Here is a 108,821-nt window from a genome sequence, read left to right on the forward strand (position 1 = left end):
TTCCCCATGTGAGAGTAGGTCATCGTCAAGATTAAATTCCGAAACCCCATTTGCGAAAGCAGATGGGGTTTTGTTTTGCGCGGTCGAAAAGTGCGAAGAGGCGCCTCGGGGTGCCCTTCAGTGCTAAAGTCCCGCCTTTCTATGCAATGACCCTGCGCATGGCTATCATGCGTGCCTCATTGTGAGGCGATACTTGCATGCTGACGTTGTTAAAACTTCTAAAAGATGGTCGATTCCATTCCGGAGAGGCACTTGGCGCTGCCCTGGGTGTTAGCCGCAGTGCTGTCTGGAAGCAACTCCAGCATCTTGAGGCTGAATTGAATCTGCCTGTCCATAAGGTTCGTGGGAGGGGGTATCAATTAGCTTCGCCACTGGTTTTCTTGAGTTCCGAGCAGATTGCACTACGTGCGTCTTCCCTGGCATGGCCTATCCATATCTACGACTCCATTGACTCGACAAATGCCGAGGCTCTGCGCCTTGTTGAGGTTGAGTGTACGACGCCGTACATGGTGCTTGCGGAGCAGCAAACGGCTGGAAGGGGGCGGCGTGGTCGAAAGTGGGTCAGTCCATTCGCTCAGAATGTGTATTACAGCCTCTTATTGCGTATTGAGGATGGTCCGCGACAGCTGGAAGGTCTGAGCCTTGTGGTTGGCTTGGCGGTCATGCAGGCGCTGCGTGAGTCTGGAGTCCAGGGGGCGGCCTTGAAGTGGCCAAACGACGTCTTGGTGGGGCAGAAGAAGATTGCCGGGATTTTGCTGGAACTCGTAGGGAATCCCGCGGATATCTGCCACGTTGTCCTCGGCATCGGTATTAACGTGAATATGCAGAAGGCTGATGAGGTTGATCAGCAATGGACATCAGTGCAGTTGGAGACGGGGTCTCCTGTTGATCGCAACTCTTTGGTGGCGTGCCTGTGCTTGCAGTTGCAAAGCTACTTGGGGCGGCACAGGGCACTAGGTTTTGCGTCGCTTCAGGATGAGTGGGAGAAAGGTCACGCCTGGCAGGGAAAGGCGGTATCACTCATCGCTGGGGCCAGCCGTGTTGATGGGGTGGTGCTGGGTATCGACGGTCAGGGTGCATTGCGTTTAAGTGTCGGTGGTGTTGAGAAAATATACAGTGGTGGTGAGTTAAGCCTGAGGTTGCGTGATGATTCTTGAACTCGACTGTGGGAATAGCTTTATCAAGTGGCGTGTACTTGATTCGGATCGGGCGATCGCATCTGCAGAGGGTGTCGCTAGTTCGGATGTTGCATTGATTGAAAGTCTGTCAGTGCTGTCTGGTGTCTCATTGACGCGTTGCCGGTTGGTGAGTGTTCGTGCTCTGGACGAAACAAACAATCTGGTTGAGGCGCTGGTGGCGGCTTTTGGTGTTGCTGTTTCCTGCGCTGTTTCTGCGCGAGAAATGGCTGGGGTGCGCAACGGCTACGAAGATTTCGAGCGTCTCGGCCTTGATCGCTGGTTGGCAATGCTGGGCGGTTTCAAGTTGGCGTCGGGGGCATGCCTGGTGCTCGATTTTGGTACGGCTGCGACTGCAGATTTTATTGCTGGAGACGGTGAGCATTTAGGTGGTTTCATCTGTCCTGGTATGCCTCTCATGCGTAATCAGTTGCGTACACATACACGTAAGATACGTTACGACGATGCTGCTGCCGAAAGAGCCTTGGGGTGCCTGTCACCAGGGCGTACGACCGTAGAGGCTGTAGAGCGTGGCTGTACGTTGATGCTCAGAGGGTTTGTACTGACGCAGCTTGAGCTGGCCCGAAGTTATTGGGGTGATAACTTTACTGTATTCCTGACAGGTGGCGATGCTGATTTGGTGAGGGATGCCGTGCCTCAGGCTCGACTCGTGCCTGATTTGATTTTCGTAGGTCTGGCGATGGCGTGCCCTTTATCTTGAGGTGTTTATGCGTTGGCTGTTTTTGCTTTTATTGATCCTCAACGCCTTCTACTACATATGGCATCAGCAAGAAGCGCCGTTGCGCGCTAAAGATGTTACCCCTTTGAGTCTCTATCGGAATACTCAGCAGGATATTCGTCTGCTGAGTGAGTCCTCCGATGCTGTGGTCCGCAGGGATCGAGCTAAGGCATCTGATGCGCAAAGTACTTGCTTGTACATTGGTGGCTTTGCCGACCAGCGACAGGCGCAATTCGTTGAGCAGCGTCTCACTAGCCTGGATATAAAGGTTAAGGTTCAGTTGCTGAGCACTCCTGATGCGCAGGGTTACTGGCTCCGGGTTGCCCCAGAAAGCCGACGTCTGGCTGATGATCTGCCCTTTGAAAACCTTGCTAAGGAATTCAATGAGTTAAAACATAAAATAATGCTGTGCGAAGGCATTGCAACTCTCGAATAGTTTGCATAGAATGGCGCCCGCTTCGCAGTGAAGACCTTTAAAGTGTACGGTGCGAAGCTAAGGTCAATGCAGCTAACCTCATATTTTTAATGAGAAAATGCTTGACAGAAGGCTGGCATGATGTAGAATGCCGGCTCGCTTAGGAGGGGTTCCCGAGCGGCCAAAGGGATCAGACTGTAAATCTGACGTCTACGACTTCGAAGGTTCGAATCCTTCCCCCTCCACCATTTTAGCGTGAGCTGCAAGCTCCGCGGGTATAGTTTAGTGGTAGAACCTCAGCCTTCCAAGCTGATGATGCGGGTTCGATTCCCGCTACCCGCTCCAAGTTTGCAGGTTGTGCATAGTGTTTCGCTCTTGTAGCTCAGTTGGTAGAGCACACCCTTGGTAAGGGTGAGGTCAGCGGTTCAAATCCGCTCAAGAGCTCCATATAACAAGGCAGATATGAAAATATCTGCCTTTGTTTTAACGGTTGACTCGGCTTGATGGTGTTTCAGATCGCTTGTGGTTGAGTGATTTCAAGTCTCTGGGGGTTGGCTGTTGTAAAGTCTTTTTCAGGTCTGCATAATGGTCGGCCTGATTTTGTTTTAGGTCAGTAGCTCAATTGGCAGAGCGACGGTCTCCAAAACCGTAGGTTGGGGGTTCGATTCCCTCCTGACCTGCCAGATTCACGTGGTGTATCTGGCTTTCTTTTCACAGGATCTTCATAGATGACTCCTAAGGCTGAAGCTCAAAGCTCTCGTTTCGATCTGGTCAAGTGGCTCGCTGTAGTCGCTTTGGTGGTCGTAGGCGTTGTTGGCAATCAGTACTACTCTGCTTCGCCGATCCTGTACCGCGTTCTCGTTTTGCTGGCCCTTGCTGCTGTAGCTACCTTTGTAGGTCTGCAGACTGCCAAAGGCAAGTCTTTCGCGGTCCTGGTGAAGGAAGCTCGCACCGAAATTCGTAAAGTCGTTTGGCCGACTCGCCAAGAAACCACGCAGACCACATTGATTGTCGTGGCTGTTGTTCTGGTTATGGCGTTGCTGTTGTGGGGGCTCGATTCCCTGCTCGGCTGGCTTGTTTCCTTGATTGTTGGCTAAGGGTGTCCCGTGGCTAAGCGTTGGTACGTTGTGCATGCTTACTCGGGTTACGAGAAGCATGTTATGCGCTCTTTGCTGGAGCGCGTAAAGCTGGCAGGCATGGAAGATGGCTTCGGCGAAATTCTGGTTCCCACTGAAGAAGTGGTTGAAATGCGGAATGGTCAGAAGCGCAAGAGTGAACGCAAGTTCTTCCCTGGCTATGTGCTGGTGCAGATGGACATGAACGAAGGTACTTGGCACTTGGTCAAGGATACTCCTCGTGTTATGGGTTTCATCGGTGGTACTGCTGATAAGCCTGCTCCGATCACTGACAAAGAGGCAGAAGCAATTCTGCGTCGTGTCGCCGACGGTAGCGACAAGCCTAAGCCGAAGACGTTGTTCGAGCCGGGTGAGGTTGTTCGTGTCACTGATGGTCCGTTTGCTGATTTCAACGGTACCGTCGAAGAGGTTAACTACGAGAAGAGCCGGATCCAGGTCGCGGTGCTCATTTTCGGTCGCTCTACTCCGGTAGAGTTGGAATTCAGCCAGGTCGAGAAGGTCTAGCTGAGTAAGCATCCCAACCCCGCAGCCTTAGGCTGTGGGGTTTTGTCGTCACTGGGATAAACGCGCAAGTAACCGGGGAGCCTTTCGAGGCGCTTGAACCCGTAATTGGAGTGCCTCATGGCCAAGAAGATTACCGCTTACATCAAGCTGCAAGTGAAGGCCGCTCAGGCCAACCCAAGCCCACCTGTTGGTCCAGCTCTGGGTCAGCACGGCGTGAACATTATGGAGTTCTGCAAGGCCTTCAACGCCCGTACTCAGGGTCTTGAGCCAGGTCTGCCGACTCCAGTGATCATCACTGTATACAGCGACCGTAGCTTCACTTTCGAAACCAAGTCGACCCCGGCTTCGGTTCTGCTGAAGAAAGCTGCTGGTCTGACTAGCGGTTCCGCTCGTCCTAACACCGTTAAGGTTGGCACCGTAACTCGTGCTCAGCTGGAAGAGATCGCGAAAACCAAAAACGCGGATCTGACTGCAGCTGATATGGATGCAGCCGTGCGTACCATCGCCGGTTCTGCTCGTAGCATGGGCCTTAACGTGGAGGGTGTGTAATGGCTAAGCTGACCAAGCGCCAAAAGGCTATCGCCGGCAAAATCGAAGCGGGCAAGTCCTACAGCTTTGTAGACGCTGCTGCTCTGCTGACCGAGCTGTCGACTGTCAAGTTCAGCGAGTCCGTTGACGTTGCTGTAAACCTGGGTGTTGACCCACGTAAATCTGACCAGGTCGTTCGTAGCGCTACTGTGCTGCCACACGGTACTGGTAAGACTGTTCGTGTAGCTGTCTTCACTCAAGGCCCGGCAGCTGAAGCTGCTCTGGCCGCTGGCGCCGACCGCGTTGGTATGGACGACCTGGCTGCCGAAATGAAAGGCGGCGACCTGAACTACGACGTAGTTATTGCTTCCCCGGATGCAATGCGTGTTGTAGGTCAATTGGGTCAGATCCTGGGCCCGCGAGGCCTGATGCCTAACCCTAAAGTCGGCACCGTAACACCCGACGTAGCTACCGCGGTTAAAAACGCCAAGGCTGGTCAGGTTCGTTATCGCACCGACAAAAATGGCATCATTCACACCTCCGTTGGCAAAGTCGGCTTTGACGCCGTCAAGCTGAAGGAAAACGTTGAAGCCCTGATCGCTGATCTGAAGCGTATCAAGCCAGCTTCCTCGAAAGGTATCTACGTCAAGCGCGTTACCCTGAGCACCACTATGGGCCCAGGTCTGGTCATCGACCAAGGCTCGCTGGACGTATAAGACACAGATTGGCGCAAGCAATTGCGCCAATTGGAAAAATTGGGGTCCCTGCCTGGCGGGGGCTATCCAAGACCGTAGGCGGCGCAAGTCTTAAACCACAAGCCTACGCAGATGGTGCTCCCGGTTCCTTACCGAATCAGACACCAAAACGACATCCGGCCTCGGCCAGATGAAACGGTAACAAGCAGGAGTTAAACCCGTGGCAATTAATCTCGAAGACAAGAAGGCCATCGTCGCTGAAGTCAACGAGGCTGCCAAAGCTGCTCTGTCCGCTGTCGTGGCTGATGCCCGTGGTGTGACAGTAGGCGCTATGACCGGACTCCGTAAAGAGGCTCGTGAAGCTGGCGTGTACGTACGTGTTGTACGTAACACCCTGCTCAAGCGCGCTGTTGCTGACACTGAATACAGTGTCCTCAACGACGTGTTCACCGGCCCGACTCTGATTGCTTTCTCCAAGGATCATCCAGGCGCTGCTGCCCGTTTGTTCAAAGAGTTCGCTAAGAGTCAGGATAAGTTCGAGATCAAGGCAGCTGCGTTCGAGGGCAAGTTCCTCGCAGCTAACCAAATCGACGTACTGGCAACACTGCCGACCCGTAACGAAGCCATTTCGCAGCTGATGAGCGTGATTCAAGGCGCTACCAGCAAGCTGGCTCGTACTCTGGCTGCAGTTCGCGAGCAAAAAGAAGCTGCCGCAGCCTAAGGCTGAGCAACTTCTCTCGCGTATTTTTGTTTATTTCGATGGCCGCGTAGGCCGTCCCCCAATTCAGGAAATACAGCAATGTCTATCTCCCAAGACGATATCCTCAACGCCGTAGCTGAAATGTCGGTTCTGCAGGTTGTTGAGCTGATCAAAGCTTTCGAAGAAAAATTCGGCGTTTCCGCTGCCGCTGCTTCCGCTGGCCCAGCTGCTGCTGCTGCCGTTGTTGAAGAGCAAACCGAATTCAACGTCATGCTGCTGGAAGCTGGCGAGAAGAAAGTTAACGTGATCAAGGCAGTACGTGAACTGACCGGTCTGGGCCTGAAAGAAGCCAAGGCTGTAGTTGACGGCGCTCCTGCTATGGTTCTGGAAGCAGTGACCAAAGATGCAGGCGACAAAGCCAAAGCAACTCTGGAAGAAGCAGGCGCTAAAGTCGAGCTGAAGTAAGCATCGACCTTGCGTCTCCAGCCCAAGCGTTAAGCTGAAGGCTGATGGCTGGTGGCTCTTGCCACCGGCCTTTTTCCGTTCTTGGCTGTCGACTCGGTCGCCGCCATTAACGCGCTGTAGCCACCCGATGCGGTGGTGCAAACCATGGGGTTTGCAAGATTTTCTGGCTGCTCCCGTCGGGAGGGCCAAACAAGCAGGTGACCAAGCTGGGGAACGCTGATGGCTTACTCATATACTGAGAAAAAACGTATCCGCAAGGACTTTAGCAAGTTGCCGGACGTCATGGATGTCCCGTACCTTCTGGCTATCCAGCTGGATTCGTATCGTGAATTCTTGCAGGCGGGAGCGACCAAAGATCAGTTCCGCGACGTGGGCCTGCATGCGGCCTTCAAATCCGTTTTCCCGATCATCAGCTACTCCGGCAATGCTGCGCTGGAGTACGTCGGTTATCGCCTGGGCGAACCGGCATTTGATGTCAAAGAATGCGTGTTGCGCGGTGTTACGTACGCCGTACCTTTGCGGGTAAAAGTCCGTCTGATCATTTTCGACAAAGAGTCGTCGAACAAAGCGATCAAGGACATCAAAGAGCAAGAAGTCTACATGGGCGAAATCCCATTGATGACTGAGAACGGTACCTTCGTTATCAACGGTACCGAGCGTGTTATCGTTTCCCAGCTGCACCGTTCCCCGGGCGTGTTCTTCGACCACGACCGCGGTAAGACGCACAGCTCCGGCAAGCTCCTGTACTCCGCGCGGATCATTCCGTACCGCGGTTCGTGGTTGGACTTCGAGTTCGATCCGAAAGACTGCGTGTTCGTGCGTATCGACCGTCGTCGTAAGCTGCCGGCCTCGGTATTGCTGCGCGCGCTCGGCTACACCACTGAGCAAGTCCTGGATGCGTTCTACACCACCAACGTATTCAGCCTGAAGGATGAAACCCTCAGCCTGGAACTGATTGCATCTCGCCTGCGTGGTGAAATTGCCGTCTTGGACATCCAGGATGAAAAGGGCAAGGTCATTGTTGAGGCGGGTCGTCGTATTACTGCGCGCCACATCAACCAGATCGAAAAAGCAGGTATCAAGTCGCTGGACGTGCCTTTGGACTACGTCCTGGGTCGCACGACCGCCAAGGTCATTGTTCACCCGGCTACAGGCGAAATCCTGGCTGAGTGCAACACCGAGCTGAACACCGAGATCCTGGCGAAAATCGCTAAGGCTCAAGTTGTTCGTATCGAGACCCTGTACACCAACGATATCGACTGTGGTCCATTCGTCTCCGACACCCTGAAGATCGACTCCACCAGCAACCAATTGGAAGCGCTGGTAGAAATCTATCGCATGATGCGTCCTGGCGAGCCACCAACCAAAGACGCTGCAGAAACCCTGTTCAACAACCTGTTCTTCAGCCCTGAGCGCTACGACCTGTCCGCGGTCGGTCGGATGAAGTTCAACCGTCGTATCGGTCGCACCGAGATCGAAGGTTCGGGCGTGCTGTGCAAGGAAGACATCGTTGCGGTCCTGAAGACTCTGGTCGACATCCGTAACGGCAAAGGCATCGTCGATGACATCGACCACCTGGGTAACCGTCGTGTTCGCTGCGTAGGCGAAATGGCCGAGAACCAGTTCCGCGTTGGCCTGGTGCGTGTTGAGCGTGCGGTCAAAGAGCGTCTGTCGATGGCTGAAAGCGAAGGCCTGATGCCACAGGACCTGATCAACGCCAAGCCAGTGGCTGCAGCGGTGAAAGAGTTCTTCGGTTCCAGCCAGCTCTCGCAGTTCATGGACCAGAACAACCCGCTCTCAGAGATCACCCACAAGCGCCGTGTTTCCGCACTGGGCCCGGGCGGTCTGACCCGTGAGCGTGCAGGCTTTGAAGTGCGTGACGTACACCCGACGCACTACGGTCGTGTTTGCCCGATCGAAACGCCGGAAGGCCCGAACATCGGTCTGATCAACTCCCTGGCCGCCTATGCGCGCACCAACCAGTACGGCTTCCTCGAGAGCCCGTACCGTGTGGTGAAAGACGCTCTGGTCACCGATGAGATCGTGTTCCTGTCCGCCATCGAAGAAGCTGATCACGTGATCGCTCAGGCTTCGGCCACGATGAACGACAAGAAAGTCCTGATCGACGAGCTGGTAGCTGTTCGTCACCTGAACGAGTTCACCGTCAAGGCGCCGGAAGACGTTACCTTGATGGACGTGTCGCCGAAGCAGGTAGTTTCGGTTGCTGCGTCGCTGATCCCGTTCCTGGAACACGATGACGCCAACCGTGCGTTGATGGGTTCCAACATGCAGCGTCAAGCTGTACCGACCCTGCGTGCTGACAAGCCGCTGGTAGGTACCGGCATGGAGCGCAACGTAGCCCGTGACTCCGGCGTTTGCGTCGTGGCTCGTCGTGGCGGCGTGATCGACTCCGTTGATGCCAGCCGTATCGTGGTTCGTGTTGCTGATGATGAAGTTGAAACGGGTGAAGCCGGTGTCGACATCTACAACCTGACCAAATACACCCGCTCGAACCAGAACACTTGCATCAACCAGCGTCCGCTGGTGCGTAAGGGTGATCGCGTTCAGCGCAGCGACATCATGGCTGACGGTCCGTCCACCGATATGGGTGAACTGGCTTTGGGTCAGAACATGCGCATCGCGTTCATGGCATGGAACGGCTTCAACTTCGAAGACTCCATCTGCCTGTCCGAGCGTGTGGTTCAAGAAGATCGCTTCACCACGATCCACATTCAGGAACTGACCTGTGTGGCACGTGACACCAAGCTTGGGCCAGAGGAAATCACTGCAGACATCCCGAACGTGGGTGAGGCTGCACTGAACAAGCTGGACGAAGCCGGTATCGTTTATGTAGGTGCTGAAGTTGGTGCAGGCGACATTCTGGTTGGTAAGGTCACTCCGAAAGGCGAGACCCAACTCACTCCAGAAGAGAAGCTGTTGCGTGCCATCTTCGGTGAAAAAGCCAGCGACGTTAAAGATACTTCCCTGCGTGTACCTACCGGTACCAAGGGTACTGTCATCGACGTACAGGTCTTCACCCGTGACGGCGTCGAGCGTGATGCTCGTGCACTGTCCATCGAGAAGACCCAGCTCGACGAGATCCGCAAGGACCTGAACGAAGAGTTCCGTATCGTTGAAGGCGCGACCTTCGAACGTCTGCGCTCCGCTCTGGTAGGCCACAAGGCTGAAGGCGGCGCAGGTCTGAAGAAAGGTCAGGACATCACCGACGAAGTCCTCGATGGTCTTGAACATGGTCAGTGGTTCAAACTGCGCATGGCTGAAGATGCTCTGAACGAGCAACTTGAGAAGGCCCAGGCCTACATCGTTGATCGCCGCCGTCTGCTGGACGACAAGTTCGAAGACAAGAAGCGCAAACTGCAGCAGGGCGATGACCTGGCTCCAGGCGTGCTGAAAATCGTCAAGGTTTACCTGGCAATCCGTCGTCGCATCCAACCGGGCGACAAGATGGCCGGTCGTCACGGTAACAAAGGTGTGGTCTCCGTGATCATGCCGGTTGAAGACATGCCGCACGATGCCAATGGCACCCCGGTCGACGTCGTCCTCAACCCGTTGGGCGTACCTTCGCGTATGAACGTTGGTCAGATCCTTGAAACCCACCTGGGCCTCGCGGCTAAAGGTCTGGGCGAGAAGATCAATCGTATGATCGAAGAGCAGCGCAAGGTTGCTGACCTGCGCAAGTTCCTGCACGAGATCTACAACGAGATCGGCGGTCGTAAGGAAGAGCTGGATACCTTCTCCGACCAGGAAATCCTGGATCTGGCGAAGAACCTGCGCGGCGGCGTTCCAATGGCTACCCCGGTGTTCGACGGTGCCAAGGAAAGCGAAATCAAGGCCATGCTGAAACTGGCAGACCTGCCAGAAAGCGGCCAGATGCAGCTGTTCGATGGCCGTACCGGTAACAAGTTCGAGCGCCCGGTTACTGTTGGCTACATGTACATGCTGAAGCTGAACCACTTGGTAGACGACAAGATGCACGCTCGTTCTACCGGTTCGTACAGCCTGGTTACCCAGCAGCCGCTGGGTGGTAAGGCTCAGTTCGGTGGTCAGCGTTTCGGGGAGATGGAGGTTTGGGCACTGGAAGCATACGGTGCTGCATACACTCTGCAAGAAATGCTCACAGTGAAGTCGGACGATGTGAACGGTCGTACCAAGATGTACAAAAACATCGTGGATGGCGATCACCGTATGGAGCCGGGCATGCCCGAGTCCTTCAACGTGTTGATCAAAGAAATTCGTTCCCTCGGCATCGATATCGATCTGGAAACCGAATAACACGTGACGCGAATCGAGAGCGGGGCTGTTTGGCCCGCTCTCTGCTCCGCCAGGAGGAAAGGCCTTGAAAGACCTACTGAATTTGCTGAAAAACCAGGGTCAAGTCGAAGAGTTCGACGCCATCCGCATTGGATTGGCATCGCCTGAGATGATCCGTTCGTGGTCGTTCGGTGAAGTTAAAAAGCCGGAAACCATCAACTACCGTACGTTCAAACCTGAGCGTGACGGCCTGTTCTGCGCCAAGATCTTTGGCCCGGTAAAGGATTACGAGTGCCTGTGCGGTAAGTACAAGCGCTTGAAGCACCGTGGTGTTATCTGCGAGAAGTGTGGCGTTGAAGTTGCACTCGCCAAGGTTCGTCGTGAGCGCATGGCGCACATCGAGCTGGCTTCGCCGGTTGCCCACATCTGGTTCCTGAAATCGTTGCCGTCCCGTATCGGCTTGCTGATGGACATGACCCTGCGTGATATCGAACGCGTTCTCTACTTCGAGAGCTATGTCGTTATCGACCCAGGCATGACCACCCTTGAAAAAGGTCAGCTGCTGAACGACGAGCAGTACTTCGAGGCGTTGGAAGAGTTCGGTGATGATTTCGATGCCCGCATGGGTGCCGAAGCTGTCCGCGAACTGCTGCACGCTATCGACCTGGAGCACGAGATTGGCCGTCTGCGCGAAGAAATTCCGCAAACCAACTCCGAAACCAAGATCAAGAAGCTGTCCAAGCGTCTGAAGTTGATGGAAGCCTTCCAGGGTTCCGGCAACCTGCCAGAGTGGATGGTGCTGACCGTTCTGCCGGTTCTGCCGCCAGATCTGCGTCCGCTGGTACCGTTGGATGGTGGTCGTTTCGCGACCTCCGACCTCAACGACCTGTACCGCCGTGTGATCAACCGTAACAACCGCTTGAAGCGCCTGCTCGATCTGTCCGCACCGGACATCATCGTGCGCAACGAAAAGCGTATGTTGCAGGAAGCTGTCGATGCCCTGCTCGACAACGGTCGTCGTGGCCGCGCTATTACCGGTTCCAACAAGCGTCCTCTGAAATCCTTGGCTGACATGATCAAGGGTAAGCAAGGTCGTTTCCGTCAGAACTTGCTCGGTAAGCGTGTTGACTACTCTGGTCGTTCGGTAATTACCGTAGGCCCGACCCTGCGTCTGCACCAGTGCGGTCTGCCTAAGAAGATGGCACTTGAGCTGTTCAAGCCATTCATCTTCGGCAAGCTGGAAATGCGCGGTCTCGCGACCACCATCAAAGCGGCCAAGAAAATGGTCGAGCGCGAGCTGCCAGAGGTTTGGGACGTTCTCGCTGAAGTGATTCGCGAACACCCGGTTCTCCTCAACCGTGCACCGACCCTTCACCGTCTGGGTATCCAGGCGTTTGAACCGGTACTGATCGAAGGTAAGGCTATCCAGCTGCACCCTCTGGTCTGTGCTGCGTACAACGCCGACTTCGACGGCGACCAAATGGCCGTGCACGTACCGCTGACACTGGAAGCCCAGTTGGAAGCGCGTGCGTTGATGATGTCGACCAACAACATTCTGTCGCCAGCCAACGGTGAGCCAATCATCGTTCCGTCGCAGGACGTTGTATTGGGTCTGTACTACATGACCCGTGAGGCGATCAACGCCAAAGGCGAAGGTCGTGTGTTCGCTGATCTGCAGGAAGTTGACCGTGTGTTCCGTGCCGGCGAAGCCGCACTGCACGCCAAGGTCAAGGTGCGCATCAACGAAACGGTCAACGACCGTGACGGCGGCAGCGTGAGCGGCACTCGTATTGTAGACACCACCGTTGGCCGTGCGCTGTTGTACCAGGTTGTGCCAAAAGGCCTGTCGTACGACGTCGTCAACCTGCCGATGAAGAAAAAGGCGATCTCCAAGCTGATCAACCAATGCTATCGCGTGGTTGGTCTGAAAGAGACCGTGATCTTCGCTGACCAGTTGATGTACACCGGTTTTGCCTATTCGACTATTTCCGGCGTTTCCATTGGCGTTAACGACTTCGTTATCCCTGATGAAAAAGCCCGCATCATTAGTGCTGCTACTGATGAAGTGAAAGAGATCGAAAGCCAGTACGCCTCGGGCCTGGTAACACAGGGCGAGAAGTACAACAAAGTGATCGACCTTTGGTCCAAGGCCAACGATGAAGTATCCAAGGCGATGATGGCCAACCTCTCGAAAGAGAAAGTCATCGACCGTCATGGCGTCGAAGTCGACCAGGAGTCTTTCAACTCGATGTACATGATGGCCGACTCGGGCGCACGGGGTTCTGCTGCGCAGATTCGTCAGCTCGCCGGTATGCGTGGCCTGATGGCCAAGCCGGACGGTTCCATCATTGAAACGCCGATTACTGCGAACTTCCGTGAAGGGTTGAGCGTACTCCAGTACTTCATCTCCACTCACGGTGCTCGTAAAGGTCTGGCGGATACCGCGTTGAAAACCGCTAACTCCGGTTACCTGACTCGTCGTCTGGTAGACGTTGCGCAAGATCTGGTTGTAACCGAGATCGATTGCGGCACCGAGCACGGCTTGCTGATGACTCCGCACATTGAAGGCGGTGACGTTGTAGAGCCACTGGGTGAGCGCGTATTGGGTCGTGTTATTGCCCGTGACGTATTCAAGCCAGGTACCGAGGAAATTATCGTTCCTGCCGGCACACTGGTTGACGAGAAGTGGGTCGAGTTCATCGAGCTCAACAGCATCGACGAAGTGATCGTTCGCTCGCCTATCAGCTGCGAAACCCGCTACGGCATTTGCGCCAAGTGCTACGGCCGTGACTTGGCTCGTGGTCACCAGGTGAACATCGGTGAAGCGGTCGGCGTTATTGCTGCCCAGTCCATCGGTGAGCCGGGTACCCAGCTGACCATGCGTACGTTCCACATTGGTGGTGCGGCAAGCCGGACCTCCGCAGCCGACAGCGTTCAGGTGAAGAATGGCGGTACTGTTCGCCTGCACAACCTGAAGCACGTTGAGCGAGTGGATGGTCACCTGGTGGCTGTGTCCCGTTCCGGTGAGCTGGCAATCGCTGATGACTACGGTCGTGAGCGTGAGCGCTACAAGCTGCCGTACGGTGCTGTGATTTCGGTTAAAGAGGGTGACAAGGTCGACGCTGGCGCAATCGTGGCCAAGTGGGATCCGCACACTCACCCAATCGTTACCGAAATGAAAGGTACCGTGACCTACGTGGGCATGGAAGAAGGCATCACGATCAAGCGTCAGACTGACGAATTGACCGGTATGACCAACATTGAAGTACTCGACGCGAAAGATCGTCCAGCTGCCGGTAAAGACATCCGTCCTGCCGTGAAGATGGTCGATGACAACGGCAAGGATCTGTTGCTGCCAGGCACTGACGTAATCGCTCAGTACTTCCTGCCAGCCAACGCCCTGGTCGGTGTAGCGGACGGTGCGAAGATCGCGATCGGTGATGTTATCGCGCGTATCCCGCAAGAAACTTCGAAGACCCGTGACATCACCGGTGGTTTGCCGCGTGTTGCTGACTTGTTCGAAGCACGTCGTCCGAAAGAAGCGTCGATTCTGGCAGAAGTCAGCGGCACCATCGCGTTCGGTAAAGAAACCAAGGGCAAGCGCCGTCTGGTCATTACCCCGAACGACGGTACCGATCCGTACGAAGAGCTGATTCCAAAGTGGCGTCACCTGAACGTGTTCGAAGGCGAACAGGTAAACCGCGGCGAAGTTATCTCCGACGGCCCGAGCGATCCACACGACATCCTGCGTCTGCTGGGTGTGAGTGCGCTGGCCAAGTACATCGTTAACGAGATCCAGGACGTTTACCGCCTGCAAGGCGTGAAGATCAACGATAAGCACATCGAGACCATCCTGCGTCAGATGCTGCGTAAAGTTGAGATCGCTGAATCCGGCGATTCCAGTTTCATCAAGGGCGACCAGATGGAACTGACTCACGTGCTGGTGGAAAACGAGCGTCTGGCTGGCGACGAGAAATTCGTTTCCAAGTTCACTCGCGTATTGCTGGGTATTACCAAGGCGTCGTTGTCCACTGAGTCGTTCATCTCGGCGGCCTCCTTCCAGGAGACCACTCGCGTACTGACCGAAGCAGCGGTAACCGGCAAGCGCGATTACCTGCGCGGCCTGAAAGAGAACGTGGTCGTGGGTCGTCTGATCCCGGCTGGTACCGGTTTGGCTTACCACAGCGAGCGTAAGCGTCGCCGTGATGCTGACAAGCCGTTGCGCGTAAGCGCCAGTGAAGTGGAAGCTGCACTGACCGAAGCGCTGAACTCAAGCGGTAACTGAGTTCTGCGATAGATAAGTCTGGGCCCTGGCAGCCCCATTCGTCGGATCAAGGCAATTTTGCCCGGGTTCGACGAGAGGGGAGGTCGGGGCCTTGCCTTGACTGGGGGCAAGATCCTCTTTAGACTCTTGTACCCCTAAATTTGGCGGGAATTCGTTCCTGCCATTTTGCTTTTCTTGCAAGACAATAGCGTCGCAAGACAACAGTGGAGCTAGTAGATGGCAACTATCAACCAGCTGGTACGTCAGCCGCGTAAGCGTATCGTCGAGAAATCCGACGTGCCTGCGCTGCAGAACTGCCCGCAACGTCGTGGCGTATGCACTCGTGTGTATACCACCACGCCGAAAAAACCTAACTCGGCACTGCGTAAAGTATGCCGTGTGCGCCTGACCAACGGTTTCGAGGTTTCCTCGTACATCGGTGGTGAAGGCCACAACCTGCAAGAGCACAGCGTGGTACTGATCCGCGGCGGTCGTGTAAAAGACTTGCCAGGTGTTCGTTATCACACCGTACGCGGCTCCTTGGATACTTCCGGCGTTAAAGGTCGTAACCAGGGTCGTTCGAAGTACGGTACCAAGAAGCCTAAGTAGTAGCGGCTTTTTGTAAAACTGAATCATCTTATTTTCTGAGTCGATAAGAGTAAGGTCGGAGGCGTCCCGAAAGGGCACCGATTCCGAGCGAACCTGAAGACCGTTTGAGGGCTTATCCATGCCAAGAAGACGCGTAGCAGCCAAGCGCGAAGTGCTTGACGATCCAAAATACGGAAGCCAAATTCTGGCCAAGTTCATGAACCACGTGATGGAAAGCGGCAAGAAAGCCGTTGCCGAGCGTATCGTTTATGGCGCGCTGGAAAAGGTTAAAGAGCGCAAGAACAGCGACCCCCTGGAAATCTTCGAGAAAGCTCTCGACGCCATCGCTCCGCTGGTCGAAGTGAAGTCGCGCCGTGTAGGCGGTGCTACTTACCAGGTTCCGGTCGAAGTTCGTCCGTCCCGTCGTAACGCTCTGGCAATGCGCTGGTTGGTAGACTTCGCCCGTAAGCGCGGCGAGAAGTCTATGGCTCTGCGTTTGGCCGGCGAACTGTTGGACGCTGCTGAAGGTAAAGGTGCTGCTGTTAAGAAGCGTGAAGACGTGCACCGTATGGCTGAAGCTAACAAAGCTTTCTCGCACTACCGCTTCTAATCTTAGCTTCACTAATTTTGCGAGGGCTTTATGGCTCGTACTACTCCGATTAGCCGCTACCGTAACATCGGTATCGTTGCTCACGTGGATGCTGGTAAAACCACCACCACTGAGCGCGTACTGTTTTACACCGGCAAAAGTCACAAAATGGGCGAGGTGCATGACGGCGCCGCGACCACAGACTGGATGGTTCAGGAGCAGGAGCGTGGTATTACCATTACTTCTGCTGCTATTACCGCCTTCTGGAAAGGTTCCGAGAAGCAGTACAAAGATGAGCACCGCTTCAACGTTATCGATACCCCAGGCCACGTAGACTTCACTATTGAAGTTGAGCGTTCCCTGCGCGTACTCGACGGCGCTGTCGTTGTGTTCTGCGGTACCTCGGGCGTCGAGCCTCAGTCGGAAACCGTATGGCGTCAAGCCAACAAGTACGGCGTTCCACGTCTTGTTTACGTAAACAAGATGGACCGTGCTGGTGCCAACTTCCTGCGCGTGATCGGTCAGATCAAGCAGCGTCTGGGTCATACTCCGGTGCCAATCCAATTGGCTATCGGTTCCGAAGACAACTTCCAGGGTCAGATCGATCTGGTCAACATGGAAGCGGTCTACTGGAATGACGCTGACAAAGGTATGGTTCCTGTTCGCAAGCCTATCCCTGCAGAGTTGCAGGAACTGGCTGACGAGTGGCGCAACAACATGGTTGAGGCTGCCGCCGAAGCCAGCGAAGAGCTGATGAACAAGTACCTCGAAGGTGAAGAACTCACCAACGCGGAAATCAAGGCCGCTCTGCGTCAGCGTACTATCGCTGGTGAGATCGTCTTGGCTGTTTGCGGTTCTTCCTTCAAGAACAAGGGTGTTCCCCTGGTTCTCGACGCCGTGATCGACTACTTGCCTGCTCCAACCGACATTCCTGCTATCAAGGGTACCAACCCTGATAACGAGGAAGAAGAGATGGAGCGTCATGCCGACGACAGCGAGCCGTTTTCGGCTCTGGCGTTCAAGATCGCTACCGACCCATTCGTGGGTACTCTGACCTTCGTCCGCGTTTACTCGGGCGTGTTGGCCTCCGGCGACGGCGTGATCAACTCGGTCAAAGGCAAGAAAGAGCGTGTGGGTCGTATGGTGCAAATGCACGCAAACGCCCGTGAAGAGATCAAGGAAGTGCGCGCTGGTGACATCGCGGCCTTGATCGGCATGAAGGACGTCACTACTGGTGAGACTTTGTGCGACGCTGCCAAGCCCATCATCCTGGTTCGCATGGACTTCCCGGAGCCGGTTATTTCGGTTGCCGTAGAGCCTAAGACCAAGGATGACCAGGAAAAAATGGGTATCGCTCTGGGCAAGCTTGCTCAGGAAGATCCATCTTTCCGCGTCAAAACTGATGAAGAGACTGGTCAAACGATCATCTCTGGCATGGGCGAGTTGCACCTGGACATCCTGGTTGACCGGATGCGCCGTGAGTTCAACGTCGAAGCCAACATCGGTAAGCCTCAGGTTTCCTATCGTGAGCGCATCACGAAGAACTGTGAAATCGAAGGCAAGTTCGTTCGTCAGTCCGGCGGTCGTGGTCAGTTCGGTCACTGCTGGATCCGTTTTGCCCCTGCTGACGAAGGTCAGGAAGGTCTGCAATTCGTGAACGAAGTAGTAGGTGGTGTTGTTCCTAAGGAATACATCCCTGCTATCCAGAAGGGTATCGAAGAGCAGATGAAGAACGGTGTTGTTGCCGGCTATCCGCTGATCGGCCTGAAAGCAACCGTTTTTGACGGTTCTTACCACGACGTCGACTCCAACGAGATGGCGTTTAAGGTGGCTGCTTCCATGGCAACCAAGCAACTGGCCCAGAAGGGCGGTGGTGAGTTGCTTGAGCCAATCATGGCGGTAGAAGTTGTTACACCTGAAGACTATATGGGTGATGTCATGGGCGACCTTAACCGTCGTCGCGGCATGATCTTGGGTATGGAAGACACGGTTTCCGGCAAAGTGATTCGCGCCGAGGTTCCGTTGGGTGAGATGTTCGGTTATGCGACCGACGTTCGCTCCATGTCCCAGGGTCGCGCAAGCTACTCTATGGAATTCAAAAAATACAACACAGCTCCGGCGCACATCGCTGAAACTGTATCCAAAAAACAAGGCTGATTCAGTCCTTTAGGCAAGGAGTTAATTGTCGTGGCTAAAGAAAAATTTGATCGTTCCCTACCGCACGTCAACGTTGGCACTATCGGTCACGTTGACCACGGTAAAACCACTCTGACCGCAGCTCTGACTCGCGTCTGCTCCGAGGTTTTCGGTTCTGCAGTCGTTGATTTCGATAAAATCGACAGCGCTCCAGAAGAAAAAGCTCGTGGTATCACCATCAACACCGCGCACGTCGAGTACAACTCGAAGATCCGTCACTACGCTCACGTTGACTGCCCAGGTCACGCTGACTATGTGAAGAACATGATCACCGGTGCTGCTCAGATGGACGGCGCGATCCTGGTTTGCTCGGCCGCTGATGGTCCGATGCCACAAACCCGTGAGCACATCCTGCTGTCCCGTCAGGTAGGCGTTCCGTACATCGTGGTTTTCCTGAACAAGGCTGACCTGGTAGACGACGCTGAGCTGCTGGAACTGGTTGAGATGGAAGTGCGCGATCTGCTGAGCACTTACGACTTCCCAGGTGACGACACTCCGATCATCATCGGTTCTGCTCGTATGGCGCTGGAAGGCAAAGACGATAACGAAATGGGCACCACTGCCGTTCGTAAACTGGTTGAAACTCTGGACAGCTACATCCCAGAACCAGTTCGTCTGACCGACAAGCCGTTCCTGATGCCAATCGAAGACGTATTCTCGATCTCCGGTCGTGGTACTGTTGTTACTGGTCGTATCGAGCGCGGTATCGTTCGCGTTCAAGATGCACTGGAAATCGTTGGTCTGCGTGACACCACCAACACCGTCTGCACTGGTGTTGAAATGTTCCGCAAGCTGCTCGACGAAGGTCGTGCTGGCGAGAACTGCGGCGTTCTGCTGCGTGGTACCAAGCGTGACGACGTTGAGCGTGGCCAGGTTCTGGTTAAGCCGGGTTCGGTTAAGCCGCACACCAAGTTCACCGCAGAAGTTTACGTTCTGAGCAAGGAAGAAGGCGGTCGTCACACTCCGTTCTTCAAAGGCTACCGTCCACAGTTCTACTTCCGTACTACTGACGTGACTGGTAACTGCCAGCTGCCAGAAGGCGTTGAAATGGTAATGCCAGGCGATAACATCCAAATGGAAGTTACCCTGATCAAGACCATCGCAATGGAAGACGGTCTGCGCTTCGCTATCCGTGAAGGCGGCCGTACCGTTGGTGCTGGTGTTGTAGCTAAAATCATCGAGTAAGCGTCTCTTTTGAGATAGCTTCGATGCTTTGAAAAGCCCCCGCTCAGCGGGGGCTTTTTTATTGGGTTGACACCTATCTAGGGCGTCTATAGAATTGCGCCTCCTTTTAACGGGCGTATTGCGCTCGCTGGGAATAGCAGCCGGAGTCTGAAATCCAATGCAAAATCAGCAAATCCGTATCAGGTTGAAGGCTTTTGACCATCGCCTGATCGACCAATCCACCCAGGAAATCGTGGAAACCGCGAAACGTACTGGTGCTCAAGTGCGTGGTCCAATTCCACTGCCTACCCGTAAAGAGCGGTTCACCGTTCTGGTCTCCCCGCACGTCAACAAAGACGCGCGTGACCAGTACGAGATCCGTACTCATAAGCGCGTACTGGACATCGTCCAGCCAACGGATAAAACCGTTGATGCACTTATGAAGCTTGATCTGGCGGCCGGTGTGGAAGTACAGATCAGCCTCGGCTAAGACTTGGGTCTTAGTCGTGTAACGCTCTGAAATGGGCGGCCATAGCGGGTGAAAGCCCCGTACACTCATGAGGTTTACAACATGACTATTGGTGTAGTCGGTCGTAAATGCGGTATGACCCGTATTTTCACCGAAGAAGGTGTCTCCATTCCGGTTACGGTCATTGAGATCGAGCCGAATCGCGTCACCCAGTTCAAAACTGAAGAAACCGATGGCTATCGTGCAGTGCAAGTCACTGTCGGCGAGCGTCGTGCTTCGCGTGTGACTGCTGCTCAAGCAGGCCACTTCGCTAAAGCAAACGTTGCAGCTGGTCGTACTGTTATGGAGTTCCGTCTTGAAGAAGGCGACTACCAGGCTGGCGATCTGATCAACGCTGAAATCTTCGCCGCTGGTCAACTGGTTGATGTAACCGGTCAGTCCAAGGGTAAAGGCTTCCAGGGTACGATCAAGCGTTGGAATTTCCGTGGTCAAGACAACACTCACGGTAACTCCGTCTCCCACCGCGTCCCGGGCTCTATTGGCCAGTGCCAGACTCCTGGTCGTGTATTCAAGGGCAAAAAAATGTCCGGTCATATGGGCGCTGAGCGCGTGACCGTGCAGTCCCTCGAAGTAGTGCGCGTCGACGCTGAACGCAATCTGTTGTTGGTCAAGGGTGCTGTTCCTGGCGCTACTGGCGGCAACCTGGTTGTACGTCCAGCGGCCAAGGCTCGCGGTTAAGGGGAAGCTGACATGCAATTAAATGTAAATGACGCTCAAGCGATCGAAGTTTCCGAACTGACATTTGGCGGCGAATTCAACGAGACGCTGGTTCACCAAGCAGTCGTGGCCTACATGGCCGGCGGCCGTCAAGGTAGCAAGCAGCAAAAGACCCGTTCCGACGTTCGTGGTGGCGGTAAGCGCCCGTGGCGTCAGAAAGGTACTGGCCGTGCTCGTGCCGGTACTATCCGTAGCCCAATCTGGCGCGGCGGCGGTACCACTTTTGCAGCTCGTCCGCAGGATCACTCTCAGAAGCTCAACAAGAAGATGTATCGCGCAGCACTGCGCTCCATCCTTGCTGAACTCGTGCGTACTGATCGCCTGGTCGTGGTTCAGGACTTCGCTGTTGAAAGTCCAAAAACCAAAGATCTGCTGGGCAAACTGAACAACATGAGCCTGACCGACGTTTTGATCGTGTCTGAAGCTGTTGATCAGAACCTGTACCTGGCTGCTCGTAACCTGCCACACGTTGATGTACGTGACGTGCAGGGTTCCGATCCAGTTAGTCTGATCGCATACGACAAGGTGTTGATCACCGTGTCGGCCGTGAAGAAATTCGAGGAGCTGCTGGGATGAACCAGGAACGCGTATTTAAAGTTCTGCTTGGCCCGCACGTTTCCGAAAAGGCTACGGTTCTGGCTGACAAGAAAGGCCAGTTCGTTTTCAAGGTTGCAACTGACGCAACCAAGCTGGAAATCAAGAAGGCCGTCGAAAGCCTGTTCAGCGTGAAAGTTGAGCGTGTTACTACCCTGAATGTTCTGGGTAAGAGCAAGCGCACTGCTCGCGGTCTGGGCAAGCGTAATGACTGGAAGAAGGCAGTTATCTCCCTTCAGCCAGGCCAAGATCTCGATTTCAGCAGCAGTGCTGAGTAAGGAAGGGGTGCATCATGGCAATCGTTAAATGCAAACCGACTTCCCCTGGCCGCCGTTTTGTGGTCAAGGTGGTCAACCAGGAGCTGCATAAAGGCGCTCCTCACGCACCGCTGCTCGAGAAGAAATCGAAGACTGGTGGTCGTAACAACAATGGTCGTATTACCACTCGTCATATTGGTGGTGGCCATAAGCAGCATTATCGTCTGGTCGATTTCCGTCGCAACGACAAAGATGGCATCGCTGCCACTGTCGAGCGTATCGAATACGATCCAAACCGTACTGCTCACATCGCTCTGCTGCTGTACGCAGATGGCGAGCGTCGCTACATCATCGCGCCTAAAGGCGTGAGTGCTGGCGACCAGCTGATCGCAGGTGCCTTGGCGCCGATCAAGCCGGGCAACGCTCTTCAACTGCGTAACATTCCAGTTGGTAGCACCGTACACGGCATCGAATTGAAGCCAGGTAAAGGCGCGCAAATCGCTCGTTCCGCTGGTGCTTCGGCTCAGCTGATCGCTCGTGAAGGTGTCTACGTGACCCTGCGTCTGCGTTCTGGTGAGATGCGTAAAGTGCTGGCTGAATGCCGCGCGACCCTGGGTGAAGTCTCGAACTCCGAGCACAGCCTGCGTTCGCTGGGTAAAGCTGGTGCCAAACGCTGGCGTGGCGTTCGCCCAACCGTTCGTGGTGTTGCCATGAACCCGGTTGACCACCCACACGGTGGTGGTGAAGGTCGTACCTCTGGTGGTCGTCATCCGGTATCGCCATGGGGCTTCCCGACTAAGGGCGCGAAGACTCGTGGTAATAAGCGTACCGACAAAATGATCGTCCGTCGTCGCAAGTAAATAGAGGGATACGACAGTGCCACGTTCTCTGAAAAAAGGTCCTTTTATTGATCTTCACCTACTGAAGAAGATCGAAGTGGCGGCGGAAAAGAATGATCGCAAACCAGTTAAGACCTGGTCGCGTCGTTCGATGATCCTGCCACAAATGGTCGGTCTGACCATCGCTGTACACAACGGTCGTCTGCACGTCCCAGTTCTCGTTAACGAAGACATGGTCGGCCACAAACTAGGCGAGTTTGCCGGTACCCGCACTTATCGTGGGCACGTGGCAGACAAGAAAGCCAAGCGTTAAGGGGTAAGGAAATGGAAGTAGCCGCTAAGTTGTCGGGCGCTCGAATCTCCGCCCAGAAAGCCCGCTTGGTCGCCGACCAGATCCGCGGGAAGAAGGTGGGCGAAGCGCTCAACCTGTTGGCTTTCAGCAGTAAGAAAGCCGCCGAGATCATGAAGAAAGTGCTGGAGTCGGCCGTAGCCAACGCCGAGCATAACGAAGGCGCAGACGTTGATGACCTGAAGGTCAGCACCGTTTTCGTCAACGAAGGGCGTTCGCTGAAGCGCATCATGCCGCGTGCCAAAGGCCGTGCTGATCGCATCGTCAAGCGGTCTTGCCATATCACTGTCAAGGTTGCTGACAAGTAACGGAGTCGAAGAGATGGGTCAGAAAGTACATCCCATTGGCATTCGCCTGGGAATCGTCAAGGAGCACACCTCCGTCTGGTACGCAGACGGTCGGACTTATGCGGACTATTTGTTCGCTGATCTGAAGGTGCGTGAGTATCTCCAAGACAAACTAAAAAGCGCGTCCGTAAGCCGTATCGATATCCATCGTCCGGCGCAAACTGCACGTATCACCATCCATACCGCTCGTCCAGGTATCGTTATCGGGAAGAAAGGTGAAGATGTTGAGAAACTGCGTCAGGACCTGACCAAGCAAATGGGTGTGCCTGTGCACATCAATATCGAAGAGATCCGCAAGCCGGAGCTCGACGGTATGCTGGTTGCGCAGAGCGTAGCTCAGCAGCTGGAGCGTCGCGTAATGTTCCGTCGCGCTATGAAGCGCGCCGTACAGAACGCCATGCGCATTGGTGCCAAAGGCATCAAAATCCAAGTGAGCGGTCGTCTCGGCGGTGCTGAAATCGCACGTACTGAATGGTATCGCGAAGGTCGTGTGCCACTGCACACCCTGCGTGCCGACATCGACTATGCCAACTACGAAGCTCACACCACTTACGGTGTGATCGGTGTAAAGGTTTGGATCTTCAAAGGCGAAGTAATTGGTGGTCGCCAAGAAGAACTGAAACCACAAGCACCAGCGCCTCGTAAAAAAGCTGCTAAGTAAGGGGTACGCCAAATGTTGCAACCAAAGCGTACGAAGTTCCGCAAGCAGATGACAGGCCACAATCGTGGTCTGGCTCAGCGCGGTAGCAAAGTCAGCTTCGGCGAGTTCGCGCTGAAGTCTGTAGCTCGTGGTCGTCTCACCGCTCGTCAGATCGAGTCAGCGCGTCGTGCACTGACCCGTCACGTAAAACGTGGCGGCAAGATCTGGATCCGTGTATTCCCGGACAAGCCGATCTCCAAAAAACCTCTCGAGGTTCGGATGGGTAAAGGTAAGGGTAACGTGGAATACTGGGTAGCCCAGATTCAGCCAGGCAAAGTCCTGTATGAAATCGAGGGTGTAACTGAAGAGCTGGCGCGTGAGGCTTTTGCCCTGGCTGCTGCAAAGCTGCCGCTCGCCACCGCCTTTGTTAAACGGACGGTGATGTGATGAAAGCGAATGAACTTCGTGAAAAATCCGCACAGCAGCTGAACGAGCAACTGCTCGGCCTGCTGCGCGACCAGTTCAATCTGCGTATGCAGAAAGCAACTGGCCAGTTGGGGCAGTCTCATCTGCTCTCGCAAGTTAAGCGTGACATTGCTCGCGTGAAGACTGTGCTCAACCAGCAGGCAGGTAAGTGATCATGGCTGAAGCCGAAAAGACTGTCCGTACGCTGACTGGCCGTGTTGTCAGCGACAAGATGGACAAAACCATCACCGTTTTGATCGAGCGTCGCGTTAAGCACCCGATCTACGGTAAATATGTTAAGCGTTCGACTAAGCTGCACGCGCACGACGAAACCAACCAGTGCCACATCGGCGACAAAGTCACTATTCGTGAAACTCGTCCGCTGGCCAAGACTAAGTCTTGGGCATTGGTTGATGTTCTCGAACGCGCTGTGGAAGTCTAAGGACTAGGGGTCGGAGAAATTATATGATTCAGACTCAATCCATGCTCGATGTGGCCGATAACAGCGGCGCTCGCCGTGTTATGTGCATCAAGGTGCTGGGTGGCTCCCATCGTCGTTACGCTGGTATCGGTGACATCATCAAAGTTACCGTGAAGGAAGCAATTCCTCGCGGTAAGGTGAAAAAAGGCCAAGTGATGACTGCTGTTGTAGTCCGCACTCGTCACGGCGTACGCCGTGCAGATGGCTCCATTATCCGCTTTGATGGCAACGCTGCTGTTCTTCTGAACAACAAGCAAGAGCCGATCGGCACCCGTATCTTTGGGCCAGTGACCCGTGAACTTCGTACTGAGAAGTTCATGAAGATCGTCTCGCTCGCCCCAGAAGTGCTGTAAGGAGATCCGACATGCAAAAGATTCGTCGTGACGACGAGATCATCGTGATCGCCGGCAAAGACAAAGGTAAGCGCGGTAAGGTGCTGAAGGTTCTCGCTGACGACCGTCTGGTTGTTGGTGGTCTGAACCTGGTCAAGCGTCATACCAAGCCTAACCCGATGTCGGGCGTACAAGGCGGTATCGTCGAGAAAGAAGCGCCACTGCACGCTTCTAACGTCGCCATCTTCAATGGCGAAACCAACAAGGCTGACCGCGTTGGTTTCAAAGTAGAAGACGGTAAGAAAATTCGTGTCTTCAAGTCGACCCAAAAAGCGGTTGATGCTTGAACACTGCTAGGTAGATAAGACCATGGCACGACTACAAGAGATTTACCGGAAGGAAATCGCCCCCAAGCTTAAGGAAGAACTTAAGCTCGGGAACGTGATGGAAGTTCCGCGCGTTACCAAAATCACCCTGAACATGGGTCTGGGCGAAGCGATCGGCGACAAAAAAGTCATCGAGCACGCTGTTGCTGACCTGGAAAAGATCACCGGTCAAAAAGTCGTTGTGACTTACGCTCGGAAATCCATCGCTGGCTTTAAAGTCCGTGAAGGTTGGCCGATCGGCGTCAAAGTGACTCTGCGCCGTGAGCGTATGTACGAATTCCTGGATCGTCTGCTGTCGATCTCCCTGCCTCGGGTTCGCGACTTCCGCGGCCTGAATGCCAAGTCCTTCGATGGTCGTGGTAACTACAGCATGGGCGTGAAAGAGCAGATCATCTTCCCGGAAATCGACTACGACAAGATCGATGCTCTCCGCGGTCTGGACATCACCCTGACCACCACTGCCAAGAACGATGATGAAGGTCGCGCCCTGTTGCGTGCTTTCAAATTCCCGTTCCGCAACTGATTGGAGTAGGACCATGGCCAAGATGAGCATGAAAAACCGCGAGCTGAAGCGTCAGCTCACGGTTGCCAAGTACGCCAAGAAGCGTGCAGCACTGAAAGCAATCATCGTTGATCTGAACGCAAGTCCAGAAGCGCGTTGGGAAGCTACAGTTGCCCTGCAGAAGCAGCCACGTGACGCAAGCGCTTCGCGCATGCGTAACCGCTGCCGCCTGACCGGTCGTCCACACGGCGTTTACCGCAAGTTCGGCCTCGGCCGTAACAAATTGCGTGAAGCGGCAATGCGTGGTGACGTACCAGGTTTGGTTAAAGCCAGCTGGTAAGTACTTTCAGCGTCCAGGTGGTCTGAATCGAAAGATACTGACCGCCGGTGACCCTGAATCTGGAACAAGCCCCTTTTGGGGCTTGTTTCATTTCCGGAGTGTGTCTAAAATACGCGGCTCGCCTGAGCCCGTGTTTTTTACCCGGAGATTCTCAGCGACATATGTAGCCGCAAGGCTAATTTTTTTGTATTAGGAGCGTCTAGCCCATGAGTATGCAGGACCCGTTAGCGGACATGCTAACTCGTATCCGTAATGCCCAGATGGCTGAAAAGTCCGTCGTAAGCATGCCATCTTCCAAGTTGAAGGTTGCTGTTGCCAAAGTCCTGAAAGACGAAGGCTACATTGCGGGTTATCAGATCAGCAGCGAAATCAAACCACTGCTGTCCATCGAGCTGAAGTACTTCGAAGGCCGTTCGGTCATCGAGGAAGTGAAGCGCGTTAGCCGTCCAGGCCTGCGTCAGTACAAGTCCGCTGAAGATCTGCCGAAAGTTCGTGGCGGTCTGGGCGTGTCTATCGTCTCCACCAACAAAGGTGTGATGACGGATCGTGCTGCGCGCGCTGCCGGTGTCGGCGGCGAAGTTCTTTGCACTGTGTTCTAAGGGGGGATAAGCATGTCTCGCGTCGCTAAGAACCCCGTTAAGCTGCCAGCCGGTGTCGAAGTCAAATTCGCAGGCCAACAGCTTTCGGTGAAGGGTGCCAAGGGCACTCTTGAACTGAATATCCATTCGTCCGTTGAGATCGTTGAAGAAGCTGGTGAGCTGCGTTTCGCTGCTCGCAATGGCGATCAACAAACTCGCGCAATGGCTGGTACCACGCGTGCGTTGGTAAACAACATGGTCCAAGGCGTAAGCCAAGGCTTCGAGCGTAAGCTCCAGCTGGTCGGTGTTGGTTACAAAGCGCAAGCAAAAGGCACGGTTTTGAACCTGGCCCTTGGCTTCTCGCACCCAGTGGATTACGAACTGCCGGAAGGCATCACCGCTGAGACTCCTAGCCAGACCGATATCCTGATCAAGGGCATCGATAAGCAACTGGTAGGTCAAGTGGCTGCTGAGATCCGCGACTTCCGTCCACCAGAGCCGTACAAAGGCAAAGGTGTGCGCTACGCGGACGAAGTCGTCCGTCGTAAAGAAGCCAAGAAGAAGTAGGGCATAGCAAATGACCGACAAAAAAGTTACTCGACTGCGTCGCGCTCGCAAAGCACGCCTGAAAATGCACGAACTCGAAGTCGTGCGTCTCTGCGTGTTCCGCTCGTCGCAGCACATCTACGCCCAGGTCATCTCGGCCGACGGCAACAAAGTCTTGGCCAGCGCCTCGACTTTGGATAAAGAACTGCGTGATGGTGCCACTGGCAACATCGACGCGGCCACAAAGGTTGGCCAGCTGGTCGCTACGCGTGCTAAGGCCGCCGGCGTCTCGCAAGTGGCTTTCGACCGCTCTGGCTTCAAGTACCACGGCCGCGTTAAAGCGCTGGCTGATGCTGCTCGTGAAGCTGGGCTGGAGTTCTAAGTTATGTCAAATAACGACCAAAAGCGCGACGAAGGCTACATTGAGAAGCTGGTTCAAGTTAACCGCGTAGCCAAAACCGTTAAAGGCGGCCGTATCTTCACTTTCACCGCGTTGACCGTGGTTGGTGATGGTAAAGGGCGCGTTGGCTTCGGCCGTGGCAAGTCACGTGAAGTGCCTGCTGCGATCCAGAAGGCAATGGAAGCTGCTCGTCGCAACATGATCCAAGTTGATCTGAACGGCACCACGCTGCAGTACGCAATGAAGTCCGCTCACGGCGCTTCGAAGGTGTACATGCAGCCTGCTTCTGAAGGTACCGGTATCATCGCTGGCGGCGCTATGCGTGCTGTCCTCGAGGTTGCTGGTGTTCAGAACGTTCTGGCCAAGTGCTATGGCTCGACTAACCCGGTAAACGTGGTTCACGCCACTTTCAAAGGTTTGAAAGCTATGCAATCTCCTGAATCCATTGCCGCCAAGCGTGGCAAAAGCGTCAAGGAGATCTTCTGATCATGGCTACCGTTAAAGTAACGCTGATCAAAAGCATGACCGGCCGCATCCCTAACCACAAATTGTGCGTTAAGGGTTTGGGTCTGCGTCGCATCGGTCACACTGTAGAAGTCCAGGATACTCCCGAGAATCGCGGGATGATCAACAAGGCTTACTACATGCTGCGTGTCGAGGGTTAATCGATGAAACTCAATGATCTGAGTCCAGCGCCGGGTTCCCGTCGCGAAAAGCATCGTCCGGGCCGTGGTATCGGTAGCGGTTTGGGTAAGACTGGTGGCCGTGGCCACAAAGGTCAAACCTCCCGCTCCGGTGGCACCATTGCTCCAGGCTTTGAAGGCGGTCAACAGCCGCTGCATCGTCGCCTGCCTAAGTTCGGTTTCGTTTCCCTGAAGGCCATGGACCGCGCAGAAGTGCGTCTGTCCGAGCTGGCTAAAGTGGAAGGCGACATCGTTACTGTGCAGACCCTGAAAGATGCCAACGTGATCAACGTCAACGTACAGCGTGTGAAAATCATGCTGTCCGGTGAAGTGACTCGCGCTGTCACTATCGGCAAGGGAATCGGCGCCACCAAAGGTGCGCGTTCGGCTATCGAAGCAGCTGGCGGCAAGTTCGAGGAATAAATGGCTAAGCAAGGTGCTCTCTCAGCGCTCGGCAAAGGCGGTATGTCTGAACTTTGGGCTCGTCTGCGTTTTCTGTTCCTGGCGATTATCGTCTACCGAATAGGCGCACACATCCCGGTTCCAGGTATCAACCCGGACCGACTCGCAGACCTGTTTCGACAGAATGAGGGGACCATTCTTAGCTTGTTCAACATGTTTTCTGGCGGCGCGCTGGAACGGATGAGCATTTTTGCACTGGGGATCATGCCGTACATCTCGGCATCGATCATCATGCAACTGATGACCGCCGTCAGCCCGCAGCTGGAGCAGTTGAAGAAGGAAGGTGAAGCTGGCCGTCGCAAGATTAGCCAGTACACCCGCTACGGCACTGTCATCCTCGCCCTGGTTCAAGCTATCGGCATGTCCGTTGGCTTGGCGGGGCAGGGTGTTGCGTTCACTGGTGACTTTGGCTTCCATTTCGTCGCGGTATCCACTTTTGTGGCTGGTGCGATGTTCATGATGTGGCTGGGTGAGCAGATTACTGAGCGTGGTGTTGGTAACGGTATCTCGATGTTGATTTTCGCAGGTATCGTCGCCGGTCTTCCGAGAGCAATCGGGCAGTCTTTCGAGTCTGCGCGTCAGGGTGATATCAATATCTTTGCCCTGGTTGCCATCGGTTTGCTGGCAGTAGCGATTATCGGTTTTGTGGTGTTCATTGAGCGTGGCCAGCGTCGTATTGCTGTTCACTACGCCAAGCGTCAGCAGGGCCGTAAGGTTTTTGCTGCGCAGACCAGCCACTTGCCGCTGAAAGTGAATATGGCCGGTGTTATTCCGGCAATTTTCGCGAGCAGCATTTTGCTGTTTCCGGCTTCGTTGGGTACCTGGTTTGGTCAGTCTGAAAATATGGGCTGGCTGCAGGACCTCTCTCAGTCGATCGCTCCTGGTCAGCCGTTGAATATTCTGCTGTTTAGTGCAGGGATTATTTTCTTCTGCTTCTTCTATACGGCGTTGATGTTCAATCCGAAAGACGTAGCGGAAAACCTGAAGAAGTCCGGTGCCTTTATTCCGGGTATTCGTCCAGGTGAGCAGTCTGCACGCTACATTGATGGCGTTCTGACTCGTTTGACCCTGTTCGGTGCTCTATATATGACGGCCGTGTGCTTGTTGCCCCAGTTCCTGGTGGTTGCAGCAAACGTTCCGTTCTACCTTGGCGGGACCTCGTTGCTGATCGTGGTCGTGGTTGTGATGGACTTCATGTCCCAAGTACAATCGCACCTCGTTTCGCACCAGTACGAATCCCTGATGAAGAAAGCCAACCTGAAGGGTTACGGCAGCGGCATGTTGCGCTGAGTACCCATAAGGTTCGAGGAGTTGGTGATGAAAGTTCGTGCATCGGTGAAAAAGCTGTGCCGTAACTGCAAGATTATTCGCCGCGAAGGTGTTGTTCGAGTAATTTGCAGCGCGGAACCGCGTCACAAACAGCGCCAAGGCTGAGTGTGATCCGCTTGAAGCCCGGCAGCTAGTGCGCTGCCGGGTTGATTATTTGTTATTACAGCGATATTATCTCGCGCCCTATTTCTTGGCTTCCGGGGCGTAGGTAGCTGTCAATTGGAGTCCCACTGAATGGCCCGTATTGCAGGCGTTAACATTCCAGATAACAAGCACACTGTTATCTCGCTGACCTACATCTATGGTGTTGGTCGCACTACTGCGCAGAAGATTTGCGCGGTTGCTGGGGTAAACCCAGCCGCTAAGATCAAGGATCTGAGCGACGAGCAGATTGAATTGCTGCGTGGCGAAGTGGCGAAGTTCACCACTGAAGGTGACCTGCGTCGCGAAATCAACATGAAAATCAAGCGTTTGATGGACCTCGGTTGCTATCGCGGTCTGCGTCATCGTCGTGGTCTTCCAGTACGCGGTCAGCGTACCAAGACTAACGCGCGTACCCGTAAAGGTCCGCGTAAGCCGATCCGCAAGTAATCGCCCCAGCGAATCGACAGGAAAATTATCATGGCAAAACCTGCTGCTCGTCCTCGTAAAAAAGTTAAAAAGACAGTGGTTGATGGCATCGCCCACATCCATGCATCTTTTAACAACACCATCGTGACCATCACCGACCGTCAAGGTAACGCGCTTTCTTGGGCTACCTCCGGTGGTTCGGGTTTCCGCGGTTCCCGCAAGTCCACCCCGTTTGCTGCTCAAGTAGCTGCTGAACGTGCTGGTCAAGCTGCGCTGGAATATGGCCTGAAAAACCTCGACGTTAACGTCAAGGGTCCAGGTCCAGGTCGTGAGTCTGCTGTCCGTGCTTTGAACGGCTGTGGCTATAAGATCGCCAGCATCACCGACGTGACGCCAATCCCGCACAACGGGTGCCGTCCGCCGAAGAAGCGCCGCGTGTAATCCAGGAGATTGTAAAGAATGGCTCGTTACATTGGTCCAAAATGCAAACTCGCTCGTCGCGAAGGCACCGATCTCTTCCTGAAGAGCGGCGTGCGCGCGATCGAATCGAAGTGCAACATTGAAGCAGCACCTGGTATCCACGGCCAACGCCGCGGTCGCCAGTCCGATTACGGCACCCAACTGCGTGAAAAGCAGAAGGTCCGTCGTATCTACGGCGTTCTCGAGCGTCAGTTCAGCGGCTACTACAAAGAAGCTGCTGGCAAGAAAGGTGCAACCGGTGAAAACCTGCTGCAACTGCTCGAATGCCGTCTGGACAACGTTGTATACCGTATGGGCTTTGGTTCGACTCGTGCCGAATCCCGTCAGCTGGTATCGCACAAGTCGATCAGCGTTAACGGTCAGACCGTAAACGTTCCGTCCTACCAGGTTCGTGCTGGTGACGTGGTCGCAGTTCGCGAGAAAGCAAAAAACCAACTTCGCATTGTCCAAGCTCTCGATCTGTGTGCCCAACGTGGCCGCGTAGAATGGGTAGAAGTAGACACTGAGAAGAAGTCGGGCGTTTTCAAGAACGTTCCTGCTCGCAGTGATCTGTCCGCCGACATCAACGAAAGCCTGATTGTCGAGCTCTACTCCAAGTAAGGGCTAGAAAATAGGTGCATCCATGCAGATTTCGGTAAATGAGTTCCTGACACCCCGCCACATTGATGTGCAGGTTGTCAGTCCAACCCGCGCCAAGATCACTCTCGAGCCTCTCGAGCGTGGTTTTGGCCACACCCTGGGCAACGCGCTGCGCCGCATCCTGTTGTCCTCAATGCCCGGCTGTGCAGTAGTCGAGGCCGAGATTGACGGTGTGCTCCACGAGTACAGCGCCATCGAAGGTGTACAGGAAGACGTAATTGAAATCCTGTTGAACCTTAAAGGTCTGGCTATCAAGCTGCACGGCCGTGACGAAGTTACGCTGACCTTGTCGAAGAAGGGTTCGGGGGTGGTTACCGCTGCCGATATTCAGCTGGATCATGATGTCGAGATCGTTAACCCCGATCACGTAATCGCTAACCTGGCGTCTAACGGCGCCCTGAACATGAAGCTCACCGTAGCTCGTGGTCGTGGTTATGAACCGGCCGACTCGCGTCAGAGCGATGAAGACGAAAGCCGCAGCATTGGTCGCTTGCAGCTTGACTCTTCGTTCAGCCCGGTTCGCCGTATCGCATACGTGGTGGAAAACGCCCGTGTCGAGCAGCGTACTAACCTGGACAAGCTGGTTATTGATCTGGAAACCAACGGTACTCTGGATCCTGAAGAGGCTATCCGCCGCGCTGCAACCATTCTGCAACAGCAGTTGGCTGCGTTCGTCGACCTCAAAGGTGACAGCGAACCAGTGGTAATCGAGCAGGAAGACGAGATCGATCCGATCCTGCTTCGCCCGGTTGACGATCTGGAACTGACTGTACGTTCGGCTAACTGCCTTAAGGCGGAAAACATTTACTACATCGGCGACCTGATTCAGCGTACCGAAGTAGAACTGTTGAAGACTCCGAACCTGGGCAAGAAATCCTTGACTGAAATCAAGGACGTTCTGGCCTCCCGCGGTCTGTCCCTCGGCATGCGCCTCGACAACTGGCCGCCTGCAAGTCTTAAGAAGGACGACAAGGCGACTGCCTGATCGTCGTAATCACCGAACGTGAGTTTGGTAAGGAATGAACCATGCGTCATCGTAAAAGTGGTCGTCACCTGAGCCGTACCAGCTCGCACCGCAAGGCCATGTTTCAAAACATGGCGGTGTCGCTGTTCGAGCACGAGCTGATCAAAACTACACTGCCGAAAGCTAAAGAACTGCGTCGCGTTGCTGAGCCGCTGATCACTTTGGCCAAGACAGACAGCCTGGCTAACCGCCGTCTGGCTTTCGACCGTACTCGTTCGAAAGCTATCGTTGGTAAGCTCTTCAACGACCTGGGCAAGCGTTACGCTACCCGTGAGGGTGGCTACCTGCGCATCCTCAAGTGCGGTTTCCGCGCTGGCGACAACGCGCCTATGGCGTACGTCGAGTTGGTTGATCGTGCTACTGCTGGCGAAGCTGTAAGCGCCGAGTAAGACGACAAGCTGTAACTAAGAACCGGGCCCAGTGCCCGGTTTTTTGTGGGTGTAGCAAAAGCGATCTATATTTTTCAGGTCGCTGCCGACTTTCCTAAGCTCCCAATTTTGTACTGGTGGTTGGTTAGTTATTCTCTATCAAAGACCATGATTTAATAAATTTGATGGTGTCATCTTGATCGGCAATACTTCCTCCAGGCCGATTAGCCGGCAGTTCCAAGTCCGACCTGAGGAAAATTGAGCATGAGCCAGAATAAAATCCTTACCACCGCCAGCGGCGCTCCCGTTGCGGACAACCAGAATTCCCGTTCAGCCGGCCCGCGCGGCCCGCTGCTTCTTGACGATTTTCACCTGATCGAGAAGCTTGCCCATTTCAACCGCGAAAACATCCCTGAGCGTCGCGTGCACGCCAAGGGGTCGGGTGCCTACGGTACCTTCACGGTCACCCGAGACATTACCCAGTACACCAGCGCCAAATTGTTCGAGTCCGTTGGTAAGCAAACTCCAACGTTCCTGCGTTTCTCCACTGTGGGTGGTGAGCGTGGTTCGGCAGACACTGAGCGCGATCCCCGTGGTTTTGCCTTGAAGTTCTACACCGAAGAAGGCAATTGGGACATCGTGGGTAACAACACGCCGGTGTTCTTCATACGCGATCCGCTGAAATTCCCAGATTTCATCCATACTCAGAAGCGCTTGCCGCAAAGTAACCTGAAAAGCGCGCAAATGATGTGGGACTTCTGGTCGCACTCTCCCGAAGCGCTGCATCAGGTCACCATTCTGTTTTCGGACCGTGGCATTCCCGATGGCTACCGTCATATGCACGGCTTTGGTAGCCACACCTACAGCTTGATTAACGCCAACGGCGAGCGGCACTGGGTGAAGTGGCACTACAAGACCAAGCAAGGTATCAAGAACCTGGCGCCGGCTGAGGCTGCACGCTTGGCCGGTATCGATCCTGATTATGCCCAGCGTGATCTGTTTGGTGCGATCGAGCGTGGTGACTTCCCGAAATGGCGGGTTTGCATCCAGATCATGACCGAAGCCCAAGCTAATGCTCATTACGAGAATCCGTTTGATGTGACCAAAACCTGGTCGCAGAAAGAGTTTCCGTTGATTGAAGTGGGCGAGTTGGAGCTTAACCGTAACCCGCAGAACTACTTCGCTGAAGTGGAGCAGGCAGCATTCGGTCCAAGCAACATGGTTCCAGGTGTTGGCTTATCGCCAGACCGCATGCTGCAAGGCCGCGTATTCGCTTACGCAGATGCTCACCGCTACCGAGTGGGTACCAACCACCAGCAACTGCCGGTGAACGCTGCACGCAGCCCGGTGAACAGCTACCAGCGTGATGGCTCGATGGCATTTGGCAGCAATGGTGGTGCGACTCCGAACTACGAACCGAACAGCTACGCCGAAGCACCAAAGCAAGCGCCTCAGTACGCCGAGCCAGCGTTGGCTTTGAGCGGTGCAGCTGATCGTTACGATCACCGTGAAGACACCGACTACTACAGCCATGCCGGTGCGCTGTTCCGCCTGATGAGCGATGAGCAGAAGACATTGCTCACCAGCAACATCGCGGGGGCAATGGGCGGAGTTTCCAGTGATGTGGTCCAGCGTCAATTGCAGCACTTCTATAAGGCAGATCCTGCTTATGGAGAAGCAATCGCAAAGGCACTGGGTGTATCGCTTAACTGACTCTAAACGATAAGCAGAACCGCCCTCATTTGGGCGGTTTTTGCGTTATTTCAGCTACTTTTCTCCGGAAATCTTCACTTTTCTGCCGTTAGTCCAGTGACCTCCGAGTCATCATGGTTCAAACTACAGACTTTCAAGCAGGGAGATGTAGAGCGATGCAAGGTCACCCCGACGTAATCGATTACCTCAACACGTTGCTGACGGGCGAACTGGCCGCTCGTGACCAATATTTCATCCATTCGCGTATGTACGAAGACTGGGGTTTTACCGAACTCTACGAGCGTATCAACCACGAAATGGAAGAAGAGGCACAGCACGCCGATGCACTGATGCGCCGTATCCTGATGCTCGAAGGCACGCCACGTATGCGTCCCGACGACCTGGACGTGGGCACCAGCGTACCTGATATGCTCGCAGCCGATCTTCGCCTTGAATACAAAGTGCGTGCCGCGCTCTGCAAGGGCATCGAACTCTGCGAGCAGCACAGCGACTTCGTCACGCGGGAAATCCTGCGCGTGCAGTTGAACGATACCGAAGAAGATCACACCTACTGGCTGGAAAAGCAGCTGGGCCTGATCAAGTTGGTGGGGCTGGAGAATTACCTGCAATCGCAGTTCTGATTTCCGGCTACAAAAAAGCCCCTGTCACCTCAGCAGTGACAGGGGCTTTTTATTGAGCCTTGATATCAGGCCCGGTCGCGCGCCAGCAATGGTTTCAAGTAATAACCAGTATGCGATTGCGGCATCTCGGAGACCTGCTCCGGGGTACCTACGGCAATGATCTGGCCACCCTTGGATCCGCCTTCCGGCCCTAGATCAACCAGCCAGTCGGCGGTTTTGATCACATCGAGGTTATGCTCGATCACCACCACGGTGTTGCCGTGGTCTCGCAAGCGGTGCAACACGTCCAGCAGCTGCTGAATATCCGCGAAGTGCAGGCCGGTTGTTGGTTCATCCAGGATATACAAGGTCTTGCCCGTATCGCGTTTGGACAGCTCGCGAGACAGCTTCACCCGTTGCGCCTCACCACCGGACAACGTAGTCGCCGACTGTCCCAGCTTGATATACGACAGACCCACATCCATCAATGTCTGCAGCTTGCGCGCCAACGCCGGGACTGCGTCGAAGAACACTCGAGCTTCCTCGATGGTCATCTCAAGGGTTTCATGGATACTCTTGCCCTTGTACTTGATCTCCAGGGTTTCGCGGTTATAACGCTTGCTCTTGCACACATCGCACGGTACGTAGATGTCCGGGAGGAAGTGCATCTCCACCTTGATCAAGCCGTCGCCCTGGCACGCTTCGCAACGCCCGCCCTTGACGTTGAAAGAGAACCGGCCAGGACCGTAGCCCCGAGAACGGGATTCCGGCACGCCAGCGAACAGTTCCCTAATTGGCGTGAACAGCCCGGTATAGGTAGCCGGGTTGGAGCGCGGTGTGCGGCCAATCGGGCTCTGGTCAATATCGACCACCTTGTCCAGGTGTTCCAGGCCCTTAATGCTGTCGTGCGCGGCTGCTTCCAGGGTAGTGGCGCCGTTCAAGGCGGTGGCACTCAGGGGGAACAATGTGTTGTTGATCAGCGTCGACTTGCCTGAGCCGGAAACACCGGTCACGCAGGTCAGCAGGCCCAGGGGAATTTCCAAGTCTACATTGCGCAAATTGTTGCCGCGCGCGCCCTTGAGGTGCAATGCCATCTTCTTGTTGCGCGGTGTGCGCTTGGCTGGCACTGCGATTTTCACGCGGCCAGACAGGTACTTGCCGGTCAACGAGTCGGGGTGTGCCATTACCTCGGCAGGCGTGCCTTCGGCGACAATATGCCCACCATGCACCCCGGCGCCTGGGCCAATGTCGACCACGTAGTCCGCCAGGCGAATCGCGTCTTCATCGTGCTCGACCACGATCACCGTGTTGCCGATGTCCCGCAGGTGTTTCAACGTGCCCAGAAGGCGATCGTTATCGCGCTGGTGCAAACCAATCGATGGTTCATCGAGGATGTACAACACCCCCACCAGGCCGGCACCAATCTGGCTGGCCAGGCGAATCCGCTGCGCTTCACCGCCGGACAAGGTGTCGGCACTGCGGTCCAGGGATAGATAATCCAGGCCGACGTTAACCAGGAACTGCAAGCGCTCGCGAATTTCCTTGAGGATCTTGTCGGCAATTTCCCCTCGTCGTCCGGTCAGCTTCAGTACACCAAAGTATTCGCAGGCATCGCCGATCGGCAGGTTGGTCACCGCGGGCAAGGTTTTTTCGCCGACCCACACATGCCGCGCTTCACGACGCAGGCGAGTGCCCCGGCAATCCGGGCAAGGTTGAGTGCTGAGGAATTTCGCCAGCTCTTCGCGCACGCTCGCCGATTCAGTCTCACGGTAGCGCCGCTCCAAGTTCGGCACGATACCTTCGAACGGATGGGAGCGCTTGACGATGTCGCCACGGTCGTTCAGGTACTTGAAGTCGACGTTCTGCGAGCCACTGCCATTGAGGATGACCTTCTGCTGATCTGCCGGCAGTTGGTTGAATGGCACTTCAAGGCTGAACTTGTAGTGAGACGCCAACGATCCCAGCATCTGGAAATAGTAGACGTTACGCCTGTCCCAGCCGCGTATCGCTCCCTCCGCCAACGTCAGGTCGCCGTTGACCAGGCGCTTGATGTCGAAGAATTGCTTCACGCCCAGGCCATCGCAGGTCGGACAGGCGCCGGCCGGGTTGTTGAAGGAGAACAGCTTGGGTTCCAGCTCGCTGATGGCGTGGCCACAGATCGGGCAGGCAAAGCGTGCGGAGAAGATGATCTCCTCGCCCGGCTCGTCATCCATCGGCGCCACCAGGGCTATACCGTCTGCCAGCTTCAACGCGGTCTCGAACGATTCCGCCAGACGCTGCTGCAGGTCGGCCCGTACCTTGAAGCGATCGACCACTACATCAATCGAGTGCTTCTTCTGCTTGTCGAGTTTCGGCGCTTCGTCCAGCTCATACAGCTTGCCGTTGATGCGCGCACGTACAAAGCCCTGTGCACGCAGCTCTTCGAATACAGAGAGATGTTCGCCCTTACGCTCGCGAATCACCGGCGCCAGCAGCATCAGCTTGGCGCCTTCCGGCTGGGCCAGCACCAGGTCGACCATCTGGCTGACGGTCTGGGCCTCCAGCGGAATGTCGTGGTCCGGGCAACGGGGGATACCCACCCGCGCGTACAGCAGGCGCAGGTAGTCGTAGATTTCGGTGATGGTGCCCACGGTAGAACGCGGGTTATGGGAGGTCGACTTCTGTTCGATGGAAATCGCCGGCGACAGGCCTTCAATGGTGTCGACGTCTGGCTTTTCCATCATCGACAGGAACTGACGGGCATAGGCCGACAGCGATTCCACATAACGACGCTGACCTTCGGCATACAGCGTATCGAACGCCAGGGACGATTTGCCGGAGCCGGACAAGCCGGTGATGACGATCAGTTTGTCCCGGGGCAGGGTCAGGTCGATGTTCTTCAGGTTGTGGGTTCTAGCCCCACGAATCAGGATCTTGTCCAAGATGGCCTCGCACGGCGGGCGTAAATAATGCCGGAGTATACGGCTAAAGACTGGATGAATATACACTGTCAAAAGGCCGCTTGCAGCCTTACATGAAAGCTGCGCGGCAAAGCGCCGCATATACCCTCTCAATCGATGGGACTGGTAGAATCGCCGCCGGTTCACACGAGGTTTTTCCATGCACGATCCCCACAGCGAACGCATGAGTAGCGGCGAGACCCGAGCAGCAAGCGGTCTGGCCCTGGTGTTCGCGTTCCGTATGCTTGGCATGTTCATGGTGTTGCCGGTACTGGCGACCTATGGAATGGATCTGGCAGGCGCGACTCCCGCGCTGATCGGCTTGGCCATTGGCGCCTATGGCCTGACCCAGGCGATTTTTCAGATTCCGTTCGGAATCATTTCCGACCGCATTGGCCGGCGCCCGGTGATTTACCTCGGGCTGATCGTCTTCGCCCTCGGCAGCGTGCTCGCGGCACAATCCGATTCGATCTGGGGCGTAATTGCCGGACGCATCCTGCAAGGTGCAGGGGCGATTTCCGCTGCCGTCATGGCGCTGCTGTCCGACCTGACCCGTGAGCAACACCGCACCAAGGCCATGGCCATGATCGGCATGACCATCGGCCTGTCGTTCGCCGTGGCCATGGTCGTCGGCCCGTTGCTGACACGTGCCTTTGGCTTGCACGGCTTGTTCCTTGCCACCGGCGGCATGGCATTGTTCGGGATCGTGATCGTGGCCTTCATGGTGCCGCGCTCCACCGGCACGTTGCAGCACCGTGAGTCGGGCGTTGCACGCAAGGCACTATTGCCGACGCTCAAGCACCCGGACCTGTTGCGCCTGGACTTAGGTATCTTCGTATTACACGCAATGCTGATGTGCAGCTTCGTCGCCTTGCCCCTGGCGCTGGTGGAAAAAGCCGGGCTGCCCAAGGAACAGCACTGGTGGGTCTACCTCACCGCACTGCTGATTTCGTTCTTCGCCATGATCCCGTTCATCATCTATGGCGAGAAGAAACGCAAAATGAAACGAGTTTTGCTGGGCGCCGTCACGACATTAATGCTCACTGAACTATTCTTCTGGCAGTTCGGCGACAGCCTACGGGCGCTGGTTATCGGCACGGTGGTGTTCTTCACCGCGTTCAACCTACTGGAGGCTTCATTGCCTTCGCTGATCAGTAAGGTTTCACCGGCCGGTGGCAAGGGCACGGCGATGGGCGTGTATTCCACCAGCCAGTTCCTTGGCTCGGCGTTGGGCGGCATCATGGGCGGCTGGATGTTCCAGCATGGCGGTCTGTCGGTTGTGTTCCTCGGATGCGCCGGGCTGGCTGCACTTTGGTTGGCCTTTGCTGTTACCATGCGCGAACCTCCCTACGTCACAAGTCTGCGTTTGCCGCTATCGCCTGAGGCGATCCGTGAAAGCGGTCTGGTAGAGCGCCTGAAGGCCGTCGTAGGGGTAACGGATGCCGTCGTGGTCGCGGAAGAGGCGGCCATTTACATCAAATTGGACACCGAATTATTGGATCGCGCGACGCTCGAGCAACTGGTCAACCCAGTGCCGACAGCGCGCCCAGCATAGGAGAACGTTATGGCCCGTGGGGTTAACAAAGTCATATTGGTCGGTACATGCGGCCAGGATCCCGAAGTTCGCTACTTGCCTAACGGTAACGCCGTGACCAACCTGAGTCTGGCGACCAGCGAACAGTGGACCGACAAGCAAACCGGCCAGAAGGTCGAGAAAACCGAGTGGCACCGTGTGTCGATGTTCGGCAAGGTGGCAGAGATCGCCGGTGAGTACCTGCGCAAAGGTTCGCAGGTCTACATCGAAGGCAAGCTGCAAACCCGCGAGTGGGAAAAAGACGGCATCAAACGTTACACCACTGAAATTGTGGTCGACATGCAAGGCACCATGCAACTGCTGGGCGGCCGTCCACAGGGCGACCAACAAGGCCAGGGTGGCATGTCCAACTCGGCACCGCGCCCACAGCAATCGCGTCCACAGCCAAGCCAGCAGCCACAGCGTGAGTCGCGCCCAGCGCCACAACAGGCCGCGCCGCAGCCAGCTCCAGATTTCGACAGCTTTGATGACGATATCCCGTTCTAGAGTCGTACCAAAGCTATTCGCTGCAAGCTGAAAAAAACCGCGCTGCCGACAAGGCCGCGCGGTTTTTTTGTATTGACGGCGCCTAACGCAGGGCGAAGGCCAGCATATCTGCGTTGACCCGCTGCTTGTGAGTGTCCGTCAAACCATGAGGCGCGCGCGAGTAGATCAGCAGTTCGGAGTGCGGGATCAAGAAGTTAGTCTGCAACGCAGAAGCCTGTATCGGCACGATTTGATCGTCGCTGCCGTGGATGATGAGCGTGGGCATATTGAAGTGCTTCAAGTCCTCTCGGAAGTCGGTTTCCGAAAACGCTTTGATGCTATCAAAAGTATTTTTATGCCCGCCCATGACACCCTGCATCCAGAATGAATTGATCAAGCCCTGAGAGGATTCGACGCCCTCCCGGTTGAATCCGAAAAATGGGCCGCTGGCCAGATCAAGGTAGAGCTGCGAGCGGTTGGCTATGGAGTCGGCTCGCATGGCGTCGAAAACTTCAATGGGTGTCCCTTGGGGGTTGCTGACGGTTTTGAGCATCAGTGGCGTAACGGCGCAAATCAAACCCGCCTTGGCCACGCGCGCAGTGCCATGGCGAGCGATATACCGCGCGACTTCGCCGCCTCCGGTAGAAAACCCGAAAAGGATCACATCTGTCAGATCCAAGTGTTCGATCAGCTCCGCCAAATCATCTGCGTAATGGTCCATGTCATTGCCATCCCAGGGCTGGCTTGAACGGCCATGCCCACGGCGATCATGCGCAATGGCGCGAAAACCGTTATTGGCGAAATGCAGCATCTGCGACTCCCAGCTGTCGCTGCTCAGTGGCCACCCGTGACAGAACACAACGGGCTGACCGCTGCCCCAGTCCTTGTAATAAAGATCATTGCCTTCGCGAGTTTTCAGATAAGACATGGCATAGCTCCATGGATATGTGGATGAATTTGGCTGGTAAGGGCCAGAAAAATCGTCCATGGACACTACGCTGGCATTTTCACTAACGCCCCCTTGATGCCGAGTCTGCACGGGGCAAAAATCAGTTTAGCTCGGTTTTTCGAGCGACACTGCGGGAAAAAACCGTCTTCGGATGGTCGCCCTGCAACAGTTAAACGCCACTGAGGGGCATAGTGGTCGACGCCATGGCAGGTTTCTCATGCCCCACACTTTCCAGGCAGGGAAGGCCAGCAATCCCGGAATTTGTTCTCATGACTACCAAGATTTAGGCTGTGGCCAACCTCTCAAAAGAAGGAAGTTCGTGATGACCTGGTCCGCCAAGCAGTACACGATGTTTGAACAACAGCGCACGCGCCCTGTCCGTGACCTGGTCGCGGCCATTCCCAATATGGTTGTGCGCACTGCGGTCGATCTGGGGTGTGGCCCCGGCAATTCCACGCAAGTATTGGCCGAGCGTTTCCCATTGGCGCAGGTCACCGGCATGGACAGTTCCGACGACATGTTGGACGACGCCCGCAAACGCCTTCCCGCGCTGAACTTTGAGCTGGCGGACATCGGTGCCTGGAGCCCGTCGCAGACATTCGACGTGATCCTCGCCAACGCCTCGCTGCAATGGCTGCCAAACCACGCCACGCTCTATCCGCATCTGGTCGACCAGTTGTCGCCTGGTGGCACGCTCGCCGTACAAACCCCAGACAACCTTAATGAACCCGCCCACCGGCTGGCGCGCGAAGTGGCAGCAGATGGCCCATGGGCGGCAAAGAACGGCGCGTTCCAACACAATGAGCGCCACTCGGCGAGCTACTACTACGAGTTGCTGAGCAAACACTGCAGCACCGTGGACGTATGGCGCACTACTTACCAGCACCCGTTGGCGGATCACGCGGCGGTGGTGGAGTGGTTCAAGGGCTCGGGCTTGCGACCCTTCCTCGCGCCACTGAACGATAGCGAAAAAGCCGCCTTCCTACAGGAATACCAGGCGCGGATTACACAGGCTTATCCAGCTCTAGAGGATGGCACCGTATTACTGCCCTTCCCGCGCCTGTTTATCATCGCGACCCGCTGACGGCACAGAAGCAAGCAGCGCTTACGCCGCTGCTGCTTGCGCCTTCAAATACTCATCCGCCGACACTACGCCCGCGTAGCCAAACGCCAACGACGCCATATACGCGCCATGCACCTGCGTCGCCGGAATCACCTGACCATTGAATTCCAGGTCGCGGGTGGCACACGCGTCATGAATCACCGTGACCTTGTAGCCAAGGTCCGCTGCCGCCCGCACCACCGCATCGACGCACATATGGCTCATGCTGCCGACTATCACCAGCTCGGTGATGCTGCGCTGCTCCAGCAGGGCGCGTAGATGGGTTTCGCGGAACGCATTCACGAAGTGTTTAAGCACCACCGGCTCGCTGCCCTCGTTCAGCACCTTGGGGTGCAAATAGGCGCCCTCAGAGTTCGGCGTGAAAAACGGTGCATCCTCGGAGGTGAACTCATGGCGCACATGAATCACCGCATCCCCGTTCTGGCGAAACGCCTGGAGCACCTGCGCAGCCTTGTCCGCTGCGGCTTCCACGCCATCGAGCGGCCACTTGCCTTGAGGGAAGTAGTCGTTCTGGATATCGATTAGGATGAGCGCTTGCTTGGCCATGGGGATTGCCTCGTGATGGGTGATGGGGTCCATTATCTTAGCTGGCGCCGGGGCGGGGGATTGGCTGCACCGACAATAACAGGGGGAAAACTGACAATGGCCGTGGTTGAACTGGGCGTGTTGATTTATCAGGGGGCGCAACTGGCTGCCGTGCATGGTTTGACCGACCTGTTCGGCGTCGCCAACCGGATCGCCGCTGAGCATAAGTCTGCGCAGTTGCCGTTGTTGCGGGTCAGCCATTGGCAGGTGGACGCCAGTGGCAAGCCGACAAGGGGATTCGCCAGCCACTCCGGCCCTGACCAACCGATGATGGCCGTGCTGGTGCCACCGTCGATTGGCGAATTCACCGAAGAACAGGCACCCCCTGCGTTGCTGGAGTGGATTCGCCAGCAACACGCGGCGGGCACCGTACTCGGCGGCGTGTGCATTGGCTCGATCCTGCTGGCGCGCAGTGGGTTGCTGGATGGGCGCAGCGCCACCACCCATTGGTCTTCCGCAAAGTCCTTTGCCGCGCGTTACCCGGCCGTGCGCCTGGAAGCGGATAAACCCATCGTCGATGACGGCGATCTGATCACGACGGCCGGGCTAATGGCCTGGTCCGAGCTGGGCCTGCGCCTGGTCGACCGCCTGATGGGCCCGAGCGTCGCCGCCGATACCGCGCGTTTCCTGGTGATCGAACACAGCGACAGCGCCAGCCAATGCGGCAGTAACTTCGCGCCGATCCTCAGCCATGGCGACGCGGCCATCCTCAAGGTTCAGCATGGGTTACAAGCCAGTGGTGCGGTGGACGTGTCCGTCGCCAGCATGGCGCAAGAGGCGGGGCTGGAGGAGCGCACCTTCCTGCGACGCTTCCGCAATGCTACCGGCTTGAAACCCACTGAATACTGCCAGCACCTGCGCGTGGGCAAGGCGCGGCAGATGCTGGAGTTTACCAACGGCACCATCGACCATATTGCCTGGACCGTGGGCTACCAGGACCCCAGCGCTTTTCGCGCCATTTTCAAAAAAATTACCGGATTGGCCCCCAGTGACTACCGCAGCCGTTTTGGCGTGTGAATCGTGCAGAACACCGTACGTTCAAGGTGTCGTCGTGCAGAATCAGGCAGGCCAACTGCCATCGCTTTTTCGACAACGGCTTGATTTTAAAAGCATCTTCTTTGAAACAACCTTGGCGTGATACCTGCAGCCTTCCCCCCACACACATGGCAGGATGGCCAAGGGGGATGCATGACCCCGATTCAACGCAAAAAATGGATCGTCGCTCACTCCACGCGAGCGGGCGCGCCCCAGCATGAAGTCGAAACCAACCGCGCGTTGGCCCGATGGCTGGCGCAGATACTGGGGCTCAAATTCGGCGGCAGTTATGACCCACAAAAGCATGCCGGCTGTGAACTTTACCTGCTGCCCACGCAGACTCTGGTAGGTCCTGCCCAGGCACGCGAACTTCACGTCAGCGGTCCGGCGGACCTGTGGGGCGGTTATGTCGATCACGACTTTATCTGCACCAAGGCCATCAGCCATGGGCTGCTATGCCCCGAAGCGAAAGCCCCCGAAGGCTGGTCGCCGTTATTCTGCGAGCGTGTACGCGATGTTGTGCTGGCGGGTCTCAGCGTATTTGCCTTGGAGGATGCACGACCTGCCGCCGAACGCCTGCTGTACAACGGGCCGATCCGCCTGAAACCGGTGCATGCCTGCGCCGGGCGCGGCCAGGAAGTTATCCACAGCCTGGATGAGTTCGAGGCTGTGCTGGCGCGCCCCGAAGCGGTCCGAATGTTCAGCGAAGGCGTCGTGCTGGAACAAGACCTGCACGATGTGGTCACCCATAGTGTGGGCCAGAGTTTTATCGGCGATCACGTCATCAGCTACTGCGGCGAGCAATACCTGACCCAGGACGGACAGGGCGAGGAGGTCTACGGTGGCTCCAACCTGCTGGTGGTGCCTGGCGGTTATGACGATTTGCTCAAGCTCGAGCTGCCCGGCGACGTGCGCCAAGCCATCGAGCAAGCCCAGGTCTTCGACGCGGCCGCCGATGAGGCCTACCCGGGTTTCTACGCGTCTCGGCGCAACTACGACATCGCCCAGGGCCTGGACAGCGACGGCCAGCGCCGCAGCGGCGTGCTCGAGCAATCCTGGCGCATGGGCGGCGCCAGCAGCGCGGAAGTCGCGGCGCTGCAGAGTTTTATCAACCACCCGGGCCTGAAAGCGATTCATGTGTCCTCGGTAGAAACCTACGTGGACCAGGCGTTGCCCGCGGATGCCATCGAGGTGTACCGAGGCCCGGCCGAAAACAGCGACTTTCTTCTCAAGTATGTGACGGTTGAATCTTATGACGGCTAGAAGCGAAAGCATTGCAATCGACATCGACGACGAACAGATGAGCGGCACGTTCCTGAGTCCGAAATCCAAAGTGCCAGGTGTGTTGTTTGTGCACGGCTGGGGCGGTAGCCAGGAGCGTGACCTGGAACGCGCCAAAGGTATCGCCGGCCTGGGATGTGTGTGCCTGACGTTCGATCTGCGTGGCCACGCCGGCACGGGTATCCCGCTGTCCCGCGTCACCCGTGAAGACAACCTGCGCGATCTGCTCGCGGCCTACGACCGACTGCTCTCGCACCCGGCCATCGACACCTCGGCGGTGGCGGTGGTGGGCACCAGCTACGGGGGTTACCTGGCGGCGATCCTGACATCGTTGCGCCCTGTGCGCTGGCTGGCACTGCGTGTGCCGGCGCTGTACCGCGACGATGAATGGCTCAAGCCCAAGCGTGACTTGGACAAAATGGACTTGATGGACTATCGCAGCACGCTGGTGCGCGCCGAGACCAATCGCGCCTTGCACGCCTGCTCGGCATTCACTGGCGATGTGCTGATCGTCGAATCGGAAACCGACGACCATGTGCCCCACGCCACCATCATGAGCTACCGCGCGGCCTGCCAGCAGACCCATTCCCTGACTCACCGCATCATCGACGGTGCCGACCATTCCCTTAGCGACCCCGTGTCCCAGCAGGCTTACACCTCGATCCTGGTGGACTGGATCACCGAGATGGTGGTGGGCGAGCGGTTGAGCATCATCCAATCTCAGTAACGCGATCATGCCGGTGTTTTCTTCACCCGTAACGCCTTGGCTTTGGCCTCGACACCGAGGTACATCACCAGGGCGATCAGCAGCGGCAGGATAAAGTAGATGGCCCTATAGGCGATCAGCCCGGCCAGCAAACTGCCGCGCGACGCCTCATGTTGCAGCAGGGCGATAAACACCGCTTCCAGTACCCCGAGCCCGGCCGGGATATGGGTGATAACACCGGCGATCGCGCTGATCAGCAGCACGCCCAGCACCAGCGGGTAGTCCAGTTTGGCGGGCAACAATGTGAAAATCACCGCAGCCATCAGCGACCAGTTCAACGCGCCCAATGCCAACTGCAGGCACGCCATGCGCAGTGACGGCAGATTGATCTCGATCCCCCGAATCGACCACGCACGCTTTTTCGAGAACTGGCACGCCGCCAGGTAACCAAGGCTGGCCAGGACCAACAACACGCCAACTCCCTGCAAGGCGCCGCTGCTCAGTTTCCAGCCTGGCGGCATGGTCACCAGGCCGCTGCTGAACACCACCCCGGCCAAGGCCATATAGCCAAACCAATTGGTGGCCAGGCTCAGGCCGAGGATCTTGGCGATATTGCCGGTGCTCACCCCCAGCCGCGAATACAGCCGATAGCGCATGGCGATCCCGCCGACCCAGGCACTCAGGTTCAGATTGAACGCATAGCTGATGATCCCGACCGGCAGAATCTGCTTCCAGCGCAGCGGTTGGCGAATGTAGGTGCGGCCGATCAAGTCGAAGCAGGCGTAGACGATAAAGCTGCACAACGTCAGCGTGCCCGCGATCAGCAGGGTGCGCAGCTTGAAATCGCCCAGGGTCTGGAATACTTCGCTCCAGTCGATACGCCTTGCAAGCAGGGTGAACAGCACGATCAGCAGCAGGAAGAACGCCACGGTCAGCGGTTTCTTCCAGCGCTTGAAGCGTGAACCGTTAGCTTCAGATGTCATGGGTTCGAGCCTCAAAGGGTTTCAACCGTGGCTTGTGCGCCGGCAACCAGCCCGTCAGCGCGGGGAAGTGGCGCATCACATGGAACACCAGGAAACCGACGGTCAATCGCCATAGCCACAGGCGCGGCTTGCGGTTTTCCGGCATGGTCTGGCAATGCTCCTTGGCGAGTACGTCCAGACGTTCGTACAGCTGCTGATTGAACGCCCGGTCACGAATCAGCACGTTGGCCTCCAGGTTCAGCGACAGGCTCAACGGGTCGAGGTTGCTCGAACCCACGGTGCTCCACTCGTCATCCACCAGCGCGACCTTGCCGTGCAGCGGGCGCTGGCAATATTCATGAATCACCACGCCATCCTTGAGCAGGTAGTCGTAGAGCATGCGCGCGGCCAGCTTGGCCAGCAGCACATCGGGCTGGCCCTGCATGATCAATTGCACCTTTACGCCACGGCGCGCCGCGTTGCGAATCTCGCGCAGCAGGCGGTAACCGGGGAAAAAGTAGGCATTGGCAATCACCGCGCGTTGTTGGGCTTTGCTCAGGGCATGGATATACGCCTCTTCAATGTCGTCGCGGTGTTGCAGATTGTCGCGGTAAATCAGGCGCACCAGGCCGTCGCCTGTATCGGTCGGCCAAGGCGATGGCCGTTGCTGGCGCCGTCGCCAACCGCGCCGCGTGCGCACCTGGCGCCCGCTTTGGGCGAGGGCAAAATGATGCAGGTCGGCCACCGCCGGGCCTATCACCTGCACCGCGTAATCCTGTTTGGCTTCTGGGCCAAAATCCCCCAAATGGTCGGCAGAAAAATTGATTCCGCCGATAAACGCCACCTTGGCGTCCACCACCACGATCTTGCGGTGCAGGCGCCGAAACCAGTTGGTACGAATCCCCAGAGTCTTTGACGCGGGATCAAACATTTGCACCATGACGCCGGCGTCAGCCAGTTCGCTCAGGAACAACGGGCTCAGCTCGCCGCAACCAAAACCGTCGAGGCTGACCACTACCTTCACGCCACGTTGCGCAGCCTCGATCAGGATGCCTTGCAGCTCATGGCCGACCTTGTCCTCGAAAAGGATAAAGGTCTCCAACAGGATCTCGCGCTGGGCCTGGCGCAGGGCCTCGAACACTTGGGGGAAATAGGCTTCGCCGTTCTCCAGCAATTCGATCTGGTTGCCGCTCTGCCAGCCGTAATCGAGGTCACGAGCCTTGGCATCATCCGGCGGCTGGTCGGTGGAAATATGCTCGACCGCAACGTTCATAGCTCAATCTCCACCGACAGCGGCACATGGTCTGACAAATGGGACCAGGGGCGGGAGGTCAGCACCCGCGGGTTATGAATCTTCAAGTTGCGCACATAAATGCGGTCCAGCGGCAACAGCGGCAGGCGGGCCGGGAAGGTGCGCGCGGGTTTGCCGTGGGCGTGCACGGAGACTTCCTGCAGGCCGCTTTGGCTCAGGTCGGCGCGTTGGCGCCAGTCATTGAAATCACCGGCAACCACCAACGGCGCATCCGCCGGGATCTCGCTGATACGTTGCTCCAACAAGCGCAATTGTTGCTGGCGATGCACCTCGCGCAAGCCCAGATGGATACAGATCGCATGCACCTCCTGCCCGGTACCGGGCAGGCGCAGCACACAATGCAGCAGGCCGCGGTTTTCATGGCCGCTTTGGGAAATGTCGAGGTTGTCGTAACTCACGATCTGGAATTTCGACAGCAACGCATTGCCGTGGTCGCCATGGGGGTAGACCGCGTTGCGCCCGTAGGCGAACTGCGGCCAGATGCTGTCGGCGAGGAACTCGTACTGCGGCATGTTCGGCCAGTCACTGTAACGCTGGGGATGGCGCTCGTGGGTGCCATGGATTTCCTGCAGAAACACCATATCAGCGCCCACACTGCGCACCGCTTCGCGCAGCTCGGGCAGGATGAAACGCCGGTTCAAGGCGGTGAAGCCCTTGTGGATATTGACCGTCAGCACCGTGAAGCGAGTGATGGCGACGCTAGGGGTAATGGGCACCCAGTCGGGGATCGCAGCCATGATTGCTCCTGTGAAAGGGTGGGGGCTTTACCCCCGTTTATGGCTGACTGCGATTTTTGGCCGAAAGTTTCCATCGTCCTACAGGCGGCATAAACCCATTTGGATCAGTACCCGCCAATCAAGCAGGGGAACGATCAAGGCTCAAACCCGTCAGTTCCTTACAGACCCTTCTGAAGGAGCCCGGTGTTTTGCTGAATTTCAAGACTGCATTACTGCTCGGCGCGCTGCTTTTCTGCGGCAGCGACGCACTGCAAGCCGCGGCCACCGCGCCGGAAGCCGAAGCGCCGGCCAAACCCGAGTTGCTGGTGGAGGGCGGACTGCTGGGTGCCATCAGTTCCAGCATCGATGATGTGCAGAACAAGCTCGACCTCAATCAGAACCTCGTTGATGCCTGGCGCCTGCGCGCGGACCGCGCGGCAGATGAGGTCGGCCGGTTGGTTGACCAGACGTCGGAGCGTTCGCCGTGGAGCGTGGCCGGCGACTTCCTGCTGCTGTCCGGGGTGTGGGTCGGTGCCTTCGTGGGGTTGACGCTGCTGGGGCGGTTTATCGTGCTGCGCCTGAGTCGCCGTCCTTTCATCGAACGACGGGGGCGCCTGCAAGGCGTGCTGGGTTATGTGGTGCCCTACACGATCCCGGCGCTGATCTGCCTGCCGTTGACACTCTACGTCAGCCACTTTTTACCCACCTCGATAGGCCGTGCGCTGGCGCTGTGTTTTGCCTACGCCACCAGCAGCGGCATCTTTTCCACCTCCATGCTGCTGTGCGTCATCGTCATGTTCAATGTCGGCCACAAGCGGCCGGCGGTGCAGATCATTCGCGACTACTGCCCCAAGCCGCTGTTCCTGATCGGCTTCCTCGCGGCCCTCAGCGACGCCCTGACCAGCCCGCAGATTGCGCGTCAGCTCGGCGGTAATATCACCAGCAGTATCGCGGTGTTTACCGGCCTGTTCGCCGCGGTGATCTTTGGCGTGCTGGTGGTGCGCCTGCGCCGTCCGGTGGCTCACCTGATCCGCAATCGACCGCTGGCCCAGCGCCTGAAACACCCGGCCTTGCAGCAGTCGCTGCGAATATTTTCCGGGCTGTGGTACTGGCCGATCTTATTGATGGTGCTGGTCTCGGCGATCAACCTGATCGGCGCCGGCGACGACAACCAGAAAGCCCTGCGCTGCGCGCTGTTCACCACGATCCTGTTGATCGGCACGGTGTTTCTCAGCACGGTGCTGCAACACTTGTTCAAGTCCCGCAGTCAGGTGGCGATCCAACGCAGCAGTGCTTACAAGGAGCGCTTTCTCAGCCTGTTGCACGCGATCTTGCGCATCGTCATGGCCATCGCCTTTATCGAAATCCTCGGGCGGATCTGGGGCGTGTCGCTGTTCGAATTTGCCCAGCGCAACTCGGTGGGCCGTGCGATCAGCGACTCCCTCAGCAGCATCGGCCTGATCCTGCTGATGACCTGGTTGTTCTGGGTGGTGCTGGACACGGCGATCCAGGAAGCGCTGAAACCGCCGGTGAACAAACGCTCCAGCCGCCAGCCCAGCACCCGGGTGAAAACTATCCTGCCGCTGCTGCGCAATGCGGTGAAAATCATCCTGGTGGTGATCTGCGCAATCACTACCATGGCCAATCTCGGCATCAACGTCGCGCCGCTGCTGGCGGGTGCCGGTGTGGTCGGCCTGGCGATTGGTTTCGGTTCCCAGCAACTGGTGCAGGACGTGATCACCGGCCTGTTCATCATCATCGAGGACACGCTGTCCATCGGCGACTGGGTGGTGCTCGACTCTGGCCACGCCGGCACCGTCGAAGGCCTGACCATCCGCACCCTGCGCCTGCGTGACGGCAAAGGCTTTGTGCATTCGGTGCCGTTCGGGCAGATCAAGGCGGTCACCAACCAGTCGCGGCAATTTGCCTATGCGTTCTTCTCGGTGCAGTTCACCTACGACACTGATGTGGACAAGGCCGTGGAGCTGATCCGCGAGGCCGGGCAGTCGATTCGCGACGATGTGTTCCTCAAGTACAACCTGCAAGGGCCGCTGGAGGTGTTTGGCGTCGACAAGATGGACCTCAATGGCGTGGTGCTCACGGCGCAGTTCCGTACCGTGTCCGGCGGGCAATATGCGGTGAGCCGTGCGTTTAACCAGCGTTTGAAAAAGCTTGTGGATAACTGTGATGAAGTGCACTTCGCGCAGACTTATCCACAGCAGGTTTTGCTGCCAAAGCGCACAACCCAGGTGGATGAGCCGGAGGAAGAGATGCCGGCGTCGGTGGTGTTGACGGAGCAGCCCAGGCCTCAATGAGGCCTTCAAATTCAGTGCCTGATCAACTTCTCCTGCACCGCCTGCTGATCCACATCCAGCAGTATCTGCTGCTTGCCGGCGACCATCACCGCCGCCGGCAACCCATCCCGATACACAATTCGATTCCCACTCACCGCCGGCACCTTGCTGCCCGGCAACAGTGTGCCCACCAGGTTCAGCGGGTCAGCCCCGCACACGGCAATCAAACTCCCGTCATGAGGCCTGCGCCGCACTTCGCGCAGCAACGGGATCGCTTCGGGCAAGGCAAACTGCTCACCCGCCAGCCCGCTGACAAACCGCCCGCCACGAATCTCACCCCGCGCCTCCAGCCGATGGAACGTACGCAGCAATTCGCGCCAACTCGGCAACCAATCCGCCTCGCGCTCCAGCAAGCGCCAGAACACCACGCCATAACGGCGCAGCAAGGTCATCGCCACATGTTCCAGGGTTTCGGCCGAGTGCGGGCCGGCGGCGGTTGATGGGCGGCGAATCAGCGCCCAGCGCCCGGCATCGTCCATGCCGCCGATAAACGCCCCACGCCCGCGCCGACTGCTGCGCGCCTGGCGCTTGCTGGCCGGGGTGGTCAGGGCACGCAACCCGGCAAAGCTGTCGGCATTCACCAGGCCGGCGCCGACCAGTTCCTGCAAGGCGGTTTCCAGTTCGCTGCGCAGCAGATGGGCTTCGTGCACGAGCTCATCGAAAAACAGCGCGCCGTGTTCACGCAGGGCCAGGTGGACCTTTTGCGCCTTGAGCGACAGGGTCGTGCTGTCGGTGGGGTCGGTCAGCCCGCTCCACAATGCCACCTGGCTGCGCGGCAGCAGCACCACCGGCGTGCTGCGCAGGGCAATGGCGCCAGCCTTGTTGCTCAAGCGCGTCCATACCAGCTTGCCGCTGCGGCACAGGTCGTCGAGCCAGGTTGATGAGTAATCCTTGATCCGTGCACTGAGCAGGTCACTGTCCCAGGCCGACGTGGCGGCGGCATACCCTTCGAACTGGCCGACAATCTGCGGCAACACGGCGCTGCCCTGGCCGCGCGTGCTCTCGGACAGGTGCTGCCAATCGAACAGGAAGCGCATGAAATCCTGCAGCGCCACCGGCTCGATTTCCCGGCGCAGGCGCTTGACCGTGTAGCGATGAATGCGCGCGAGCAGATGCCGTTCGCACCATTGTTCCTCAAGTGCGCCGGGGCTGAAGCGACCGCGCAGCACGTAGCCTTCCTGCTCCAGGCGGGCCAGCGCCTGGGTGATATCGCCCAGCGGCAAGGCCAGTGGCGCAGCGATCTCGATCAGGCGCTGGGGGCCGAAGCCACCGAGGCGCGCGCGCAGCAGTTCCACCAGCGCGTCGTCAAAGCTCCAGGGCTCATCGAAGCCGGGGAGCAGTGGCAAATTGTGGGGATAGATCGCCTGCAAACACCCCAGGCGTTCCACTGCGACCCACAGGCCGTTGGGCAATTGATAGGCGCGGCCACCTTTAGCCAGGGCCTGCAACCACTCGGCCCATTGCGGGGTGACCTCGTTGCTGGCGATGCACGCCAGGCTCATCAATGCCTCATGCATTTCATCCACGCCATGGGGCGCCGGCCAGGCCTCTTCGCACACGCCGGCGATGGCGTCCGCGTCCAGTGCGCCGAGGTCGTCGGTGCTCTGAGGGTCGCTCCAACGGCGGTTGAGCACGGCCTGGGTGCGGCGTTCTTCCAGCGGTGCATCGTCGAGAAAGGTGTAGGGGCGCGCGCTGAGGATTTCGGCAGCCATGGGCGAGGGCGCCGGCAGGTCGCGGCTGATCAACCGCACTTCGCCGCGCTCCATGCGCCGCAGCAAGGCAAGCCAGGCGTCGCTGTCCATGGCTTCGTGCAGGCAGTCGTCGAGGGTTTGCTCCACCAGCGGGTGCTCGGGCACTTCGCGTTCGCCGGCGAGGTTTTCCAGGCAGGCGATCTGGTCGGGGAACACGCTGGCGATCAGGTCTTCGCTCTTCATGCGCTGGATCTGCGGCGCCACTTTGCGCCCGGCGGTAAAGCGCGGCAGCGCCAGTGCCACGCCGGCGTTCCAGCGCCAGCGCACACCGAACAGCGGTGCATCCAGTACGGCCTGGATCAGCAGGTGTTCGGCACTGTTGCTGTTGAGGTAACGCCATACCTCATCGAGCTCGAAACTGTGGCTGGTGGACAGCGACAGCACGATCGCATTTTCACTGGCCGCCGCTTGCAGCTCAAAGTTGAAGGTGCGGCAAAAACGCTTGCGCAAGGCCAGGCCCCAGGCCCGGTTGACGCGGCTGCCGAACGGCGTGTGGATGATCAGTTGGGTACCGCCGGACTCGTCGAAAAACCGCTCCATGATCAACGTGTCCTGGGACGGCAACGCGCCGAGTGCCAGGCGCGCGCGGGCCAGGTAATCGAGGAGCTGTTCGGCGCTGGCGCGGTTCAGGCCGAGGGTGCCGGTAAGCCAGTCATGCGCCGGGTGCAGGTCGCCGGGGCTGGCGCTGAGCAGGCTGTCGAGTTGCCCCTGCAAACGTGCGACCGCGGCGGATAACTCATTGCTGCGCCCCGGCGCTTCACCGAGCCAGAACGGAATGGTCGGCGGTTGGCCGTGAGCGTCTTCGACCCGCACTTTGCCGGCTTCGACCCGCAAAATCCTGTAGGACGTATTACCGAGCTGGAAGATATCCCCGGCGATACTTTCCACTGCGAAATCTTCGTTGACGCTGCCGATATTCAGGCCCTGGGGCTCCAGCAACACGCTGTAGTCGGCGTTGTCGGGGATGGTGCCGCCGCTGGTTACGGCGGTCAGCTTGGCGCCACGGCGACCGCGCAGGGTGCGGGTCAGTGCGTCGCGGTGCAGGTACGCGCTGCGGATGCCCTGGCGGCCGTTGTAACCGTCGGCGAGCATCTGCAGCAGCGCCTGGTAGTGGCGTTCATCCAGGGTGGCATAGGGCGCGGCGCGGTGGATCAGGTCGAGCAGGGCCTGTTCCGGCCACTCCTGGGCACTGACCTCGGCGATGATCTGCTGGGCCAGCACGTCCAGCGGCGCCACCGGGACCTGCAAGGTGTCCAACTCGCCCCGGCGTACACAATCGAGCAGGGCGGCGCATTCGATCAGGTCGTCGCGGGTCGTGGCAAACAGGCGTCCCTTGGGCGTGCCGCCGACCTGGTGCCCGGAGCGGCCCACCCGCTGCAGAAAACCGTTGATGGAGCCCGGCGACGCGATCTGGCACACCAGGTCGACATCGCCGATATCAATCCCCAGCTCCAGGGACGCGGTGGCGATCAGCACTTGCAGCTCGCCCGCCTTGAGGCGTTGCTCGGCGTCCAGGCGCATCTCCTTGGCCAGGCTGCCGTGGTGGGCAGCGACGGCGCTCTTGCCCAGGCGCTCGCTCAAATGCCGGGCCAGGCGTTCGGCCAGGCGCCGAGTGTTGACGAAGATCAGCGTGGTGCGATGCTCACGGGCAAGGGCGGCGAGACGGTCGTAGACCAACTCCCAGACATCGTTGGCCATCACCGCCGACAGCGGCACCGGGGGCACTTCGATATCCAGGTCGCGGGCACGGGCATGGCCGATGTCGACGATGTCGCACGCCCGGTCGGTACCTACCAGAAAGCGCGACACCGCCTCGACAGGTTTTTGCGTGGCCGACAAACCGATGCGGGTCAACGGCTCGGCACACAAGCCTTGCAGGCGTTCCAGGCTCAGGGCCAGGTGGCTGCCGCGTTTGCTGGCGGCGATGGCGTGGATTTCATCGACGATGACCGTGCGCGTGCTGCCCAGCATTTGCCGACCGGAGTCCGAGCCCAGCAGCACGTAGAGCGATTCCGGCGTGGTCACCAGGATGTGCGGCGGGCGCTTGCGCATCTGTGCGCGGTCTTTCTGCGGGGTGTCGCCGGTGCGTACGGCGGTGCGAATCACCAGCGGCGGCAGGCCCAGGCGCTGCAAATGCTCGGTGATCCCGGCCAGCGGGGTTTGCAGGTTGATCTGGATGTCGTTGGACAGCGCCTTGAGCGGCGACACATACACCACCAGCGTCTCGTCCGGCAGTTGCCCGCCGTTGGCCAGGCCCTGGTGAACCAGGTCATCCAGCACCGCGAGGAACGCCGTCAGCGTCTTGCCGGAGCCGGTGGGCGCCGCGATCAGCGTTGAACGGCGTTGGCGGATCAACGGCCACGCCTGGGCCTGGGCGCTGGTCACCGAGGGGAAGGTGTGGCGGAACCAGGTGCTGACGGCGGGGTGAAAGCCGTTCAATACCGTGTCGGTTGATTCAGGAAGGTTCATGCCTAAGTTATGCAGCCCACTCCAACAAGTTGCAACCCCGCACTTTATCCGTGACGGTTGCGCTACAAACCCGCAAAATGCAACGATTCTGGAATAACCCTACGGCATGCCTCACCCGCCTGCCGACAATAACCATCGTTCCAAACAGACCGGGCCTGCTCAATCTATGCGAATGCGCCTTATGTTACTGGGCGGCGGGAATGCCCTCGGGCAGGCGCTGATTCGCCTCGGTGCAGAGGAAGACATCGGTTTCCTCGCCCCCAAACCGCCCAAAGACGGCTGGGATGCCGCGAGCCTCACCCAATTGCTCGACGACACCCGTCCCGATGCGTTGATCAACCTCGCCTACTACTTCGACTGGTTCCAGGCCGAAGCCGTCAGCGAGACCCGCCTGGCCGCCCAGGAATTCGCCATCGAACGCCTGGCCGAACTGTGTCAGCACCACAACATTACCTTGCTGCAACCGTCCAGCTACCGCGTATTCGATGGCTCCCGCGCCACCGCCTACAGCGAAAAGGACGAGCCGGTGCCCCTGGGCCTGCGTGGCCAGGCGTTGTGGCGTATCGAGCAAAGCGTGCGCGCCACTTGCCCGCAGCATGTGCTGCTACGTTTTGGCTGGCTTCTGGATGACAGCGTCGACGGCACCCTCGGGCGCTTCCTGGCCCGGGCGGAAAAACCGGATGAATTGTTGATGGCGGACGATCGTCGCGGCAACCCGACGCCGGTGGACGATGCGGCGCGGGTGATTATCTCGGTGCTCAAGCAACTTGATTGCGCGGCGCCGCTGTGGGGCACTTACCACTATGCCGGGCATGAGGCGACCACGCCGCTGGCGCTGGGCCAGGCGATCCTCACCGAGGCGCGCACCTTTCACCCGCTGGCCATTGAAGCCCCTACCGCCCAGGCCCACGCGGCACGGCCGGATGCGGCAGACGAACCGCAGCATGCGGTGCTGGCCTGCAAGAAAATCCTCCACACCTTCGGCATCAAGCCTCGGGCGTGGCGCGCAGGGCTACCGGCGTTGCTTGACCGGTTCTATCGCCACGGCTGACACAACACAAAGTAAATGTGGGAGGGGGCTTGCTCCCGATAGCTGCGTGTCAGTCAACAGGTTCATGACTGATCCACCGCTATCGGGAGCAAGCCCCCTCCCACATTGGTTATGCAGTGTTGCTTAGAACTTGTAACCGATACCCACCATGTAAACCATCGGGTCCACGTCCACATTGACCTTGGCACGGGTGCCCGGCGCTACGGCATTGTTTTCCACGGTAGCCTTGGTGCTGATGTCGATGTAGCGCGCCTGGGCGTTGATCATCCACTTGTCGTTGATCATGTAGTCCGCGCCGATCTGCGCAGCCCAGCCCCAGGAGTTCTCGGCCTTGAAGTTGCTGAAACCGGCTTCGGAGGCGCGGCTGCCGACGTGTTCGTCGTAGATCCAGGTGTAGTTGATACCGGCGCCTACGTACGGTTGGAACGGGGATTTGTTGTCCAGTGGGTAGTACACGACGCTCAGGGTTGGCGGCAGGTGTTTCAGCGTACCGAGCTTGCCGTTGGCGGCGCCGAGGGCGGTGCCCTTGATCTTCACGTCATGCTCGAACGGTGTGGCAGCCAGCAGTTCGATACCGACGTGATTGGTCAGCATGTAGGCGAAGTTCAGACCCAGCTGGGTGTCGCTGCTCATGGTCGCCTTGCCGCCCAGGTTGGCACCGGCCAATGGGCCTTGGTCAACTTTGACGGTGCTGCTGTCTGCCTTCGGGTTCACGGTGATTGCACCGGCACGAATCAGAATGTCACCCGCTTCGTGAGCGTGGACGGCAGGGGCGGCGAGGGCGAGCGCGAAGAGGGACGCGCCGAGCAGAGACTTGTTCATAGGAGCTCCAGAGGGTGTATTAAAAGAGATACATCCAATGGTAAAGATCGTTCCGGTTGGGCCGTTGACTCAGCTCAATGAAACGGTAATAACCCGCTACTCCTGCAGCTCATATACGTAAATCTTCTGCGCATCCATTTGATAACCGGCATCTGCAAGCTCACTGGATGACGGTTTGACCTGCATCGTGCCTTCGATCCAGTACGGCTGATACAGCTCATCGAGCTTCACGCCGACCTCGCTCTTTACATGCACGATCTGGTTCGACGGCGGCGGCGGCACATGGATGCACGCGCCGAAATACGGCACCAGCAAAAACTCGGTGGTGCGGCCTTCTTCGCTGACTTCCAGCGGCACGATATACCCCGGCAGGCGAATATGCTGGCCATCAAGGCTCTGCACTACCGGCGCGTTGGGCAGGTCTTGCTTGGCCGCCGGCGCCGCTTCGACGGACAAGGCATCGGCCATGTTCGACAGGTTGTGCAGCGGTTTCATGTTGGGGATTTCCGGCGGCGCGTCCGGCGGGATCATCTCCTGCCAGGACAGGTCCTTGGGCTGGTCCTCCGCCCAGGCGGGCACGGTCACCAGCAGCAATAACGCAAACAGAGCGCGACGCATCGAAGCCTTCCTCATAAACGTATGGACAGGCCATCGGCCAGGGATTGTCGGTAGGCGCGCCAGGCGGGCACGCTGCCCATCAACAGCGCTGCCGCCAGGATACCGGCGAGCAAGGTCCATTCATATTCGCTGGGCCACGACATCGGCAGGTCCAGGCCGTAATTGGCCTGCAAATACCCGCGCGATGCGGCGATGCACACGTACAGCAAGCCCACGCCTGCGATCACGCCAGACAGGGCCAGGGCGAAGGCTTCGAAGATCAGCAGCGTCGCGATATGCCACGGCCGCGCACCCACCGAACGCAGGATCGCCATTTCGCGACGGCGTTCGTTGAGGCTGGTGAGGATTGCGGTGAGCATGCCGATCAAGCCGGTCAGCACCACGAACAGCGAGATCACGAACAGGGCCTTTTCGGCGGTGCCCATCATGCTCCATAGCTCTTGCAGCGCCACACCGGGCAGGATCGCCAGCATCGGCTCGCCACGGAACTCGTTGATCTCCCGCTGCAGGGCGAAGGTGGAGATCTTGTTGTTCAGGCCGAGCATAAAGGCCGTGATGGCTTGCGGGGTGAGGTCCATGTTGCGCGCCTGGTCGGCACTGATGCGGCCTTTGCCCTGGGCCGGTACGCCGTTGTGCCAGTCGATATGAATCGCCTCCATGCCGCCGAGGCTGATATGCAGCGTGCGGTCCACCGGCGTGCCGGTGCGCTTGAGGATGCCGACCACGGTGAATGGTTTGTCATCGTGCTTGACCAGGCTGACCACCGCCACGCCGTGGGCCAGTACCAGCTTGTCGCCGAGCTTGTAGTGCAGGGCATCGGCGACTTCGGCGCCGAGTACCACTTCGAACGGGTCGGTGGCGAAGGCGCGGCCGCTGGCCAGTTCCAGGTTCTGTTTGCGCCCGTACTGGTAGTGCTCGAAGTACGATTCGTTGGTGCCCATTACGCGGTAGCCGCGATGGGAGTCGCCGAGGGAAATCGGGATCGCCCATTTCACCTGGGGGCTGGCGGCGAAGTGCTCGTAGCTGTCCCAACGAATGTTGTTGGTGGCGTTGCCGATGCGAAACACCGAGTACAGCAGCAGGTTGACCGACCCTGAGCGCGCGCCGACGATCAGGTCGGTGCCGCTGATGGTGCTGGCGAAACTGTTGCGCGCCTCAACGCGCACGCGCTCCACCGCCAGCAGGAGGCACACCGACAAGGCGATGGCGAAGGCGGTGAGGATCGCGGTAAAGCGGCGGTTAGCCAGGCTGGCCATGGCTAGACGAAACAGATACATCTCAAACCTCTGCGGGCGTGGCGGCGCGATTGAGTTCGGCCAGCGACAGGTTGCGGTCGAACAGCGGCGCCAGGCTTTGGTCATGGCTGACAAACAACAGGCTGGCGCCGGCTTCGCGGCATTCGGCGAACAGCAGTTGAATGAAGGCTTCGCGGGCGTCGTAGTCCAGGGCCGAGGTGGGCTCGTCGGCGATCACCAACTCCGGTTGGCCGATCAGCGCACGGGCGGCGGCCACCCGTTGCTGTTGGCCGATGGACAACGAATCGGCACGGCGCTCCAGCAGGTCTTTGTCCTTCAAGCCCAAGTGTGCCAGCAAGGTCGCGGCGGCCTGGTCGACGCTGCCGTGGCGTTGGATTGCCCGTTGCGCGCGCAGCTTGGAAAAGTGACAGGGCAGCTCGACGTTCTCGCGCACCGACAGGAACGGCAGCAGGTTGAACTGCTGGAAGATATAGCCGGTGTGGTCAACGCGAAAGCGGTCCCGCGCACCGGCCGAGAGTTCGGTCAGCTCCTGGCCGAGCAGGCGGATGCTGCCGCGGCTGGGCTTCTGTACGCCGCCGAGCAGGCCGAGCAAGGTGGTTTTGCCACTGCCGCTCGGCCCCTTGAGAAACAGGGTTTCCCCCGCTTCCAGGCGGAACGCGGGGATGTCCAGTAACTGTGGGTGACCGGGCCAGTTAAAGCCCAGGTCAGACAGTTCGATCAATGCGTGGGTCATGGGGGCTCAGAACTTCAGGGTGGCTGCTGTGGCCGTCGCTTCAACGCCTTGCTGGCCGCTCGGACCGATCAGTTGTACCTGAATTTTCTGGGTCGCGGGGAAGGTCTTGAACACCTGGGTCAGGTCCAGGTTGCTCAGGGCGGCCGGCGTAGCACAGGTGAATTGGAAGTGGGCGTGGATTTCACTGTGATCGTGATGATGCTCGTGGGCGCCGTCTTTGGCGTCGTCATCATGATCATCGTCGTCGTGGTCGGCTTCCGGTTTGTCGCCGAACAGCGGGCTGTTGAGTTCCTGGGTGCTGATCACGCAACCGGCGGCCTTGGGCAGGTTGAACAGGGCCAGCGGGTTCTCCAGCTGTTTGCGTGCGGCGGCGACCTTGGCTTTGTCGGCAGCGCTGGTGGCGACGTGTTCGAAGCCCACCAGGTTCATCGCCGGGCTGTCCAGTTCAAGCTCCAGGGCCTGGCCGTCGAGCACCGCGTTGAGGCGACCGACGCCGTGTTCGTGTGCGCCGAGGCTACCGTGTTCGTGATCGTGGTCATGCTCGTCGGCGGCGTGAGCGATGGCGAGTGGCAACAGGGCAAACGGCAAAGCAAGCAGCAGACGGCGCATGAGAAGGCTCCAGAAAATGAAATTTATGTTATGTGATCTTATAACAATAGTGCTGAGAGTTTGACCGCCTGCTTGGCGTTGCGCAAGCCACATGGGAGCATGCTTGTCAGAAAAATGCAGGAGTAAGGACGATGTTGCGAATTCGTGGAACCGTTGGCGACCTGCCGGTGGACTTGACCCTGGAACTGGATGACGGCGATTGGGCGCGACTCGGCGCACAGTTGCAGGTAACGCCAACGACAAACGCGGCCGCCGCGCCGGCGGCACCGGTCAAGCACAATGATGACCTGTGGCAAAGCGCCCAGGACCTGTTGCGCAACGCCGGGCAGCTCAGCGGCCTGGAATTGCTTGATCGACTGGAAGGTTTGGCGGGGGGTGCCGCGGCGGGCAAGCGCCTGTTGGTGCGCCTGCGCCATAGCGCCAAGGTGAAAGTGGCCAGCGGCGGGGATACGCCGCTGTACAGTTGGATCGGCGATTAGTACAGCGCGGCGAACAACTTGCGGCGGTACACGGTCACCAGCGGGTGATCATTGCCCAGCAGTTCGAACACCTGCAGCAAGGTCTTGTGCGGCAGGCCTTCGCTGTAGCCGCGGTTGCGGATAAACAACTTGAGCAGGCCTTCCAGCGCGGCGTCGTACTGCTGGCGCGCCAGTTGCTGGATGGCCAGTTGATAGGCGGCTTCGTCGTCCTGCGGGTTTTGTGCCAGGCGGCTTTTCAACTCGGCGGCGTCCGGCAGGTCGGCGGCCTGGCGCAGGAAGGTGATTTGCGCCTTGGCGCCGGCGAGGGCGGCTTTGTGGTCGTCGCTTTTCACTGCGTCGAGCACGGTTTGGGCTTCACCCAACTCACCGCGTTCGGCCAGGCAACGCGCGTACAGAATCAACGCGGCGGCGTTGGTGTTGTCTTCACCCAGCAGCGCTACCAGCACGGCCTCGGCGTCGCTGATGCGGCCATCGGCAAACAGCGCCTTGGCCTGCTCCAGCGGGTCAGCCGCCGCCGGTGGTGGCATCTGCACATGCGGCTCCAGCATCGCCCGCACCGCCGACTCCGGCTGCGCCCCGGCAAATCCATCCACCGGCTGGCCATCCTTGAACAGCACCACCGTCGGCAGGCTTTGAATGCCAAAGCGCGCGACGATGTCCTGCTCGGCCTCGCAATCGACCTTGGCCAGCAGCAGCTCGCCCTGATAACTCTGGGCAATCTGCGCCAGCATCGGCATCAACGCCTTGCACGGCGCGCACCACTCGGCCCAAAAATCCACGAGCACGGGTTTTTCGAAGGAGTTCTGGATCACGGCCTGGTCGAAGTTGGCGCTGGTGACGTCGAAGATGTACGGCGTGGGCTCACTCATGGGGCGTCTCGAATAAAGCGGGAATGGGGCAACTATAAGGGCTGGCGCCGCGAATGGTACAGGCTCACCTTGCGAAACTCCCAAGGCTCGGCCAAGTCCGGCAATGTCAGCGCATCGAGTATCTCCAGCCGCCGATAAGCCGGGTGCTGGAAGTCCCGCACGCGCGAGTCCGCCACCAGCGCTTCGCGGCCTCGGCTGAGGAAGTGGTCGAGCAACGGCAGGTTGGCCCGGTCGTAGAGCACATCGGCGACCAGGATCAGGTCGAAGCGGTCGGCTTCGGCGAAAAAGTCCGCTGAATAGCTCAGCGCCACGCCGTTGAGTTCGGCATTCGCCCGGCAGGACGCTAACGCCAGCGGGTCGAGGTCGCAGGCAACCACTTCCAACGCGCCGGCTTTAACCGCCGCAATTCCGGCCACACCGGAGCCGGCGCCGAAATCCAGCACGCGCTTGCCTTTCACCCATTGCGGGTTCGCCGCCAGATACCGCGCCAGCGCCAAACCACTGGCCCAGCAAAAACTCCAGTAGGGCGGTTCATGCAGGATGCGTCGGGTTTCCTCGGGACTGAAGGCGCGGTCCATGTTGTCCGCATCCAGCAGCCACAATGAAAGCTCGGTGCCCGGCAGCGGGCAGGGCACCAGTTGGGCGTCGCCGATCAGCGCGCTCAGGGCGCGCTGCAAGTCCAACGGTGGCGTCATGGTGCCTTGACGAGTTCCAGGGGGCCGGTGGTCTGGGTGATGGCCTGGGTGATGCGTACGGCGGGCAGGTGCAGGATCAACTGGCCGGATTGGCTGGCACGGCCACGCAATTCAACCCGCGCACCGGCTGGGAACGCCTCTGGGTTGTAGCGCAGGCGGAAGGCCAGGGGCTTGCCGTTGCCGGTCAGTACGCTGCTCGCCAGCAGTTGTTGCGGGCGCGAACGGTCATCGATCACCAGCAGCGCCATCTCGACTTCGGCACCGGCCGGCACGTTGGTGAGGCTGCCGCTGATTTCGCGTTGATAGGCGGGCAGGGGGCCGAGGTCTTCAATGCCGGGGACTTTTTTCTCTTGTGCGGGCGTCGGTTGAGGTGCGGCCGGCTTGGGGGCTTCGCTGCTGCAGGCGACCAGGACACTGAACACGGTGAGCAAAACAAGTGGTCGTAACTGCATGTACGGCTCCAGAAAAGGACAAAATCCGTGGCTTGAAATATAAGAAACATATAGGCCTGCCTATATACCGTAAAGGCTATGGCTTGTCTTGCCACAGGGATGCGCTACCATGGCCCTCCCTTTTTTTGTTGCCTGCCACCATGCACTGTCCCTTCTGCGGTGCCAACGACACCAAGGTCATTGACTCGCGTCTGGTCGCCGAGGGCGATCAAGTGCGTCGCCGGCGCGAATGCCTGGCCTCTGGCTGCGGTGAACGTTTCACCACCTTCGAAACCGCCGAACTGGTATTGCCGCGTCTGATCAAGTCCGACGGCAGCCGCCAGCCTTTCGACGAAGAAAAACTGCGCGCCGGTATGCAGCGCGCCCTGGAAAAACGCCCGGTGAGTGTCGAGCGGCTGGAGGCGGCGCTGGCGCATATCAAGCACAAGCTGCGCGCCACCGGCGAGCGCGAGGTCAAGAGCCTGGTGGTTGGAGAGCTGGTGATGGGCGAGCTGCAAAAGCTCGACGAAGTCGCCTATATCCGTTTCGCTTCGGTGTATCGACGCTTCCAGGACCTCAACGAGTTCCGCGAAGAGATCGACCGCCTGGCCCGTGAGCCTGCCAAAGAATGACCCCGCCTTCTGCTGAACAGACTGTCCTCGACGCCCATTACATGGCCCGCGCCCTCGAACTGGCGCGCAACGGCCTGTACACCACCCACCCCAACCCGCGCGTGGGCTGCGTGATTGTCCGCGATGGGCAGATTGTCGGCGAAGGCTGGCACGTGCGCACCGGCGAACCCCATGCCGAAGTGCATGCCTTGCGGGCTGCCGGTGACAAGGCCCGAGGTGCCACGGCGTACGTAACCCTCGAGCCCTGCAGCCATTACGGCCACACCCCGCCGTGCGCCGATGCGCTGGTGAGTGCCGGGCTGGCGCGGGTGGTCGCGGCGATGCAGGACCCCAACCCGGAAGTCGCCGGGCGCGGCATGCAGCGCTTGGCCCAGGTTGGGATCGAGGTGCACAGCGGCGTGCTCGAAGGTGAAGCGCGGGCCCTGAATAAGGGCTTCCTCAAGCGTATGGAGCATGGCCTGCCGTTTGTGCGGGTCAAGCTGGCGATGAGCCTGGACGGCCGCACCGCCATGGCCAGCGGCGAAAGCCAATGGATCACCGGCCCCGCCGCCCGCGCCGCCGTGCAGCGCCTGCGCGCCGAGGCCAGCGTAGTGCTGACCGGCGCCGACACCGTATTGGCCGACGGCGCACGCCTGACCGTTCGCGCCGCCGAACTTGGCCTGGACGAAGCCACCACCGCCCTGGCCATGTCGCGTCCGCCGCTGCGCGTGCTGATCGACGGCCGTTTGCGCGTGCCGCTCAACGCACCGTTCTTCAAGGCTGGCCCGGCGCTGGTCATCACCTGCGTCACCGCGGAAAACCAGTTCCCCCGTGGCCCTGAATGCCTGGTGGTACCGGGCGTGGACGGCCAGGTCGACCTGCGCTCGGCGCTGGTGGCGCTGGCCGCCCGTGGCGTCAACGACGTATTGGTGGAAGCCGGCCCAAGCCTGGCAGGTGCATTTGCCCAGCAAGGCCTGGTGGACGAATACGTGATTTTCGTCGCCGGCAAGTTCCTCGGCTCCGCCGCCCGGCCTTTACTCGACTGGCCGCTTGAGAAACTGGCAGACGCCCCCCAACTCAAGATCACTGAAATGCGCGCTGTAGGCGACGACTGGCGAGTCACTGCCATCCCTGTGCCAGCAGCGAGCGTATAATTCTGACCGGGCGCTCAAGTGCCCGCCCCGTTTTCCAGGAGAAGGCCATGTTCACCGGCATTATCGAATCCATCGGCAGCATCCGCGCCATGACCCCCAAGGGTGGCGACGTGCGCCTGCTGGTTGAAACCGGCAAGCTCGACCTCGGCGACGTCAAGCTGGGCGACAGCATCGCCGTAAGCGGCGTGTGCCTGACCGTCATCGAACTGCCGGGCAACGGCTTTGCCGCCGACGTCAGCCGGGAAACCCTGGACTGCACAGCGATGAACGACCTCAAGGCCGGCAGCCCGGTCAACCTGGAAAAAGCCCTCACCCCGACCACCCGCCTGGGCGGCCACCTGGTCAGCGGCCACGTCGACGGTGTCGGCGAAGTGGTTGCCCGCAGCGAAAATGCGCGTGCCGTGGAGTTCCGCATCCGCGCGCCTAAAGAGCTGGCCAAGTACATCGCCCACAAAGGCTCGATCACCGTCGATGGCACCAGCCTGACCGTGAACGCCGTGAACGGCGCCGAATTTGAACTGACCATTATTCCCCACACCCTGAGCGAGACCATCATGGCGTCGTACCAGCCTGGTCGCCGGGTGAACCTGGAAGTCGACTTGCTTGCCCGTTACCTGGAGCGCCTGCTTATGGGCGATAAGGCCGCAGAGCCTGCAACTGGGAACATCACTGAGAGTTTTTTGGCCGCTAACGGCTACCTGAAATCCTGACCAAGGGGGTGCCCTGTGGCGCTCAATAGCATCGAAGAGCTGGTTGAAGACATCCGCCAAGGCAAGATGGTCATCCTGATGGATGACGAAGACCGCGAAAACGAAGGCGACATCATCATGGCCGCCGAGGCCTGCAAGCCTGAGCACATCAACTTCATGGCCAAGCACGCCCGTGGGCTGATCTGCATGCCCATGAGCCGAGAGCGCTGCGAGTTGCTCAAGCTGCCGTTGATGGCGCCGCGCAATGGTTCGGGATTCGGCACCAAGTTCACCGTATCGATTGAAGCGACCACCGGTGTCACCACCGGCATTTCCGCCGCCGACCGTGCCCGCACCGTGCAAGCCGCTGCCGCCAAGGACGCCAAGGCCGAAGACATCGTCAGCCCCGGCCACATCTTCCCGTTGATGGCTCAACCGGGCGGCACCCTCGCTCGCGCCGGCCACACCGAAGCCGCCTGCGACCTGGCGCGCATGGCCGGTTTCGAGCCGAGCGGCGTGATCTGCGAAGTGATGAACGACGACGGCACCATGGCCCGTCGCGCCGAACTCGAAGCCTTTGCTGCCGAACACAACATCAAGGTCGGCACCATTGCCGACCTGATTCACTACCGGATGATCCACGAACGTACCGTTCAGCGGATTGCCGAGCAGCCACTGGACAGCGAACTGGGCCAATTCAATTTGGTGACCTACCGTGATTCGGTGGAAGGTGACGTGCACATGGCCTTGACCCTGGGCAGCATCTGCGCCGACGAGCCGACCCTGGTGCGCGTACACAACATGGACCCGCTGCGCGACCTGCTGATGGTCAAGCAACCGGGCCGCTGGAGCCTGCGCGCCGCCATGGCCGCGGTGTCCGAGGCGGGCAGCGGTGTGGTGCTGCTGCTGGGTAACCCGGTGGATGGCGACGTGTTACTCGCGCATATTCGCGAAACCGCCGAGCAAACCCAGGTGAAAACGCCGACCACCTACAGCATCGTCGGTGCTGGTTCGCAGATCCTGCGTGACCTCGGTGTGCGCAAAATGCGCTTGATGAGCGCACCGATGAAATTTAATGCGATATCCGGATTCGATCTGGAAGTTGTAGAATACGTGCCCTCCGAATAAAGGCCGGCGCTTTTTGCCCCTTGTTTGCGGTTAAATCATCACTGAGGGACGCACTTTTCGCGTCCCGGCTCTTTAAGAGATTTGTCGAATGACCCTGAAGACCATCGAAGGTACCTTCATCGCCCCCAAAGGCCGCTATGCCCTGGTGGTTGGCCGCTTCAACAGCTTCGTGGTTGAAAGCCTGGTAAGCGGTGCCGTGGATGCCCTGGTTCGCCACGGTGTGAGCGAGAGCGACATCACTATCATCCGCGCCCCTGGCGCCTTCGAAATTCCACTGGTTGCGCAAAAAGTTGCTCAACAGGGTGAATACGCGGCGATCATCGCCCTGGGCGCGGTCATTCGTGGCGGTACGCCGCACTTCGAATACGTGGCCGGCGAATGCACCAAGGGCCTGGCCCAGGTGTCCATGGAGTTCGGCGTGCCAGTCGCTTTCGGCGTACTGACTGTTGATTCCATCGAACAAGCCATCGAGCGTTCCGGCACCAAGGCCGGCAACAAAGGCGCTGAAGCTGCCCTGTCCGCGCTGGAAATGGTCAGCCTGCTGTCGCAGTTGGAGGCCAAGTGATTTCCGACGAGAGCGATCGTTTCAACCCACGTGACGAGCGTCCAGCGGACGCCGGCAAACCGTCGAAAAGCGAAAAGCGCCGTGCTGCCCGTCAGCTCGCGACCCAGGCGCTGTACCAGCGTCATATGGCCGGCACTTCGCTGAACGAGATCGAAGCGCAATTTCGCGTCGATAACGACTTCACGTTTGCCGACCAGAGCTACTTCCACGACATCCTGCACGGTGTGCCGGCCAACCTGGACGAGATCGATGCTGCGTTGTCGCCGTGCCTGGACCTGACCCTCGAAGAGCTGGACCCGGTTGAACTGGCCGTACTGCGCCTGTCCACCTGGGAGCTGCTCAAGCGCGTCGACGTGCCGTACCGCGTGGTGATCAACGAAGGCATCGAACTGGCGAAAGTCTACGGTTCGACCGACGGTCACAAGTTCGTCAACGGCGTGCTCGACAAGCTGGCCCCGCGCCTGCGTGAAGCCGAAGTGAAGGCGTACAAGCGCTAACCTGCGCTTGAGTCCTGAATGGGCGAGTTCGAGCTGATCCACAAGTATTTCGCCGCCGCGCCGTGTGCGCAGGGCGGCGAGGGCATTGCCTTGGGGATCGGCGACGACTGCGCCTTGCTGGCGCTCCCCGCCGGGGAGCAGCTGGCAATTTCCACCGATACCTTGGTGGCCGGCGTGCACTTTGCCGACCCCTGTGACCCGTTCCTGCTCGGCCAGCGCTCGCTGGCCGTGGCGGTCAGCGACCTGGCCGCCATGGGCGCCCACCCCCTCGCGTTTACCCTCGCACTCACCACGCCGACCGTCGATGCCGATTGGCTGCAACGCTATGCCCAGGGTTTGAACGCCATGGCGCAAAGTTGCGGTGTGGGCCTGGTGGGCGGCGACACCACACGCGGCCCGCTGAGCCTGACCCTGACCGTGTTCGGGCGGGTACCGGCAGGCCAGGCGCTGACGCGCAGCGGTGCGCAGCCGGGTGACCTGCTGTGTGTGGGCGGCGAGTTGGGCAACGCCGCCGGTGCCTTGCCGCTGGTATTGGGGCAGCGCAGCGCCGACGCAACGATTGCCGAACCACTGCTGGCCCATTACTGGTCGCCCCAGCCCCAGTTGGCCTTGGGGCTGGCGCTGCGGGGCAGGGCGACGTCTGCGATGGATATCTCCGACGGGCTTCTGGCTGATTGCGGGCATATCGCCAAGGCCTCGGCTGTCAGCCTGTTGATCGAGCGCCAGGCGCTGCCATTGTCCAAGGCCTTGCTGGCGTTTGTCGGGGATGACGCGGCGCGGGTGGCCGCACTCAGCGGTGGCGACGACTACGTACTGGCGTTCACCCTGCCGCCCCTGGAACTTGCGCCATTGCTGGCCGGCGGCTGGCCGATCCACGTGATTGGCCGAGTCGAGGCGGGGAAGGGTGTCACGTTGCTCGACACCAACGGGCAGGACATCACCCCGGCCGTACGTGGCTATCAGCACTTTCGCGAGACGCCCTGAATAGGCTGCCGCGCTCCTACATAGAATCAACACAAAGGCCAATCAAACCGATTGATCTTTATCAGCGATAATTCAGCTTAAGCGTCTGCAGGAACGTGCTGTTACAATGGCCACCTTTGTAAAAACTGAAATCAGGAGCACACGGTGCCCGTCGTTTTCGTCGCTGCTTCCAAGCTGCCTACCCCTTTTGCCACGTTCACCATGAGCGGCTTTCTCGAAGAAGCCACCGGGCGCGAACACGTTGTGCTCAGCCTGGGCGACATCGCCGATGGCGCACCGGTTCTCGGTCGTGTGCATTCCGAGTGCCTGACCGGCGACGCGCTGTTCAGCCAGCGCTGTGACTGCGGCTCGCAACTGGAAGCCGCGATGCGCGCCATCGCCCGTGAAGGCCGTGGTGTGCTGCTGTATTTGCGTCAGGAAGGCCGTGGTATTGGCCTGTTGAATAAGATCCGCGCCTACGAGCTGCAAGACGGCGGTGCCGATACCGTCGAGGCCAATGAGCGCCTGGGTTTCGCTGCCGACCAGCGTGACTACGCGATCTGCCTGCCGATGCTGGAGCACCTGGGTGTGAAATCCCTGCGTCTGATGACCAATAACCCGCGCAAGGTCAAAGCCTTGACCGAGATGGGCATCACCGTGGCCGAGCGTGTGCCGCTGCACACCGGGCATAACCCGCACAACAAACTCTACCTGGCGACCAAGGCCAGCAAGCTCGACCACATGATGGGCAACGAGCATCAGGGCGAGGTCGACCGCGCGTGACCCGGGGCCAGGTGAAGCGGCGACTGTCCTTCAGTTGGTGGCAGTACCTGGCCCTGGCGCTGCTCCCGCTGTTCGTGATCAACCTTGTATTTGGCCAGGCCGAGCCCATGCTGCCGGTGCTGGCCATGCCGTTCTTTATCGCCGGCGTGGCGTCGATGTTCCTCAGCCTGCGCTACTTCCATGGCTATAAACACGCCCTGATCGCCACCTCCAAAGCCCTTGATACTGCGGAAGAACCGGCTGCCTGGATCACCCTGGCGGCTCGTCGGCGTACGGCCTTGATGGTGGCTGCCGTACCGGCGTGGGTGGGCGCACTGGCGGTGTTCGTTGGCCTGGAAGCGGTGCCGCTTTTCCTGCTGGCGCTGTCGACGATGGTGTTGTTTTACCTCTACCGCATCCCGCGTCAGTTGGGATGATGCGCCGCTGGCTGGCGATTCTGCTGCTGGCATTCAGTGCCCAGGGCCTGGCGGTCGAACGTGTCGTCAGTCTGGCGCCTTCACTTTCTGAAATCGTGGCTGAACTGGGTGCTGCCGACCTGCTGGTGGGCGTGCTCGATGGCGGTGAGCGGCCAGCGGCGCTGGCGAACGTGCCGTCGGTTGGGCGTTATGGGCAACTGGACATGGAGCGCCTGCTCAGCCTCAGGCCCGACCTGATCCTGCTCTGGCCCGGCAGCGTCGGCCCCGCCCAGCGCGAGCAGCTGCAGCGCCTGAATATCCCGGTGTACGTCGCCGAACCCCATAGCCTCGAACAACTCACCACCCAGGTCCAGGCCATCGCCGAGCAACTGGGTCGTGCCGACGCCGGCCGGCAATTGGCTGCGCAACTGCGCCAGCGCCTGGCGCAGTTGCGTCAGCGTTATCAACGTGCTGAACCGTTGCGGGTGTTCTATCAGGTGTGGAATCAGCCGCTGTACACCGTGGGCGGTGGCCAGATCATCAGCGATGCGCTGAGCGTGTGCGGTGCGCGCAACGTGTTTGACGACCTGAAGCTACCCGCGCCACAGGTCAGCATCGAGTCGGTATTGCAACGTAATCCCGAGATGATTCTGGTAGGCGATCAGGCGCAGAAGGAAGCCTGGAGGGCCTGGCCAAGCATGGCGGAGCGGGTGCGGCTGGTTCCGGACAAAGGCCTGGAACGGCCCAGCGGGCAGATGCTGGAAGCGCTGGCGCGGCTGTGTCAGGTGATTGCTCCCAGCCGTTGAGACCAGCCCAGGCGACAATCAGATTTCAGGTGTCCAGGTCACGCCAAACATCCACACGCGGCCTTCTTCACGGTAATCGTGATTGTTGACGAATGCCGGATCGTCGTAGCTGTAGCGCGCCCGTGCATAGGACTTGTCCAGCAGGTTATCGACCTTCAGCGACAACGCTACTTCCCGCGTCACCGCCCAACTGCCACGCAGCCCGAGCAACCCATAGCCGCCCAGGCGGTGGGTGTTGTCTTCATCGTCATAGCTGTGGCTGATCGCCTGCCAACTGGCGCCCACGCCCACCTGATCGAATTGCCGGTCCAGGTCCAGGCTCAACGTGCGCCGCGCCCGGCGGGCCAGGGTGTGACCACTGTCGCGGTCGCGCGGGTCGATGAGCGACAGCCCGAGGTTTCCTTGCCAGCCGAACAGCTCCTGCTTGAGCGCCGCCTCAAAACCGTTGATGCGTGCCGACGCCACATTCTGTGGCTTGCCGGTTTGGTCGAGAATGATCGCATCGCTCAAATCGGTGCGGTACAGCGAGGCCTCCAGGCGCGTGCTGTCACTCAACTGGCTGCGCCACTGCAGTTCGTAGCTCTTTGAGGTTTCGGGCTGCAGGTTGGGGTTGCTGTACTTCGTGTCCGGGTAATAGAGGTCGTTGAAGGTTGGCGCGCGGAAGCCTTCGCTGTAGCTCAGCAGCAGGTCATTGTCGGGGTTGACCGGCAAGGTCAGGGTGCCGCTCCAGCTGTTCTGGCTGCCGAACTGCTGATTCTGGTCGTGACGCAGGCCCAGTTCGGTGGAAAACCACTCGCTGTGAAAGCGATGCTGCACAAAGGCGGCGCGGTTCCAGCGGCTGTTTTCGGTAAACGTGGTGGAACCGTGAAAGCGGTCTTCGTACCAGTCGCCGCCCAGGATCAGGCTGTTCTGGTCATCCAGGGTCAGATCGTTCTGCCAGTTGACCGAGTCACGGTAGGTGTTGAATACGCTGAAATCATCGCTGAGGGTGTCGCGCTTGGTATCGAGGTTCTCGCTGTGGCCCAGCTCCAGGCGCGATTGCCAGTGCTCATTGAGCATGGCGTCGACATAGCCGCTGGCGCTACTCACGGCGTAGTCGGTGTAGGGCTTCTGGCCGACGGTTTGCCTGCTGACGGGGTCGTAGCGGCCGAAGCTGTTGTCATACTCCGACTTGCCGCGGTTATCCAACAGATTGAAGCCCACCTCCAGCTCATCGCTGAGGGAATGGCTGAGGTTCAGGCTCACGGACTGGTTGCGATAAGCATCATGGTCGCCGTCGCTGGGGAACGACTGGTGGGTTGAGTTGATGCCGGCGGTTTCATCCAGGCTCGCGCCCAGGTTGAAGCGTGTCTGTTCGTCACCACCCGAAAGGCCGAGGCTGCGCTGCCAGGTGTTATGGCTGCCGAAGCCCAGTTTCACCCGCGGTTGCACGCCCTGCTCGGCATTGCGCCGGGTGAATACCTGGATCACCCCGCCGATCGCGTCACTGCCGTAGATCACCGAGCGCGAGCCGCGCAGTACTTCCACGCGCTCAATCTGGTCGACGTTGAGGTATTGCAGGCCGCTGTCGCCGGACGTCGTATTGGCGATGCGCTGGCCGTCTACCAGCACCAGGCTTTGGGCGGACTTGGTGCCCCGCAGGTAGATGCCCGGCAAACTGCCACGGCCACCGGAGGGGGCGACTTGTACACCGGGCACACGGCTGAGCAGTTCGGTAAGGCTGGTGGGTTGCAGGCGGTCGATGTCGTCGCGGGTGAACACGGTGTTGGCGGCGCTGCTGTCGTTGCGTGCCTGGACCTGGCGGTTGGCGCTGATGACCACGTCGGGGAGTTTCAGGGCGTTGTCGCGGGTGTCGGCGAGCAATTCAGGGGAGGGCAGAAGCAGCAGGGCAAGGTACAGGTGTTTCATGGGCTGTCCATAGCGCTTGAGGATGACGCAAATCAAATGTGGGAGGGGGCTTGCCCCCTCCCACATTGGGTCCCGGTTTCTACAGGCCCAGCAGCGTTAGGCGCTCGCGCACCGAAGCCTCGATCCCTGCTTCATCCAGCCCGCACTCAGCCAGCATCTGCGCCGGTTTGGCGTGTTCGACGTACGCATCCGGCAAGCCCAGGTGCAGCACTGACTTGAGGATGTTTTCCCGCGCCAGGAACTCACTGACTGCCGCACCGGCACCGCCCATGATGGCGTTTTCTTCGACGGTCACCAGCAGCTCATGACTGGCGGCGATTTCGCGGACCAGGGCTTCATCCAGCGGCTTGACGAAGCGCATGTCGACCACGGTGGCGTCGATCTTCTCGGCCACCTTGAGCGCTTCAGCCAATTGCACGCCAAACACCAGGAATGCAGCCTTGCTGCCCTGGCGACGCACAATGCCCTTGCCGATTTCTATAGGCTCCAGGTCCTTCTCGATCCGCGCATTCGGGCCGTTGCCCCGTGGATAACGCACGGCGGCCGGGCCGTTATACAGGTGGCCGGTGCTGAGCATTTTGCGCAGTTCGTTTTCGTCGCTCGGCGTCATCACCAGCATGCCGGGGATGCAACGCAAGTAGGACAAGTCGAAGCTGCCCGCGTGAGTCGGGCCGTCTTCGCCGACTAAACCGGCGCGGTCGATGGCAAACAGCACGTCGAGGTTCTGCACCGCGACGTCATGCACCAACTGGTCATAACCGCGCTGCAGGAACGTGGAGTAGATCGCCACGACCGGCTTGGCGCCTTCGCAGGCCATGCCGGCGGCGAAGGTCACCGCGTGCTGCTCGGCAATGGCCACGTCGAAATAGCGCAGCGGGAAACGCTCGCTGAACGCCACCAGGTCGGAGCCTTCCTTCATCGCCGGGGTAATGCCCACCAGGCGCGGGTCGGCGGTGGCCATGTCGCACAGCCATTCGCCGAACACGCCGGAGTACTTCGGCCCGCTGGCTTTTTTCGGCGCTGCGGCGGGAGCGTCCACCGGTTCGAGCTTTGTGATTGCGTGGTAGCCGATCGGGTCGACTTCCGCCGGCGCGAAGCCTTTGCCTTTCTTGGTGACGATATGCAGGAACTGCGGGCCCTTGAGGTCGCGCATGTTACGCAGCGTGGCAATCAGGGTCGGCAGGTCATGGCCGTCGATGGGGCCGATGTAGTTCCAGCCCAGTTCTTCGAACAGGGTGCCGGGGACCAGCATGCCTTTGGCATATTCTTCGGTACGCCGGGCAATTTCCCACGCGCCGGGCAGACGCGAGAGCACTTTCTTGCTGCCTTCGCGCATGCTGGCATAGGTGCGGCTGGAGAGAATCTTGGCCAGGTAATTGGACAGACCACCGACATTGCGCGAGATCGACATGTCGTTGTCGTTGAGGATCACCAACATGTTGGCGTCCACTTCCGGGGCATGGTTCAGTGCTTCGAAGGCCATGCCGGCGGTCAGCGCGCCATCACCGATCACGGCAATCGCCTTGCGGTCGCTGCCTTGCAGGCGGGCGGCAATTGCCATGCCCAGCGCTGCGCTGATCGAGGTGCTGGAGTGGCCGACGCCAAAGGTGTCGTACTCGCTTTCGGAGCGGCGCGGGAAGGCGGCAACACCGTCCTTCTGGCGCAGAGTCGCCATGCGCTCGCGGCGGCCCGTGAGGATCTTGTGCGGATACGCCTGATGGCCCACGTCCCAAACCAGCCGGTCATCCGGGGTGTCGAACACGTAGTGCAACGCGATGGTCAGCTCGATGACGCCCAGGCCGGCACCGAAATGCCCACCGGTCTGGCCGACCGTGTAGAGCAATTCCAGGCGCAACTCATCGGCCAGGGTTTCCAGCTCGGCTTCACCCAGACGACGCAGGCCGTCCGGCGTGACAGCACGGTCGAGCAGGGGCGTGGACGGGCGCTTGCGGGGAATCTCTTGAAACGTCGTGGGCATCAGGCGAATCGTTATAGGTATAGAAGAGGCGGCAGTTTACCTCAAGCATCGCAAACTGCCCACGCAGAGCGCCGAACTTGGCCGATATGCGGCTGCAATGGCCGCCGTAATCAGTGGCGGCGTTCGACGATATACCGCGCCAGGTCACGCAGCGGCTCGGCCGCCGCGTCGAAAGGTCGCAGGGCGTCCAGCGCCTGGTCGCGTAGTTCCAGGGCGTAGGCCTTGGCGGCTTGCAGCCCGAGCAGCGCAGGATAAGTCGGTTTGTCCCGTGCGATATCGGCGCCTTGGCGTTTGCCCAGGGTGGCGGTATCGCTTTCCACGTCGAGAATGTCGTCCTGCACCTGGAACGCCAGGCCAATGGCCCGGGAATAGGTCTGCAGCGCCGCCAACTGCGCGGCTTCGGCATGTCCGCTGGCCAGGGCGCCCAAGTGAACGGCGGCTTCGATCAGCGCGCCGGTCTTGTGGCGGTGCATGTGCTCAAGGGCTTTTTGATCCAGCTTGACGCTGACCGAACCCATGTCGATTGCCTGCCCGCCAACCATGCCCGCAGGGCCGGCAGCCAGGGCCAGGGCCGTGACCATGCGCAAGCGGATCTCGGCGTTGACGCTGCTCAAGCGTGGGTCCAGCAACGCGCTGAACGCCAGGCTCTGCAAGCCATCACCGGCGAGGATCGCATAGGCTTCATCAAAGGCTTTATGGGTGGTGGGCTGGCCGCGACGCAGATCGTCGTCGTCCATCGCCGGCAAATCGTCGTGTACCAGGGAATACGCGTGAATCAGCTCGACCGCACAGGCTGCACCGTTGGCCTGCTCGGCCGGCGCGCCCAGTGCTTCACAGGCCGCATATGCCAGCAGCGGGCGCACACGCTTGCCGCCATTCATCACGCTGTAGCGCATGGCTTCATAGAGGCGCTTCATTTCCGGGCTTGGCGCAACAAACAAGGGCTCCAGCGCCGTATTTACCCGGGCTTGGCTACTGGCCTGATACGCGTCGATCATTCCGGCTGTTCCGCATCGAAAGGTTCTTCGGCCAACTCCCCGTCACGCTCCAGCAACACCTGCACCTTCTGCTCCGCCTGCGCCAGCGCGCTCTGGCAGTCACGGGTCAGGCCGATGCCTTGCTCAAACGCCGTCAGCGAGTCCTCCAGCGACAACTCGCCGTTCTCCAGACGCTCGACCAATGTTTGCAGGTCGGCGAGGGATTGTTCGAAATCGAGTGCAACTTTTTTGCGGGCCATGGCGGCTATTCCGGTAGACGGTAAACCGGCGCGACACTAGCAGACATGGGGGATGGGGGCAAATGAGTGGGGCATTACTCGCCTGCTGTATTGACCTGATAACGCGTGCTGCGGCCGCCTCCGGGAAGACGAACCAAGCAGTTTTTTTTCAGCAGGTCAGCCAGGTGTCGCGTCGCTGTCGCCTTGGATACCTTTGCCTCCGCTTGGTACTGCGCTGCGCTGATGCCGTGTTCGAAGCCCTTCTCACCACCGTCGAGCAGGCGATTGAGGACCTTGATCTGTTCAGCAGACAAAGGGAGGTCGCGGTGTTGCTGCCAGAACCGACTCTTTCCCAGCACTCGGTCAATCCGCGCCATGGCCTGCTGCACGCTGCGTAACAGGGTTTTAAGGAACCACTCCAGCCAGTCAGTGATATCCAGTGAGGCCTTCTGGCTGGATTCCAGTGCGTTGTAGTAGCCGGTGCGATCTTCGAGGATGCTGGCTGACATGGCATAGAAACGGATGGCCTGGTGTTCACCCTGGGCCAGTGCCAAATCGGTGATAGCGCGTGTCAGGCGACCATTGCCGTCATCGAAGGGATGCAGTGTGACAAACCAGAAGTGCGCGACGCCGGCGCGTACCAGCGGGTCCAGTTCCGGCTGATCGCGGCTGGTTTCGAACCACTCCAGAAAATCCGCCAGTGCCTGCTCCAGTCCCAGACGTGGCGGGGCCTCGAAATGCACGGTCGGCCGATCAAGCTGGCCCGACACCACCTGCATCGGCTCATCCCCCCTCAATGACCCGATATTGAGCGCGCTGGCGGCATAGCCTGCTTCCGGGGCCGGGAACAATAAGTGATGCCAGTTCAATAAGCGGGCGAGGGTAAACGGCCGTGTGAATTGTTGAGTTGCATCCATCATCAACTCGGCGAGGCCTTCGCTGCGGCGGCTTACCTGACCGTCTGTCATCGCTTCCAGGCCCATCCGCCTTGCCAGGGACGAGCGCCCCGAGCCGACATTCAACTGCTCGCCTTCAATCGCCGAGGACGTCAGGATATTTTGCAGCAGCGCATCCAGTTCATTCTGTGCGCTGACTGCCTGGCTGACGGAGCCGAGCATGCCCAACAGCTTGCCCTGGGCGTGCCCGCACTCGCGCAGCAACGCCGCGAGGCGACCGGGTTGCCAATGGAAGTGCGGCCAGTCGGCGTGTTGCCAGATCCAGTGCGGATGAGCCATGGTGGAATGCCTGGGGTGCGTGAGCCGAATAAAGAGGTTATTCGGCTCATTTGGTGAGCCGATTGCGCTGGCTATTCGGCTCACCGTCTAGGGCTTAAGGTGCTCTTATATGACATGGGTAGTACGGGCTGAATGGTGAGCCCTACCTCTGGGTTACCACTGCCTTGGCGCAGAATACTGCCTGTGCTTTTTGCAATCGCTTAAACGCGCTCTAGAAATAGAGAAGTACACAACAGCCGCCTTAACAATTTGTGCGCCATACCTGGCCAGCCGCAGGCTCAAATACGCCACAGCTGCCGCCGGCAATGCGATGGTCAGCACCGCACCAATCACCAGGTCAATCAGCAACGACACCACAAAACCAGCAGCCACTTGCGCAATCTCACTGGGCGGCAATGCGTCCAACCAGATCATCGCCGTGCGCACCAGCAGGAACAGCGCCGCTTCATCACTGGCGAGCAACATCGCCTGTTCCATGACCTTGGGGGCGTTGGCGGCCAAATCCGCCAACTTGGCCGCTTCGGCGCCAAGCTGTTCGACGTATTTCAGAGGATCTTCAAGAATTGCCTGTACCAGTTGGATGCTGTCCCACGCCTCGCGAATCGCCGCCCAACTGCCCGCCAGCACGCCGCTGCCAATCGCACTGGCCGTCGACTGTTGCCAATGCGGCTTGAACCCTTCCCACTGCGACCGCAGCCATTGCTCCAGGTCTGCGGTCAGCCCGGCGTAGGACACAAACAACGCGTCCACCTGTTGTGCCGACACGCCGCCCTGCACCCGCACTTGGTAGCGCCCGCCCGCCACGCAAGGGTGCGAGCCTTTGCCCTGTTCATCGAGCATGACCACGGTCGAACTGCCGTCATCCAGCCCGATCACCTCAACCGGGATATCGCCAATCGGCACGTCATACACCGACTCGAACTTGCTTTCGATCTGCAACACACCGCCCGCCGGGCAACGGGCCACGGTGGAGAAGTCGGCATCGGAAAGACTCACGGAGCGTTGCGAATTCCCCGCTCGCAACACCCGATCCATCCCCAGCAGCGACGGTAAATCAGCGGCGTGGCTCACCGAGTCCAGCGCGCGCGAATACCAGGCCCTCAGCTGCTGGCGATACGTCACCAGGCTCTGATGGAAGCCATCTAGCTCATGTTCGATATGGGCAATGTGGGAAGCGTTGGTCATCCGTGACGTCTCGGCAGCAGGCAAGGCGTCGGAGTCTGCCGCAGCGAAAAGTGGCTGGATGAGCGGTTTGGAAAATCAGAATGGGCTTACGCGGGCAGCGAAAAAAACGCGTCAGTTCACCTTCAAAGGCTACTTCAAATAGCGATGCTACTCATTGACGAACAGTGTCCATGTACCTCTTTCAGCTGGCTCTCAAACTCAAGCAAGCCGGCCTGCACTCTCTGTAACTCGGCGATTTGTGCGGCCAGCTCGCGTTTCTTGCTGGCGATGGCCTGGTCTGCCCGCTCCCAAGGCAACGCATTGCCTTGGTGGCCGTGCAAAATTTCCTGCAACTCCTTGAGCTTGAAACCCAACTGCTGCGCACACTTGATAAACATCAGCAGCTCAACGCTCTGCTCCGAATAGACCCGGTATTGGCCCTGGCGCTGCGGCGTCGGCAGCAGGCCAATCGCTTCATAGTGCCGAATCGCCTTGATGGTTGTGCCCGACAATTGCGCGGCTTTGCCGATGTACATGAAAACTCCCTTTTCCCGCTAGTGCACTGGCTCGTGTCAGCCACCTGGCCCGCTGCCCCGGCGTAGAACCCAGTACTGCCCCCAGCAGTAACGTCTTGAGCGGCTTGATCCCGCAAAACGCCAAGGTGGTGCTGCGCATCTGATGCACGCCCGGCATGCGATAGAACCAGCGGTAATACCACGGCAGCGTATCCAGGGTCACTAGCAAGTGTGCGGTGCGGCCGTGCAGCAGCTTGTCAGGAAACAGCTTGCCCTCACGGTATTTGAAGGCAAAACCGGGTAGGAAAATGCGGTCGATAAAGCCCTTTAACAGCGCCGGGATGCCACCCCACCAAATCGGAAAGACGAACGTCAGATGAGTGGCCCAGAGGATGTCGGATTGGGCGCTGAGCAGGTCAGGTTCCAAAGGCTGGATTTCGCTGTAGCCGTTGTGAAGGATCGGGTCGAAAGCCAGATCGCCCAGGCGTAGGACGCGCACCTCATGGCCGGCGATTTTTGCCGAGTGGCTGTAGGTGTCTGCCAGGGCCGAACAGAAGCTGGTGGTGGACGGGTGGCCAAGGATGACCAGAATGCGTTGAGCCATGGGGCGTGACCTGAAAGTGAGGGCTTTCAGGGTAGGGTGTGCTGTATAGGGGAGAGTCAAGGGGGGACGCGCGTAGCCGCTGGCATAAAACAGCGAAAGCCTGCTTTTCAGGGCAGGCTTATCGCCGAATCTCGGCTGGCTTACTTCTGATGAGCCGTCAGCGCCGCATAACCATTCATCAAGTTGCGATAGTTGGGAATGCGCTGGGACAACAGGTTGCCCAGGCCTTCGATATCGTTGCGCCAGTCGCGGTGCAGCTCACACGCCACCGAGAACCAGTTCATCAACTGCGCACCGGCCTGGGTCATCCGGCTCCACGCCGCCTGCTGCACGGTGGTGTTGAACGTGCCGGACGCATCGGTCACCACAAACACCTCAAACCCTTCCGCCAGCGCCGACAGGGTCGGGAACGCTACGCACACATCCGTGACCACGCCGGCAATGATGATCTGCTTGCGGCCTGTGGCCTTGATCGCCTTGACGAAGTCTTCGTTGTCCCAGGCATTGATCTGGCCTGGGCGGGCGATGTAGGGCGCGTCCGGGAACATCTCTTTCAACTCAGGTACCAGCGGGCCGTTGGGGCCTTGTTCGAAGCTGGTGGTGAGGATGGTCGGCAGGTTGAAGAATTTCGCCAGGTCGGCCAGGGCCAGCACGTTGTTCTTGAACTCGTTGGGCGAGAAGTCCTGGACCAGGGAGATGAGGCCCGTCTGGTGGTCGACCAGCAGAACTACGGCGTCGTCTTTGTTCAAGCGGTTGTAGGTTGGAGTGCTCATGGTTGAATCCTTTTTTGTTTAGGTTGGTTGGGCGTTGCGTTCAACATGGGCGCAGATTAATGGGTGGGTGCTGGGGGATAAATCGGCTGGAATGGGTAATACCGTCAACTCAAAGGCGACAATTCATGAATTGTCAGTAGGACTGATCTTTTTAGCGGTCGGGAAAGTAAGTCAAAAAATCTCACGCGTGAGCTATTGAGTGTGGCAAAAAATGCCTGTAGATTTTCTCACGCGTGAGTTTTTCACAGCGAGGTCAGTACCATGGAAAGCAGCTCTCCATCGAGTTCGCCTAAAGGGCCCGATACCGATTCAGCAAGCCTCAAGGGAGAGCGCTTGAAGCCGTCCGCCAAAAAGCCATCGAGCTTTTACATGAAGCAGATGCGTGCAGGCCTGGCGGCCGCCGGCTACGTGAAACACGAGACTTGGGTGCTTCCCGAAAACCGAAGCCTGCTCAAGCAGATGGAGAAACAGCTTCGCCAGCCGATTCTGGCTGGCTCATTCATGTCGGAGAATTTCATGAGCGCAGGTACCAACTGGAATATCGATCGCCTCTTCACCGCTCTTCAGGCCCTGGACGACGTGGTGTCCCAGGACATTACGCTTTCTCTCGTTCAAGGCTCCGAGTCCAGCATCAAGCTGGAAATGAACGACTTCGGTGGCTTGCCGATTTACATCGCGGTGGTGGGCGAGCAGATCATCGTTGACACCGTCCTGGTCGATGTCGAGTCCATCAACGATGTCGCTAAATTCAATGACGCGGTGTTGCGCAGCCGGGAAATGTTCCCGCTGTCCTCCATCGGTATCGAGTCCATGCCTAACGGGCAAGTTGTCTACAACATGTTCGGTGCGTTGAGCTCCGACTCCAGCCTGACCAATATCGTCACCGAGGTGAAAACCCTGGTCGACAACGTGCAGCGCGCCAGCGAAGCCTTCGAACGTTTCTTCAATTAAGTATTCGGGAGTATCCAATGACTCAGTCCATCTGGAGCAAATTGTTCACCGCGCTGCGTGGCGGTGCCAACGAAGTCGGCGAATCGATCGTCGACCAACAAGCCCTGCGCATCCTCGATCAGGAAATTCGCGATGCCGACACCGCGCTGGCCAACGCCAAGCGTGAACTGGTCAGCATCATGGCCAAGCACAAATTGGCGACTGATCGCGTCAACGAGTACGACGCCAAGATCAAGGACCTGGAGTCCAAGGCAGTGGCTGCCCTGCAGGCCAATCGTGAAGACCTCGCCCTGGAAGTGGCCGAAGCCATTTCGAGCCTGACCAACGAGCGGGATGTCGAGCATAAGCAAGCCACCGAGTTCGGTGGCTATGCGGAAAGCATGCGCAAGGACATCACCAAGGCCGAAAGCCGGATCAAAAGCCTGCGCCAGCAAGTGGATATGGCCAAGGCGCGCGACAGCGTACAGAAGGCCCAGGTCAGCGCCTCCATCGCCAGCGGCGGTGCCAACGGCAAGCTGGAAACCGCCGTCGGTACGCTGAATCGTTTGCAGGCCAAGCAGCAGCAACGCGCTGCTGAACTGCAAGCCCAGGATGAGCTGGTTGAGGCGTCCACGGGGACCGACCTGGAGCGCAAGCTGCGTGACGCCGGCATCACGCCGAACGAAGGCAGCGCCAATGCGATTCTGGAGCGTCTGAAGCAAAAGTCGGCGGAGTAAGCAACGTCGCCGCAGGAAGGGCAGTGTCTGCCCTTCTTTTTTTACGTCGAGGTCAGGATGGATGCCCTGAAGGGTTTCAAGACAATCGCAGGCTTGGCCTTCTTCATGGTCGTGCTGCAACTGCTCAATGTGGCGACCGGTTACAGCCTCATGGCGTTCGGCCTGATCCCGAGAACGCTGCAGGGGCTGCCGGGCATCCTCACCTCACCGTTTTTGCACGGCTCGTTCGCCCACCTGAGCGCGAACCTGGTTGCCTTTTTGATCCTGGGCACCCTGGTGATTATCGAAGGGCTCAATCGCTTCGTTACCGTCAGTGCGATCATTATCCTGCTGGGCGGTTCGCTGGTCTGGCTGTTCGGTTTTGCGGGCATACACGTGGGGGCCAGCGGCTGGGTATTCGGGTTATGGGCCTATTTGTTGTCTCGCGCCTGGTTCCACAGGAGCTGGAGCAACCTGATAACGGCCGCTGTCGTAGCGGTACTGTATGGCGGCCTGATCCTTGGCTTCCTGCCTCGTCAGGGTGTTTCCTTCGAGGGGCATCTGTTTGGTGCATTCGCTGGATTTATTGCAGCCAAGGTACTTCTCTCCAAGCCACGCAGCAGGTTTAATGCCGGCTGAACGCACTTGAGCATCCACACGTCGAGGCGATGGCGTCATCGGGAATCAAGTACCCAGGGAGTCAGGGACGGAATGTCGATTTTTCTTTTGCTGCGCATGTACGCCTCCTCCCTCTTTCACCGTTTCGGCTGGGCAGGCCTGGTCGTTGCCTTGGGTGTACACCTGAGCACGGCTTATCTGGGCCTGGTGGTTCTGGGCGAACAACACCTCACCGCGCCCGCCACGTTCGTTTACTTCTATCTCACCACTACGCTGACCGTCGGCTATGGCGACCTTGCGCCACAGACCTCGGCGGGGCGCGTGTTCGTGGCAACCTGGGTCATGCTCGGGGGCATTGCGCTGCTCACGGCAGCCATCGGCAAAACCACCAGCACTGTCATCGATGCATGGAGAAAAGGCATGAAGGGCAAAGGCGATTTCACCGGCAAGGTCGGTCATACCGTGCTCATTGGCTGGGAGGGCGCGTCCAGTGAGCGGGTCATCGAGTTGTTGCTTCAAGACGAAACCTCGAACGACAACCTGATCGTCATCTGCGATTGCACCCTCGAAGAAAACCCGATGCCGGGCAAAGCGGCGTTCATCCGTGGTGAAAGCCTGTCTTCCACAGCGTTATTGCTGCGTGCCGGTGTGCCCGGCGCCGAGCGTGTACTGGTGCGAACCCCCTCCGACGATCTGACGCTGGCCACCGTGCTGGCGGTGAATCAATTGAGTCCGGTTGGGCATGTCGTCGCCCACTTCAATGAAAGTGAAATTGCCGCACTGGCCAGCTCCTACGCGCCCAGCCTGGAGTGCACGTCAAGCATGGCCATCGAGATGTTGGTGCGCGCCTCTCAGGATCCGGGCTCGTCGGTGGTCATTAATGAGCTGCTGTGCGTGGGGCAGGGTGCCACCCAATACCTGATGAAATTGCCCGAGGCCTTTGAGGCCACGTTCGGCGATCTGTACACCCAAATGAAAGAGCGCCACAACGCCACCCTCATCGGCTATCGCGCCAAGGGTGCGTCGCAACCGTCGATCAACCCGCCCAGCGCCACGCGCGTTGAAGGCGGCGAACTCTTCTACATCGCCTCCACCCGCCTCAAGGAAATCTCCAATGGGATGGTTTAAACAGTTGATGGGGCTTGAGGCCCCGCAAGCGAATACACACTCGAAAGGCGCCGCCGCCGAACCCCTGCCGACCACCGGGCCGCTGGGCCTGGCACCGGGCAAAGGCGTGATATTCGACGCGACCCTGAAGTTGTTGCTCGACGGGAAAACCACGGTGGTTATCCCCGGCTCCCAGGAAGTCTGGAGTAACGGCACCGTTGACCTCGGGCAGTCGACCTGGCTGTCGCGCTATTACATGAATGACGAAGATTACTGGCTGCAGGTGCACACCACGGGCGATATCGCCGGGCAGGTCGAGTCTGTGATCCTGTTCAACTACCTCAGTTACGTCACCCTCAGCAGCGAAGCTGAACTGCGTCGGCTGGCGGGGCCGCAGAGTCCGATCGGGTTGCCGACTTATACCCACAATGGCGTTGAATACGCGCGCGTGTGGGGCAGCGAGGAAGGCCAGACAGAATTGGTGGCCATGAGCGAGCACGTGATAAACCCCGAGGATTCCTACAACGTCGAGCACCGTTCGATGCTATATGCCCGTGACACAGGCCTGACCGATCGACGCGAGTTTCTGCTGTTCTCTGTCGAAGAAGACGCTGAAGGCACCGTCAGCCTGAGCACGTCGCTGGGCATTTCGCTGTACACAACCGACTTGAATGCGCTCTAAAAAAGGAAGAAGTCCATGCTAGAAGCTCTCTCCATCTCCCTGAACAAAGCCGCCGTAGTCGGGTTTGTCACCTACATTCTAGGGGCGGCGGTGCTGTTTGCGCTGTTCCAGTTCATCTACACCCGCGTCACCCCGCACAAGGAGTTCGAGCTGATCCGGGCGGGCAACGTTTCCGCGGCAGTCGCCCTGGGCGGCGCCATCGTCGGTTTCGCCATTCCGGCCAGCAACGTGATTGCCTACTCGATCAGCATCCTCGACTTCGTCGTCTGGGCGGTGATCGCAGCCGTCGTCCAACTGTTGGCGTTTCTGCTGACCAGCCTCGTGCTTAAAGGCACTTCCGAGCGCATCAAGAGAGGCGAGCTCGCAGCGGGCATCTACGTGGCCGCCGTAGCCATCAGCGTCGGCATGTTGAATGCCGCCTGCATGACGCCTACCCAGAACTGATTGCGCACGGAGCTCCCGATGAAACGAAGCAAGTACGTCCAGCTTTCGCTGGCAGCGTCGGTCGCCATGGCGATATCCGGCTGTGGGCCGACGGAAAAAACCTACGATTTGCAGAAGAAGTACAACTTCCAGTCGGTGCAGCAATGTGCCGATGAAAAGCTTCCGGTGGACGTCTGTTCGGACGCCTACATGACCGCCATGGCCGAGCATCGCCGCATCGCCCCGGTATACGCCAGCCAGGCCGATTGCGATGCCGACTTTGTCGCCGGCTGGTGCCAGCTGGACTCCAATGGCCAGTTCATTCCTAAGCTGGGCGGTTTTGAACTGACCGCCGAAGGCCAGGTGACACAATCCCAGGTAGACGCTGCCAACGCTCAGGCGGGTAACGCTCAGGCAAGCGGCGGCTCAGGTTTTTCCACCAGCAGCCTGCTGACCGGTCTGCTGATCGGCAACATGCTGAGCAGCAATCGCAACAGCTACCGCTCTGAGCCCGTATACCGCTACCGCGATGATCGCGGCAACTACGGCAACTCGACGCTCAATCAGCGTGTCTCCAATGGCGCGACGTTTGGCCGCTCGAATCAGGCCCGTTACGGCAGCAGCAATTACACCAACACGCTGCGCTCCTCCAGCCAGTCGAGCTCCGTGGCGTCGGCCACCTCCCGTGGCGGCTTCGGCAGCAAGGCCAGCGCACGCAGCGGCTGGGGCGGCGGCGGGTCGAGCAGTTAAGGAAACCGGGCCATGAAGAAAATCCATTGCGCAGAGCGTGATGACTGGAAACAGACGGCTGAAAACCTTGGCTTTCTGTTCCATACCATCGACAACGAACCCTACTGGGACGAGAGCGCGTATTACCAGTTCACGCTCAAGCAAATCGAGCACGACCTCGAAGACCCGACCACCGAGATCCACGACATGTGCATGGACCTCGTCGCCCGCGTGGTCCAGAGCGAAGAGCTGCTCGAACGCCTGAGCATTCCCGCGCCCTTCTTCGACATGATCAAGACCTCTTGGCTCGAAGGCCACCCGCACCTGTACGGGCGCATGGACTTCTCCTACAACGGCACCGGCCCCGCCAAACTGCTGGAACTCAACTACGACACACCGACCAGCCTCTACGAGGCGGCGGCGTTTCAGTGGGGCTGGCTGGAGCAATGCATCGAACGCGGCTTGCTGCCCAAGCATGCCGACCAGTTCAACAGCATCGACACCAAACTGCACCAGGCTTTCGCCCAACTGCAGGTCAACCAGCCGTTCTACTTCGCCTCAATGAAAGACTCGGTCGAAGACAAAGGCACCACCGACTACCTGCGCCTCGTCGCGGAAAAAGTCGGCATCGAATCACGCCACATCGACATCGAAGACATCGGCCTGACCGGCGAAGGCCGCTTCGTCGACCTCCAGGACCGCTGGATTCCCCACCTGTTCAAACTGCACGCCTGGGAATTCATCTTCCACGAACCCTTCGGCGCCGCGATTGCCGAGAGCGACACACAGTTTTTCGAGCCTGCGTGGAAATCCATCATTTCCAATAAAGGCATCCTGCCGCTGCTGTGGGAATTCAACAAAGGCCACCCGAATTTGCTCGCGGCCCACCTAGATACCGAACCGGGTAAAGCTGTGCCGAAGGGCTGGGTGCGCAAGCCGTTTTTCTCGCGGGAAGGGGCGAATATCGAGCTGCAAACGGCTGATGGGCTGATAGTGAAGGAGGACGGTCCCTACACGGATGCGCCGTTTATTCTTCAGGAGTTTGCGCCGTTGCCGCGGTTTGGGGACAGCTATACGTTGATTGGGTCTTGGGTGATTGGGGACCAGGCGGCGGGGATTGGAGTGCGGGAGGATAATAGTTTGATTACCAAGGATTCGAGCCGGTTTTTGCCGCATTTGATATTGGATTGAAACAGCCTGCTGGGCTTCTCAGTCAGTACTGGCACGACACGGCTCAACCGATTGGCTAAATGCCCGCGTCAGCGGGCAAATTTCTGATTCTCAGCAGGTAGCCATCTGAGCATTTGAGTGGTTATGCGTAAGTCGTTTGAGTGCGATCTCAAGCGCTTGGTCGTCGAACAGTTTGTTCTTGCGAGCCCCAGCACCGGCTCCGCCCTCCCATTGCTTCAATGCCTCGCGCATAGCAGGGACGCTAGGGGAGATATTTTTCTGGCTCAGCAACCAATCGACTGTCGCCAGCAACTCCATACCAAACGGTGACTCAAAGCCGTCAATCAATTCGGCAGTGCACTCCAGGGCTTCGGAATATTCCTTGGCTTCTGTTTTAAGATAGGTTTGTAGAAAGGCTTTGCGGTCTTGGTCGAACCAGATTACATCACTGTTTTCCGCATCACCGATGCGCTTATCGCAGTGCAGATAACTACCGTCCAGGTTGTTAAGCAGATGTTCCAACCGATTGGCGTACGGCCCGTACTTATGAGCAACGAACTTAAGGTCCAGCGGGTTCTTGAGGTCTGGCCGCTTCTCAATAGCACGCTCCAGGAACCAGGCCAGCTTTTGAATCTCAAGCAGGCTGCATTCCATTCCTAACACCCAGTATCGCCGAACCAGTTCCGCAATAAGTGCGCGGGCTGGTGTGAGCTTCTCCACGCCGCTCCGTTTGGCGACATTCAGGTACTGATTGGAAGGCTCAAACACAAGTACATCAACATCCAGATCACTCAAGACATCAACGATCTGTTCGCGAACGTCTGGCCATTTCAGGCCGCCGTTACCTGCACCTAAGGGGGGGACCGCCACAGACTTCACATGGTTTTCGATCAAAAAACGACGTAGATCGTGTAGACCCTCTGTTATCCATGCCATCTGTGATGGTGATCGCCAGTGACGTTTGGTCGGGAAGTTAACGATCCAGCGAGGACCGTCCAATTCGTTGACCGCAGTCACGTGAACTTTTCCGGTCTCTACCTCGCCAGCCTTACAGGCTGCCGCGTACAAGCGATAGTTTTCTGCAAAGCGCTCTTTGAACATCAGCGCGATGCCCTTGCCCATCACGCCCACAGTATTCACCGTGTTGACGAGGGCTTCGGTGTTGGCTTCCAGAAGGTTGCCTTGGGTGAATCTGATCATTGGAAATACCATCCCGGACGCGCATGTACAGACAACGTCAGGCCTCTGGCGGCAACGTCCTGCTCTATGCGTTCTTTCATCGCATCGGTGTAACACATGATGCCAAGGAGTCCTGTAATCGGTAGGTGGTGGTAAATCAGCGCTTCAGCCTGATAACGCTCCATTTTGCGAGGGTCATCGGGGTCACGTTTGAAGTCACGCCGTTGAAGGATAGACCAATCGATCTCGTGGAGATTCGTCAGATCGCTGTAATAGTCTGTCCAATCCGGGTACGCATGTGCGTTTGTGAAGACGAACGGTAGGCCAAGCTCGGCGACGCGTGGCAGGCTGGAGACCAGAATCACAATCTCGTCATTGCTGCGCTGCTGAACGCTCCATCCCGACTGGATGTTTTTCATCATTACAGAGAAAGGCGTGAAGTAGAAGGGCACGTAGTCGGCCAACACGCCTGCAGGTGCGATAGGAACGCAGCGAGTGCGGCGTTTGTCGATTAAGTCAGCATTGCCGATGTTCACGTACTGCGGTGCCTGCACCTCGGAGCTGGCGCAGTGCAGGCCGTTGTCCAGAATCCAGGGCAGATTGTCGCGATGAACGATCCGCCAGATCAGAGCCTTTTCTGGATTCAGGTTGCTATAAATCATCTAAGAAACATGCCTCGATTCACTCCGATTTGTACATTAACGCCTGCCTCGCGCATTTTAGACTCGCAGAGGGCTTCTACTTCTGCATTAGAAACAAAAACCTTGAAGAAATCGTTAGGGGAAACTACATCGGGCGATAGGCATTCAGCCATGCAGATGCTCTTGCATTGTGGGTCATGGTAGTCCCTGGCATTCATGAGCTCCCAATTGATCGCCTCGAAGCCCTCAGCATAATCGAGCAACTGAATGGCATCGTTAGCCAATGGATGGTGGGGAATGACTTTCCATTGCTTTCTAATTGCCAGGTTTCGATGAACCGTAATCACGACAAATTGAGCGTCAGGCCTTCTGCGTTGAACGCTTCCATCGAACGGGTTTGCGGCAAACCAGTGGAAAGGTACGTACTGCTCTAGTGCGAGACCTTGTCGTTTTTTCAGAATCTCGGCATCAGCCACATCTTCGAACGCCTTGAGCTGCGCTCGCGGTTTAAGTCCGCTCTGAAAAATACTGCTCAGGTTTTCCAGTGAAGTGAGGTGATAGAGGAGTTTTTGTTCCTTGATATCCGGCATATCGGTCTCCTTGACCTGTGTATGAGCTGAAGTCGTTTCATTCCTGCTCGCTCATCAGTTGGCAGGATGAGATAAGCGATTCTATTGTGGCATCACTTTGACATGTAATGGCCGTACGTATCATGGAGGACTGCTGAAAAATCATAGGAGTCAGCAGTCCCACAGCGTTCTCGAATTCGTTGTGCCAGCAGGTTAGATCCCTTTCATTTGCGGGACATTTCCTAGAAAATCCCAGCCGCTTGCGCTAGCGAAAATGCACGACTAGGCTGCGAATCGTCGCTGCACATTCAGCGATCGGGTTTAGTCGCCCGGATTCGATTGGCGCATAAGCAACTCATGAGTCAGGCCCCTTCGCCTGCATCTTATGGTGGCTGTGCGCAGGGCACCTCCGGGTGCGCCGGGTTTCCAATCGACCGGTCGACTAACCTGCGTACAGCTGCCACCTTTCGTTTAGTCGCGGTTAGTGGCAGCTCCAAATTATCGATTGGAGGTTTGCTATGGATAACGTTGTTGCGGATTCGCCGTCATCGGGTGCGACCTACCCTTTTGTTGTCAATGAAGAATTGAGCTTTGAGGATGCCTGGGTGCGTGTGGCTGAGTTGCTGCAGTGTGCGGTGGCTACATCGCAAGTGCTCGGTGAGCCATTGGGTGCGCCGCAGAGAGCGGTGATGCATTTGGTGGAGATGGCAAAGATGGTAGCGGAACGGGCTGTGGAGTGTATGCAGCCCGCGTAAGGCGACTGAGAGAAGGGCAGGGTATAGCAACCCGCTTTTGATTACTCAATTGTCCAATAGCTGTTGGACAATTGAGTAACGATACTTATCAGGCATTAAAAAGCCGGCTTGTGGCCGGCTTCTCTGTGACCGCCTCAGCTTGTTTTTGACAAACCTCAGCAGCCTTCAAATCGCTCAGCCCACATTGCGTCGGGCTGAATAGTAGGGGCATCCGCGGGAAATCCTCCGCATCGCCGAGCAGGGTGGTTAGCGCAACGCAACCCCCTGCCAAATGTGCGGCGCATGATACCCACATTCACCTCAGTTGCCCACCTCCGGTTCCGATTTAGAGCCTTCCCAGCCCAAAAGATGCTCATCCAGCGGCACGGGTGGGCGGCGGTTGTTGAGGGTGGACCACCAGAACACCCAGCCCACGATCTGGAAGTTCTGTTCGAACCGTTGCTCGTGCGTCAGGTATTCATCCGGGTGTTCGCCGGCGTTGTGGCTGCGCATGCGCAAACCACCCCCTGGGCGGTTGTAGAGGTATTTGATGCGTAGCATTCCATCGTGTTCGACGGCGTAGATTTCGCCGTCGATGATTTGGGTGCGGCCTTTGTCTATGGCGAGGGTGGCGCCTTGTTGGATGATGTCGATCATGCTGTTGTCGACCATGTACGCGCCCAGCGCGCGGTCGGGGTTGACGTTGAGGGTTTCGAGGGTGTGCAGGGAGACGCGGATGCGTTCGGTTGAGGTGAAGGTGGGGTGGAGGGGGATCTCCACGTCGATTTTTTCCGGGCTGCAGGCGGGGCCTGTGAGGTATTTGCCACTTTCTTCGCGGGTGGGGAGTCCTTTCCTGATGCTCGGGCCTTCCAGCAGGAAGTTGGCCGGTGGGTGTTTGGGGCCTTCGCCGGTGCGTAGCCAACGGCTGGAGATACACAGCAGTTCTGCGATCTCGTTGAGTCGGCCCATGGGTACACCGCGTTTGAACCAGTTGTTCACGTGTTGAGGCGTGACACCACGGTTTTTGGCGAAGTCGGAGGCGGAAAGATGAACTTCCCTTAATAGCGCTTTTAAGCGATCACCTGATGTATTCATAAACGCAGAGTTTACTGGCCGAGAAAACACATCAAATAAACCATGCGTTGAGTTAGGCCTGTAGGTTTTTGCTTAGTTGTAGCTTGTTACTTCGGATTTGAGCGGTGGTTAAACTAAGCTTATAAAGCATTGAACTTGTCGTTTAATTTTTCCCACAAAAAAAGCCCCGAATAATCGGGGCTTTTTCAATTGCCGAGGCAATGAGTAGCGGGTATCAGCCTTTGTAGGCTGCGACCGACTTCATGATCTCGGCGCGGGCGGCGTCTGCGTTGCCCCAACCGTCGATCTTCACCCATTTGCCTTTTTCGAGGTCTTTGTAGTTCTCGAAGAAGTGCTTGATCTGTTCCAGCAGCAGTGGCGGCAGGTCGGTGTATTCCTTCACGTCCACGTACAGCTGGGACAGCTTGTCGTGTGGCACTGCGATCACTTTGGCATCACCGCCGCCGTCGTCGGTCATGTTCAGGATGCCGACTGGGCGAGCGCGGATGACCGAGCCTGGGGTAACCGGGTAAGGGGTTACGACCAGCACGTCGAGGGGGTCACCGTCGTCGGCCAGGGTGTTAGGGATAAAACCGTAGTTGGCCGGGTAGAACATCGGGGTGGCCATGAAACGGTCAACGAACAGGCAGTCGCTGTCTTTGTCGATTTCGTATTTGATCGGCGCGTGGTTGGCCGGAATCTCGATGGCGACGTAGATGTCGTTCGGCAGGTCTTTGCCAGCCGGAATCTTGCTGTAGCTCATTGGGCGTTGCCCCCGTAGTTGGCCATATGACATGGCCGGATTGGCCTAAAAGTGGCGGCGATTATAGGCATATTCTGACGGCGATGCCATGCGCCAGACGTCGTACGGTCATTCGCCTTGTGGCTGATAACGCGGGTCGTGCGCTTGCAGTTGGGTCAGGCGGGCCAAGGGATCCTGGCGGTAAAAGCGGCTGAGTTGGGCGTACACCTGTGGATAACGGTTGACGAGTAAATCCGGGGCGCTGAAAAAATATTCGCTGGTGACCGCAAAGAACTCCGCCGGGTTTTCCGCCGCGTAGGGGTCTATCTCCGTCTCGGCGTCGGGGTTGGCGTCCAGTTGGCGATTGAGATCGTCATAAGCGCTCTGCATCACGCTGGCCCATTCCTGCACGCGCATGTCGTGGTGCAGCGGCGGCAGGCCGTTGGCGTCGCCGTTGAGCATGTCGAGCTTGTGGGCCAGTTCGTGGATCACCAGGTTGTAGCCTTCCCACTGACCGCTGGCCAGTACGCCCGGCCAGGCGAGGATCACCGGGCCTTGCTGCCAGGCTTCGCCGCTGTGTTCGCCGTCCCACTCGTGTTCGATGCCGCTGCTGTCGCGATGGCGCTGGGGGCTGAGGAAGTCGTCGGGGTACAGCACGATTTCATGGAAACCCTGGTACCAGTCGAGGTCACCCAGGTTCATCAGCGGCAATTGCGCCTGGGCGGCGAGCAGCAGGCGTTGTTCCTGGTGCAGCTCGACGCCGGGCAGGGCGGTGAGGTGTTTTTCGGCGAGGAACACCACGCAGGCTTCGCGCAGCCACTGGTCCTGCTCGGCGCTGATGCCGTCGAGGAAGGTCAGGTGGTGGCGCACCCGCTGCCAGGTGTCATCGGCAATCGGGTGCTTGGCCAGCAGGCGCCGGCGACGCCAGGCGCTGAGGGACCACATGCCAGGTTACTGCGACTTGGCTTCTGAAGACGTGCGGCCAAAGCGGCTGCGGAACACGCCAATGATCATCGGCACCAGCGACAGCAGGATGATGAACACCACCAGCAGCGAGAGGTTTTTCTTGATAAATGGCACGTTGCCGAAGAAGTAGCCCAGGGTCACCAGGCCGCCGACCCAGAGGATGGTGCCCAGCACGCTGAAGCCGAAGAAGCGTGGGTAAGGCATTTTTGCGATACCGGCAACGAACGGCGCAAAGGTCCGCAGGATCGGCAGGAAGCGCGCCAGGGTCACGGTTTTGCCGCCGTGCTTGTCGTAGAAATCGTGGGTCTTTTGCAGGTAGTCGCGGCGGAAGATTTTCGAGTTCGGGTTGCTGAACAGGCGTTCTCCCGCCGTTCGCCCGATCACATAATTGGTACTGTCGCCGAGAATCGCCGCCAACATCAACAGCCCGCCCAACAAGACCGGGTCCATGCCGCCGCCCGCAGCGACGGCGCCGGCGATAAACAGCAGCGAATCACCTGGCAGGAACGGCATGACCACCAGGCCGGTTTCGCAAAAGATGACCAGGAACAGAATGGCGTATATCCACGGACCATAGTTGGTTACCAGCATGTCGAGGTACACGTCGAGATGCAGGATAAGGTCGAGCGGGTTGAAATCCATGGATGGCACCTGTGTGAACGGCCCGACTCGGCAGGCCTGTGCGGAAGCTCGGGTAATAAGGCTACACGTGTATGTAGTGTTTCTTACAACCCTGAAAGGTCCGCATTATACGGATTGAGAGGTGAAAAGCGTGTTGGTTTTGTAGCGGGGGATGTCGCAGTACACGGTGCGCTGGGCGCCACATAACCCGCTGTGCGAGGGGCTTGCTACCGATGAGGCCGTGTCAGTTATAAATAGTCTGACTGAAAAGCCGCTATCGGTGGCAGACCCCTCCCACAGGGTGTCTACGTGTAAGGGAATCAGTCTTCGCTGATCGGCAACGTGTAGTTCTTGAACTCGGTGTCTTCACGAAACCCGATTGACTCGTACGTCTTTTGCGCCACTTGGTTATTACTGCTGGTCGACACCCGCAGCCGGACCGCATGGGTCTCCTTGGCCATCTTCTTTGCTGTGCGTATCAAATTGTCCGCCACCAGTTGTCGGCGCGCGTCTTCGGCCACATAGATGTCGTTGAGGATCCACACACGTTTAAGCGACAGCGAGGAAAAGCTCGGGTAAAGCTGGCAAAACCCGAGCACGCGTTTGTCATCGTCATCGGCCAGGGCCAGGTAGATCACCGACTCCTTGCGGCGCAGGCGCTTTTCCAGGAAGGCCCGTGACGAATCCGGAAAGGGCAGGGCCCCATAGAACTCGCGGTACTTGACGAACAATGGGGTCAACAGGTCCAGGTGTTCCAGGGTCGCTTGAGTAATCCGCATGCCAGGCCTCAACTTCCAAATGGGGTATGACCACACGAGCGGCCGTGACTTGATGCTGCCTAAAGACGCGAAAAAGCGCAATCGTGCCGGGATCAGTCGGTGGGTGGGCTGAGCAGGAAATTGCCCTTCATCAGGTCCGGGTCGTCGGATTCGATCGTCTGAAGCTGGGCCTCGTCCTTCAGGTTGACCCCCGACAGCTGCCGGCGACACGCCTCTCGCATCAAGTACAGCAGGCGATGGGCCGCCATGCCATAGCTCAAGCCTTCCAGGCGTACATTGGAGATGCAGTTGCGATAGGCATCGGTGAGGCCGACCTTGGGGTTGTAGGTGAAATACAGCCCCAAACTGTCCGGCGAACTGAGCCCCGGCCGTTCACCGATGAGGATCACCACCATCTTGGCGCCGAGCAGTTGCCCGATTTCGTCGGCCACCGCCACGCGGCCCTGTTCCACCAGGATCACCGGCGACAAGGACCACCCTTCGGCGTGGGTCTGTTCTTCCATGCGCGTAAGAAACGGCAACGTATGTTTATGCACCGCCAGCGCCGACAAACCATCAGCCACCACGACCGCCAGGTCCATGCCGCCCGGATGCGCAGCCGCGTAATCCCGCAGGCTCTGGGCCGATTCATCACTCAAGCGCCGCCCCAAATCCGGACGTTGCAGGTAGCTATGCCGGTCGGTTGCGGCACTGTGCAGCAACAGACTGTCACGCCCACGTTCGGCTAACTGACTGCTCAGGCCGGCATGGTCAAAGGGCAGGTGCACCGCGTCCCGCGCCTGGGCGTGGGCGAACTGAAAATCAAGCTGTGCGTTGGTGGGAATGCTGGTGCCGGTGCGGCCCAGCGCAATCCGCGCCGGGGTCAGGCGGCGCAGTTCCAGCCACGGGTTTTCAGGCAGGTCGAGTTGCACAGGCGGCTCCTTCATCCCAATTGCGCCAAGGCGTGGCGAAACGCCGGTGGCAGGCTGTTGCCGAAGCGCACCTTGCCGTCGGCTTGCGTAAAGATGCCCATTTTGGCCAGCCACTGTTCAAACTCCGGCGCCGGCTTTAAACCCAATGTTTGGCGAGCGTACAGGGCGTCGTGGAACGAGGTGGTCTGGTAGTTGAGCATGATGTCGTCGGAGCCGGGGATACCCATGATGAAGTTAATCCCGGCGACGCCCAGCAGGGTCAGCAGGGTGTCCATGTCGTCCTGGTCGGCTTCGGCATGGTTGGTGTAGCAGATGTCGCACCCCATGGGCACGCCGAGCAGCTTGCCGCAGAAGTGGTCTTCAAGGCCCGCGCGAATGATCTGCTTGCCGTTGTACAGGTACTCGGGGCCGATAAAACCGACCACGGTATTCACCAGGAACGGCTTGAAATGCCGGGCCACCGCATAGGCGCGGGTTTCGCAGGTTTGCTGGTCGACGCCAAAATGCGCGTTGGCCGACAAGGCGCTGCCCTGGCCGGTTTCGAAATACATCAGGTTCTGGCCCAAGGTGCCCCGGTTCAGGCTCAAGCCCGCCTCGTAACCTTCCTGCAGCACGCTCAGGCTGATGCCGAAACTGGCATTGGCCGCTTCGGTGCCGGCAATCGACTGGAACACCAGGTCCAGCGGCACGCCGCGGTTGATGGCTTCGATGGAGGTGGTGACGTGGGTCAGCACGCAGGCCTGGGTGGGGATTTCGTAGCGTTGGATGATGGCGTCGAGCATCTCCAGCATGGCGCAGATCGAGGCGATGCTGTCGGTGGCCGGATTGATGCCAATCATGGCGTCGCCGTTACCGTAGAGCAGGCCGTCGAGGATGCTCGCGGCGATGCCCGCCGGCTCGTCGGTCGGGTGGTTGGGTTGCAGGCGGGTCGACAGGCGCCCCCGCAGGCCCATGGTGCCGCGAAACTGAGTGACCACCCGGATCTTCTGCGCCACCAGTACCAGGTCCTGCACGCGCATGATCTTCGACACGGCCGCTGCCATTTCCGGTGTCAGCCCCGGCGCCAATGCGCGTAGGGATTGTTCATCGGCGGCGTCGCTCAGCAGCCAGTCGCGCAGGCCGCCGACGGTCAGGTGGCTGACCACGGCGAAAGCCTGCTTGTCGTGGGTGTCGATGATCAGCCGGGTGACTTCATCGCTTTCATAGGGGATCAGCGCTTCTTCGAGGAAGTGTTTCAGCGGGATATTGGCCAGCGCCATTTGCGCCGCCACCCGCTCACCATCGTTCTGCGCGGCGACGCCGGCGAGAAAGTCCCCGGAACGCGCGGGGCTGGCCTTGGCCATCACGTCCTTGAGGCTGTCGAAGCGGTAGGTCTGTGCACCCACCGCGTGGGAAAAGCTTGCCATACAGTGTCTCCTTGACGACGCGGGCAGGAGAGGAACCCGCGTCGAGGTTTACGGCAGTTAGTGCAAGGCGGCCTCTGCGGCCTGGATCGCGGCGAATTCTTCTTCGGGCGTGCCTGCTACCAAGTGATGCCGGCTGTAGAAAGCAAAGTAAGCAATTAATACTCCATAGATGATTGCGGCGCCAATCACCACCCGTGGATCCACCAAAAAGCCCGCAACGACGGCCACGCAGGCCAGTACCAGGGCTACACCGGACGTGAAGATGCCGCCCGGCGTGCGATAAGGACGGTCCATTTTGGGGCGACGGATGCGTAGGGTGATGTGCGCGGCCATCATCAGCACGTAGGAAATGGTCGCGCCAAACACCGCCACCAGAATCAGCAAATCCCCCTGGCCGGTCAGCGACAGGCCGAAACCGATAATGCCGGGGATCACCAGGGCCAGTACCGGTGCCTTGCTCTTGTTGGTCTGGGACAGTTTGCGCGGCAGGTAGCCGGCACGGGACAAGGCAAAGATCTGCCGTGAATAGGCGTAGATAATCGAGAAAAAGCTGGCGATCAAGCCGGCCAGACCGACCAGGTTGACGAAGCTGCCCATCCAGGTCGAACCGCCATAGGACAGCGCCAGCGCTTCCACCAGCGGGTTACCGGATTTGATCAGCGCGTAGGTGCCCGCGCCGCCCGGTGCGATCACCAGGATCAACAGGGCAAAACTGGTCAGCACCACAATGGCGCCGATCAAGCCCCGGGGCAGGTCGCGCTTGGGGTTCTTGGTTTCTTCGGCGGCGAGCGGCACGCCTTCTACGGCAAGGAAAAACCAGATCGCATAGGGGATCGCCGCCCACACGCCGACATAGCCGAATGGCAGGAAGGTGCTGGCGCCCTTGGCTTCGCTTACCGGGATATCCAGCAAGTTGGCGACATTGAAGTGCGGCACCATCGACACCAGGAATACGCCCAGTGCAATCGCGGCGATGGCGGTGATCACGAACATCAGCTTCAAGGCTTCACCGACGCCGAAGATATGGATGCCGATAAAGATGATGTAGAACGCCAGGTAGATCATCCAGCCGCCGATACCGAACAGCGACTCGCAATAGGCACCGATAAACACCGCGATGGCGGCGGGGGCGATGGCGTATTCGATCAGGATGGCGGTGCCCGTCAGGAACCCGCCCCAAGGCCCGAAGGCACTGCGGGCAAAGCCGTAGCCACCGCCGGCGGTGGGGATCATGGAAGACAGTTCGGCCAGGGAAAAGCACATGCACAGGTACATGGTGGCCATCAGCAATGTGGCGAGGAACATACCGCCCCAGCCACCCTGGGCCAGGCCGAAGTTCCAGCCGGCGTAGTCGCCGGAGATGACGTAGGCAACGCCAAGGCCGACCAGCAGCACCCAGCCGGCGGCACCTTTTTTAAGTTCGCGTTGTTGGAAGTATTGGGAGTCGACTTTTTCGAAGTCGACAGAAGATCCAGTCGGTTCGCTAGGCATGAAGAAGTACCTTTCATTGTTATTGTTTTTAACTCGGCCTCTGTGTGCCGAATGCAATTCGTAAGTACTTGTGGAGAGCTAAGTGTGGGAGAGGGCAAACCCCTCCCACATTTGAGTACATTTCAACTGTGGGAGGGGAGGGGTTAGTTAGAAGAAGCCCAGCGGATTAATGTCGTAGCTCACCAGCAAGTTCTTGGTCTGCTGGTAGTGATCCAACATCATCTTGTGCGTCTCACGGCCCACTCCGGACTTCTTGTAACCGCCAAACGCGGCGTGCGCCGGGTACAGGTGGTAGCAGTTGGTCCACACGCGGCCAGCTTTAATCGCACGGCCCATGCGGTAGGCGCGGTTGATGTCGCGGGTCCACACGCCGGCGCCCAGGCCGAACTCGGTGTCGTTGGCAATCGCCAGGGCTTCGGCTTCGTCCTTGAAGGTGGTGATGCTCACCACCGGGCCGAAGATTTCCTCCTGGAACACGCGCATTTCATTGGTGCCCTTGAGCAGGGTCGGCTGGATGTAATAGCCGCCGGCCATGTCGCCAGTGAGCTGCTCGACCTTGCCGCCAGTCAGCAGTTGCGCACCTTCGCCCTTGGCAATTTCCAGGTAGGACAGGATCTTGTCGAACTGCTGCTCGGACGCCTGGGCGCCGACCATGGTGTCGGTGTCCAGCGGGTCGCCGCGTTTGATCTGCTCGACTTTCTTCATCACTACTTTCATGAACTCGTCGTAGATCGACTCTTCCACCAGCGCACGGGATGGGCAGGTGCACACTTCGCCCTGGTTAAAGAACGCCAGCACCAGGCCTTCAGCGGCTTTCTCGATAAACGACGGTTCGGCTTTCATGATGTCGGCGAAGAAGATGTTCGGCGACTTGCCGCCCAGCTCAACAGTGGACGGGATAATGTTCTCGGCCGCCGCGTGCATGATGTGCGAGCCCACCGGCGTGGAGCCCGTGAAGGCGATCTTGGCGATACGCTTGCTGGTGGCCAGGGCTTCGCCGGCTTCGCGGCCGAAACCGTGCACCACGTTCAGCACGCCCGGTGGCAGCAGGTCGCCGATCACTTCCATCAGCACGTTGATGCCCAGCGGCGTTTGCTCGGCGGGCTTGAGTACCACGCAGTTGCCGGCGGCCAGGGCCGGGGCGAGTTTCCAGGCGGCCATCAGCAGCGGGAAGTTCCACGGGATGATCTGGCCGACCACGCCCAGCGGCTCGTGGAAGTGGTAGGACGCGGTGTGTTCGTTGATCTCGGCGCTGGTGCCTTCCTGGGCGCGGATGCAGCCTGCGAAGTAGCGGAAGTGGTCAGCCGCCAGCGGGATGTCGGCGTTGAGGGTTTCACGCACGGCCTTGCCGTTGTCCCAGGTTTCGGTGATGGCCAGCAGTTCGAGGTTCTGTTCGATGCGGTCGGCGATTTTCAGCAGCACCAGCGAGCGGTCCTGGGCCGAGGTCTTGCCCCAGGCGTCAGCGGCAGCGTGGGCGGCGTCCAGCGCCTTGTCGATGTCTTTGGCAGTGGAGCGCGGGAATTCGGCGATAGGCTTGCCGTTGACCGGCGAGGTGTTGGTGAAATAGTTGCCATCGACCGGGGCAACGAATTCGCCACCAATGTAGTTGCCGTACTTGGCCTTGAACGAAACGATCGCGCCTTCAGTACCGGGGTGTGCGTAACGCATGGTGGGTATCTCCTGGCTTTTATGTTTATTGGAGTGCAGCGCGCAAGCGCTTGGTAAAGCGTAGAGCAAAGGTTGGGCCACTGCTTTGCAGGCCAGGGAAATCAAGGGGTTGGGGTTTGTTGCAAAGCTTTGCTGTGACACAGGTGGTACAGGCGCTGTGACAGTTTGTGCCATAAACGGTACACGCTGTGACCGGCGGGTCGGTCCGGGATTGCATTGGCTGGGTGCCTGGGGGATGCTGGTTGCTCTCACGCAGGGAGAATAATAAGAACATGCATAACGATCATTTCAGTCGCCATGCCCAGCAAGTCCTCACCGTGGCGCGCGGGCGCGATCCGTCCAGCGACCCGTCCATCGCCCGTTCCTGGCTGCGCTGCCTGGAGGACTACCACCTCGACCCTGCGCAAACCATCGCCCCTACGGTGCTTGAGCATGGCCGCCTGCTGGAAAGCCGTGAGCGCCTGCAACAGGTGCTGCATATCGCTGGCAGCGAGATGAACAGCCTGCACCAGCAGCTGTCGGGCGCTGGCCATGCGGTGCTGCTGACCGATGCGCGTGGGGTGATCCTCAACTGTGTCACGGCGCCGTCCGAGCGCAAGATTTTCGAACGCGCCGGGTTGTGGCTCGGTGCGGATTGGAGCGAAGCGTGCGAGGGCACCAACGGCATCGGCACCTGCCTGGTGGAACGCCAGTCGTTGACCATTCATCGCGACGAACATTTTCGTGGGCGCCACACTGGACTGACCTGTTCGGCGAGCCCGGTATTCGACCCCCATGGCGACCTGCTGGCGGTGCTGGACGTGTCGTCGGCCCGTGAGGAGGTGTCGCGCCAGAGCCAATTCCACACCATGGCGCTGGTCAACCTGTCGGCGAAGATGATCGAGAGTTGCTACTTCCTGCGTCACTTCGAAAACCATTGGCTGCTGCGCTTTCATCTGCAGGCCGAGTCGGTGGGCCTGTTCAGTGAAGGGCTGCTGGCGTTTGACGGCGAGGGCCGGATTTGTGCCGTCAACCAGAGCGCACTCAACCTGCTGGGGCAGGTTCGGGGTGGCTTGACGGGGCAACCGGTGGAGGCGTTTTTCGAGTGTTCCCTGGACCAACTGCTCGGTCGCGCCAGTGCCAATGCCACCGCCAGTTGGCCATTGCGCACGCGGGATGGCCGGCACTTGTTCGCGGCTTTGCGCGGTCAATCGCGCAGTGTGCCTGCGCCCATCGTCAAGCCTGAGCCCGTGCGCCTGGCCGGTATCTGCCTGGGCGACCCGACACTGCAGAGTGACTTCCGGAAGGCGCTGCGGGTATTCGAGCGTGATGTGCCCTTGCTGATCAACGGCGAAACCGGCTCCGGCAAAGAGGCCTTCGCCAAGGCGGTGCATCACGCCAGCCAGCGCGCCGACAAGGCTTTCGTTGCCCTCAACTGTGCCGCCATCCCGGAAAGTCTGATCGAAAGCGAACTGTTCGGCTATCGCGGCGGCAGCTTTACCGGCGCGCGCAAGGACGGCATGCAGGGCAAGTTGCAACAGGCCGACGGCGGCACGCTGTTCCTCGATGAAATCGGCGATATGCCGTTGGCGCTGCAGACGCGCCTGTTAAGGGTGCTGGAGGACCGCATGGTGGTGCCCATCGGCGGTGAGCCCCAGGCGGTTGATGTCAGAATTATCAGCGCGACTCACCGGAATTTGCTGGAGCGCGTGCAGGACGGAAGTTTTCGGGAAGACTTGTACTACCGGCTCAACGGCCTGGAAGTCGGTTTGCCAGCGTTGCGTGAACGCAGCGATAAGCATCAGTTGCTGGATTTCCTGCTGGCGCAGGAGGCGGGTGGGCAGAGCGTACAACTCGACCCGGCAGCACGCTCGGCGCTGCTGACCTACCCCTGGCCGGGCAACGTCCGGCAACTGCGCACGGTGTTGCGTACGCTGGCAGCGCTGTGTGACGACGGGCGGGTCGGTCTTGAGGATTTGCCAGCGTTGATCCGCCAGGCTCGGCCACAGCCGGTCGCCGAGGCCAGGCTTGCAGAGTCGCCCCTGGGGGACGCCGAACGACTCGCCCTGCTCACGGCCCTGGAGCAACAACGCTGGCACATGACCCACACGGCGGAGCAGTTGGGTGTCAGCCGTAACACGCTGTATAGAAAGCTGCGCCGGCACGGTATTGCACGGGCGGCTCCATAGATTGGTCCTACAGCTAAAGAGTGCGATTTTCGCCCCCCTGCGCTAACCTGCCTCGATGTTTACGAGGTCGACTATGCACATTCATATTCTTGGTATCTGCGGCACTTTCATGGGTTCGATGGCGGTTCTGGCCAAAGAGCTGGGCCATCATGTAACGGGCTCCGATGCCAATGTTTACCCGCCCATGAGCACGCAACTGGAGGCTCAGGGCATTGAGTTGACCCAGGGTTACGACCCGGCGCAATTCGACCCGGTGCCGGACCTGGTGGTGATCGGCAATGCCATGTCCCGTGGCAATCCTGCTGTCGAATACGTACTCAACAAAGGTTTGCCTTACGTGTCCGGCCCGCAATGGCTGGCCGACCATGTGCTGCAAGGTCGCTGGGTCTTGGCCGTTGCCGGCACCCATGGCAAGACCACCACCAGCAGCATGCTGGCCTGGGTGCTGGAGCACGCGGGCATGAGCCCGGGCTTCCTGATCGGCGGCGTGCCACAGAACTTCTCGGTCTCCGCGCGTCTGGGCGATACGCCTTTCTTCGTGATTGAAGCCGACGAATACGACAGCGCCTTTTTCGACAAGCGCTCCAAGTTCGTCCACTACCGTCCGCGCACGGCGATCCTCAACAACCTCGAGTTCGATCACGCCGATATCTTTCCAGATTTGGCGGCCATCGAGCGACAGTTCCACCATTTGGTGCGCACCATTCCCAGCGAAGGCCTGGTCATCCACCCGACCACCGAGCCAGCTTTGCAGCGTGTGATCGAGATGGGTTGCTGGACCCCGGTGCAAACCACCGGGGCGGGTGGGCAATGGCAGGTCAAGTTGCTCAGTGAAGACGGTTCCAGGTTTGAAGTGCTGTTTGAAGGCGAGGCCCAAGGCATTGTCGATTGGGACATGACCGGCCAGCACAACGTTGCCAACGCCCTGGTCACCCTGGCCGCCGCGCGCCATGTGGGCGTGGTGCCGTCCATGGGCATCGCGGCGCTGAGTGCATTCAAGAGTGTGAAGCGACGCATGGAGAAAGTCGCCGAGGTGAATGGGATTACCATCTACGACGACTTTGCCCACCACCCGACTGCGATTGCTACCACGCTGGACGGCCTGCGCAAGCGTGTCGGTGATGCCCAGGTAATCGCGATCGTCGAGCCGCGCTCCAACTCCATGAAGCTCGGCGCCCACCGCGACGGCCTGCCGGAAAGCGTTAACGATGCCGACCAGGCGGTGTGGTACGCACCGGCCAATCTTGGCTGGGACCTGCCGGCGATTGCGGCGCAGTGCACGGTGCCGTCGAAAGTCTGTGATTCCATCGAGGGCATCATTGAGTTCGTCAAGCACCAGGCCAAGCCTGGCGCCCATGTGGTGGTCATGAGCAACGGCGGCTTCGGCGGCTTGCACGGCAAACTGGCCGAGGCGCTGAAATGAGTGGCCCGGAACGCGTCACCCTGGCGATGACCGGCGCATCCGGCGCGCCGTATGGCTTGCGCCTGCTGGATTGCCTGGTGCGTGAGGATCGTGAGGTGCACTTCCTGATCTCCAAGGCCGCGCAGTTGGTGATGGCCACCGAGACTGATGTCGCGCTGCCCCCCAAGGTGCAGATGATGCAAGCCTTTCTCACCGAGTACACCGGTGCGGCGGCGGGGCAGATCAAGGTCTATGGCAAGGAAGACTGGATGTCGCCGGTGGCATCGGGTTCTGGCGCGCCGGCGGCAATGGTGGTGGTGCCGTGCTCCACGGGGACGTTGTCGGCGATTGCCACGGGCGCTTGCAACAACCTGATTGAACGCGCCGCCGACGTGACGCTGAAGGAGCGCCGCCAGTTGATCCTGGTGCCGCGTGAGGCGCCGTACTCGAGCATTCATCTGGAACACATGCTCAAGCTGTCGAACCTGGGGGTGACTATCCTGCCAGCGTCGCCCGGCTTCTATCACCAGCCGCAGACCATCGATGACCTGGTGGATTTCGTGGTGGCGCGCATTCTCAACCTGTTGAATATCCCTCAGGACATGCTGCCGCGTTGGGGCGAACATCATTTGAGCAGCGATGAATAAGGCACTGTTGGTGATACTGGCGCTGCAACTGGCCGGCTGCGCCACCGCACGTACCCTGGACGCCGCGCAGCCCGGCGCGCCGGTGGTGTATGCCGGCACGCGGTTGGATTTGTATGCAATGAACGGAGGTTGCTGCGCCAAGGACCGGTTCGGTGCCGAGGCGCCCAGCTATCCCGGCGTCGACCTGCCAGCCAGCGCGTTGCTCGACACGCTGTTATTGCCGCTGTCAGTGTTGACGGTGCTGGGGGTAGGGTTTAACGCGACTGGCGGGCTCTAGCCCGGATTTTAAACGCATCACAAAACCAATGTGGGAGGGGCTTGCCCCCTCCCACATTTTTGCTTTGTGTTCGGCCTTATTTACCGAGCTTGCGCAGTTCGTCCGACTCCACCACCCGCACCCCGTCCTGCTCTTCCAGCGCCAGGCGCCACATGGCCCGTGCCAGTTCGCAGACTTCAATGCCGTGGTATTTGCCTGGGATCAGGCGTGACAGCGGCCCGGCCAATTGCTCGGCCAAGCGCGGCTCCAGCCGTTCCCCCAACAGCAACGAAGGCCGCACGATGGTCAGCTGCGGCCAGTCCTGGGCCTTGAGCGCCTGTTCCATTTCGCCTTTGACCCGGTTGTAGAACACCGAGGATTTCGGGTCGGCGCCAATTGCACTGATTACGATCAGGTGCCGCGCGCCCATCTCCCGCGCTCGCTTGGCAAAGGCTACGACCATATCCAGGTCGACGGCACGAAAAGCCTCTTCGGAACCGGCTTTCTTGATGGTGGTGCCCAGGCAGCAGAAGGCAATATCCACCTGGCCGCTCAGTTGCGGCAGGAACACCGCTGGGTCGCCCACCGGGTTTTCCAGGTGCGGGTGCTCGGCCAGCGGTTTGCGGGTGGGTGCAAGTACACGGGTCACGGTGGGTTCGTTGAGCAGGCGATCAAGCAGGTGTTCGCCGGTGAGGCCAGAGGCGCCGGCGAGCAGGATATGCTGAGGTGTCAGGTACATGGTGTTTCCCCCTTGTTACACGTTACAGCTTAGTTGCCTTTGGCTTCCTTGCTATTCATTGAGACGCTTTCCAGCGCCTTTCGTGCCTGCTGCTTGCGTAATAATTGCCAATGGGCGATCACGCCTTTGGGGGCCCAGATCTGCGGTTCGGACGCTTCGAAGTTGTCTGCCTGTTCGCGTTCGCTCACATGCAACTGCGCCAGCTTGAAGGCTTGCTGCAAATCGTCGGTCTGGTTGAAGGCTTGGGCGAAGAGGGCGTCGCCGAAGTAGGTGAAGTCGGCTTCTTCGGAACAACCGAAGGACACGCGGTCGGCGCGCGAGGCGGTCATGATCAGGGTGCGTTCGTCTTTGAGCACGGGGATGAAGCCGCCGGAGTAGCAAGCTGAAATCACGACGATCTTGTCGCGGTTTTTCAGCGGCGCGAGCACGGCGGCCAGCTCATCGGCGGGCAGATCGGCCAGTTCCATGCGTGGTTGGTCCAGCACCAGCTCGTGTTCGTGGGTGCCGTGGCTGGTCAGGTAGATAAACACCAGGTCTTCCGGGCCGGTGCGCTCGGCCAGGGTTTGCACGGCACGGCGCAGGCTTTCGCGGGTGGCCAGTGGCCGGTCGGCGATATGGTCGCGGTGGTTGACCAGGCGGATCTGCCCACGTGCGCCGAAGCGGGTGGCGAGCATATTGCTGACGTAATCGGCTTCGCGCAGGAACACGCTCTGTTTGCCGTCGCCGGCCACGGCCAGGGTGTACAGCTCCACTGCTGGGGTGGATGCAGGCACGGCGGCGAGGGCGGCGTCGAGCAAGCGGCCCTGGGCCAGTACGCCGATTTCCAGCGGATCGGGCAACAGTTTGCCGTCGGCATCACGCACGCGCATGCCGTTGACCCACGTGCCGGCTTGTACGGTGCCATCGGTGAGTACCAGGGTGCCGCGGCCTTGATAGTTGTCGCTGTCGAAGCCACCAATGTAGAAGCTGCCGTCGGTCAGGTTCAGGCGGCCTTCGCCGGTAAAGCGCCAATCGCTGAACTGGCCGACGTAATGGCTGCCGTCGACGCCGATCAACTCGCCCTTGCCGCTGAGTGCGCCTTCCTTGAACTGGCCGATCCACACGTCGCCATCGGCGTTTTCATAACGGCCCTTGCCGTTGAGTTGGTTCTGTTTGAACTGGCCGACATAGATGTCGCCGTCCGCGCTGTTGAAGGTACCGTTGCCCTCCAACTGGCCGTCGACGAAGTGGCCACTGAACTGGTTGCCGCTGTCGTCATTGCGCTGGCCTTCGCCGTTCGGCTTGCCGTGGGCGAACTGGCCCTGATACTGGCTGCCGTCGGCCAGTTCCAGGCGGCCGAGGCCGGAATACTGGTCGTCCTTGAATTCGCCGCGATAGGTCATCTGCCCTTCTTTGAGGGTGCCTTCGCCGTTGCGCCGACCGTTCTTGAACCCGCCCACATAGTGGCTGCCGGCTGTGGTCAGGCTGCCCTGGCCGTCGAACAGGCCTTGCTGGAACTGGCCTTTATAGATTTCGCCGTTGCTGCCATGCCATTCGCCCTGGCCGTGCCACTGGCCTTTGTCGAGCTGCCCGGCGTACCAGCTGCCGTTGGGGTAATCCACGCGCCCCTGGCCTTGCAGCAAACCATTGACCACATCGCCCCGGTAACGGCCGCCATCGGGCAGGCGCGCATCGGGCGGCAACAGCGATTCGCCGTCTCCGCAAGCGGTGAGCAACAGGGCAAGGGCAAGGGGGGCGAGTGGGCGCATAGCGGGATCCGGATATTTGAGCGCCGAGTATGCCGCAGCTGCGAGTTTCATACATAAATTTACATACCCTGTGGCGAGTTTCAGTGGCTCGCCACAGGGATGGGCTTACACGAAGTAGAGCGACAACGACTCGGCAACGTAAGCGGGTTTTTCCTGGCCATCGATTTCCAGGGTGGCGGTGGCCTTGAGCAACCACTGGCCGGGCTTTTTCTCGGTGACATCGGTGAGGGTCACGTTCAGGCGCACCTTGGAGTTGACCTTCACCGGCTGGATGAAACGCACGCTGTCCAGGCCGTAGTTGACCGCCATCTTCAGGCCTTCGGGCACGATCAGGATGTCTTCCATCAGCTTGGGCATCAGTGACAGCGACAGGAAACCGTGGGCGATGGTGCTGCCGAACGGGGTTTGCGCGGCCTTGACCGGGTCGACGTGGATGAACTGATGATCGCCGGTGGCTTCGGCGAACAGGTTGATGCGCGCCTGGTCGATGGTGAGCCATTCGGAACGTCCCAGTTCCTTGCCGACATAGTCTTTGAGCTGCGCTACGGGTACATAGGGCATTGCGTCTCTCCTTGGTTCATCGGTTCTGTTTTTTGGGGTTACAGAGAACCAATGTAGATCATCATGGGCATCCAGCCCGGTCAACCCACCATGCTTTTGGCGAATGCCGGGGCATAGGGCGGGCATGCTTATAATGCGGGTGGGTCTTGAGGGGGAGAGAACGGATGCTGTTACGCGGTCTGACATGGCTGGTGCTGTTTCAATTGATCGGCACGGCGATCAATCATTTGCTGGTGCCGGTACTGCCGGGGCCGATCATCGGTCTGCTGTTGATGCTCGGTTTCCTGATCTGGCGTGGCGAAGTCGGCGAGCCCCTGAGCCTGGCGGCCAGTAGCTTGTTGCGTTACTTGCCGTTGCTGCTGGTACCGCCGGCGGTGGGGGTGATGGTGTATGCCAAGGATATTGCCGCTGATTTCTGGGCCATCGTCGGTGCACTGGTGTTGTCGCTGGTGATCGCCATGGGCTTTGTCGGGTTGTTGATGGAACGCATGGTCAAGCGCAAGGAGAAGGATCAATGATCTTCGACTGGCACGGCGCGTGGACGGCTGTGATTCATCACCCGCTGTTCGGTATCGGTATCACCCTGGGTGCCTATCAGCTGGTGCTGGCGGGTTTTGAGAAAACCCGCTGGATTTTCCTGCAACCGGTGCTGGTCTCCATGCTGCTGGTGATCGGCGTGTTGCTCACGTGCGGCCTGAGCTACGCCGAGTACCGCAAGAGCACGGAGATCATGGGGATCCTGCTGGGCCCGGCGACGGTGGCCCTGGCGGTGCCGCTCTATCTGAACCTGCGGCGGATTCGTCAATTGTTCTGGCCGATTTTTACTACGCTGGTGATAGGCGGCGTGCTGGCCACCGGCCTGTGCGTACTGCTGGGTTGGTGGTTTGGCGCCGAACACAGGATGTTGATGACCATGGCACCGAAGTCGGTGACATCGCCGATTGCCATGCTGGTGGCCGAGCAGATCGGCGGTGTGGCAGCCTTGGCGGCAGTGTTTGTGCTGATCACCGGGGTGGTGGGCGCAATGGTTGGCCCGGCGTTACTCTCGCGTCTTGGGGTGTACAGTCCCGAGGCGCGCGGCATGGCGCTGGGCATGACTGCCCACGCCGTCGGCACCTCGGTGGCCCTGCAGGAAAGCGAAGAGTGTGGCGCCTTTGCGGCGCTGGCCATGAGTCTGATGGGCGTAGCCACAGCGGTATTCCTGCCGCTGGCCGTGTCAGTGATTGTTTAAACCGGGTTTAAGGAAGCCTTTATGAGTCTGGCGCTGTTCCCCCTCAATACCGTGCTGTTCCCTGGCTGCACCCTCGACCTGCAACTGTTCGAGGCGCGCTACCTGGACATGATCAGCCGCTGCATGAAAAAGGGCGAAAGCTTCGGCGTGGTGTGCATCCTCGATGGCAAGGAGGTGGGCATGGCCCCGGATGGCTATGCGCTGATCGGCTGCGAAGCGTTGATTCGCGACTTCAAGCAGCAGGACAACGGCCTGCTGGGGATTCGCGTCGAAGGCGGGCGGCGCTTCCGCGTGCGTGACGCCGGGGTGCAGAAGGACCAGTTGCTGGTAGCCGAGGTGCAATGGCTGGAAGAACTGCCGGACCAGGCGCTGGAAGAAGAGGATGCCGACCTGCTGGCTTTGCTCCAGGCCCTGGCCGAACATCCGATGGTCGCGTCGCTGGACATGGGCACCCATGCCGATGGCCAGCAAGCCTTGGGCAATCAACTGGCTTATCTGTTGCCGTTCACCGAGGCCGACAAGATCG

General features: G+C 58.9%; 119 protein-coding genes and 4 tRNA genes (1 of these 123 running past the window's edge). 84 read left to right on the forward strand and 39 right to left on the reverse strand.

All coding sequences use genetic code 11. The annotated features are described in order from the left end of the window. The first annotated feature begins 197 nt into the window (after window positions 1-197). The 49 genes from birA to bfr all read left to right on the forward strand — a co-directional run bounded on the left by birA (window position 198) and on the right by bfr (window position 35,620). Window positions 198-1,157, forward strand: a complete 960-nt coding sequence (birA, locus tag HDC32_RS27420; RefSeq protein ID WP_184746257.1) for a bifunctional biotin--[acetyl-CoA-carboxylase] ligase/biotin operon repressor BirA — start codon at window positions 198-200, stop codon at window positions 1,155-1,157. Beyond that, window positions 1,147-1,896 (forward strand): pantothenate kinase, encoded by a 750-nt coding sequence (locus HDC32_RS27425; RefSeq protein WP_131700344.1) that lies wholly within the window; start codon window positions 1,147-1,149, stop codon window positions 1,894-1,896. The genes birA and HDC32_RS27425 overlap by 11 nt, the downstream gene beginning before the upstream one ends. 7 nt (window positions 1,897-1,903) lie before the next feature. Further along, on the forward strand, window positions 1,904-2,350 hold the full coding sequence (locus tag HDC32_RS27430) for a hypothetical protein (RefSeq protein ID WP_131700343.1): 447 nt from the start codon (window positions 1,904-1,906) through the stop codon (window positions 2,348-2,350). Window positions 2,351-2,492: 142 nt separating this feature from the next. Further along, window positions 2,493-2,577 (forward strand) — tRNA-Tyr (locus HDC32_RS27435). A gap of 23 nt (window positions 2,578-2,600) precedes the next feature. Next, window positions 2,601-2,674, forward strand: a tRNA-Gly gene (locus HDC32_RS27440). A 26-nt stretch (window positions 2,675-2,700) separates the two neighbouring features. Beyond that, window positions 2,701-2,776 (forward strand) — tRNA-Thr (locus HDC32_RS27445). 160 nt (window positions 2,777-2,936) lie between these two features. Beyond that, window positions 2,937-3,012 (forward strand) — tRNA-Trp (locus HDC32_RS27450). Between the two features lie 45 nt (window positions 3,013-3,057). Continuing rightward, window positions 3,058-3,426 (forward strand): preprotein translocase subunit SecE, encoded by a 369-nt coding sequence (secE, locus tag HDC32_RS27455; protein ID WP_131700342.1) that lies wholly within the window; start codon window positions 3,058-3,060, stop codon window positions 3,424-3,426. Between the two features lie 9 nt (window positions 3,427-3,435). Beyond that, the gene (gene nusG, locus HDC32_RS27460) at window positions 3,436-3,969 is read left to right on the forward strand and encodes a transcription termination/antitermination protein NusG (RefSeq protein ID WP_003176436.1); all 534 of its coding nucleotides are present in this window, start codon (window positions 3,436-3,438) and stop codon (window positions 3,967-3,969) included. Window positions 3,970-4,086: 117 nt separating this feature from the next. After that, window positions 4,087-4,518, forward strand: a complete 432-nt coding sequence (gene rplK / locus HDC32_RS27465; RefSeq protein WP_003176435.1) for a 50S ribosomal protein L11 — start codon at window positions 4,087-4,089, stop codon at window positions 4,516-4,518. Continuing rightward, window positions 4,518-5,213, forward strand: coding sequence for a 50S ribosomal protein L1 (gene rplA / locus HDC32_RS27470; protein ID WP_028618134.1), 696 nt, complete (start codon window positions 4,518-4,520; stop codon window positions 5,211-5,213). The genes rplK and rplA overlap by 1 nt, the downstream gene beginning before the upstream one ends. A 199-nt stretch (window positions 5,214-5,412) precedes the next feature. After that, on the forward strand, window positions 5,413-5,913 hold the full coding sequence (gene rplJ, locus HDC32_RS27475; RefSeq protein ID WP_003176433.1) for a 50S ribosomal protein L10: 501 nt from the start codon (window positions 5,413-5,415) through the stop codon (window positions 5,911-5,913). A gap of 78 nt (window positions 5,914-5,991) precedes the next feature. Further along, a complete protein-coding gene (gene rplL / locus HDC32_RS27480; protein WP_053138313.1) occupies window positions 5,992-6,357 on the forward strand; it encodes a 50S ribosomal protein L7/L12 in 366 nt (121 codons plus the stop codon). Between the two features lie 219 nt (window positions 6,358-6,576). Further along, entirely contained in the window at window positions 6,577-10,650 is a 4,074-nt protein-coding gene (rpoB, locus tag HDC32_RS27485; protein ID WP_024077680.1) for a DNA-directed RNA polymerase subunit beta, read from the forward strand. 64 nt (window positions 10,651-10,714) lie between these two features. After that, window positions 10,715-14,914 (forward strand): DNA-directed RNA polymerase subunit beta', encoded by a 4,200-nt coding sequence (gene rpoC / locus HDC32_RS27490; RefSeq protein WP_053138307.1) that lies wholly within the window; start codon window positions 10,715-10,717, stop codon window positions 14,912-14,914. Between the two features lie 216 nt (window positions 14,915-15,130). Continuing rightward, complete coding sequence (gene rpsL / locus HDC32_RS27495) at window positions 15,131-15,502, forward strand: 30S ribosomal protein S12 (RefSeq protein WP_002555494.1); 372 nt, start codon at window positions 15,131-15,133, stop codon at window positions 15,500-15,502. Between the two features lie 118 nt (window positions 15,503-15,620). Further along, the gene (gene rpsG / locus HDC32_RS27500) at window positions 15,621-16,091 is read left to right on the forward strand and encodes a 30S ribosomal protein S7 (RefSeq protein WP_002555493.1); all 471 of its coding nucleotides are present in this window, start codon (window positions 15,621-15,623) and stop codon (window positions 16,089-16,091) included. Between the two features lie 30 nt (window positions 16,092-16,121). Beyond that, window positions 16,122-18,227 (forward strand): elongation factor G, encoded by a 2,106-nt coding sequence (gene fusA, locus HDC32_RS27505; protein WP_145336809.1) that lies wholly within the window; start codon window positions 16,122-16,124, stop codon window positions 18,225-18,227. A gap of 30 nt (window positions 18,228-18,257) precedes the next feature. Then, a complete protein-coding gene (tuf, locus tag HDC32_RS27510) occupies window positions 18,258-19,451 on the forward strand; it encodes an elongation factor Tu (protein ID WP_027605166.1) in 1,194 nt (397 codons plus the stop codon). 157 nt (window positions 19,452-19,608) lie between these two features. After that, complete coding sequence (gene rpsJ, locus HDC32_RS27515) at window positions 19,609-19,920, forward strand: 30S ribosomal protein S10 (protein ID WP_003186070.1); 312 nt, start codon at window positions 19,609-19,611, stop codon at window positions 19,918-19,920. Between the two features lie 81 nt (window positions 19,921-20,001). Further along, the gene (rplC, locus tag HDC32_RS27520) at window positions 20,002-20,637 is read left to right on the forward strand and encodes a 50S ribosomal protein L3 (RefSeq protein ID WP_007253310.1); all 636 of its coding nucleotides are present in this window, start codon (window positions 20,002-20,004) and stop codon (window positions 20,635-20,637) included. 12 nt (window positions 20,638-20,649) lie between these two features. Continuing rightward, complete coding sequence (gene rplD / locus HDC32_RS27525) at window positions 20,650-21,252, forward strand: 50S ribosomal protein L4 (RefSeq protein ID WP_003176424.1); 603 nt, start codon at window positions 20,650-20,652, stop codon at window positions 21,250-21,252. Beyond that, a complete protein-coding gene (gene rplW / locus HDC32_RS27530) occupies window positions 21,249-21,548 on the forward strand; it encodes a 50S ribosomal protein L23 (RefSeq protein WP_002555488.1) in 300 nt (99 codons plus the stop codon). The genes rplD and rplW overlap by 4 nt, the downstream gene beginning before the upstream one ends. Window positions 21,549-21,562: 14 nt before the next feature. After that, complete coding sequence (gene rplB, locus HDC32_RS27535) at window positions 21,563-22,387, forward strand: 50S ribosomal protein L2 (protein WP_003210080.1); 825 nt, start codon at window positions 21,563-21,565, stop codon at window positions 22,385-22,387. A 16-nt stretch (window positions 22,388-22,403) separates the two neighbouring features. Continuing rightward, a complete protein-coding gene (gene rpsS, locus HDC32_RS27540; protein WP_003232420.1) occupies window positions 22,404-22,679 on the forward strand; it encodes a 30S ribosomal protein S19 in 276 nt (91 codons plus the stop codon). An 11-nt stretch (window positions 22,680-22,690) separates the two neighbouring features. Further along, on the forward strand, window positions 22,691-23,023 hold the full coding sequence (rplV, locus tag HDC32_RS27545; RefSeq protein WP_003103908.1) for a 50S ribosomal protein L22: 333 nt from the start codon (window positions 22,691-22,693) through the stop codon (window positions 23,021-23,023). Between the two features lie 13 nt (window positions 23,024-23,036). Beyond that, window positions 23,037-23,723, forward strand: a complete 687-nt coding sequence (rpsC, locus tag HDC32_RS27550; protein WP_003176422.1) for a 30S ribosomal protein S3 — start codon at window positions 23,037-23,039, stop codon at window positions 23,721-23,723. Between the two features lie 12 nt (window positions 23,724-23,735). Continuing rightward, complete coding sequence (rplP, locus tag HDC32_RS27555) at window positions 23,736-24,149, forward strand: 50S ribosomal protein L16 (protein ID WP_003232424.1); 414 nt, start codon at window positions 23,736-23,738, stop codon at window positions 24,147-24,149. Beyond that, window positions 24,149-24,340 carry a 50S ribosomal protein L29 gene (gene rpmC / locus HDC32_RS27560; protein WP_002555481.1) on the forward strand — a complete coding sequence of 64 codons (192 nt, stop codon included), beginning with the start codon at window positions 24,149-24,151 and terminating at the stop codon, window positions 24,338-24,340. The genes rplP and rpmC overlap by 1 nt, the downstream gene beginning before the upstream one ends. A 2-nt stretch (window positions 24,341-24,342) precedes the next feature. Continuing rightward, window positions 24,343-24,609: a 30S ribosomal protein S17 gene (gene rpsQ, locus HDC32_RS27565; protein WP_003176419.1), complete on the forward strand. Its 267-nt coding sequence runs from the start codon at window positions 24,343-24,345 to the stop codon at window positions 24,607-24,609. A 23-nt stretch (window positions 24,610-24,632) separates the two neighbouring features. Continuing rightward, window positions 24,633-25,001 carry a 50S ribosomal protein L14 gene (rplN, locus tag HDC32_RS27570; protein WP_002555479.1) on the forward strand — a complete coding sequence of 123 codons (369 nt, stop codon included), beginning with the start codon at window positions 24,633-24,635 and terminating at the stop codon, window positions 24,999-25,001. An 11-nt stretch (window positions 25,002-25,012) separates the two neighbouring features. Further along, on the forward strand, window positions 25,013-25,327 hold the full coding sequence (rplX, locus tag HDC32_RS27575; RefSeq protein ID WP_007896770.1) for a 50S ribosomal protein L24: 315 nt from the start codon (window positions 25,013-25,015) through the stop codon (window positions 25,325-25,327). A gap of 22 nt (window positions 25,328-25,349) precedes the next feature. Continuing rightward, window positions 25,350-25,889 carry a 50S ribosomal protein L5 gene (rplE, locus tag HDC32_RS27580; protein WP_003194642.1) on the forward strand — a complete coding sequence of 180 codons (540 nt, stop codon included), beginning with the start codon at window positions 25,350-25,352 and terminating at the stop codon, window positions 25,887-25,889. A 13-nt stretch (window positions 25,890-25,902) separates the two neighbouring features. Continuing rightward, a complete protein-coding gene (gene rpsN, locus HDC32_RS27585) occupies window positions 25,903-26,208 on the forward strand; it encodes a 30S ribosomal protein S14 (protein ID WP_003176414.1) in 306 nt (101 codons plus the stop codon). Between the two features lie 206 nt (window positions 26,209-26,414). After that, on the forward strand, window positions 26,415-26,807 hold the full coding sequence (rpsH, locus tag HDC32_RS27590) for a 30S ribosomal protein S8 (RefSeq protein ID WP_003176413.1): 393 nt from the start codon (window positions 26,415-26,417) through the stop codon (window positions 26,805-26,807). A gap of 12 nt (window positions 26,808-26,819) precedes the next feature. Further along, window positions 26,820-27,353 (forward strand): 50S ribosomal protein L6, encoded by a 534-nt coding sequence (gene rplF, locus HDC32_RS27595; RefSeq protein WP_003176412.1) that lies wholly within the window; start codon window positions 26,820-26,822, stop codon window positions 27,351-27,353. 10 nt (window positions 27,354-27,363) lie between these two features. Continuing rightward, window positions 27,364-27,714 (forward strand): 50S ribosomal protein L18, encoded by a 351-nt coding sequence (gene rplR / locus HDC32_RS27600; RefSeq protein ID WP_003186037.1) that lies wholly within the window; start codon window positions 27,364-27,366, stop codon window positions 27,712-27,714. Between the two features lie 3 nt (window positions 27,715-27,717). Further along, entirely contained in the window at window positions 27,718-28,218 is a 501-nt protein-coding gene (gene rpsE / locus HDC32_RS27605) for a 30S ribosomal protein S5 (RefSeq protein ID WP_003186035.1), read from the forward strand. A 2-nt stretch (window positions 28,219-28,220) separates the two neighbouring features. Then, entirely contained in the window at window positions 28,221-28,397 is a 177-nt protein-coding gene (rpmD, locus tag HDC32_RS27610) for a 50S ribosomal protein L30 (RefSeq protein ID WP_003176408.1), read from the forward strand. Between the two features lie 3 nt (window positions 28,398-28,400). Next, window positions 28,401-28,838 carry a 50S ribosomal protein L15 gene (gene rplO / locus HDC32_RS27615; protein ID WP_003176407.1) on the forward strand — a complete coding sequence of 146 codons (438 nt, stop codon included), beginning with the start codon at window positions 28,401-28,403 and terminating at the stop codon, window positions 28,836-28,838. Further along, complete coding sequence (gene secY / locus HDC32_RS27620; RefSeq protein ID WP_003176406.1) at window positions 28,839-30,167, forward strand: preprotein translocase subunit SecY; 1,329 nt, start codon at window positions 28,839-28,841, stop codon at window positions 30,165-30,167. A 27-nt stretch (window positions 30,168-30,194) separates the two neighbouring features. After that, window positions 30,195-30,311 (forward strand): 50S ribosomal protein L36, encoded by a 117-nt coding sequence (gene rpmJ / locus HDC32_RS27625; protein ID WP_002555468.1) that lies wholly within the window; start codon window positions 30,195-30,197, stop codon window positions 30,309-30,311. A gap of 129 nt (window positions 30,312-30,440) precedes the next feature. Continuing rightward, the gene (gene rpsM, locus HDC32_RS27630; RefSeq protein WP_024077676.1) at window positions 30,441-30,797 is read left to right on the forward strand and encodes a 30S ribosomal protein S13; all 357 of its coding nucleotides are present in this window, start codon (window positions 30,441-30,443) and stop codon (window positions 30,795-30,797) included. Window positions 30,798-30,827: 30 nt separating this feature from the next. Then, window positions 30,828-31,217: a 30S ribosomal protein S11 gene (rpsK, locus tag HDC32_RS27635; protein ID WP_002555466.1), complete on the forward strand. Its 390-nt coding sequence runs from the start codon at window positions 30,828-30,830 to the stop codon at window positions 31,215-31,217. Window positions 31,218-31,235: 18 nt separating this feature from the next. Continuing rightward, entirely contained in the window at window positions 31,236-31,856 is a 621-nt protein-coding gene (gene rpsD, locus HDC32_RS27640) for a 30S ribosomal protein S4 (protein ID WP_003176404.1), read from the forward strand. Between the two features lie 22 nt (window positions 31,857-31,878). Then, window positions 31,879-32,880, forward strand: coding sequence for a DNA-directed RNA polymerase subunit alpha (locus HDC32_RS27645; protein WP_003176403.1), 1,002 nt, complete (start codon window positions 31,879-31,881; stop codon window positions 32,878-32,880). 41 nt (window positions 32,881-32,921) lie between these two features. After that, complete coding sequence (rplQ, locus tag HDC32_RS27650; protein WP_003176402.1) at window positions 32,922-33,308, forward strand: 50S ribosomal protein L17; 387 nt, start codon at window positions 32,922-32,924, stop codon at window positions 33,306-33,308. A 243-nt stretch (window positions 33,309-33,551) separates the two neighbouring features. Continuing rightward, entirely contained in the window at window positions 33,552-35,000 is a 1,449-nt protein-coding gene (locus HDC32_RS27655; RefSeq protein WP_184746259.1) for a catalase, read from the forward strand. Window positions 35,001-35,155: 155 nt separating this feature from the next. Next, on the forward strand, window positions 35,156-35,620 hold the full coding sequence (gene bfr, locus HDC32_RS27660; protein ID WP_032884537.1) for a bacterioferritin: 465 nt from the start codon (window positions 35,156-35,158) through the stop codon (window positions 35,618-35,620). A gap of 65 nt (window positions 35,621-35,685) precedes the next feature. On the opposite strand, the gene uvrA is transcribed toward bfr, so the two are convergent. Beyond that, a complete protein-coding gene (uvrA, locus tag HDC32_RS27665) occupies window positions 35,686-38,520 on the reverse strand; it encodes an excinuclease ABC subunit UvrA (protein WP_065925355.1) in 2,835 nt (944 codons plus the stop codon). A 178-nt stretch (window positions 38,521-38,698) separates the two neighbouring features. Here uvrA and HDC32_RS27670 point away from each other — a divergent pair, with 178 nt between their 5' ends. Further along, window positions 38,699-40,093, forward strand: coding sequence for an MFS transporter (locus HDC32_RS27670; RefSeq protein ID WP_145336807.1), 1,395 nt, complete (start codon window positions 38,699-38,701; stop codon window positions 40,091-40,093). Between the two features lie 9 nt (window positions 40,094-40,102). Further along, window positions 40,103-40,618, forward strand: coding sequence for a single-stranded DNA-binding protein (locus tag HDC32_RS27675; protein ID WP_003232445.1), 516 nt, complete (start codon window positions 40,103-40,105; stop codon window positions 40,616-40,618). Window positions 40,619-40,700: 82 nt separating this feature from the next. Here HDC32_RS27675 and HDC32_RS27680 read toward each other — a convergent pair whose 3' ends face one another. After that, the gene (locus HDC32_RS27680) at window positions 40,701-41,525 is read right to left on the reverse strand and encodes an alpha/beta fold hydrolase (RefSeq protein ID WP_145336806.1); all 825 of its coding nucleotides are present in this window, start codon (window positions 41,523-41,525) and stop codon (window positions 40,701-40,703) included. 343 nt (window positions 41,526-41,868) lie between these two features. On the opposite strand from HDC32_RS27680, the gene tam reads away from it, so the two are divergent. Beyond that, the gene (tam, locus tag HDC32_RS27685) at window positions 41,869-42,630 is read left to right on the forward strand and encodes a trans-aconitate 2-methyltransferase (protein ID WP_145336804.1); all 762 of its coding nucleotides are present in this window, start codon (window positions 41,869-41,871) and stop codon (window positions 42,628-42,630) included. Window positions 42,631-42,651: 21 nt separating this feature from the next. Here tam and HDC32_RS27690 read toward each other — a convergent pair whose 3' ends face one another. Continuing rightward, window positions 42,652-43,215, reverse strand: coding sequence for a cysteine hydrolase family protein (locus HDC32_RS27690; RefSeq protein ID WP_131700337.1), 564 nt, complete (start codon window positions 43,213-43,215; stop codon window positions 42,652-42,654). A 96-nt stretch (window positions 43,216-43,311) separates the two neighbouring features. On the opposite strand from HDC32_RS27690, the gene HDC32_RS27695 reads away from it, so the two are divergent. The 3 genes from HDC32_RS27695 (at window position 43,312) to HDC32_RS27705 (ending at window position 46,297) form a co-directional block, all read left to right on the forward strand. Continuing rightward, window positions 43,312-44,271, forward strand: coding sequence for a GlxA family transcriptional regulator (locus HDC32_RS27695; RefSeq protein WP_167656704.1), 960 nt, complete (start codon window positions 43,312-43,314; stop codon window positions 44,269-44,271). A 171-nt stretch (window positions 44,272-44,442) separates the two neighbouring features. After that, complete coding sequence (locus HDC32_RS27700; RefSeq protein WP_145336800.1) at window positions 44,443-45,552, forward strand: DUF3182 family protein; 1,110 nt, start codon at window positions 44,443-44,445, stop codon at window positions 45,550-45,552. Next, on the forward strand, window positions 45,542-46,297 hold the full coding sequence (locus tag HDC32_RS27705; protein ID WP_131700334.1) for a S9 family peptidase: 756 nt from the start codon (window positions 45,542-45,544) through the stop codon (window positions 46,295-46,297). Before HDC32_RS27700 ends, HDC32_RS27705 begins: the two co-directional genes overlap by 11 nt. Window positions 46,298-46,302: 5 nt before the next feature. On the opposite strand, the gene HDC32_RS27710 is transcribed toward HDC32_RS27705, so the two are convergent. The 3 genes from HDC32_RS27710 to HDC32_RS27720 are packed head-to-tail and all read right to left on the reverse strand — an operon-like array spanning window position 46,303 to window position 49,287. Continuing rightward, entirely contained in the window at window positions 46,303-47,259 is a 957-nt protein-coding gene (locus HDC32_RS27710) for a lysylphosphatidylglycerol synthase domain-containing protein (RefSeq protein WP_131700333.1), read from the reverse strand. Further along, the gene (clsB, locus tag HDC32_RS27715; protein ID WP_184746261.1) at window positions 47,249-48,511 is read right to left on the reverse strand and encodes a cardiolipin synthase ClsB; all 1,263 of its coding nucleotides are present in this window, start codon (window positions 48,509-48,511) and stop codon (window positions 47,249-47,251) included. The genes HDC32_RS27710 and clsB overlap by 11 nt, the downstream gene beginning before the upstream one ends. Further along, window positions 48,508-49,287 carry an endonuclease/exonuclease/phosphatase family protein gene (locus HDC32_RS27720; RefSeq protein WP_184746263.1) on the reverse strand — a complete coding sequence of 260 codons (780 nt, stop codon included), beginning with the start codon at window positions 49,285-49,287 and terminating at the stop codon, window positions 48,508-48,510. Before HDC32_RS27720 ends, clsB begins: the two co-directional genes overlap by 4 nt. A 188-nt stretch (window positions 49,288-49,475) precedes the next feature. On the opposite strand from HDC32_RS27720, the gene HDC32_RS27725 reads away from it, so the two are divergent. Further along, the gene (locus HDC32_RS27725) at window positions 49,476-51,581 is read left to right on the forward strand and encodes a mechanosensitive ion channel family protein (RefSeq protein WP_184746265.1); all 2,106 of its coding nucleotides are present in this window, start codon (window positions 49,476-49,478) and stop codon (window positions 51,579-51,581) included. Between the two features lie 11 nt (window positions 51,582-51,592). Here HDC32_RS27725 and HDC32_RS27730 read toward each other — a convergent pair whose 3' ends face one another. Then, complete coding sequence (locus tag HDC32_RS27730) at window positions 51,593-55,840, reverse strand: DEAD/DEAH box helicase (RefSeq protein ID WP_184746266.1); 4,248 nt, start codon at window positions 55,838-55,840, stop codon at window positions 51,593-51,595. A 166-nt stretch (window positions 55,841-56,006) separates the two neighbouring features. On the opposite strand from HDC32_RS27730, the gene HDC32_RS27735 reads away from it, so the two are divergent. Then, window positions 56,007-56,891: a sugar nucleotide-binding protein gene (locus HDC32_RS27735; RefSeq protein ID WP_131700325.1), complete on the forward strand. Its 885-nt coding sequence runs from the start codon at window positions 56,007-56,009 to the stop codon at window positions 56,889-56,891. Window positions 56,892-57,014: 123 nt separating this feature from the next. Here the strand turns inward: HDC32_RS27735 and HDC32_RS27740 are convergent, their stop codons facing one another. The 5 genes from HDC32_RS27740 to HDC32_RS27760 form a co-directional block, all read right to left on the reverse strand. After that, complete coding sequence (locus tag HDC32_RS27740) at window positions 57,015-57,713, reverse strand: OmpW family protein (RefSeq protein ID WP_131700324.1); 699 nt, start codon at window positions 57,711-57,713, stop codon at window positions 57,015-57,017. 96 nt (window positions 57,714-57,809) lie between these two features. After that, a complete protein-coding gene (locus HDC32_RS27745) occupies window positions 57,810-58,331 on the reverse strand; it encodes a DUF3299 domain-containing protein (protein ID WP_131700323.1) in 522 nt (173 codons plus the stop codon). An 11-nt stretch (window positions 58,332-58,342) separates the two neighbouring features. Beyond that, a complete protein-coding gene (locus tag HDC32_RS27750) occupies window positions 58,343-59,608 on the reverse strand; it encodes an ABC transporter permease (RefSeq protein ID WP_027605183.1) in 1,266 nt (421 codons plus the stop codon). A gap of 1 nt (window position 59,609) precedes the next feature. Next, entirely contained in the window at window positions 59,610-60,320 is a 711-nt protein-coding gene (locus HDC32_RS27755) for an ABC transporter ATP-binding protein (RefSeq protein WP_053138261.1), read from the reverse strand. Between the two features lie 6 nt (window positions 60,321-60,326). Beyond that, complete coding sequence (locus tag HDC32_RS27760) at window positions 60,327-60,929, reverse strand: DUF2796 domain-containing protein (RefSeq protein ID WP_184746268.1); 603 nt, start codon at window positions 60,927-60,929, stop codon at window positions 60,327-60,329. A gap of 131 nt (window positions 60,930-61,060) precedes the next feature. On the opposite strand from HDC32_RS27760, the gene HDC32_RS27765 reads away from it, so the two are divergent. Continuing rightward, window positions 61,061-61,408: a hypothetical protein gene (locus tag HDC32_RS27765; RefSeq protein ID WP_184746270.1), complete on the forward strand. Its 348-nt coding sequence runs from the start codon at window positions 61,061-61,063 to the stop codon at window positions 61,406-61,408. Here the strand turns inward: HDC32_RS27765 and trxA are convergent. Genes trxA through HDC32_RS27780 form a run of 3 tightly spaced genes read right to left on the reverse strand, consistent with a single transcriptional unit; the run spans window position 61,405 to window position 63,424 of the window. Further along, window positions 61,405-62,277, reverse strand: coding sequence for a thioredoxin (gene trxA / locus HDC32_RS27770; protein WP_131700320.1), 873 nt, complete (start codon window positions 62,275-62,277; stop codon window positions 61,405-61,407). The genes HDC32_RS27765 and trxA overlap by 4 nt on opposite strands. 32 nt (window positions 62,278-62,309) lie before the next feature. Then, the gene (locus tag HDC32_RS27775; RefSeq protein WP_145336783.1) at window positions 62,310-62,972 is read right to left on the reverse strand and encodes a methyltransferase; all 663 of its coding nucleotides are present in this window, start codon (window positions 62,970-62,972) and stop codon (window positions 62,310-62,312) included. After that, window positions 62,969-63,424: a YbaY family lipoprotein gene (locus tag HDC32_RS27780; RefSeq protein ID WP_027605189.1), complete on the reverse strand. Its 456-nt coding sequence runs from the start codon at window positions 63,422-63,424 to the stop codon at window positions 62,969-62,971. The genes HDC32_RS27775 and HDC32_RS27780 overlap by 4 nt, the downstream gene beginning before the upstream one ends. Window positions 63,425-63,564: 140 nt before the next feature. Here HDC32_RS27780 and nrdR point away from each other — a divergent pair, with 140 nt between their 5' ends. The 10 genes from nrdR to HDC32_RS27830 all read left to right on the forward strand — a co-directional run bounded on the left by nrdR (window position 63,565) and on the right by HDC32_RS27830 (window position 70,994). Continuing rightward, window positions 63,565-64,035: a transcriptional regulator NrdR gene (gene nrdR, locus HDC32_RS27785; protein ID WP_167656713.1), complete on the forward strand. Its 471-nt coding sequence runs from the start codon at window positions 63,565-63,567 to the stop codon at window positions 64,033-64,035. Continuing rightward, a complete protein-coding gene (gene ribD / locus HDC32_RS27790; RefSeq protein ID WP_167656714.1) occupies window positions 64,032-65,168 on the forward strand; it encodes a bifunctional diaminohydroxyphosphoribosylaminopyrimidine deaminase/5-amino-6-(5-phosphoribosylamino)uracil reductase RibD in 1,137 nt (378 codons plus the stop codon). The genes nrdR and ribD overlap by 4 nt, the downstream gene beginning before the upstream one ends. 47 nt (window positions 65,169-65,215) lie before the next feature. Further along, entirely contained in the window at window positions 65,216-65,878 is a 663-nt protein-coding gene (locus HDC32_RS27795) for a riboflavin synthase (RefSeq protein ID WP_032884562.1), read from the forward strand. 15 nt (window positions 65,879-65,893) lie between these two features. After that, window positions 65,894-66,985, forward strand: coding sequence for a bifunctional 3,4-dihydroxy-2-butanone-4-phosphate synthase/GTP cyclohydrolase II (ribBA, locus tag HDC32_RS27800; protein WP_131700317.1), 1,092 nt, complete (start codon window positions 65,894-65,896; stop codon window positions 66,983-66,985). Between the two features lie 88 nt (window positions 66,986-67,073). Continuing rightward, window positions 67,074-67,550, forward strand: a complete 477-nt coding sequence (gene ribE, locus HDC32_RS27805; RefSeq protein WP_003176356.1) for a 6,7-dimethyl-8-ribityllumazine synthase — start codon at window positions 67,074-67,076, stop codon at window positions 67,548-67,550. Then, window positions 67,547-68,047 carry a transcription antitermination factor NusB gene (gene nusB / locus HDC32_RS27810; protein WP_053138236.1) on the forward strand — a complete coding sequence of 167 codons (501 nt, stop codon included), beginning with the start codon at window positions 67,547-67,549 and terminating at the stop codon, window positions 68,045-68,047. The genes ribE and nusB overlap by 4 nt, the downstream gene beginning before the upstream one ends. Window positions 68,048-68,065: 18 nt before the next feature. After that, window positions 68,066-69,031, forward strand: coding sequence for a thiamine-phosphate kinase (thiL, locus tag HDC32_RS27815; RefSeq protein WP_184746271.1), 966 nt, complete (start codon window positions 68,066-68,068; stop codon window positions 69,029-69,031). Window positions 69,032-69,175: 144 nt separating this feature from the next. Further along, a complete protein-coding gene (ribA, locus tag HDC32_RS27820) occupies window positions 69,176-69,793 on the forward strand; it encodes a GTP cyclohydrolase II (protein ID WP_065924905.1) in 618 nt (205 codons plus the stop codon). Further along, window positions 69,790-70,209 carry a nuclear fragile X mental retardation-interacting protein 1 gene (locus HDC32_RS27825; RefSeq protein WP_131700315.1) on the forward strand — a complete coding sequence of 140 codons (420 nt, stop codon included), beginning with the start codon at window positions 69,790-69,792 and terminating at the stop codon, window positions 70,207-70,209. The genes ribA and HDC32_RS27825 overlap by 4 nt, the downstream gene beginning before the upstream one ends. Continuing rightward, window positions 70,206-70,994 carry a cobalamin-binding protein gene (locus tag HDC32_RS27830; protein WP_184746272.1) on the forward strand — a complete coding sequence of 263 codons (789 nt, stop codon included), beginning with the start codon at window positions 70,206-70,208 and terminating at the stop codon, window positions 70,992-70,994. The genes HDC32_RS27825 and HDC32_RS27830 overlap by 4 nt, the downstream gene beginning before the upstream one ends. Before the next feature lie 18 nt (window positions 70,995-71,012). On the opposite strand, the gene HDC32_RS27835 is transcribed toward HDC32_RS27830, so the two are convergent. The 9 genes from HDC32_RS27835 to ycaC all read right to left on the reverse strand — a co-directional run bounded on the left by HDC32_RS27835 (window position 71,013) and on the right by ycaC (window position 80,387). Beyond that, window positions 71,013-72,902, reverse strand: a complete 1,890-nt coding sequence (locus tag HDC32_RS27835) for a TonB-dependent receptor domain-containing protein (RefSeq protein WP_184746273.1) — start codon at window positions 72,900-72,902, stop codon at window positions 71,013-71,015. A 79-nt stretch (window positions 72,903-72,981) separates the two neighbouring features. Continuing rightward, complete coding sequence (gene dxs, locus HDC32_RS27840; protein WP_184746274.1) at window positions 72,982-74,880, reverse strand: 1-deoxy-D-xylulose-5-phosphate synthase; 1,899 nt, start codon at window positions 74,878-74,880, stop codon at window positions 72,982-72,984. 110 nt (window positions 74,881-74,990) lie between these two features. After that, window positions 74,991-75,878: a (2E,6E)-farnesyl diphosphate synthase gene (gene ispA / locus HDC32_RS27845; RefSeq protein WP_184746275.1), complete on the reverse strand. Its 888-nt coding sequence runs from the start codon at window positions 75,876-75,878 to the stop codon at window positions 74,991-74,993. Then, entirely contained in the window at window positions 75,875-76,117 is a 243-nt protein-coding gene (locus tag HDC32_RS27850; protein ID WP_003176346.1) for an exodeoxyribonuclease VII small subunit, read from the reverse strand. Before HDC32_RS27850 ends, ispA begins: the two co-directional genes overlap by 4 nt. A 74-nt stretch (window positions 76,118-76,191) precedes the next feature. Further along, on the reverse strand, window positions 76,192-77,331 hold the full coding sequence (locus tag HDC32_RS27855; RefSeq protein WP_184746276.1) for a Fic family protein: 1,140 nt from the start codon (window positions 77,329-77,331) through the stop codon (window positions 76,192-76,194). A 153-nt stretch (window positions 77,332-77,484) separates the two neighbouring features. Next, window positions 77,485-78,516: a hypothetical protein gene (locus HDC32_RS27860; RefSeq protein WP_260403780.1), complete on the reverse strand. Its 1,032-nt coding sequence runs from the start codon at window positions 78,514-78,516 to the stop codon at window positions 77,485-77,487. Window positions 78,517-78,650: 134 nt separating this feature from the next. Then, window positions 78,651-79,031, reverse strand: a complete 381-nt coding sequence (locus HDC32_RS27865) for a MerR family transcriptional regulator (protein WP_184746278.1) — start codon at window positions 79,029-79,031, stop codon at window positions 78,651-78,653. Beyond that, on the reverse strand, window positions 78,970-79,614 hold the full coding sequence (locus HDC32_RS27870) for an NAD(P)H-dependent oxidoreductase (protein WP_184746279.1): 645 nt from the start codon (window positions 79,612-79,614) through the stop codon (window positions 78,970-78,972). The genes HDC32_RS27865 and HDC32_RS27870 overlap by 62 nt, the downstream gene beginning before the upstream one ends. A 140-nt stretch (window positions 79,615-79,754) precedes the next feature. Next, window positions 79,755-80,387 (reverse strand): isochorismate family cysteine hydrolase YcaC, encoded by a 633-nt coding sequence (ycaC, locus tag HDC32_RS27875; protein ID WP_027605204.1) that lies wholly within the window; start codon window positions 80,385-80,387, stop codon window positions 79,755-79,757. A gap of 369 nt (window positions 80,388-80,756) precedes the next feature. Here ycaC and HDC32_RS27880 point away from each other — a divergent pair, with 369 nt between their 5' ends. The 8 genes from HDC32_RS27880 to HDC32_RS27915 all read left to right on the forward strand — a co-directional run bounded on the left by HDC32_RS27880 (window position 80,757) and on the right by HDC32_RS27915 (window position 86,783). Beyond that, window positions 80,757-81,338: a YjfI family protein gene (locus tag HDC32_RS27880; RefSeq protein WP_131700307.1), complete on the forward strand. Its 582-nt coding sequence runs from the start codon at window positions 80,757-80,759 to the stop codon at window positions 81,336-81,338. A gap of 17 nt (window positions 81,339-81,355) precedes the next feature. After that, on the forward strand, window positions 81,356-82,054 hold the full coding sequence (locus HDC32_RS27885) for a PspA/IM30 family protein (RefSeq protein ID WP_131700306.1): 699 nt from the start codon (window positions 81,356-81,358) through the stop codon (window positions 82,052-82,054). 57 nt (window positions 82,055-82,111) lie between these two features. After that, window positions 82,112-82,672, forward strand: coding sequence for a rhomboid family intramembrane serine protease (locus HDC32_RS27890; RefSeq protein WP_145336769.1), 561 nt, complete (start codon window positions 82,112-82,114; stop codon window positions 82,670-82,672). A gap of 72 nt (window positions 82,673-82,744) precedes the next feature. Beyond that, on the forward strand, window positions 82,745-83,779 hold the full coding sequence (locus tag HDC32_RS27895) for an ion channel (RefSeq protein WP_145336767.1): 1,035 nt from the start codon (window positions 82,745-82,747) through the stop codon (window positions 83,777-83,779). After that, window positions 83,766-84,440 (forward strand): DUF2491 family protein, encoded by a 675-nt coding sequence (locus HDC32_RS27900; protein WP_131700303.1) that lies wholly within the window; start codon window positions 83,766-83,768, stop codon window positions 84,438-84,440. The genes HDC32_RS27895 and HDC32_RS27900 overlap by 14 nt, the downstream gene beginning before the upstream one ends. A 15-nt stretch (window positions 84,441-84,455) precedes the next feature. Next, on the forward strand, window positions 84,456-84,884 hold the full coding sequence (locus HDC32_RS27905; RefSeq protein ID WP_024077626.1) for a DUF350 domain-containing protein: 429 nt from the start codon (window positions 84,456-84,458) through the stop codon (window positions 84,882-84,884). 18 nt (window positions 84,885-84,902) lie between these two features. After that, window positions 84,903-85,613 (forward strand): DUF1190 domain-containing protein, encoded by a 711-nt coding sequence (locus HDC32_RS27910; RefSeq protein ID WP_131700302.1) that lies wholly within the window; start codon window positions 84,903-84,905, stop codon window positions 85,611-85,613. Window positions 85,614-85,625: 12 nt separating this feature from the next. Beyond that, complete coding sequence (locus tag HDC32_RS27915; protein ID WP_145336765.1) at window positions 85,626-86,783, forward strand: glutathionylspermidine synthase family protein; 1,158 nt, start codon at window positions 85,626-85,628, stop codon at window positions 86,781-86,783. 90 nt (window positions 86,784-86,873) lie between these two features. Here HDC32_RS27915 and HDC32_RS27920 read toward each other — a convergent pair whose 3' ends face one another. The 3 genes from HDC32_RS27920 to HDC32_RS27930 are packed head-to-tail and all read right to left on the reverse strand — an operon-like array spanning window position 86,874 to window position 89,172. Continuing rightward, a complete protein-coding gene (locus tag HDC32_RS27920) occupies window positions 86,874-87,962 on the reverse strand; it encodes a macro domain-containing protein (RefSeq protein ID WP_184746281.1) in 1,089 nt (362 codons plus the stop codon). Beyond that, a complete protein-coding gene (locus HDC32_RS27925) occupies window positions 87,959-88,603 on the reverse strand; it encodes a DUF4433 domain-containing protein (protein ID WP_184746283.1) in 645 nt (214 codons plus the stop codon). Before HDC32_RS27925 ends, HDC32_RS27920 begins: the two co-directional genes overlap by 4 nt. Next, window positions 88,600-89,172, reverse strand: a complete 573-nt coding sequence (locus HDC32_RS27930) for a DarT ssDNA thymidine ADP-ribosyltransferase family protein (protein ID WP_145336759.1) — start codon at window positions 89,170-89,172, stop codon at window positions 88,600-88,602. Before HDC32_RS27930 ends, HDC32_RS27925 begins: the two co-directional genes overlap by 4 nt. A gap of 497 nt (window positions 89,173-89,669) precedes the next feature. Here HDC32_RS27930 and HDC32_RS27935 point away from each other — a divergent pair, with 497 nt between their 5' ends. Next, entirely contained in the window at window positions 89,670-89,906 is a 237-nt protein-coding gene (locus tag HDC32_RS27935; protein WP_184746285.1) for a hypothetical protein, read from the forward strand. A 300-nt stretch (window positions 89,907-90,206) separates the two neighbouring features. Here the strand turns inward: HDC32_RS27935 and HDC32_RS27940 are convergent, their stop codons facing one another. From HDC32_RS27940 to HDC32_RS27980, 9 genes are all read right to left on the reverse strand, one after another. Beyond that, a complete protein-coding gene (locus HDC32_RS27940; protein WP_131700077.1) occupies window positions 90,207-90,980 on the reverse strand; it encodes a helix-turn-helix transcriptional regulator in 774 nt (257 codons plus the stop codon). Window positions 90,981-91,194: 214 nt separating this feature from the next. Further along, window positions 91,195-91,722 carry an inorganic diphosphatase gene (gene ppa, locus HDC32_RS27945; protein ID WP_003176323.1) on the reverse strand — a complete coding sequence of 176 codons (528 nt, stop codon included), beginning with the start codon at window positions 91,720-91,722 and terminating at the stop codon, window positions 91,195-91,197. A 108-nt stretch (window positions 91,723-91,830) separates the two neighbouring features. Further along, window positions 91,831-92,646 (reverse strand): zinc-dependent peptidase, encoded by an 816-nt coding sequence (locus HDC32_RS27950; protein WP_131700078.1) that lies wholly within the window; start codon window positions 92,644-92,646, stop codon window positions 91,831-91,833. Window positions 92,647-92,652: 6 nt separating this feature from the next. Beyond that, entirely contained in the window at window positions 92,653-93,309 is a 657-nt protein-coding gene (locus HDC32_RS27955) for a DedA family protein (RefSeq protein ID WP_131700079.1), read from the reverse strand. A gap of 299 nt (window positions 93,310-93,608) precedes the next feature. Continuing rightward, complete coding sequence (locus HDC32_RS27960; RefSeq protein WP_131700080.1) at window positions 93,609-94,067, reverse strand: N-acetyltransferase; 459 nt, start codon at window positions 94,065-94,067, stop codon at window positions 93,609-93,611. A gap of 92 nt (window positions 94,068-94,159) precedes the next feature. Continuing rightward, window positions 94,160-94,993 (reverse strand): ethanolamine ammonia-lyase subunit EutC, encoded by an 834-nt coding sequence (eutC, locus tag HDC32_RS27965; protein ID WP_053138150.1) that lies wholly within the window; start codon window positions 94,991-94,993, stop codon window positions 94,160-94,162. Further along, window positions 94,990-96,384: an ethanolamine ammonia-lyase subunit EutB gene (locus HDC32_RS27970; protein WP_131700081.1), complete on the reverse strand. Its 1,395-nt coding sequence runs from the start codon at window positions 96,382-96,384 to the stop codon at window positions 94,990-94,992. Before HDC32_RS27970 ends, eutC begins: the two co-directional genes overlap by 4 nt. 57 nt (window positions 96,385-96,441) lie before the next feature. Continuing rightward, a complete protein-coding gene (eat, locus tag HDC32_RS27975; RefSeq protein ID WP_053138146.1) occupies window positions 96,442-97,875 on the reverse strand; it encodes an ethanolamine permease in 1,434 nt (477 codons plus the stop codon). Window positions 97,876-98,022: 147 nt separating this feature from the next. After that, window positions 98,023-99,543, reverse strand: coding sequence for an aldehyde dehydrogenase family protein (locus HDC32_RS27980; protein ID WP_131700082.1), 1,521 nt, complete (start codon window positions 99,541-99,543; stop codon window positions 98,023-98,025). Window positions 99,544-99,815: 272 nt separating this feature from the next. Between HDC32_RS27980 and HDC32_RS27985 the strand changes: the two genes are divergently transcribed. The 4 genes from HDC32_RS27985 to HDC32_RS28000 all read left to right on the forward strand — a co-directional run bounded on the left by HDC32_RS27985 (window position 99,816) and on the right by HDC32_RS28000 (window position 104,037). Continuing rightward, window positions 99,816-101,711 carry a sigma-54-dependent Fis family transcriptional regulator gene (locus tag HDC32_RS27985; protein WP_184746287.1) on the forward strand — a complete coding sequence of 632 codons (1,896 nt, stop codon included), beginning with the start codon at window positions 99,816-99,818 and terminating at the stop codon, window positions 101,709-101,711. A gap of 73 nt (window positions 101,712-101,784) precedes the next feature. Further along, on the forward strand, window positions 101,785-103,134 hold the full coding sequence (gene mpl / locus HDC32_RS27990; RefSeq protein ID WP_184746289.1) for a UDP-N-acetylmuramate:L-alanyl-gamma-D-glutamyl-meso-diaminopimelate ligase: 1,350 nt from the start codon (window positions 101,785-101,787) through the stop codon (window positions 103,132-103,134). Beyond that, on the forward strand, window positions 103,131-103,760 hold the full coding sequence (gene ubiX / locus HDC32_RS27995; protein WP_131700085.1) for a flavin prenyltransferase UbiX: 630 nt from the start codon (window positions 103,131-103,133) through the stop codon (window positions 103,758-103,760). Before mpl ends, ubiX begins: the two co-directional genes overlap by 4 nt. Then, complete coding sequence (locus HDC32_RS28000) at window positions 103,753-104,037, forward strand: YceK/YidQ family lipoprotein (protein WP_027605223.1); 285 nt, start codon at window positions 103,753-103,755, stop codon at window positions 104,035-104,037. The genes ubiX and HDC32_RS28000 overlap by 8 nt, the downstream gene beginning before the upstream one ends. Window positions 104,038-104,113: 76 nt before the next feature. Here HDC32_RS28000 and HDC32_RS28005 read toward each other — a convergent pair whose 3' ends face one another. The 3 genes from HDC32_RS28005 to HDC32_RS28015 all read right to left on the reverse strand — a co-directional run bounded on the left by HDC32_RS28005 (window position 104,114) and on the right by HDC32_RS28015 (window position 107,064). Then, a complete protein-coding gene (locus HDC32_RS28005) occupies window positions 104,114-104,755 on the reverse strand; it encodes an oxidoreductase (RefSeq protein WP_145336745.1) in 642 nt (213 codons plus the stop codon). Between the two features lie 29 nt (window positions 104,756-104,784). Further along, complete coding sequence (locus tag HDC32_RS28010; protein ID WP_184746291.1) at window positions 104,785-106,503, reverse strand: C13 family peptidase; 1,719 nt, start codon at window positions 106,501-106,503, stop codon at window positions 104,785-104,787. A 105-nt stretch (window positions 106,504-106,608) separates the two neighbouring features. Further along, complete coding sequence (locus HDC32_RS28015) at window positions 106,609-107,064, reverse strand: MaoC family dehydratase (protein WP_027605226.1); 456 nt, start codon at window positions 107,062-107,064, stop codon at window positions 106,609-106,611. A gap of 164 nt (window positions 107,065-107,228) precedes the next feature. On the opposite strand from HDC32_RS28015, the gene HDC32_RS28020 reads away from it, so the two are divergent. The 3 genes in view from HDC32_RS28020 to HDC32_RS28030 are tightly spaced (at most 21 nt apart) and all read left to right on the forward strand, a layout consistent with a single transcriptional unit that may run on beyond the window. Next, window positions 107,229-107,582 carry a CidA/LrgA family protein gene (locus HDC32_RS28020; protein WP_131700088.1) on the forward strand — a complete coding sequence of 118 codons (354 nt, stop codon included), beginning with the start codon at window positions 107,229-107,231 and terminating at the stop codon, window positions 107,580-107,582. Beyond that, on the forward strand, window positions 107,579-108,295 hold the full coding sequence (locus HDC32_RS28025; protein WP_184746293.1) for an LrgB family protein: 717 nt from the start codon (window positions 107,579-107,581) through the stop codon (window positions 108,293-108,295). Before HDC32_RS28020 ends, HDC32_RS28025 begins: the two co-directional genes overlap by 4 nt. A 21-nt stretch (window positions 108,296-108,316) precedes the next feature. Then, window positions 108,317-108,821, forward strand: the 5' portion of a protein-coding gene (locus HDC32_RS28030; protein WP_145336742.1) for an LON peptidase substrate-binding domain-containing protein. The gene runs 86 nt beyond the window's last position; the window shows 505 of its 591 coding nt (coding positions 1-505); the start codon lies at window positions 108,317-108,319; its stop codon lies off the right edge, out of view.

The sequence above is a fragment of the Pseudomonas sp. JAI120 genome, from assembly GCF_014207255.1.
GTDB lineage: Bacteria > Pseudomonadota > Gammaproteobacteria > Pseudomonadales > Pseudomonadaceae > Aquipseudomonas.

What these genes read in the sequence shown, in the direction of transcription:
- birA (WP_184746257.1), top strand. Translation starts at nt 198, where the DNA reads ATGCTGACGTTGTTAAAACTTCTAAAAGATGGTCGATTCCATTCCGGA.
- HDC32_RS27425 (WP_131700344.1), top strand. Translation starts at nt 1,147, where the DNA reads ATGATTCTTGAACTCGACTGTGGGAATAGCTTTATCAAGTGGCGTGTA.
- HDC32_RS27430 (WP_131700343.1), top strand. Translation starts at nt 1,904, where the DNA reads ATGCGTTGGCTGTTTTTGCTTTTATTGATCCTCAACGCCTTCTACTAC.
- secE (WP_131700342.1), top strand. Translation starts at nt 3,058, where the DNA reads ATGACTCCTAAGGCTGAAGCTCAAAGCTCTCGTTTCGATCTGGTCAAG.
- rplK (WP_003176435.1), top strand. Translation starts at nt 4,087, where the DNA reads ATGGCCAAGAAGATTACCGCTTACATCAAGCTGCAAGTGAAGGCCGCT.
- rplA (WP_028618134.1), top strand. Translation starts at nt 4,518, where the DNA reads ATGGCTAAGCTGACCAAGCGCCAAAAGGCTATCGCCGGCAAAATCGAA.
- rplL (WP_053138313.1), top strand. Translation starts at nt 5,992, where the DNA reads ATGTCTATCTCCCAAGACGATATCCTCAACGCCGTAGCTGAAATGTCG.
- rpoB (WP_024077680.1), top strand. Translation starts at nt 6,577, where the DNA reads ATGGCTTACTCATATACTGAGAAAAAACGTATCCGCAAGGACTTTAGC.
- rpsL (WP_002555494.1), top strand. Translation starts at nt 15,131, where the DNA reads ATGGCAACTATCAACCAGCTGGTACGTCAGCCGCGTAAGCGTATCGTC.
- rpsG (WP_002555493.1), top strand. Translation starts at nt 15,621, where the DNA reads ATGCCAAGAAGACGCGTAGCAGCCAAGCGCGAAGTGCTTGACGATCCA.
- fusA (WP_145336809.1), top strand. Translation starts at nt 16,122, where the DNA reads ATGGCTCGTACTACTCCGATTAGCCGCTACCGTAACATCGGTATCGTT.
- rpsJ (WP_003186070.1), top strand. Translation starts at nt 19,609, where the DNA reads ATGCAAAATCAGCAAATCCGTATCAGGTTGAAGGCTTTTGACCATCGC.
- rplC (WP_007253310.1), top strand. Translation starts at nt 20,002, where the DNA reads ATGACTATTGGTGTAGTCGGTCGTAAATGCGGTATGACCCGTATTTTC.
- rplD (WP_003176424.1), top strand. Translation starts at nt 20,650, where the DNA reads ATGCAATTAAATGTAAATGACGCTCAAGCGATCGAAGTTTCCGAACTG.
- rplW (WP_002555488.1), top strand. Translation starts at nt 21,249, where the DNA reads ATGAACCAGGAACGCGTATTTAAAGTTCTGCTTGGCCCGCACGTTTCC.
- rplB (WP_003210080.1), top strand. Translation starts at nt 21,563, where the DNA reads ATGGCAATCGTTAAATGCAAACCGACTTCCCCTGGCCGCCGTTTTGTG.
- rplV (WP_003103908.1), top strand. Translation starts at nt 22,691, where the DNA reads ATGGAAGTAGCCGCTAAGTTGTCGGGCGCTCGAATCTCCGCCCAGAAA.
- rpsC (WP_003176422.1), top strand. Translation starts at nt 23,037, where the DNA reads ATGGGTCAGAAAGTACATCCCATTGGCATTCGCCTGGGAATCGTCAAG.
- rplP (WP_003232424.1), top strand. Translation starts at nt 23,736, where the DNA reads ATGTTGCAACCAAAGCGTACGAAGTTCCGCAAGCAGATGACAGGCCAC.
- rpmC (WP_002555481.1), top strand. Translation starts at nt 24,149, where the DNA reads ATGAAAGCGAATGAACTTCGTGAAAAATCCGCACAGCAGCTGAACGAG.
- rpsQ (WP_003176419.1), top strand. Translation starts at nt 24,343, where the DNA reads ATGGCTGAAGCCGAAAAGACTGTCCGTACGCTGACTGGCCGTGTTGTC.
- rplN (WP_002555479.1), top strand. Translation starts at nt 24,633, where the DNA reads ATGATTCAGACTCAATCCATGCTCGATGTGGCCGATAACAGCGGCGCT.
- rplX (WP_007896770.1), top strand. Translation starts at nt 25,013, where the DNA reads ATGCAAAAGATTCGTCGTGACGACGAGATCATCGTGATCGCCGGCAAA.
- rplE (WP_003194642.1), top strand. Translation starts at nt 25,350, where the DNA reads ATGGCACGACTACAAGAGATTTACCGGAAGGAAATCGCCCCCAAGCTT.
- rpsN (WP_003176414.1), top strand. Translation starts at nt 25,903, where the DNA reads ATGGCCAAGATGAGCATGAAAAACCGCGAGCTGAAGCGTCAGCTCACG.
- rpsH (WP_003176413.1), top strand. Translation starts at nt 26,415, where the DNA reads ATGAGTATGCAGGACCCGTTAGCGGACATGCTAACTCGTATCCGTAAT.
- rplF (WP_003176412.1), top strand. Translation starts at nt 26,820, where the DNA reads ATGTCTCGCGTCGCTAAGAACCCCGTTAAGCTGCCAGCCGGTGTCGAA.
- rplR (WP_003186037.1), top strand. Translation starts at nt 27,364, where the DNA reads ATGACCGACAAAAAAGTTACTCGACTGCGTCGCGCTCGCAAAGCACGC.
- rpsE (WP_003186035.1), top strand. Translation starts at nt 27,718, where the DNA reads ATGTCAAATAACGACCAAAAGCGCGACGAAGGCTACATTGAGAAGCTG.
- rpmD (WP_003176408.1), top strand. Translation starts at nt 28,221, where the DNA reads ATGGCTACCGTTAAAGTAACGCTGATCAAAAGCATGACCGGCCGCATC.
- rplO (WP_003176407.1), top strand. Translation starts at nt 28,401, where the DNA reads ATGAAACTCAATGATCTGAGTCCAGCGCCGGGTTCCCGTCGCGAAAAG.
- secY (WP_003176406.1), top strand. Translation starts at nt 28,839, where the DNA reads ATGGCTAAGCAAGGTGCTCTCTCAGCGCTCGGCAAAGGCGGTATGTCT.
- rpmJ (WP_002555468.1), top strand. Translation starts at nt 30,195, where the DNA reads ATGAAAGTTCGTGCATCGGTGAAAAAGCTGTGCCGTAACTGCAAGATT.
- rpsM (WP_024077676.1), top strand. Translation starts at nt 30,441, where the DNA reads ATGGCCCGTATTGCAGGCGTTAACATTCCAGATAACAAGCACACTGTT.
- rpsK (WP_002555466.1), top strand. Translation starts at nt 30,828, where the DNA reads ATGGCAAAACCTGCTGCTCGTCCTCGTAAAAAAGTTAAAAAGACAGTG.
- rpsD (WP_003176404.1), top strand. Translation starts at nt 31,236, where the DNA reads ATGGCTCGTTACATTGGTCCAAAATGCAAACTCGCTCGTCGCGAAGGC.
- HDC32_RS27645 (WP_003176403.1), top strand. Translation starts at nt 31,879, where the DNA reads ATGCAGATTTCGGTAAATGAGTTCCTGACACCCCGCCACATTGATGTG.
- rplQ (WP_003176402.1), top strand. Translation starts at nt 32,922, where the DNA reads ATGCGTCATCGTAAAAGTGGTCGTCACCTGAGCCGTACCAGCTCGCAC.
- HDC32_RS27655 (WP_184746259.1), top strand. Translation starts at nt 33,552, where the DNA reads ATGAGCCAGAATAAAATCCTTACCACCGCCAGCGGCGCTCCCGTTGCG.
- bfr (WP_032884537.1), top strand. Translation starts at nt 35,156, where the DNA reads ATGCAAGGTCACCCCGACGTAATCGATTACCTCAACACGTTGCTGACG.
- HDC32_RS27670 (WP_145336807.1), top strand. Translation starts at nt 38,699, where the DNA reads ATGCACGATCCCCACAGCGAACGCATGAGTAGCGGCGAGACCCGAGCA.
- HDC32_RS27675 (WP_003232445.1), top strand. Translation starts at nt 40,103, where the DNA reads ATGGCCCGTGGGGTTAACAAAGTCATATTGGTCGGTACATGCGGCCAG.
- HDC32_RS27680 (WP_145336806.1), bottom strand. Translation starts at nt 41,525, where the DNA reads ATGTCTTATCTGAAAACTCGCGAAGGCAATGATCTTTATTACAAGGAC.
- tam (WP_145336804.1), top strand. Translation starts at nt 41,869, where the DNA reads ATGACCTGGTCCGCCAAGCAGTACACGATGTTTGAACAACAGCGCACG.
- HDC32_RS27690 (WP_131700337.1), bottom strand. Translation starts at nt 43,215, where the DNA reads ATGGCCAAGCAAGCGCTCATCCTAATCGATATCCAGAACGACTACTTC.
- HDC32_RS27695 (WP_167656704.1), top strand. Translation starts at nt 43,312, where the DNA reads ATGGCCGTGGTTGAACTGGGCGTGTTGATTTATCAGGGGGCGCAACTG.
- HDC32_RS27700 (WP_145336800.1), top strand. Translation starts at nt 44,443, where the DNA reads ATGACCCCGATTCAACGCAAAAAATGGATCGTCGCTCACTCCACGCGA.
- HDC32_RS27705 (WP_131700334.1), top strand. Translation starts at nt 45,542, where the DNA reads ATGACGGCTAGAAGCGAAAGCATTGCAATCGACATCGACGACGAACAG.
- HDC32_RS27710 (WP_131700333.1), bottom strand. Translation starts at nt 47,259, where the DNA reads ATGACATCTGAAGCTAACGGTTCACGCTTCAAGCGCTGGAAGAAACCG.
- clsB (WP_184746261.1), bottom strand. Translation starts at nt 48,511, where the DNA reads ATGAACGTTGCGGTCGAGCATATTTCCACCGACCAGCCGCCGGATGAT.
- HDC32_RS27720 (WP_184746263.1), bottom strand. Translation starts at nt 49,287, where the DNA reads ATGGCTGCGATCCCCGACTGGGTGCCCATTACCCCTAGCGTCGCCATC.
- HDC32_RS27730 (WP_184746266.1), bottom strand. Translation starts at nt 55,840, where the DNA reads ATGAACCTTCCTGAATCAACCGACACGGTATTGAACGGCTTTCACCCC.
- HDC32_RS27735 (WP_131700325.1), top strand. Translation starts at nt 56,007, where the DNA reads ATGCGAATGCGCCTTATGTTACTGGGCGGCGGGAATGCCCTCGGGCAG.
- HDC32_RS27740 (WP_131700324.1), bottom strand. Translation starts at nt 57,713, where the DNA reads ATGAACAAGTCTCTGCTCGGCGCGTCCCTCTTCGCGCTCGCCCTCGCC.
- HDC32_RS27745 (WP_131700323.1), bottom strand. Translation starts at nt 58,331, where the DNA reads ATGCGTCGCGCTCTGTTTGCGTTATTGCTGCTGGTGACCGTGCCCGCC.
- HDC32_RS27750 (WP_027605183.1), bottom strand. Translation starts at nt 59,608, where the DNA reads ATGTATCTGTTTCGTCTAGCCATGGCCAGCCTGGCTAACCGCCGCTTT.
- HDC32_RS27755 (WP_053138261.1), bottom strand. Translation starts at nt 60,320, where the DNA reads ATGACCCACGCATTGATCGAACTGTCTGACCTGGGCTTTAACTGGCCC.
- HDC32_RS27760 (WP_184746268.1), bottom strand. Translation starts at nt 60,929, where the DNA reads ATGCGCCGTCTGCTGCTTGCTTTGCCGTTTGCCCTGTTGCCACTCGCC.
- HDC32_RS27765 (WP_184746270.1), top strand. Translation starts at nt 61,061, where the DNA reads ATGTTGCGAATTCGTGGAACCGTTGGCGACCTGCCGGTGGACTTGACC.
- trxA (WP_131700320.1), bottom strand. Translation starts at nt 62,277, where the DNA reads ATGAGTGAGCCCACGCCGTACATCTTCGACGTCACCAGCGCCAACTTC.
- HDC32_RS27775 (WP_145336783.1), bottom strand. Translation starts at nt 62,972, where the DNA reads ATGACGCCACCGTTGGACTTGCAGCGCGCCCTGAGCGCGCTGATCGGC.
- HDC32_RS27780 (WP_027605189.1), bottom strand. Translation starts at nt 63,424, where the DNA reads ATGCAGTTACGACCACTTGTTTTGCTCACCGTGTTCAGTGTCCTGGTC.
- nrdR (WP_167656713.1), top strand. Translation starts at nt 63,565, where the DNA reads ATGCACTGTCCCTTCTGCGGTGCCAACGACACCAAGGTCATTGACTCG.
- ribD (WP_167656714.1), top strand. Translation starts at nt 64,032, where the DNA reads ATGACCCCGCCTTCTGCTGAACAGACTGTCCTCGACGCCCATTACATG.
- HDC32_RS27795 (WP_032884562.1), top strand. Translation starts at nt 65,216, where the DNA reads ATGTTCACCGGCATTATCGAATCCATCGGCAGCATCCGCGCCATGACC.
- ribE (WP_003176356.1), top strand. Translation starts at nt 67,074, where the DNA reads ATGACCCTGAAGACCATCGAAGGTACCTTCATCGCCCCCAAAGGCCGC.
- thiL (WP_184746271.1), top strand. Translation starts at nt 68,066, where the DNA reads ATGGGCGAGTTCGAGCTGATCCACAAGTATTTCGCCGCCGCGCCGTGT.
- HDC32_RS27830 (WP_184746272.1), top strand. Translation starts at nt 70,206, where the DNA reads ATGATGCGCCGCTGGCTGGCGATTCTGCTGCTGGCATTCAGTGCCCAG.
- HDC32_RS27835 (WP_184746273.1), bottom strand. Translation starts at nt 72,902, where the DNA reads ATGAAACACCTGTACCTTGCCCTGCTGCTTCTGCCCTCCCCTGAATTG.
- dxs (WP_184746274.1), bottom strand. Translation starts at nt 74,880, where the DNA reads ATGCCCACGACGTTTCAAGAGATTCCCCGCAAGCGCCCGTCCACGCCC.
- ispA (WP_184746275.1), bottom strand. Translation starts at nt 75,878, where the DNA reads ATGATCGACGCGTATCAGGCCAGTAGCCAAGCCCGGGTAAATACGGCG.
- HDC32_RS27850 (WP_003176346.1), bottom strand. Translation starts at nt 76,117, where the DNA reads ATGGCCCGCAAAAAAGTTGCACTCGATTTCGAACAATCCCTCGCCGAC.
- HDC32_RS27855 (WP_184746276.1), bottom strand. Translation starts at nt 77,331, where the DNA reads ATGGCTCATCCGCACTGGATCTGGCAACACGCCGACTGGCCGCACTTC.
- HDC32_RS27860 (WP_260403780.1), bottom strand. Translation starts at nt 78,516, where the DNA reads ATGACCAACGCTTCCCACATTGCCCATATCGAACATGAGCTAGATGGC.
- HDC32_RS27865 (WP_184746278.1), bottom strand. Translation starts at nt 79,031, where the DNA reads ATGTACATCGGCAAAGCCGCGCAATTGTCGGGCACAACCATCAAGGCG.
- HDC32_RS27870 (WP_184746279.1), bottom strand. Translation starts at nt 79,614, where the DNA reads ATGGCTCAACGCATTCTGGTCATCCTTGGCCACCCGTCCACCACCAGC.
- ycaC (WP_027605204.1), bottom strand. Translation starts at nt 80,387, where the DNA reads ATGAGCACTCCAACCTACAACCGCTTGAACAAAGACGACGCCGTAGTT.
- HDC32_RS27880 (WP_131700307.1), top strand. Translation starts at nt 80,757, where the DNA reads ATGAAGCAGATGCGTGCAGGCCTGGCGGCCGCCGGCTACGTGAAACAC.
- HDC32_RS27885 (WP_131700306.1), top strand. Translation starts at nt 81,356, where the DNA reads ATGACTCAGTCCATCTGGAGCAAATTGTTCACCGCGCTGCGTGGCGGT.
- HDC32_RS27890 (WP_145336769.1), top strand. Translation starts at nt 82,112, where the DNA reads ATGGATGCCCTGAAGGGTTTCAAGACAATCGCAGGCTTGGCCTTCTTC.
- HDC32_RS27895 (WP_145336767.1), top strand. Translation starts at nt 82,745, where the DNA reads ATGTCGATTTTTCTTTTGCTGCGCATGTACGCCTCCTCCCTCTTTCAC.
- HDC32_RS27900 (WP_131700303.1), top strand. Translation starts at nt 83,766, where the DNA reads ATGGGATGGTTTAAACAGTTGATGGGGCTTGAGGCCCCGCAAGCGAAT.
- HDC32_RS27905 (WP_024077626.1), top strand. Translation starts at nt 84,456, where the DNA reads ATGCTAGAAGCTCTCTCCATCTCCCTGAACAAAGCCGCCGTAGTCGGG.
- HDC32_RS27910 (WP_131700302.1), top strand. Translation starts at nt 84,903, where the DNA reads ATGAAACGAAGCAAGTACGTCCAGCTTTCGCTGGCAGCGTCGGTCGCC.
- HDC32_RS27915 (WP_145336765.1), top strand. Translation starts at nt 85,626, where the DNA reads ATGAAGAAAATCCATTGCGCAGAGCGTGATGACTGGAAACAGACGGCT.
- HDC32_RS27920 (WP_184746281.1), bottom strand. Translation starts at nt 87,962, where the DNA reads ATGATCAGATTCACCCAAGGCAACCTTCTGGAAGCCAACACCGAAGCC.
- HDC32_RS27925 (WP_184746283.1), bottom strand. Translation starts at nt 88,603, where the DNA reads ATGATTTATAGCAACCTGAATCCAGAAAAGGCTCTGATCTGGCGGATC.
- HDC32_RS27930 (WP_145336759.1), bottom strand. Translation starts at nt 89,172, where the DNA reads ATGCCGGATATCAAGGAACAAAAACTCCTCTATCACCTCACTTCACTG.
- HDC32_RS27935 (WP_184746285.1), top strand. Translation starts at nt 89,670, where the DNA reads ATGGATAACGTTGTTGCGGATTCGCCGTCATCGGGTGCGACCTACCCT.
- HDC32_RS27940 (WP_131700077.1), bottom strand. Translation starts at nt 90,980, where the DNA reads ATGAATACATCAGGTGATCGCTTAAAAGCGCTATTAAGGGAAGTTCAT.
- ppa (WP_003176323.1), bottom strand. Translation starts at nt 91,722, where the DNA reads ATGAGCTACAGCAAGATTCCGGCTGGCAAAGACCTGCCGAACGACATC.
- HDC32_RS27950 (WP_131700078.1), bottom strand. Translation starts at nt 92,646, where the DNA reads ATGTGGTCCCTCAGCGCCTGGCGTCGCCGGCGCCTGCTGGCCAAGCAC.
- HDC32_RS27955 (WP_131700079.1), bottom strand. Translation starts at nt 93,309, where the DNA reads ATGGATTTCAACCCGCTCGACCTTATCCTGCATCTCGACGTGTACCTC.
- HDC32_RS27960 (WP_131700080.1), bottom strand. Translation starts at nt 94,067, where the DNA reads ATGCGGATTACTCAAGCGACCCTGGAACACCTGGACCTGTTGACCCCA.
- eutC (WP_053138150.1), bottom strand. Translation starts at nt 94,993, where the DNA reads ATGAAGGAGCCGCCTGTGCAACTCGACCTGCCTGAAAACCCGTGGCTG.
- HDC32_RS27970 (WP_131700081.1), bottom strand. Translation starts at nt 96,384, where the DNA reads ATGGCAAGCTTTTCCCACGCGGTGGGTGCACAGACCTACCGCTTCGAC.
- eat (WP_053138146.1), bottom strand. Translation starts at nt 97,875, where the DNA reads ATGCCTAGCGAACCGACTGGATCTTCTGTCGACTTCGAAAAAGTCGAC.
- HDC32_RS27980 (WP_131700082.1), bottom strand. Translation starts at nt 99,543, where the DNA reads ATGCGTTACGCACACCCCGGTACTGAAGGCGCGATCGTTTCGTTCAAG.
- HDC32_RS27985 (WP_184746287.1), top strand. Translation starts at nt 99,816, where the DNA reads ATGCATAACGATCATTTCAGTCGCCATGCCCAGCAAGTCCTCACCGTG.
- mpl (WP_184746289.1), top strand. Translation starts at nt 101,785, where the DNA reads ATGCACATTCATATTCTTGGTATCTGCGGCACTTTCATGGGTTCGATG.
- ubiX (WP_131700085.1), top strand. Translation starts at nt 103,131, where the DNA reads ATGAGTGGCCCGGAACGCGTCACCCTGGCGATGACCGGCGCATCCGGC.
- HDC32_RS28000 (WP_027605223.1), top strand. Translation starts at nt 103,753, where the DNA reads ATGAATAAGGCACTGTTGGTGATACTGGCGCTGCAACTGGCCGGCTGC.
- HDC32_RS28005 (WP_145336745.1), bottom strand. Translation starts at nt 104,755, where the DNA reads ATGTACCTGACACCTCAGCATATCCTGCTCGCCGGCGCCTCTGGCCTC.
- HDC32_RS28010 (WP_184746291.1), bottom strand. Translation starts at nt 106,503, where the DNA reads ATGCGCCCACTCGCCCCCCTTGCCCTTGCCCTGTTGCTCACCGCTTGC.
- HDC32_RS28015 (WP_027605226.1), bottom strand. Translation starts at nt 107,064, where the DNA reads ATGCCCTATGTACCCGTAGCGCAGCTCAAAGACTATGTCGGCAAGGAA.
- HDC32_RS28020 (WP_131700088.1), top strand. Translation starts at nt 107,229, where the DNA reads ATGCTGTTACGCGGTCTGACATGGCTGGTGCTGTTTCAATTGATCGGC.
- HDC32_RS28025 (WP_184746293.1), top strand. Translation starts at nt 107,579, where the DNA reads ATGATCTTCGACTGGCACGGCGCGTGGACGGCTGTGATTCATCACCCG.